113 protein-coding genes (2 of these 113 cut by a window edge) are annotated in these 112,162 nt (G+C 67.7%); 62 read left to right on the top strand and 51 right to left on the bottom strand.

Annotated features, from left to right (window positions below; genetic code table 11):
- The 3 genes from AC4EEV_RS07535 to AC4EEV_RS07525 all read left to right on the top strand — a co-directional run.
- Positions 1–501: the 3' portion of a rhamnogalacturonan acetylesterase gene (locus AC4EEV_RS07535; protein WP_018761790.1), read on the top strand. The gene continues 210 nt to the left of window position 1, outside the view; the window shows 501 of its 711 coding nt (coding positions 211–711); the start codon falls outside the window, past its left edge; its stop codon occupies positions 499–501.
- A gap of 15 nt (positions 502–516) precedes the next feature.
- Positions 517–1,173: a DUF1961 family protein gene (locus AC4EEV_RS07530; protein WP_243835309.1), complete on the top strand. Its 657-nt coding sequence runs from the start codon at positions 517–519 to the stop codon at positions 1,171–1,173.
- Between the two features lie 61 nt (positions 1,174–1,234).
- Positions 1,235–1,612 (top strand): DUF7793 family protein, encoded by a 378-nt coding sequence (locus AC4EEV_RS07525; RefSeq protein WP_109045191.1) that lies wholly within the window; start codon positions 1,235–1,237, stop codon positions 1,610–1,612.
- 12 nt (positions 1,613–1,624) lie between these two features.
- Here the strand turns inward: AC4EEV_RS07525 and AC4EEV_RS07520 are convergent, their stop codons facing one another.
- On the bottom strand, positions 1,625–2,647 hold the full coding sequence (locus AC4EEV_RS07520; protein WP_285319537.1) for a LacI family DNA-binding transcriptional regulator: 1,023 nt from the start codon (positions 2,645–2,647) through the stop codon (positions 1,625–1,627).
- A gap of 152 nt (positions 2,648–2,799) precedes the next feature.
- Here AC4EEV_RS07520 and AC4EEV_RS07515 point away from each other — a divergent pair, with 152 nt between their 5' ends.
- From AC4EEV_RS07515 to AC4EEV_RS07465, 11 genes are all read left to right on the top strand, one after another.
- Positions 2,800–3,144, top strand: coding sequence for an L-rhamnose mutarotase (locus AC4EEV_RS07515; RefSeq protein WP_109045192.1), 345 nt, complete (start codon positions 2,800–2,802; stop codon positions 3,142–3,144).
- A gap of 91 nt (positions 3,145–3,235) precedes the next feature.
- Positions 3,236–4,402 (top strand): L-rhamnose isomerase, encoded by a 1,167-nt coding sequence (gene rhaI / locus AC4EEV_RS07510; RefSeq protein ID WP_109045193.1) that lies wholly within the window; start codon positions 3,236–3,238, stop codon positions 4,400–4,402.
- A gap of 11 nt (positions 4,403–4,413) precedes the next feature.
- On the top strand, positions 4,414–6,456 hold the full coding sequence (locus AC4EEV_RS07505; RefSeq protein WP_165838006.1) for a bifunctional aldolase/short-chain dehydrogenase: 2,043 nt from the start codon (positions 4,414–4,416) through the stop codon (positions 6,454–6,456).
- Complete coding sequence (locus AC4EEV_RS07500; RefSeq protein WP_491330562.1) at positions 6,453–7,940, top strand: rhamnulokinase; 1,488 nt, start codon at positions 6,453–6,455, stop codon at positions 7,938–7,940. The genes AC4EEV_RS07505 and AC4EEV_RS07500 overlap by 4 nt, the downstream gene beginning before the upstream one ends.
- A gap of 4 nt (positions 7,941–7,944) precedes the next feature.
- Complete coding sequence (locus AC4EEV_RS07495) at positions 7,945–8,748, top strand: (Fe-S)-binding protein (RefSeq protein WP_109045196.1); 804 nt, start codon at positions 7,945–7,947, stop codon at positions 8,746–8,748.
- A complete protein-coding gene (locus AC4EEV_RS07490; protein ID WP_491330561.1) occupies positions 8,748–10,220 on the top strand; it encodes a LutB/LldF family L-lactate oxidation iron-sulfur protein in 1,473 nt (490 codons plus the stop codon). Before AC4EEV_RS07495 ends, AC4EEV_RS07490 begins: the two co-directional genes overlap by 1 nt.
- Positions 10,217–10,846, top strand: coding sequence for a LutC/YkgG family protein (locus AC4EEV_RS07485; protein WP_491330560.1), 630 nt, complete (start codon positions 10,217–10,219; stop codon positions 10,844–10,846). Before AC4EEV_RS07490 ends, AC4EEV_RS07485 begins: the two co-directional genes overlap by 4 nt.
- A 54-nt stretch (positions 10,847–10,900) precedes the next feature.
- Positions 10,901–11,920: an acetylxylan esterase gene (locus AC4EEV_RS07480; RefSeq protein WP_018761779.1), complete on the top strand. Its 1,020-nt coding sequence runs from the start codon at positions 10,901–10,903 to the stop codon at positions 11,918–11,920.
- A gap of 242 nt (positions 11,921–12,162) precedes the next feature.
- A complete protein-coding gene (locus AC4EEV_RS07475) occupies positions 12,163–13,284 on the top strand; it encodes a 3-deoxy-7-phosphoheptulonate synthase (protein WP_491330559.1) in 1,122 nt (373 codons plus the stop codon).
- Between the two features lie 143 nt (positions 13,285–13,427).
- On the top strand, positions 13,428–13,640 hold the full coding sequence (locus AC4EEV_RS07470; protein ID WP_018761777.1) for a helix-turn-helix domain-containing protein: 213 nt from the start codon (positions 13,428–13,430) through the stop codon (positions 13,638–13,640).
- A 151-nt stretch (positions 13,641–13,791) separates the two neighbouring features.
- A complete protein-coding gene (locus AC4EEV_RS07465; RefSeq protein ID WP_003792170.1) occupies positions 13,792–13,890 on the top strand; it encodes a 30S ribosomal protein bS22 in 99 nt (32 codons plus the stop codon).
- Positions 13,891–14,030: 140 nt separating this feature from the next.
- Here the strand turns inward: AC4EEV_RS07465 and AC4EEV_RS07460 are convergent, their stop codons facing one another.
- On the bottom strand, positions 14,031–14,849 hold the full coding sequence (locus AC4EEV_RS07460) for an HAD family hydrolase (protein ID WP_018761776.1): 819 nt from the start codon (positions 14,847–14,849) through the stop codon (positions 14,031–14,033).
- Between the two features lie 78 nt (positions 14,850–14,927).
- Here AC4EEV_RS07460 and AC4EEV_RS07455 point away from each other — a divergent pair, with 78 nt between their 5' ends.
- Both AC4EEV_RS07455 and AC4EEV_RS07450 read left to right on the top strand, forming a co-directional pair.
- Positions 14,928–15,182, top strand: coding sequence for a glutaredoxin family protein (locus AC4EEV_RS07455; RefSeq protein WP_109045200.1), 255 nt, complete (start codon positions 14,928–14,930; stop codon positions 15,180–15,182).
- A gap of 10 nt (positions 15,183–15,192) precedes the next feature.
- Entirely contained in the window at positions 15,193–15,897 is a 705-nt protein-coding gene (locus AC4EEV_RS07450) for a redox-sensing transcriptional repressor Rex (RefSeq protein ID WP_133830583.1), read from the top strand.
- Between the two features lie 75 nt (positions 15,898–15,972).
- Here AC4EEV_RS07450 and AC4EEV_RS07445 read toward each other — a convergent pair whose 3' ends face one another.
- Positions 15,973–16,794: a hypothetical protein gene (locus tag AC4EEV_RS07445; protein WP_491330558.1), complete on the bottom strand. Its 822-nt coding sequence runs from the start codon at positions 16,792–16,794 to the stop codon at positions 15,973–15,975.
- Positions 16,795–16,996: 202 nt separating this feature from the next.
- The gene (locus AC4EEV_RS07440; protein ID WP_109045203.1) at positions 16,997–17,545 is read right to left on the bottom strand and encodes a YceI family protein; all 549 of its coding nucleotides are present in this window, start codon (positions 17,543–17,545) and stop codon (positions 16,997–16,999) included.
- Between the two features lie 202 nt (positions 17,546–17,747).
- Between AC4EEV_RS07440 and AC4EEV_RS07435 the strand changes: the two genes are divergently transcribed.
- The 10 genes from AC4EEV_RS07435 (at position 17,748) to AC4EEV_RS07390 (ending at position 31,557) form a co-directional block, all read left to right on the top strand.
- Positions 17,748–18,428 carry a histidine phosphatase family protein gene (locus AC4EEV_RS07435; protein ID WP_491330557.1) on the top strand — a complete coding sequence of 227 codons (681 nt, stop codon included), beginning with the start codon at positions 17,748–17,750 and terminating at the stop codon, positions 18,426–18,428.
- 35 nt (positions 18,429–18,463) lie between these two features.
- Positions 18,464–19,042 (top strand): TlpA family protein disulfide reductase, encoded by a 579-nt coding sequence (locus AC4EEV_RS07430; protein WP_109045380.1) that lies wholly within the window; start codon positions 18,464–18,466, stop codon positions 19,040–19,042.
- A 15-nt stretch (positions 19,043–19,057) separates the two neighbouring features.
- Positions 19,058–19,813: a cytochrome c biogenesis CcdA family protein gene (locus AC4EEV_RS07425; RefSeq protein ID WP_109045204.1), complete on the top strand. Its 756-nt coding sequence runs from the start codon at positions 19,058–19,060 to the stop codon at positions 19,811–19,813.
- Complete coding sequence (gene resB, locus AC4EEV_RS07420; protein WP_491330556.1) at positions 19,813–21,585, top strand: cytochrome c biogenesis protein ResB; 1,773 nt, start codon at positions 19,813–19,815, stop codon at positions 21,583–21,585. Before AC4EEV_RS07425 ends, resB begins: the two co-directional genes overlap by 1 nt.
- Positions 21,585–22,673 (top strand): c-type cytochrome biogenesis protein CcsB, encoded by a 1,089-nt coding sequence (ccsB, locus tag AC4EEV_RS07415; RefSeq protein WP_133830580.1) that lies wholly within the window; start codon positions 21,585–21,587, stop codon positions 22,671–22,673. Before resB ends, ccsB begins: the two co-directional genes overlap by 1 nt.
- A 126-nt stretch (positions 22,674–22,799) precedes the next feature.
- Positions 22,800–24,905: an Hsp70 family protein gene (locus AC4EEV_RS07410; protein WP_491330555.1), complete on the top strand. Its 2,106-nt coding sequence runs from the start codon at positions 22,800–22,802 to the stop codon at positions 24,903–24,905.
- Between the two features lies 1 nt (position 24,906).
- The gene (locus tag AC4EEV_RS07405) at positions 24,907–26,994 is read left to right on the top strand and encodes a LuxR C-terminal-related transcriptional regulator (RefSeq protein WP_491330554.1); all 2,088 of its coding nucleotides are present in this window, start codon (positions 24,907–24,909) and stop codon (positions 26,992–26,994) included.
- Between the two features lie 167 nt (positions 26,995–27,161).
- On the top strand, positions 27,162–28,094 hold the full coding sequence (locus AC4EEV_RS07400) for an IniB N-terminal domain-containing protein (RefSeq protein ID WP_491330553.1): 933 nt from the start codon (positions 27,162–27,164) through the stop codon (positions 28,092–28,094).
- 122 nt (positions 28,095–28,216) lie between these two features.
- Positions 28,217–30,067 (top strand): dynamin family protein, encoded by a 1,851-nt coding sequence (locus AC4EEV_RS07395; RefSeq protein ID WP_018761762.1) that lies wholly within the window; start codon positions 28,217–28,219, stop codon positions 30,065–30,067.
- Entirely contained in the window at positions 30,064–31,557 is a 1,494-nt protein-coding gene (locus AC4EEV_RS07390; protein ID WP_491330552.1) for a dynamin family protein, read from the top strand. The genes AC4EEV_RS07395 and AC4EEV_RS07390 overlap by 4 nt, the downstream gene beginning before the upstream one ends.
- Here AC4EEV_RS07390 and AC4EEV_RS07385 read toward each other — a convergent pair.
- On the bottom strand, positions 31,549–32,058 hold the full coding sequence (locus AC4EEV_RS07385; protein WP_491330551.1) for a hypothetical protein: 510 nt from the start codon (positions 32,056–32,058) through the stop codon (positions 31,549–31,551). The genes AC4EEV_RS07390 and AC4EEV_RS07385 overlap by 9 nt on opposite strands.
- A gap of 65 nt (positions 32,059–32,123) precedes the next feature.
- The gene (locus AC4EEV_RS07380; RefSeq protein ID WP_018761759.1) at positions 32,124–32,513 is read right to left on the bottom strand and encodes a PLD nuclease N-terminal domain-containing protein; all 390 of its coding nucleotides are present in this window, start codon (positions 32,511–32,513) and stop codon (positions 32,124–32,126) included.
- Positions 32,514–32,574: 61 nt separating this feature from the next.
- On the opposite strand from AC4EEV_RS07380, the gene AC4EEV_RS07375 reads away from it, so the two are divergent.
- Positions 32,575–32,883: a DUF4229 domain-containing protein gene (locus AC4EEV_RS07375; RefSeq protein ID WP_018761758.1), complete on the top strand. Its 309-nt coding sequence runs from the start codon at positions 32,575–32,577 to the stop codon at positions 32,881–32,883.
- Here AC4EEV_RS07375 and AC4EEV_RS07370 read toward each other — a convergent pair.
- From AC4EEV_RS07370 to AC4EEV_RS07355, 4 genes are all read right to left on the bottom strand, one after another.
- Complete coding sequence (locus AC4EEV_RS07370; protein ID WP_018761757.1) at positions 32,880–33,761, bottom strand: 1,4-dihydroxy-2-naphthoate polyprenyltransferase; 882 nt, start codon at positions 33,759–33,761, stop codon at positions 32,880–32,882. The two genes, AC4EEV_RS07375 and AC4EEV_RS07370, sit on opposite strands and share 4 nt — an antisense overlap.
- A gap of 75 nt (positions 33,762–33,836) precedes the next feature.
- Complete coding sequence (locus tag AC4EEV_RS07365; protein ID WP_491330550.1) at positions 33,837–35,030, bottom strand: AMP-binding protein; 1,194 nt, start codon at positions 35,028–35,030, stop codon at positions 33,837–33,839.
- Positions 35,031–35,042: 12 nt separating this feature from the next.
- Positions 35,043–36,011 carry a 1,4-dihydroxy-2-naphthoyl-CoA synthase gene (locus AC4EEV_RS07360; RefSeq protein WP_491330549.1) on the bottom strand — a complete coding sequence of 323 codons (969 nt, stop codon included), beginning with the start codon at positions 36,009–36,011 and terminating at the stop codon, positions 35,043–35,045.
- 22 nt (positions 36,012–36,033) lie between these two features.
- Positions 36,034–36,474 (bottom strand): VOC family protein, encoded by a 441-nt coding sequence (locus AC4EEV_RS07355; RefSeq protein ID WP_018761754.1) that lies wholly within the window; start codon positions 36,472–36,474, stop codon positions 36,034–36,036.
- Positions 36,475–36,636: 162 nt separating this feature from the next.
- Here AC4EEV_RS07355 and AC4EEV_RS07350 point away from each other — a divergent pair, with 162 nt between their 5' ends.
- From AC4EEV_RS07350 to AC4EEV_RS07335, 4 genes are read left to right on the top strand one after another with little or no spacing between them, the layout of a single operon-like run.
- Positions 36,637–37,914, top strand: coding sequence for an ABC transporter substrate-binding protein (locus AC4EEV_RS07350; RefSeq protein WP_109045215.1), 1,278 nt, complete (start codon positions 36,637–36,639; stop codon positions 37,912–37,914).
- 4 nt (positions 37,915–37,918) lie between these two features.
- A complete protein-coding gene (locus tag AC4EEV_RS07345; protein WP_018761752.1) occupies positions 37,919–38,860 on the top strand; it encodes a carbohydrate ABC transporter permease in 942 nt (313 codons plus the stop codon).
- A 3-nt stretch (positions 38,861–38,863) separates the two neighbouring features.
- Positions 38,864–39,796: a carbohydrate ABC transporter permease gene (locus AC4EEV_RS07340; protein WP_018761751.1), complete on the top strand. Its 933-nt coding sequence runs from the start codon at positions 38,864–38,866 to the stop codon at positions 39,794–39,796.
- A 39-nt stretch (positions 39,797–39,835) separates the two neighbouring features.
- Positions 39,836–41,560: a hypothetical protein gene (locus AC4EEV_RS07335; RefSeq protein WP_491330548.1), complete on the top strand. Its 1,725-nt coding sequence runs from the start codon at positions 39,836–39,838 to the stop codon at positions 41,558–41,560.
- Positions 41,561–41,581: 21 nt separating this feature from the next.
- Here AC4EEV_RS07335 and AC4EEV_RS07330 read toward each other — a convergent pair whose 3' ends face one another.
- Positions 41,582–42,343, bottom strand: a complete 762-nt coding sequence (locus tag AC4EEV_RS07330; protein WP_491330547.1) for a CPBP family intramembrane glutamic endopeptidase — start codon at positions 42,341–42,343, stop codon at positions 41,582–41,584.
- A gap of 204 nt (positions 42,344–42,547) precedes the next feature.
- Here AC4EEV_RS07330 and AC4EEV_RS07325 point away from each other — a divergent pair, with 204 nt between their 5' ends.
- A complete protein-coding gene (locus tag AC4EEV_RS07325; protein ID WP_018761748.1) occupies positions 42,548–44,008 on the top strand; it encodes an amino acid permease in 1,461 nt (486 codons plus the stop codon).
- A gap of 100 nt (positions 44,009–44,108) precedes the next feature.
- Here the strand turns inward: AC4EEV_RS07325 and AC4EEV_RS07320 are convergent, their stop codons facing one another.
- A complete protein-coding gene (locus tag AC4EEV_RS07320; RefSeq protein ID WP_491330546.1) occupies positions 44,109–44,843 on the bottom strand; it encodes a dienelactone hydrolase family protein in 735 nt (244 codons plus the stop codon).
- Between the two features lie 97 nt (positions 44,844–44,940).
- Here AC4EEV_RS07320 and AC4EEV_RS07315 point away from each other — a divergent pair, with 97 nt between their 5' ends.
- Entirely contained in the window at positions 44,941–46,011 is a 1,071-nt protein-coding gene (locus tag AC4EEV_RS07315) for a DNA polymerase IV (RefSeq protein ID WP_491330545.1), read from the top strand.
- A gap of 105 nt (positions 46,012–46,116) precedes the next feature.
- Here the strand turns inward: AC4EEV_RS07315 and AC4EEV_RS07310 are convergent, their stop codons facing one another.
- The gene (locus AC4EEV_RS07310) at positions 46,117–46,293 is read right to left on the bottom strand and encodes a CsbD family protein (RefSeq protein WP_491330544.1); all 177 of its coding nucleotides are present in this window, start codon (positions 46,291–46,293) and stop codon (positions 46,117–46,119) included.
- 102 nt (positions 46,294–46,395) lie between these two features.
- Between AC4EEV_RS07310 and AC4EEV_RS07305 the strand changes: the two genes are divergently transcribed.
- The 4 genes from AC4EEV_RS07305 to AC4EEV_RS07290 all read left to right on the top strand — a co-directional run bounded on the left by AC4EEV_RS07305 (position 46,396) and on the right by AC4EEV_RS07290 (position 50,093).
- Complete coding sequence (locus AC4EEV_RS07305) at positions 46,396–47,070, top strand: pentapeptide repeat-containing protein (protein WP_026264582.1); 675 nt, start codon at positions 46,396–46,398, stop codon at positions 47,068–47,070.
- 117 nt (positions 47,071–47,187) lie between these two features.
- A complete protein-coding gene (locus AC4EEV_RS07300; RefSeq protein WP_018761743.1) occupies positions 47,188–48,414 on the top strand; it encodes a thiolase family protein in 1,227 nt (408 codons plus the stop codon).
- Positions 48,414–49,217 (top strand): enoyl-CoA hydratase/isomerase family protein, encoded by an 804-nt coding sequence (locus AC4EEV_RS07295; protein ID WP_491330543.1) that lies wholly within the window; start codon positions 48,414–48,416, stop codon positions 49,215–49,217. Before AC4EEV_RS07300 ends, AC4EEV_RS07295 begins: the two co-directional genes overlap by 1 nt.
- A gap of 3 nt (positions 49,218–49,220) precedes the next feature.
- Complete coding sequence (locus AC4EEV_RS07290) at positions 49,221–50,093, top strand: 3-hydroxyacyl-CoA dehydrogenase family protein (RefSeq protein WP_133830568.1); 873 nt, start codon at positions 49,221–49,223, stop codon at positions 50,091–50,093.
- Between the two features lie 12 nt (positions 50,094–50,105).
- Here the strand turns inward: AC4EEV_RS07290 and AC4EEV_RS07285 are convergent, their stop codons facing one another.
- Positions 50,106–50,339 (bottom strand): DUF6480 family protein, encoded by a 234-nt coding sequence (locus AC4EEV_RS07285; protein ID WP_018761740.1) that lies wholly within the window; start codon positions 50,337–50,339, stop codon positions 50,106–50,108.
- A 76-nt stretch (positions 50,340–50,415) separates the two neighbouring features.
- Between AC4EEV_RS07285 and AC4EEV_RS07280 the strand changes: the two genes are divergently transcribed.
- The 3 genes from AC4EEV_RS07280 (at position 50,416) to AC4EEV_RS07270 (ending at position 54,081) form a co-directional block, all read left to right on the top strand.
- Complete coding sequence (locus AC4EEV_RS07280) at positions 50,416–51,036, top strand: GNAT family N-acetyltransferase (RefSeq protein WP_491330542.1); 621 nt, start codon at positions 50,416–50,418, stop codon at positions 51,034–51,036.
- A gap of 82 nt (positions 51,037–51,118) precedes the next feature.
- Positions 51,119–51,829, top strand: a complete 711-nt coding sequence (locus tag AC4EEV_RS07275; protein ID WP_491330541.1) for a tyrosine-protein phosphatase — start codon at positions 51,119–51,121, stop codon at positions 51,827–51,829.
- 95 nt (positions 51,830–51,924) lie between these two features.
- On the top strand, positions 51,925–54,081 hold the full coding sequence (locus AC4EEV_RS07270) for a S1 family peptidase (protein ID WP_491330540.1): 2,157 nt from the start codon (positions 51,925–51,927) through the stop codon (positions 54,079–54,081).
- A gap of 41 nt (positions 54,082–54,122) precedes the next feature.
- Here the strand turns inward: AC4EEV_RS07270 and AC4EEV_RS07265 are convergent, their stop codons facing one another.
- Positions 54,123–54,563, bottom strand: a complete 441-nt coding sequence (locus AC4EEV_RS07265) for a PaaI family thioesterase (protein ID WP_133830564.1) — start codon at positions 54,561–54,563, stop codon at positions 54,123–54,125.
- A gap of 140 nt (positions 54,564–54,703) precedes the next feature.
- Between AC4EEV_RS07265 and paaZ the strand changes: the two genes are divergently transcribed.
- Together paaZ and AC4EEV_RS07255 are read left to right on the top strand one after the other, a co-directional pair.
- The gene (paaZ, locus tag AC4EEV_RS07260; RefSeq protein ID WP_491330539.1) at positions 54,704–56,815 is read left to right on the top strand and encodes a phenylacetic acid degradation bifunctional protein PaaZ; all 2,112 of its coding nucleotides are present in this window, start codon (positions 54,704–54,706) and stop codon (positions 56,813–56,815) included.
- Positions 56,816–57,123: 308 nt separating this feature from the next.
- A complete protein-coding gene (locus AC4EEV_RS07255) occupies positions 57,124–57,519 on the top strand; it encodes a VOC family protein (protein WP_491330538.1) in 396 nt (131 codons plus the stop codon).
- 86 nt (positions 57,520–57,605) lie between these two features.
- Here AC4EEV_RS07255 and AC4EEV_RS07250 read toward each other — a convergent pair whose 3' ends face one another.
- The 5 genes from AC4EEV_RS07250 to AC4EEV_RS07230 all read right to left on the bottom strand — a co-directional run bounded on the left by AC4EEV_RS07250 (position 57,606) and on the right by AC4EEV_RS07230 (position 61,696).
- The gene (locus AC4EEV_RS07250; RefSeq protein ID WP_018761733.1) at positions 57,606–57,911 is read right to left on the bottom strand and encodes a hypothetical protein; all 306 of its coding nucleotides are present in this window, start codon (positions 57,909–57,911) and stop codon (positions 57,606–57,608) included.
- A gap of 14 nt (positions 57,912–57,925) precedes the next feature.
- Positions 57,926–59,050, bottom strand: a complete 1,125-nt coding sequence (locus AC4EEV_RS07245; RefSeq protein WP_018761732.1) for a S1C family serine protease — start codon at positions 59,048–59,050, stop codon at positions 57,926–57,928.
- 103 nt (positions 59,051–59,153) lie between these two features.
- Entirely contained in the window at positions 59,154–59,807 is a 654-nt protein-coding gene (locus tag AC4EEV_RS07240) for a TetR/AcrR family transcriptional regulator (RefSeq protein ID WP_018761731.1), read from the bottom strand.
- Positions 59,808–59,868: 61 nt separating this feature from the next.
- Entirely contained in the window at positions 59,869–61,221 is a 1,353-nt protein-coding gene (gene paaK / locus AC4EEV_RS07235; RefSeq protein WP_018761730.1) for a phenylacetate--CoA ligase PaaK, read from the bottom strand.
- A gap of 7 nt (positions 61,222–61,228) precedes the next feature.
- Positions 61,229–61,696 carry a hotdog fold thioesterase gene (locus AC4EEV_RS07230; protein WP_018761729.1) on the bottom strand — a complete coding sequence of 156 codons (468 nt, stop codon included), beginning with the start codon at positions 61,694–61,696 and terminating at the stop codon, positions 61,229–61,231.
- 156 nt (positions 61,697–61,852) lie between these two features.
- Between AC4EEV_RS07230 and pta the strand changes: the two genes are divergently transcribed.
- Entirely contained in the window at positions 61,853–63,973 is a 2,121-nt protein-coding gene (gene pta, locus AC4EEV_RS07225; RefSeq protein ID WP_491330537.1) for a phosphate acetyltransferase, read from the top strand.
- A 69-nt stretch (positions 63,974–64,042) separates the two neighbouring features.
- On the opposite strand, the gene AC4EEV_RS07220 is transcribed toward pta, so the two are convergent.
- Positions 64,043–64,330 (bottom strand): hypothetical protein, encoded by a 288-nt coding sequence (locus AC4EEV_RS07220; protein ID WP_018761722.1) that lies wholly within the window; start codon positions 64,328–64,330, stop codon positions 64,043–64,045.
- A 102-nt stretch (positions 64,331–64,432) separates the two neighbouring features.
- Between AC4EEV_RS07220 and AC4EEV_RS07215 the strand changes: the two genes are divergently transcribed.
- The 3 genes from AC4EEV_RS07215 to AC4EEV_RS07205 are packed head-to-tail and all read left to right on the top strand — an operon-like array spanning position 64,433 to position 66,583.
- Complete coding sequence (locus AC4EEV_RS07215) at positions 64,433–64,789, top strand: VOC family protein (protein ID WP_491330536.1); 357 nt, start codon at positions 64,433–64,435, stop codon at positions 64,787–64,789.
- Positions 64,790–64,844: 55 nt separating this feature from the next.
- Positions 64,845–66,005: an acetate kinase gene (locus AC4EEV_RS07210; RefSeq protein WP_018761720.1), complete on the top strand. Its 1,161-nt coding sequence runs from the start codon at positions 64,845–64,847 to the stop codon at positions 66,003–66,005.
- A 5-nt stretch (positions 66,006–66,010) separates the two neighbouring features.
- Positions 66,011–66,583, top strand: a complete 573-nt coding sequence (locus tag AC4EEV_RS07205) for a GNAT family N-acetyltransferase (protein WP_491330535.1) — start codon at positions 66,011–66,013, stop codon at positions 66,581–66,583.
- Here AC4EEV_RS07205 and AC4EEV_RS07200 read toward each other — a convergent pair.
- From AC4EEV_RS07200 to AC4EEV_RS07190, 3 genes are all read right to left on the bottom strand, one after another.
- Positions 66,567–67,763 (bottom strand): NAD(P)/FAD-dependent oxidoreductase, encoded by a 1,197-nt coding sequence (locus AC4EEV_RS07200; RefSeq protein WP_018761718.1) that lies wholly within the window; start codon positions 67,761–67,763, stop codon positions 66,567–66,569. The two genes, AC4EEV_RS07205 and AC4EEV_RS07200, sit on opposite strands and share 17 nt — an antisense overlap.
- Positions 67,764–67,767: 4 nt before the next feature.
- A complete protein-coding gene (locus tag AC4EEV_RS07195; RefSeq protein ID WP_026264575.1) occupies positions 67,768–67,974 on the bottom strand; it encodes a hypervirulence associated TUDOR domain-containing protein in 207 nt (68 codons plus the stop codon).
- Between the two features lie 107 nt (positions 67,975–68,081).
- Positions 68,082–70,301 (bottom strand): S9 family peptidase, encoded by a 2,220-nt coding sequence (locus tag AC4EEV_RS07190; protein WP_491330534.1) that lies wholly within the window; start codon positions 70,299–70,301, stop codon positions 68,082–68,084.
- 149 nt (positions 70,302–70,450) lie between these two features.
- On the opposite strand from AC4EEV_RS07190, the gene AC4EEV_RS07185 reads away from it, so the two are divergent.
- Together AC4EEV_RS07185 and AC4EEV_RS07180 are read left to right on the top strand one after the other, a co-directional pair.
- Positions 70,451–71,017: a hypothetical protein gene (locus AC4EEV_RS07185; protein ID WP_491330533.1), complete on the top strand. Its 567-nt coding sequence runs from the start codon at positions 70,451–70,453 to the stop codon at positions 71,015–71,017.
- Between the two features lie 13 nt (positions 71,018–71,030).
- Positions 71,031–72,638, top strand: a complete 1,608-nt coding sequence (locus tag AC4EEV_RS07180) for an FAD-dependent monooxygenase (RefSeq protein ID WP_491330532.1) — start codon at positions 71,031–71,033, stop codon at positions 72,636–72,638.
- A 536-nt stretch (positions 72,639–73,174) separates the two neighbouring features.
- On the opposite strand, the gene AC4EEV_RS07175 is transcribed toward AC4EEV_RS07180, so the two are convergent.
- From AC4EEV_RS07175 to AC4EEV_RS07140, 8 genes are all read right to left on the bottom strand, one after another.
- Positions 73,175–74,089: an NAD(P)H-hydrate dehydratase gene (locus tag AC4EEV_RS07175; RefSeq protein WP_491330531.1), complete on the bottom strand. Its 915-nt coding sequence runs from the start codon at positions 74,087–74,089 to the stop codon at positions 73,175–73,177.
- Positions 74,058–74,879, bottom strand: a complete 822-nt coding sequence (locus AC4EEV_RS07170) for a histidine phosphatase family protein (protein WP_491330530.1) — start codon at positions 74,877–74,879, stop codon at positions 74,058–74,060. The genes AC4EEV_RS07175 and AC4EEV_RS07170 overlap by 32 nt, the downstream gene beginning before the upstream one ends.
- Before the next feature lie 149 nt (positions 74,880–75,028).
- Entirely contained in the window at positions 75,029–76,723 is a 1,695-nt protein-coding gene (locus tag AC4EEV_RS07165; RefSeq protein WP_491330529.1) for an alkaline phosphatase D family protein, read from the bottom strand.
- Positions 76,724–76,835: 112 nt separating this feature from the next.
- Positions 76,836–77,954, bottom strand: coding sequence for an LCP family protein (locus AC4EEV_RS07160; protein ID WP_491330528.1), 1,119 nt, complete (start codon positions 77,952–77,954; stop codon positions 76,836–76,838).
- Positions 77,955–78,080: 126 nt separating this feature from the next.
- Complete coding sequence (locus AC4EEV_RS07155; protein WP_018761709.1) at positions 78,081–78,731, bottom strand: arsenate reductase/protein-tyrosine-phosphatase family protein; 651 nt, start codon at positions 78,729–78,731, stop codon at positions 78,081–78,083.
- Between the two features lie 144 nt (positions 78,732–78,875).
- Positions 78,876–79,499 (bottom strand): DUF305 domain-containing protein, encoded by a 624-nt coding sequence (locus AC4EEV_RS07150; protein WP_491330527.1) that lies wholly within the window; start codon positions 79,497–79,499, stop codon positions 78,876–78,878.
- 54 nt (positions 79,500–79,553) lie between these two features.
- Positions 79,554–80,012, bottom strand: coding sequence for a hypothetical protein (locus AC4EEV_RS07145; RefSeq protein WP_491330526.1), 459 nt, complete (start codon positions 80,010–80,012; stop codon positions 79,554–79,556).
- Entirely contained in the window at positions 80,009–82,126 is a 2,118-nt protein-coding gene (locus AC4EEV_RS07140; protein ID WP_285319480.1) for a copper-translocating P-type ATPase, read from the bottom strand. Before AC4EEV_RS07140 ends, AC4EEV_RS07145 begins: the two co-directional genes overlap by 4 nt.
- 222 nt (positions 82,127–82,348) lie before the next feature.
- Here AC4EEV_RS07140 and AC4EEV_RS07135 point away from each other — a divergent pair, with 222 nt between their 5' ends.
- Both AC4EEV_RS07135 and nhaA read left to right on the top strand, forming a co-directional pair.
- Positions 82,349–83,068: a PAS and ANTAR domain-containing protein gene (locus AC4EEV_RS07135; protein ID WP_018761705.1), complete on the top strand. Its 720-nt coding sequence runs from the start codon at positions 82,349–82,351 to the stop codon at positions 83,066–83,068.
- 85 nt (positions 83,069–83,153) lie between these two features.
- Complete coding sequence (gene nhaA, locus AC4EEV_RS07130; RefSeq protein WP_491330525.1) at positions 83,154–84,521, top strand: Na+/H+ antiporter NhaA; 1,368 nt, start codon at positions 83,154–83,156, stop codon at positions 84,519–84,521.
- Positions 84,522–84,558: 37 nt separating this feature from the next.
- Here nhaA and AC4EEV_RS07125 read toward each other — a convergent pair whose 3' ends face one another.
- From AC4EEV_RS07125 to AC4EEV_RS07075, 11 genes are all read right to left on the bottom strand, one after another.
- Entirely contained in the window at positions 84,559–84,804 is a 246-nt protein-coding gene (locus AC4EEV_RS07125) for a hypothetical protein (RefSeq protein WP_018761703.1), read from the bottom strand.
- A 199-nt stretch (positions 84,805–85,003) separates the two neighbouring features.
- Complete coding sequence (locus AC4EEV_RS07120; RefSeq protein WP_285319477.1) at positions 85,004–86,161, bottom strand: ABC transporter ATP-binding protein; 1,158 nt, start codon at positions 86,159–86,161, stop codon at positions 85,004–85,006.
- Complete coding sequence (locus tag AC4EEV_RS07115) at positions 86,158–87,747, bottom strand: ABC transporter permease (protein WP_491330524.1); 1,590 nt, start codon at positions 87,745–87,747, stop codon at positions 86,158–86,160. The genes AC4EEV_RS07120 and AC4EEV_RS07115 overlap by 4 nt, the downstream gene beginning before the upstream one ends.
- Before the next feature lie 4 nt (positions 87,748–87,751).
- Positions 87,752–88,801: an iron ABC transporter substrate-binding protein gene (locus AC4EEV_RS07110; RefSeq protein ID WP_018761700.1), complete on the bottom strand. Its 1,050-nt coding sequence runs from the start codon at positions 88,799–88,801 to the stop codon at positions 87,752–87,754.
- A 204-nt stretch (positions 88,802–89,005) separates the two neighbouring features.
- Entirely contained in the window at positions 89,006–89,728 is a 723-nt protein-coding gene (locus AC4EEV_RS07105) for a VIT1/CCC1 transporter family protein (RefSeq protein WP_018761699.1), read from the bottom strand.
- A 76-nt stretch (positions 89,729–89,804) separates the two neighbouring features.
- Complete coding sequence (locus tag AC4EEV_RS07100; RefSeq protein WP_491330523.1) at positions 89,805–91,508, bottom strand: alkaline phosphatase family protein; 1,704 nt, start codon at positions 91,506–91,508, stop codon at positions 89,805–89,807.
- Complete coding sequence (locus tag AC4EEV_RS07095; protein WP_491330522.1) at positions 91,509–92,687, bottom strand: alkaline phosphatase family protein; 1,179 nt, start codon at positions 92,685–92,687, stop codon at positions 91,509–91,511.
- Between the two features lie 165 nt (positions 92,688–92,852).
- Positions 92,853–93,617 (bottom strand): ABC transporter permease, encoded by a 765-nt coding sequence (locus AC4EEV_RS07090; protein ID WP_109045248.1) that lies wholly within the window; start codon positions 93,615–93,617, stop codon positions 92,853–92,855.
- Positions 93,614–94,429 (bottom strand): ABC transporter ATP-binding protein, encoded by an 816-nt coding sequence (locus tag AC4EEV_RS07085; RefSeq protein ID WP_491330521.1) that lies wholly within the window; start codon positions 94,427–94,429, stop codon positions 93,614–93,616. Before AC4EEV_RS07085 ends, AC4EEV_RS07090 begins: the two co-directional genes overlap by 4 nt.
- A 26-nt stretch (positions 94,430–94,455) precedes the next feature.
- A complete protein-coding gene (locus AC4EEV_RS07080; RefSeq protein ID WP_165838007.1) occupies positions 94,456–94,821 on the bottom strand; it encodes a DUF1048 domain-containing protein in 366 nt (121 codons plus the stop codon).
- Positions 94,822–94,823: 2 nt separating this feature from the next.
- Positions 94,824–95,171: a PadR family transcriptional regulator gene (locus tag AC4EEV_RS07075; protein WP_133830539.1), complete on the bottom strand. Its 348-nt coding sequence runs from the start codon at positions 95,169–95,171 to the stop codon at positions 94,824–94,826.
- 193 nt (positions 95,172–95,364) lie between these two features.
- Between AC4EEV_RS07075 and AC4EEV_RS07070 the strand changes: the two genes are divergently transcribed.
- From AC4EEV_RS07070 to AC4EEV_RS07030, 9 genes are read left to right on the top strand one after another with little or no spacing between them, the layout of a single operon-like run.
- Complete coding sequence (locus AC4EEV_RS07070; RefSeq protein ID WP_109045252.1) at positions 95,365–95,721, top strand: SPW repeat domain-containing protein; 357 nt, start codon at positions 95,365–95,367, stop codon at positions 95,719–95,721.
- 17 nt (positions 95,722–95,738) lie between these two features.
- Positions 95,739–96,089, top strand: coding sequence for a CU044_2847 family protein (locus AC4EEV_RS07065; protein ID WP_133830538.1), 351 nt, complete (start codon positions 95,739–95,741; stop codon positions 96,087–96,089).
- Positions 96,090–96,094: 5 nt separating this feature from the next.
- Complete coding sequence (locus AC4EEV_RS07060) at positions 96,095–97,435, top strand: phosphoribosyltransferase family protein (protein ID WP_491330858.1); 1,341 nt, start codon at positions 96,095–96,097, stop codon at positions 97,433–97,435.
- Entirely contained in the window at positions 97,432–98,766 is a 1,335-nt protein-coding gene (locus AC4EEV_RS07055; protein WP_491330520.1) for an erythromycin esterase family protein, read from the top strand. Before AC4EEV_RS07060 ends, AC4EEV_RS07055 begins: the two co-directional genes overlap by 4 nt.
- A gap of 19 nt (positions 98,767–98,785) precedes the next feature.
- Positions 98,786–100,642, top strand: a complete 1,857-nt coding sequence (gene acsA, locus AC4EEV_RS07050) for an acetate--CoA ligase (protein WP_491330519.1) — start codon at positions 98,786–98,788, stop codon at positions 100,640–100,642.
- Positions 100,639–101,688 (top strand): pyruvate dehydrogenase (acetyl-transferring) E1 component subunit alpha, encoded by a 1,050-nt coding sequence (gene pdhA, locus AC4EEV_RS07045; protein WP_491330518.1) that lies wholly within the window; start codon positions 100,639–100,641, stop codon positions 101,686–101,688. Before acsA ends, pdhA begins: the two co-directional genes overlap by 4 nt.
- The gene (locus AC4EEV_RS07040) at positions 101,685–102,665 is read left to right on the top strand and encodes an alpha-ketoacid dehydrogenase subunit beta (RefSeq protein WP_491330517.1); all 981 of its coding nucleotides are present in this window, start codon (positions 101,685–101,687) and stop codon (positions 102,663–102,665) included. Before pdhA ends, AC4EEV_RS07040 begins: the two co-directional genes overlap by 4 nt.
- Positions 102,658–104,148, top strand: a complete 1,491-nt coding sequence (locus AC4EEV_RS07035) for a dihydrolipoamide acetyltransferase family protein (RefSeq protein ID WP_491330516.1) — start codon at positions 102,658–102,660, stop codon at positions 104,146–104,148. The genes AC4EEV_RS07040 and AC4EEV_RS07035 overlap by 8 nt, the downstream gene beginning before the upstream one ends.
- Before the next feature lie 28 nt (positions 104,149–104,176).
- Positions 104,177–104,419 carry an acyl carrier protein gene (locus tag AC4EEV_RS07030; protein WP_491330515.1) on the top strand — a complete coding sequence of 81 codons (243 nt, stop codon included), beginning with the start codon at positions 104,177–104,179 and terminating at the stop codon, positions 104,417–104,419.
- A gap of 5 nt (positions 104,420–104,424) precedes the next feature.
- On the opposite strand, the gene AC4EEV_RS07025 is transcribed toward AC4EEV_RS07030, so the two are convergent.
- From AC4EEV_RS07025 to AC4EEV_RS07005, 5 genes are all read right to left on the bottom strand, one after another.
- On the bottom strand, positions 104,425–105,699 hold the full coding sequence (locus AC4EEV_RS07025; RefSeq protein WP_491330514.1) for an MFS transporter: 1,275 nt from the start codon (positions 105,697–105,699) through the stop codon (positions 104,425–104,427).
- 126 nt (positions 105,700–105,825) lie between these two features.
- Complete coding sequence (locus tag AC4EEV_RS07020; RefSeq protein WP_491330513.1) at positions 105,826–107,226, bottom strand: MBL fold metallo-hydrolase; 1,401 nt, start codon at positions 107,224–107,226, stop codon at positions 105,826–105,828.
- A 94-nt stretch (positions 107,227–107,320) separates the two neighbouring features.
- Positions 107,321–107,617, bottom strand: coding sequence for a rhodanese-like domain-containing protein (locus AC4EEV_RS07015; protein ID WP_491330512.1), 297 nt, complete (start codon positions 107,615–107,617; stop codon positions 107,321–107,323).
- A gap of 35 nt (positions 107,618–107,652) precedes the next feature.
- Entirely contained in the window at positions 107,653–108,411 is a 759-nt protein-coding gene (locus tag AC4EEV_RS07010) for a sulfite exporter TauE/SafE family protein (protein ID WP_491330511.1), read from the bottom strand.
- Positions 108,408–109,025 carry a rhodanese-like domain-containing protein gene (locus tag AC4EEV_RS07005; RefSeq protein WP_491330510.1) on the bottom strand — a complete coding sequence of 206 codons (618 nt, stop codon included), beginning with the start codon at positions 109,023–109,025 and terminating at the stop codon, positions 108,408–108,410. Before AC4EEV_RS07005 ends, AC4EEV_RS07010 begins: the two co-directional genes overlap by 4 nt.
- A 123-nt stretch (positions 109,026–109,148) precedes the next feature.
- Here AC4EEV_RS07005 and AC4EEV_RS07000 point away from each other — a divergent pair, with 123 nt between their 5' ends.
- Both AC4EEV_RS07000 and AC4EEV_RS06995 read left to right on the top strand, forming a co-directional pair.
- On the top strand, positions 109,149–109,406 hold the full coding sequence (locus AC4EEV_RS07000; protein WP_109045264.1) for a metal-sensitive transcriptional regulator: 258 nt from the start codon (positions 109,149–109,151) through the stop codon (positions 109,404–109,406).
- Positions 109,407–109,446: 40 nt separating this feature from the next.
- A complete protein-coding gene (locus AC4EEV_RS06995) occupies positions 109,447–109,863 on the top strand; it encodes a DUF302 domain-containing protein (protein ID WP_133830525.1) in 417 nt (138 codons plus the stop codon).
- 9 nt (positions 109,864–109,872) lie between these two features.
- On the opposite strand, the gene AC4EEV_RS06990 is transcribed toward AC4EEV_RS06995, so the two are convergent.
- Together AC4EEV_RS06990 and AC4EEV_RS06985 are read right to left on the bottom strand one after the other, a co-directional pair.
- A complete protein-coding gene (locus AC4EEV_RS06990; RefSeq protein WP_491330509.1) occupies positions 109,873–110,712 on the bottom strand; it encodes a CDP-alcohol phosphatidyltransferase family protein in 840 nt (279 codons plus the stop codon).
- Positions 110,709–111,134 carry a hypothetical protein gene (locus tag AC4EEV_RS06985; protein ID WP_491330508.1) on the bottom strand — a complete coding sequence of 142 codons (426 nt, stop codon included), beginning with the start codon at positions 111,132–111,134 and terminating at the stop codon, positions 110,709–110,711. Before AC4EEV_RS06985 ends, AC4EEV_RS06990 begins: the two co-directional genes overlap by 4 nt.
- A 145-nt stretch (positions 111,135–111,279) precedes the next feature.
- Here AC4EEV_RS06985 and AC4EEV_RS06980 point away from each other — a divergent pair, with 145 nt between their 5' ends.
- Positions 111,280–111,825 (top strand): YceI family protein, encoded by a 546-nt coding sequence (locus AC4EEV_RS06980; RefSeq protein ID WP_109045268.1) that lies wholly within the window; start codon positions 111,280–111,282, stop codon positions 111,823–111,825.
- A gap of 94 nt (positions 111,826–111,919) precedes the next feature.
- Here the strand turns inward: AC4EEV_RS06980 and AC4EEV_RS06975 are convergent, their stop codons facing one another.
- Positions 111,920–112,162, bottom strand: partial view of a copper resistance CopC family protein gene (locus AC4EEV_RS06975; RefSeq protein ID WP_109045269.1) — the 3' end only. It continues 303 nt past the right edge of the window; the window shows 243 of its 546 coding nt (coding positions 304–546); the start codon falls outside the window, past its right edge — the gene reads right to left on this strand; the stop codon is at positions 111,920–111,922.

Below are 112,162 nucleotides of genomic sequence, written 5' to 3'. Positions count from 1 at the left end.
CTCATCCAGTTCGGCCACAACGACCAGAAGAAGCAGCACCTCGCCGCGCGAACCGGATACGCGGCCAACCTGCGCACCATGGTGGACGAGGTGCACGGGGCCGGCGCCGCGCCGCTCCTGTGCACCTCGGTGGAGCGGCGGCACTTCCTCGACGCCAGGCACCAGGGCGACGGCCCGGCGTCGGGCGCTGTCCTGGAGGCAAGCCTGGAGGACTACCCCGAGGTGGTCCGCGAACTCGGCCTGGAACTGGGCGTGCCGGTGGTGGACCTGAACGCCTGGACCCGGGACCTGTACCTGCGGCTGGGGCGCGACAGATCGCGGAACCTCTTCTGCCACTTCGCGCCCGGTGAGCACGCCCGCTGGCCCGGTGGCCTGGCGGACAACACCCACTTCTCGCAGCAGGGTGCCATGCTGGTGGCCGGGGAGGTGGCCCGGCAGCTTGGCCGGCTGGGATACGGAGTCCTTGAGCCGGCATTGGGTACGACGTCGGGACAGGGCTAGGTGGACGCCGCGGGCTTGGCAACGGGCGTCCTCTACAGCAACCCGCTGGCAGGCCCGGACGATGTCGCCGGCTGGGTGGCGGAAGGGCCCTTGGGCCTCGGCAGCCATAACGGCGCCCTGGAGCTGTCCGGCACCCTGGATGACGGCGAGTTCGGCGACCATGCGCACTGGACCTTTTGGTGCCCCGAGGAGTTTCCGGACGGCATCCGCATCAGCTGGGACTTCCTGCCGCTCGCCGAACCGGGCCTGGCCATGCTGTTCTTCGCGGCCGCCGGACAGGGCGGGCTGGACCTTTTCAGCCCTTCGCTCGCGCCCCGGACCGGGTACTACCCGCAGTACCACTCGGGGGACATCGATGTACTGCACGTTTCCTACTTCCGGCACAAACACCAGTCCGAGCGCGCCTTCCGCACGTGCAACCTCCGAAAGAGTGCCGGCTTCGAACTGGTGGCCCAAGGCGCGGATCCGCTGCCGCCCACGGAAGACGCCGCCGGCTTCTACCGCCTCAACGTCGTGAAAGAAGGGCCACGGGTGGAGTTCGCCATCAACGGGTTGAGGCTCTTTCAGTGGCACGATCCGTCGGACAAAGTGTTGGGCGGCGGCCGGATCGGATTCCGCCAGATGGCACCGCTGCGCGCCGCCTACCGCAACCTGCTGGTGGAGAAGGTTTAGGTCGCTTCCGCACTGAGGCAAGATAGGAGGCGTACATCTGCCCACTGGAGGGAGGCGGGACATGGAACCCGTATTGGTCGACGGCGGCAAGGGGACGGTGGAGCTGGGCCCGGACGGCATTCTCCATCTCATCTGGGAGCCCAAGGTACGGATCGAAGTCCACGATGCGCAGGCAGCAATGGCCACGGTCAACGACATCGCCGGCGACGGCAGCTACCCCATGCTGGTGGACATGGCCACCACGGAGTCTGTCAGCCGGGAAGCCCGCGGGGTCTTCTCCATCCCGTGCGCGGCCAACCGCATCGCCCTGCTCGGGGCAAGCCCGGTGGACCGGATCATCGCCAACTTTTTCCTGGGCGTCCACATTCCGCCGTGCCCCACGCGCTTCTTCACGTCCCGGTCCGAGTCCATGAAATGGCTGCTGCAGCAGGACAAGTAGCGGACCCGCAGATCAGCCGGCTGCCGGCGCGGCCGTGCTCTGCCGTATCACCAGCTCGGGCGTGAACACAACCGCCCGGTGGACAGGGTTTTGGGATTCCACTTCTTCGGACAACAGCTCGATCGCCGTCCGCCCCAGCAACTCGGTGGGCTGGCGGATGGAGGACAGGGGGACCACGGCGGAAATCGCAAAATCGATGTCGTCATAACCAATCAATGCCACATCCTCCGGGATGCGGAAGGTGTGCGTCATGGTGAGGGACTGCATGACGCCCAGGGCCAGGAGGTCGTTGGCGCAGAAAATTCCGTCCGGCAGCTCCGCGCGGCCCCGCTGCACCAGCATGTCGCCCACGCTTCGGCCGGCAAGGACCGTCTGGCCCTCCGAGTCCAGCACCTCCAAGGTGGCGTCCGGTTCCTCCTTGACGGCTCGGCGGGCGCCTTCGAGGCGGTCCGCCACCTGGCGGATGGAGGTGGGGCCACCCACGAAGGCGAGCCGGCGGCGGCCGGTGTCCAGCAGGTGCCGGGCTGCGAGGTAACCGCCTGCGTCGTCATCCACTGCCACGGAGCTGAACTTGGATTCGTCAGCCAGCCGGTCCACCAGGACGGTGGGGACGCCGCGCTCGCGGAGGAGGTCCAACCGGTCCGTGACATCGCCTACCGGGGAAATCAGCAGGCCCTGAACGCGCTGCTCCTGGAAGAGGTCGATGTAATTCGCTTCGCGGCCGGCGTCGTGTCCGCTGTCCCCGAGCAGCACGGCGCTGCCCTGGAGGGCGGCGGCGTCCTCGGCCGAGCGGACCACGGAGGTGAAGAAGGGGTTGCCCACGTCCAGGACAATGAGGCCGATGGTGCGGCTGTGGCCAACCCGGAGCTGGCGGGCGGCATCATTGCGGACGAAGCCCAGCTCGTCGATGGCCCGCAGGACCCGTTCCCTGGTCCGCTCCGATACCCGGTCCGGGTAGTTCAGGACGTTCGAGACCGTTCCCACGGCCACGCTTGCGTGGGTGGCGACGTCCTTGATACTTGCTGTCCGGTTCATCGAATCTCCGTGCTGGTCTGTCCGCGGCCGGGTGTCCCGCGCGGACGATCAAAAGTTCTCTGCCATTGCTTGACACCTGCTCAGGTTCAACTGTACTTTGAATCGTAACAATGAAACGATTCAAAAAAACGCGGGTTTGAACAGGAGAACCAATGAGGGTCTGTTTCCGTTCCTCGGTCCAGCCGGCGCTCATCGACGAGTACCGCCGCCGGCACGCAGCGGTATGGCCGGAGATGCTGATCGCCCTCAAAGAAGCCGGCTGGCACAACTATTCGCTGTTCCTGGGAGACGACGGGCTCCTGGTGGGGTACGTGGAATGTGACGACTTCGACGCCGTCCGCGCCCGGATGGCCCTGACGGAGGTCAACGCCAGGTGGCAGGCGGAAATGGCAACACTCTTTGAAGACTCCGGCCAGTCGCCCGATGAGGGGTTCCGCGTGCTGGAGGAAGTCTTCAACCTTGACAGCCAGTTGGCGGCCAGCGCATCCGCAGGCTGACCGCCTGCGCGCACAACTTTCGCACCAACAGCAACAGGGCTCCAGCAGCGGGGCACCACAACCACACGAACCACACACCGGAAAGAACATCATGAACGACGTAGCAACGGCGCTGGGCAGGCTCGAGGAGCTTGCCATCGAGGTCCCCTCGTGGGCCTATGGAAATTCAGGCACGCGGTTCAAGGTGTTCGGTACGCCCGGCACGCCGCGCACGGTCCAGGAAAAGCTGGCCGATGCCGCCAAAGTCCACGAACTGACCGGGCTGGCCCCCACCGTGGCCCTGCACATCCCGTGGGACAAGGTGGACGATTACGCAGCTCTGAAGGATTACGCCGCCGGCCTGGGGGTGGGGCTGGGCACCATCAACTCCAATACCTTCCAGGATGACGAGTACAAGTTCGGTTCCCTGACCTCCTCCAACGAGTCGGTGCGCCGCCGCGCCATCGAGCATCACCTGGACTGCATCCAGATCATGCACGCTACGGGCTCACGCGACCTGAAGATCTGGTTGGCGGACGGCACCAACTACCCGGGCCAGGACGATATCCGCGGCCGGCAGGACCGGCTGGCCGAATCCCTGCAGGAAATCTACGCGGCCCTGGGGGATGAACAGCGGCTGGTGCTGGAGTACAAGTTCTTCGAACCGGCTTTCTACCACACCGATGTCCCGGACTGGGGCACGTCCTACGCGCAGACCCTGGCACTTGGGGAGAAGGCGTTCGTCTGCCTGGACACCGGCCACCATGCCCCCGGCACCAACATCGAGTTCATCGTGATGCAGCTGCTTCGCCTGGGCAAGCTGGGGTCCTTCGACTTCAACTCGCGCTTCTACGCCGACGACGACCTGATCGTGGGCGCCGCCGATCCGTTCCAGCTCTTCCGCATCATGCACGAGGTGATCCGTGGCGGCGGTTTCGGGAAAGAGGCCGGCGTCGCCCTCATGCTGGACCAGTGCCACAACCTGGAGGAGAAGATCCCGGGACAGATCCGCTCGGTCCTCAACGTCCAGGAGATGACGGCCCGCGCCCTGCTGGTGGACACCACCGCCCTGGGCGAGGCACAGCGCACCGGCGACGTGCTGGCCGCGAACGGCATCTTCAACGATGCGTTCTACACCGACGTCCGGCCCATCCTGGCTGAATGGCGTGAATCCCGCGGCCTGCCCGCGGACCCGATCGCTGCCTACAAGGCCAGCGGCTACCAGAAACAGATCAACGAGGACCGCGCAGGCGGCCAGCAAGCCGGATGGGGCGCATAAAGGGCATGAACATGCAGAACGCAGCCAAGACTGTTGAAGACCTGATTTCCCGTTCCAACCGCCTCGGCGCGGACAAGCGGAACACCAACTTTGCCGGCGGCAACACCTCCGCCAAAGGCATCGAGAAGGACCCGGTCACGGGCGAGGACGTCCAGCTGTTGTGGGTGAAGGGGTCCGGTGGGGACCTGGGCACGCTGAAGCCACAGAACCTGGCCGTGCTCCGGCTGGACCGGTTGACCGCCCTGAAGAACGTGTACCCGGGCGTTGAGCGTGAAGACGAGATGGTGGCGGCTTTCGATTATTGCCTGCACGGCAAGGGCGGGGCCGCACCGTCGATCGACACGGCGATGCATGGTTTGGTGGACGCCGCCCATGTGGACCACCTGCACCCGGACTCCGGCATCGCCATTGCCACCGCCGTTGACGGGGAAGCACTGACCACCAAGATCTTCGGCAACAAAGTGGTCTGGGTTCCCTGGCGCCGCCCCGGTTTCCAGCTGGGCCTGGACATCGCAGCGATCAAGGACGCCAACCCGCAGGCCATCGGCACCATCCTGGGCGGCCACGGCATCACCGCCTGGGGCGCCACCAGCGAAGAAGCGGAAGCCAATTCCCTGTGGATCATCGACCAGGCCGAAAAGTACATCGCAGAGAACGGCACGGCCGAGCCCTTCGGCGCCAAGCTCCCGGGTTACGGCGCTCTGCCGGAAACCGAACGCCGTGCCAAAGCCGCAGCGTTGGCACCGGTGATCCGCGGCCTGGCCTCCACGGACAAGCCGCAGCTGGGGCACTTCAGCGACGACGCCGTCGTCCTGGACTTCCTCGAAGCCGCCGAGCACCCGCGCCTGGGCGCCCTGGGTACCTCCTGCCCGGACCACTTCCTCCGCACCAAGGTCAAGCCGCTGATCCTGGATCTTCCGGCCGACGCCTCCATCGAGGATTCGATTGCCCGGCTGCAGGAGCTCCACGCCGACTACCGCGAGGACTACCAGGCGTACTACGACCGCCACGCCGATGCCGATTCGCCGGCGCTGCGCGGCGCCGACCCGGCCATCGTGCTGGTGCCCGGCGTGGGGATGTTCTCCTTCGGCGCCAACAAGCAGACCGCCCGGGTTGCCGGCGAGTTCTACATCAATGCCATCAACGTCATGCGCGGCGCCGAGGCCATCTCCACCTACGCACCCATCGAGGAATCCGAGAAATTCCGGATCGAATACTGGGCGCTGGAGGAAGCCAAGCTGGCCCGGATGCCAAAGCCCAAGTCGCACGCCACCCGCATTGCGCTGGTGACCGGCGCGGCATCCGGGATCGGCAAGGCCATCGCCACCCGCCTCGCCGCGGAAGGCGCGTGCGTGGTCATCGCCGACCTGAACCTCGAGAATGCGCAGAATGTGGCCGAAGAACTCGGCGGCCCGGACGTTGCCATCGGCGTCCAGGCGGACGTCACGGATGAGGCCCAGGTCGCCGCGGCGATCGACGCCGCCGTCCTGGCCTTCGGCGGCGTGGACCTGGTGGTCAACAACGCCGGACTGTCCATCTCCAAGCCGCTGCTGGAAACCACCGAAAAGGACTGGGACCTGCAGCACAACGTCATGGCCAAGGGCTCCTTCCTGGTGGCCAAGGCCGCCGCGAAGGTCATGATCGCGCAGGGCTTGGGCGGGGACATCATCTACATCTCCTCCAAGAACTCCGTGTTCGCCGGCCCCAACAACATCGCCTACTCCGCCACCAAGGCAGACCAGGCCCACCAGGTCCGGCTCCTCGCGGCCGAACTGGGTGAGCACGGCATCCGCGTCAACGGCATCAACCCCGACGGCGTGGTCCGCGGCTCCGGCATCTTCGCCGGCGGCTGGGGCGCAAAACGCGCGGCGGTCTACGGCGTCGACGAGGAGAAGCTGGGCGAATACTACGCCCAGCGCACACTGCTCAAGCGCGAAGTCCTGCCCGAGCACGTAGCCAACGCGGCCGCCGTCCTCACCAGCAACGAACTGTCCCACACCACCGGCCTGCACATCCCCGTGGACGCCGGAGTGGCCGCAGCCTTCCTGCGATGAGCACGCACGTTCCAGGCGTTGACGGTGCTGGTTCCGGCGCCGGCGTCTTCGCCGCCGTGGACATCGGTGCCTCGTCCGGCCGGGTCATGCTGGGCCGCGTGACTCCCGGCGCCGGGGTGTCGCTGGAGACCGTCCACCGCTTCCCCAACGGAGTGGTGGAGATCGATGGCGGCCTCCGCTGGGACTTCGACGCGTTGTTCGCCGAAGTCCTTGCCGGCCTTTTGGCTGCGGCCACCGTGGCCTCGGCACAGGGGGAAACCATTGCCAGCATCGGTATTGACACCTGGGCCGTGGACTACGGCCTGGTGACCAAGGCCGGCCGGCTGGTGGCGCAGCCATTCAGTTACCGCGACGACCGCAGCCGGGCCGCAGTGGCGCCGGTCCACGCCAAGCTGGACCCCGCGCGCCTCTATGCCACCACGGGGTTGCAGTTCCTGCAGTTCAACACCATCTACCAGTTGGCCGCGGAACAGGACCTCGACGGGCTGCAAGCCCTGCTGATCCCGGACCTGATCGCCTTCCTGCTCACGGGCATCCGCCGGACGGAAGCCACGAATGCCTCCACCACCGGGCTGTTCGACGCCGTGGCAGGGGAGTGGGCTACCGAGTTCTTCGCTCCACTGGGCTTACGGAAGGACCTGTTTCCGCCGCTGATCCAGCCCGGTGAAACTGTCGGCACGCTGCTGCCGGAGATTGCCGCCGCGGTGGGGCTTACCCAGGACACGAAGGTGGTGGCCGTCGGCTCGCATGACACCGCATCCGCCGTCGCCGCGGTCCCTGCGGAGAAGGATGCCTTCGCCTACATTTCCTCCGGCACGTGGTCGCTGGTGGGACTGGAACTGAAGCATCCGGTCCTGACCGAGGCCGGCCGGGAAGCCAACTTCACCAATGAACGCGGGGTGGACGGCACCATCAGGTACCTGCGCAACATGGGCGGGCTCTGGCTGCTCAGCGAATGCCAGCGGACCTGGGCCTTGGAGGGCTTCCGGCCGGAACTGACCGCCCTGCTCACGGCGGCCGCGGCCCTTCCTGCCGGTGGTCCGGAAGTGAACGCCGATGATCCCTACTTCATCGCTCCCGACAACATGCCCGAGCGCATCCGGGCGGCGGTCCGGCGCACCGGTGAGGTCCTGCCCGACGATCCTGCGGCGATCACCCGCTGCATCATGGACAGCCTCGCCAGTGGTTACGCCCGGACCATCACCGCTGCCGAACGCCTTGCCGGCCGTGCCGTGGAAGTGGTCCATGTGGTGGGCGGCGGTTCGCAGAACACCCTGCTCTGCCAGCTCACCGCCAACGCCACCGGACGTCCCGTCATCGCCGGACCCGTGGAAGCCACTGCCCTGGGCAACGTGCTCGTACAGGCCCGCGCGGCCGGGGCAGCCGCGGGCGGGCTGCCGCAGCTGCGCGAAATCATCGCGACGGGAACGAGCCTTCGCCGCTACGAACCCGCGCCCCTGCCCGTGAACGCCGCCAGGAATTGAACCCATGAAGATCGCACTTTTCGCCACCTGCATCGTGGACGCCATGTATCCACGCGCCGCCCAAGCAACGGTGGCGGTCCTTGAACGCCTGGGCCACGAAGTGGTCTTTCCCTCGGGGCAGGCCTGCTGCGGGCAGATGCACGTCAACAGCGGCTACCTCAAGGAAGCCCTTCCCGTGGTGGCCAACCACGTGCGGGCCTTCGAATCCGAAGATTACGACGTCGCCGTGGCGCCGTCCGGTTCCTGCGTCGCCTCGGTGAAGCACCAGCACCCCATGGTGGCCCGGCACGCGGGGGACGCCGCCCTGGAAGAGCGGGCTGACGCCGTCGGAAAGAAGACCTACGAACTCTCGGAACTCCTGGTGGACGTCCTGGGCGTCACCAACCCGGCGGCGCAGCTGGGCTCTTACTTTCCGCACACCGTGACGTACCACCCGTCCTGCCACGGCATGCGGCTGCTCACGCTGGGTGGCCGGCAGGCCGGGCTGCTGCGGGGTGTCAAGGGCCTGGAACTGGTGGACCTGCCGGAAGCGGACCAGTGCTGCGGCTTCGGCGGCACGTTCTCCGTGAAGAATGCCGACGTCTCATCCGCGATGCTGGCGGACAAAACAGCGAACATCCGCAGCACCGGTGCGTCCGTGTGCGCCGGCGGCGACTACTCGTGCCTGATGCACATCGGCGGTGGCCTGTCGCGGCAGGCAGACACCATAGGTACCCTCCACCTGGCGGAAATCCTTGCCAGCACCGAAACGGAACCGGTCGCGGTCCCCGGGCCCGCCGGGCGAACCGTCAAGGTGGTGGCCAAATAATGTCCCGCACCCCGATCGGGATGCCCGGCCTGCGCCCCGGCATCGGCAACCTGTTCGCCGAAGAGAAGTTTCCGTCCGCTGCCCGCCGCGAGCTCGGCAACAGCCAGCTGCGGAAGAACCTGAAGCACGCCACGTCCACCATCCGCGCCAAGCGCCTGGCCGTGACCGGTGAGCTGCCGGACTGGGAGGAACTGCGGGAGGCGGGCAGTGCCTTGAAGACCTCCGTCATGGCCCGGCTGCCGGAACTCCTGGAGGCTTTCGAAGCCAACGTCACCGCCCGCGGCGGAACAGTCCACTGGGCCCGCGACGCCGACGAGGCCAACGCGATCATCCACGGGCTGGTCACCGCCCAAGGCGTGGATGAGGTGGTCAAGGTCAAGTCCATGGCCACCCAGGAAATCGGCATGAACGAGTACCTGGAAGAGCGCGGCATCTCGGCGTTCGAGACCGACCTTGCCGAGCTCATCGTCCAGCTGGGCCACGACAAGCCCAGCCACATCCTGGTCCCGGCGATCCACAAGAACCGCACTGAGGTCCGCGACATCTTCCTCCAGGAAATGCCCGGCGTCGATCCCGGCCTCACGGACGAACCCCGCCGGCTGGCCATGGCCGCCCGCGCCCACCTGCGGGCCAAGTTCCTCACCGCGAAGGTGGCAGTCTCCGGCGCCAACTTCGGCATCGCCGACTCCGGCACGCTGGGTGTGGTGGAGTCCGAGGGCAACGGCCGGATGTGCCTGACCCTCCCTGAAACCCTGATCACGGTCATGGGCATCGAGAAGCTGCTTCCCACGTTCTCCGACCTTGAAGTCTTCCTCCAGCTGCTGCCGCGCTCCTCCACCGGCGAGCGGATGAACCCGTACACCTCACTGTGGACCGGCGTGACCGAGGGCGATGGTCCGTCGAATTTCCACGTGATCCTGCTGGACAACGGCCGCACCAATGCCCTGGCCGACGAGATGGGACGCTCAGCGCTCCACTGCATCCGCTGCAGCGCCTGCATCAACGTCTGCCCGGTCTACGAGCGGGCAGGCGGCCACGCCTACGGCTCCACGTACCCTGGCCCCATCGGCGCCATCCTGTCGCCGCTGATGACCGGCATCGAGGCGGAAGAGAACGGCTCGTTGCCGTATGCGTCCTCGCTGTGCGGCGCCTGCTACGACGCCTGTCCGGTGAAGATCAACATCCCGGACATCCTGGTCCACCTGCGCGGCAAGGACGTGGACGCCCACCGCGGCGGCCTGCCGTCCCAGATGGACGTGGGACTCAAGGCCGCCTCTTGGGCGCTCTCCGGCGGACGCCGCCTGGCCGCCGTCGAAAAGCTCCTGCCCCTGGGCCGGGCCGCCGCCGGACGGGACAAGAAGATCAAGAAACTGCCCGGCCTCGCCGCCGGCTGGACCCAAAGCCGGGACATCCCGGCGCCCCCGGCGCAGTCCTTCCGTGACTGGTGGGCCAAGGAGCACAAGAGACCATGAGCACCCGGGAACAGATCCTTGCGGCCGTCCGCACCGCACTCAAGGACGCCCCCGCCGTCCCGGACATCCCCCGGAAGTACCGGCTGGACGGGGAGGCCGACGCGCAGCAGCGCATCGACGTCCTGGTGGACCGGTTGGAGGACTACAAGGCCGGAGTCACCGTGGTGGACGAAGACGCAGTCCCCGCCACCATCCGGGACCTCCTCGCCGGGGCCGGCTCCTACGTGGTTCCCGCCGGCCTGGACCCGGCCTGGCTGGCCTGGGAGACAGACACCACCAGGATCAGGTACGACGGCGGCGGCCACGGAGCGAGGTCCGTCACCGAGCTCGACGCAACAGACGCCGTGGTGACTGCCAGTGCGGTGACCGTGGCGGAATCCGGGACCATCATCCTGGACGGCAGCCCGGACCAGGGCCGCCGCGCCATCTCGCTCATCCCGGACCACCACGTCTGCGTGGTGCGCAGCCGGGACGTCACCGCGATCCTGCCCGAAGCGCTCCGCCGCCTGGACGGAACGAAGCCCCTCACCATGATCAGCGGACCGAGCGCAACCTCGGACATCGAGCTTGAACGCGTCGAAGGTGTCCACGGGCCCCGGCGGCTGGATGTCGTCATCATCCGGTGAAGCTGAAGTAGGCTGCAACCAGGCCGCCAACCACCCCTGACAGAACGGACAACGATGCCCCTCTTCGACCTGCCCCTGGCCCAGCTGCGCAGCTACACTTCCGACGTCACGCCGCCGGAGGACCTGGGCGCGTTTTGGGACGCCACCCTCGAAGAAGCCAGGGCCTTCCCCTTGAACGCCGCGTTCGAACCGGTGGAGAACCACCTGACGGTCATCGATACCTTCGACGTCACCTTTTCCGGCTACGGCGGGGCGCCGGTCAAGGGCTGGCTGCACCTGCCCGCCGCCCGGGAAGACGGCACCAGGCTGCCCGTGGTGGTGCACTACGTGGGCTATTCGGGCGGCCGGGGCCTGGTCAACCAGGACACCCGCTGGGCCCAGGCCGGCTACGCGCATTTCATCATGGACACCCGCGGCCAGGGGTACGGCGGCACCCTGGGGGACACTCCGGACCCGCACCCCTCCGCCGGGGACGTAGCGCACGCGGGCCTGATGACCCGGGGCCTGGCGAAGCGCGAGGACTACTACTACCGGCGCGTCTACGTGGACGCCTTCCGCGCCGTGGAGGCAGCCCAGGCCCACCCCGCCGTCGATCCAGCCAAAGTGGTCCTCGCCGGAGTCAGCCAGGGCGGCGGCATCGTGGTGGCCACGGCGGGCCTCACTGCGGGACGGCTCGACGGCGTCATCGCCGCCCTTCCCGACGTCCCCTTCCTGCAGGACTTCCCCCGCGCCATCGACATCACCCCGCGCGGGCCCTACCCGGAGATCGCCCAGTTCCTGGCGCGCCACCGCGACCGGTACCAGCACGCACTCGAGGTCCTGAACTACTTCGACGGCGTCAACCTGGCCCGGTACGCCACGGCACCGGCGCTGTACTCGGTGGCCCAGATGGACGACATCTGCCCGCCGTCCACGGTCTTCGCCAGCTTCAACGCCTACGGCTCCGGGACGTCCGGGGCATCCTCCACCGGGGCGGCCAAGGAGATCGAGGTGTACCGGTTCAACAACCATGAAGGCGGCCAGGAACACCACTGGATCCGGCAGCTGCAGTACCTGCGCAAGCTCCTGGGGTAGGCCGGCGCGGGAATGTGACGGCCGCTGATTTTGCGGCGGCGGACGGCCGGGCTTATGGTCTTTTCCATGACTAACCGTTGGTATGCGTATTTTTCGTTGGCTCTGGAGGGGCCCGCGTCTAACTGACACGCATCCAGCATTCCTTCAGAGCCAACAGGGCAGAGATCATTCTCTGCCCTTCGCCGTTTCTCCGGCGGGTTCTGAAATCCGGGCCCGCTTCCCATCTGGAACAGGACCCGAACATGAGCACCGCAACAGCAGCAGCCGCCAACGCCGGCACCACATCCACCTCGAACCTCCGCGTCAGCGAATTCACCGCGCTGCCCACCCCTTCCGGGCTCGTCGCCGAACTGCCCCTTGACGCCCGGGCGGCTGACGTCGTCGAACGCGGACGCGACCAGGTCCGGGCCATCATGGACGGCGTGGACGACCGCCTGCTGGTCATCGTAGGCCCATGCTCCATCCACGACCCCAAAGCCGGCCTGGAATACGCCCGCCGGCTGGTCAGCCAAGCTGAAAAGCACAAGGAAAACCTGCTGGTGGTCATGCGGACCTACTTCGAAAAGCCCCGCACCACCGTCGGCTGGAAGGGCCTGATCAACGACCCCCGGCTGGACGGCAGCCACGACATGGTCACCGGCCTGCGCACCGCCAGGCAGTTCCTGCAGCAGGTGACCGCGCTGGGACTGCCCACCGCCACCGAATTCCTGGAGCCGATCAGCCCGCAATACATGGCGGACCTGATTTCCTGGGGTGCCATCGGTGCCCGCACCACCGAGAGCCAGATCCACCGGCAGCTGGCCTCCGGCCTTTCCATGCCCATCGGCTTCAAGAACGGGACCGACGGCGGCCTGCAGGTGGCGATCGACGCGTGCGGCGCCGCGGCGGCGGCCCAGGCGTTCCTGGGGATCGACGGCGACGGCCGGGCGGCACTGGTGGCCACAGCCGGGAACCCGGATACCCACGTCATCCTCCGCGGCGGACGCAAGGGCCCCAACTACTCAGCCGCCGACGTCGAACGGGCGTCCGGGGAGCTGGCCGGAAAGGGCCTGAACCCGCGCCTGGTGGTTGACGCCAGCCACGCCAACAGCGGCAAGAGCCATCACCGCCAGGCCGAGGTGGCGCTGGAGATCGGTGCCCAGCTTGAAGACGGGGGCGCCGCGGCGCAGGCGATCGCCGGGGTGATGCTGGAAAGCTTCCTGGTGGGCGGCGCCCAGAACCTGGACGTTGCCGAGCATGCGGCCGGCCGCTCCGAACTCGTGTACGGCCAGAGCGTCACCGATGCCTGCATGGACTGGGACGTTTCCGCCTCCGTGCTGGAGCAGTTGGCTGCCTCGGCGCGGAAGCGCCGGCAGGCGAAATAGTGGCTTTACCTACTTTCACATCTGCCACATGAACATCTAGAGTATCTATTTAGGTGATTGGTGGATGGCTCAGCATCGGAACACCGCATTGGCACGTACCTGGGGTCACTGTTGTCCATCCGTCAGCAAAGGAAAATAGGGAAATGTCGGCAGAACAGAACTTCTCCAACGCGAAGTTCCTGACCGTGGCTGAAGTGGCCGAGGTCATGCGCGTCTCTAAAATGACTGTTTACCGGCTGGTCCACTCCGGCGAAATGCCGGCAGTGCGGTTCGGCCGCTCCTACCGGGTACCTGAGAATGCCGTGGAGCAGTACCTCAAGGGTGCCGTGGTGGACGGTCACTCCGAGACAGCCTAAGGCAGCTTGTCCCAAGCCGCCTCCGATAGGCGGTACCCTGTTAAGGAACGTTTTACGTCATTGTAAGAATCTGTCAGTTGTCCAGTTCGTAGCTCTGTCCACGAACCATTTCCATCAGACAGGTACTGCATCTAGTTTGTAAGGAACTTTCGTGGGTTCAGTTATTAAGAAGCGTCGCAAGCGTATGGCCAAGAAGAAGCACCGCAAGCTGCTTCGCAAGACTCGTCACCAGCGCCGCAACAAGAAGTAGCAATACTTCGAACAGCGTGGAGAACGCCCGTCGCCTGCAAAGGCGGCGGGCGTTTTTTCGTGCGCTGGAGGGTACGGTGCGGGAACCTGCAGGCGGGGGAAGGCAGACTCGCGGGATATCCAGACGCGCGTGAAAGCTAGCTACAGGCGCGGGCCGCGCATCCGGGCGAAACCCTTCCACAGCCCGTAGATGGCGCCGCCAAAGGTTGCCACCTTAAGCCCGAAGGTGGCGGCGCGGCGGCCGGCACGGAAATCGTAGACCGGCCAGTTACGGTCGCGGGCGTGCCGGCGGAGCTTGGCATCGGGGTTGATGGCCACGGGGTGGCCTACCAGGGAAAGCAGCGGGACGTCGTTATAGGAGTCGCTGTACGCCCAGCAGCGCTTCAGGTCCAGGTCCTCCTCGTCGGCGATGGCCTGGACAGCCACGGCCTTGGCCGAGCCATGCAGGATATCGCCCACCAAACGGCCGGTGTACATTCCGTCGGAGACTTCCCCGACCGTGCCGAGGGCGCCGGTCAGGCCCAGGCGGGTGGAAATGACCGTGGCAACTTCGATGGGCGTGGCCGTGACCAGCCACACCCGGCGGCCCACGCGCAGGTGCTGCTCGGCCAGGGCCTTGGCACCCGGCCAGATCCGGGAGGCGATCATTTCGTCATAGACCTCTTCGCCCAACGCCCGGATATCGTCAACGCTGATGCCCACAGCCAGGGTCAGGGCCGAGTCCCGGACGGCGTGGACATCATCCATGTTTTCACCGCGGGCCACAAACTTGAACTGTTTCCAGGCCATACCAGCCGCCTGCCTCAGGGTGAACGCCCCGCGCTGGTGCATTTTCCGGGCCACATGGAAGAGGCTGGCGCCGCGCATCAAGGTGTTGTCCACGTCGAAAAACGCCGCTTCACCGGGCTGCGGCGCAGTGACGGGCCGCGTGACTACGGCGACGTATTTCTCCTCGGGCATGGACTCGAGTCTAGTCAATAGGCCGGCCCGCCGCCGTCGGCGTCGCCCGCATGCCGCGAACGGCGATACCGTTAAGCCATGGCTACCCCCCGCGTCGTCCTGGTCACCAAAGCTGACTGCCACCTTTGCGAAGAGGCGCGCGACGCCGTCGGCCGGGTTACCGCCTCGTTGGGACTGACCTGGGCCGAAGAGTCGGTGGACCACCAGCCCGAGCTGCGCGAACGCTATGCCGAGGAAATCCCGGTGGTCCTGGTGGACGGGGTCCAGCGCGACTTTTGGAAAATTGACGAAGCCCGCCTGGAACGCGTGCTGCAGCGCGCCATGGCCCGGTAGGGGGAGGCCAATGACGTCCTTGGAACCAACGTCCCAGCCCGTCCCGGACCTTCCGGGCGCCACCGGTACGCCGGCCAAGCAGATCCCGCCCGCGGCGGTGGCCCGGCTGACCCTGTACCTCCGCGCCTTGAACACCTTGCTGGCAGAGGGCGTCGAGCGGGTCTCGTCCGAGTCATTGGCGGAGGCCTCCGGCGTCAGTTCCTCGACGCTGCGCAAGGACCTGTCCCATGTGGGGTCCTACGGCACCAGGGGAGTGGGCTATGAGGTGCAGTACCTCAGCCGCCATATCGCAGCGGCCCTTGGCCTCACGCACGACTGGAAAGTCGCGATCGTCGGCGCCGGAAACCTGGGCAAGGCCCTGGCCCGGTACGGCGGCTTCGAATCCCGTGGGTTCGACGTCGTGGCGATCTTCGACGCCGACCAGATGGTGGTGGGCAACGAGGTGGGCTGGCTGCGGGTCAGCGACGTGGCAGACCTTGAAACCGTCCTGCACCGCACCGGAGCCAACATGGTGGTGCTGGCGCTGCCGGCGGCGGTGGCCCAAGGCATCTGCGACCGCGTGGTGGCCGCAGGCGTGCACAGCGTCCTGAGCTTCGCGCCTGTGATGCTCCAGGTCCCCGAAGGCGTGAACCTCCGCAAGGTGGACATGGCCACCGAGCTGCAGATCCTGGCCTACCACGCCCAGCGGGCACAAGCGCCGGGCCAGACCGCGTAAGGACCACCGGATAAAAGAAAACGGCCCGGGACGCTGCGAGGCGTCCCGGGCCGTTTTCGGTGGTGTGGCAGGCTGCTACCGGCCGTAGGGGTTTCCGAAGCCGCCGGCATACGGGTTGCCGAACTGCTGCTTCCGGAAGTACGGGGCGGCCGCGGGAAGGTAGAGCAGCACAATGGCCGCGATGCCCAGGACCGTGCCGACGGTGGCGAACGACGGAACCCCGAAGAGGCCCAGCACCGACAGGGCCGCCAGCACCGTCCCCAGGATGCGTGCCCAGTTCTTGCCCTTGCGGACGAAGAATGCCACCAGCAGGTACAGTCCGGCCCCGATGATGGCGAAGACCACCAGGGTTCCGGCGATGACGCCCTTGATGTCGTCGTACGTGATGCCCGCGTCGCTGGCCTTGACCTGCTGGTCAAAGGCCTGCCGGAATGCCGGATCATCAAGCTGGGTCAACCCGGTGAGCAGGGAGATGACGAAGATCACGGCGGCTGCGATCAGCATCCAAAAGGAAATGTTGACCAGTTGGGGGATGCCGGTGCTTGCCGCCGGCTGCGGCTGCTCCGACGGGTACTGGCCGTAGGGGGACTGGCCGTACGGCTGCTGTCCATAGGGCTGCTGCTGTCCGTAGCCGGGGGCCTGCGGGGCGTTCTGCCCGTACTGGGGCGGGTTCTGGCCGTATTGCGGGGCGTTCTGCCCGTACTGCGGGGCTGCCGGCGGCTGCGTACCGGGTGCGTTCTGTCCGTATTGCGGGGCGTTCTGCCCGTACTGCGGGGCGTTTTGTCCGTAGCGGGGCTGCTGGGCGCCGGGCTGCTCGGCCGGCTGGCCGTTGCCTGGCTGGTCGTTTCCGGATGGCGGATCGTGCGGCACGGGAGGCGGGACGGGAGGAGTACTCATGGGCGTTCCTTCTGCAGGTCGGGATCCGGGCGGGCTGCCGGGAATCGGTCCTGTGCCGCCCCCAGCATGGCTTAGGTCCACCGTACCCCCGGCAGCCCTGGTTGTGCGTGATTCCGCAGGGCTGTTCACGGTGCGACGGGCCTTAAACGCGGCACCCCGGCACCAGGCGAAATGCCTGCTGCCGGGGTGGGCCGGAGCGGAATCAGGCTGCGGGAGCGATGAAGGCGAGCTCCAGGTTGATGGCAACCTTGTCGCTGACCAGCACGCCGCCGGTCTCCAGGACGGCGTTCCAGGTCAGGCCGAAATCCTTGCGGCTGATGGTCGTCTCCGCGGAGACGCCTGCGCGGGTGTTGCCGAACGGGTCAACGGCCACGCCGTTGAACTCGGTCTCCAGGGTTACCGGGCGGGTGACGCCCTTGATGGTGAGGTCACCGCTGAGCTCGTAGCTGTTGCCCTTTGCCACCAGGCCGTTGGAGACGAAGGAGATCTCCGGGAACTTCTCCACGTCGAAGAAGTCCTCGCCCTTGACGTGGCCGTCGCGGTTGGCGTCGCCGGAGTCGAAGCTGGCGGTCTTGATGGTGGCGTTGATCTTTGAGTCGGCCACATCCTCGACGAGGTCAAGCGTCGCGGCGGCTTCGGTGAACTGGCCGCGGACCTTGCTGATGCCGGCGTGACGGACGGTGAAGCCGATCTCGCTGTGGGAGTTGTCCAGGGTCCAGGTACCGGTGGTGACGTCTGCGGGAAGTGCCATGATGATGCTCCTTGTTCTTGATGCCTGTTGTGGTCATGCGGTTGAACCTTCATCGGTTGAAGCCTCAACTAACTTGCTGCATCCAGTATAAACATGCATTTGCATCTTTTGTTCCCATGTTTGGAACATTTCTTCAGAAACTTAAGTTCTACTGTTTGTAGAAAATTTCGGATCGCACGCCATCTTTGAGAAACTGGTAAACATGCCCCAAGCCACTGTCCATCTGCTCCGCCACGGCGAGGTCCATAATCCCGAAGGCGTTCTGTACGGACGGCTCCCCGAATTCCACCTCTCCGAACTGGGGCAGGAGATGGCCAGGACCCTCGCCGAGCACTTCCGGCAGCGTGCCGAGCAGGGCGCACGGATCACCTACCTGGCCGCGTCGCCGCTGGACCGTGCGCAGGAAACGGCACGGCCGACGTCGGAAGCCCTGCACCTGGAAATCCACACGGAGCCGCGGATTATCGAGGCGGAAAACTACTTCGAGGGCATGAAGGTCACCAAGGCAGAACTCCGCCGGCCGAAGCACTGGCCCCGGCTGGTCAATCCGCTGCGCCCGTCCTGGGGCGAGCCCTACACGCAGCAGGCGGCCCGCGTCGCCGCCGCAGCGCAGGACGCCCGGCTCCGGGCAATTGAACTGGCCGCCGGCGATTTCGGTGCGGCAGGACCCGAGGCCATCCTCGTCAGCCACCAACTGCCCATCTGGGCCGCACGGCTCAGCGCCGAAGGCCGGCCCCTGTGGCACGATCCCCGCAAGCGCGAGTGCACGCTGACCTCCGTCACGTCCCTGGTGTTCGATGACGCCGGCTCCCTGGTGCGGGTCGACTACAGCGAACCCGCCGCGTCCCTTCTTCCCGGTGCCGCCAGCACCCCTGGAGCCTAGCTGTGACCAATGATTTCCTCCCTACGCGCCGGAGCATGCTCGCCGCGGGCGGCCTGGCCCTCGGCGCACTGACCCTGGGCTTGTCCGGCTGCGCCCAGGAAGACGCCCTGGCCAAGCAGGCAAAGGCCGGGGACAACAAGAACTACGTGGCAGGCGACGGTTCCGTCACCGAATTCGCCGCCGGCGACCGCAAGGAAGCCGTCCAGATCCAAGGGGCACTCTTCAGTGGCGCCAAGGTCACCCCTGCCGACTTCCAGGGCAAGGTCAGCATCCTGAACTTCTGGTTCGCCGCCTGCGCCCCGTGCCGGGTGGAGGCGCCCATCCTCGAAGAACTCCATCAGGAGTTCAAGGACCAGGGCGTGCAGTTCTTCGGCGTCAACCTCCGGGATGAGAAGCCCACGGCGGAGGCGTTCGAGAAGACCTTCAACCTGACCTACCCGAGCTTCGATGACAAGGACGGCGGCGTCCTGCTGTCCGTGTCCGGCCTGGTTCCGCCCGGGGCAGTTCCCACCACCCTGGTCCTGGACAAGCAGGGGCGCGTGGCGTCCCGGGTCCTCGGCGAGATCGAAAAGGGCACCTTGAAGGCCCTCATCACCGCCGCCGTGGCGGAGTAGGGCGGCCCGGGAACCGTGAACAGTCCCTTCGCCGAAGCCATCCTCAGCGGCTCGCTCCTCCTGGCCATCCCGGTGGCGCTGCTTGCCGGGCTGGTGTCCTTCCTTTCGCCCTGCGTGTTGCCCCTCGTTCCGGGCTACCTCGGCTACGTCACGGGATTGAGCGGCGTTGACCTGCAGAAGCAAAAGCGCGGCAGGATGCTGGCCGGCATCGGCTTGTTCGTCCTGGGCTTTTCGGTGATCTTTGTTCTGCTGGGCGGCGCCTTCGGGCAGCTGGGCACCCTGATCAGCGGCAGCCGCAATGCCTGGATCACCCAGCTCCTGGGGATCCTGGTGATCGTCATGGGCATCGTGTTCATGGGCGGCTTCAGCTGGCTCCAGCGGGACGCGAAAATCCACGCCAAACCCCCTGCCGGGCTCTGGGGAGCACCGTTGCTGGGCCTGACCTTCGGGTTGGGCTGGGCGCCGTGCATCGGGCCTACCTACTCCGCCGTGCAGCTGCTGAGCCTCTCCGGAGGATCGTCCGCAGCCAAGGGCGCATTCCTGGCGTTCGTCTACAGCCTGGGACTGGGCATCCCGTTCCTGCTGATCGCGCTGGCGGTGCGCCGCGGGATGGGCGTCATGGCGTTCTTCCGCAAACACCGCCTTGCCATCCAGCGGACCGGCGGCGGCATCCTGGTGGTGCTGGGCCTGCTGATGGCCACCGGCGTCTGGGGGGCCTGGGTGACCGGGCTGCAGTACTGGTTCCAAACCGACGTGAAGTTGCCGATCTGATGAGCGAGCGTGTGAACGTAAAGAAGAAGCAAGCCACCCCTGTCGCGGAGGCCAAGGCAGAAGCCACCCTCCCGGTGCTGGGCCCGGTTGGCATGCTGCGGTGGGCCTGGACCCAGCTGACCAGCATGCGGACAGCACTGTTCCTGCTGCTGCTCCTCGCCGTCGCGGCCGTCCCCGGCTCCCTGTTCCCGCAGCGGCCTGCCAACCCCTCCGTGGTGACCCAGTACATCAAGGACCACCCGGACTACGGCAAGCTGCTGGATTCCCTGCAGCTCTACGACGTCTACTCCTCGGCCTGGTTCTCCGCGATCTACCTGCTGCTCTTCATCTCGCTGATCGGTTGCGTGGTGCCGCGAGCCATTGCCCACTACAAGGCCATGCGTTCCCAGCCGCCGCGTACCCCGCAGCGTTTGTCCCGGCTCCCCGAATACGGCACCCTGGTGGTTCCCGCCGACGCCGGGATCCCGGCGTCGGACGCCATCCACAGCGCCGCCGGGCTGCTCCGCAAGCGCGGCTACCGCGTGGAGGTCAGGGATGCAGACGGCGCCCTGCCGTCCCTGGGTGCCGAGCGTGGCTTCCTGAAGGAAGTGGGCAACCTGGTCTTCCACACCTCGCTGATCGGCGTGCTGGTGTCCGTCGCCGCCGGCGGCCTGTTCGGGTACAGCGGCCAGCGCATCCTGGTGGAAGGCGACACGTTCGTGAACACCCTGGTGGGCTACGACCAGTTCAACCCGGGCACCAACTTCCAGTCCAGCCAGCTCCAGCCCTACTCGCTGCAGCTGGACAAGTTCAACATCACCTTTGACCGGGAATCGAAGGGCAAGTTCGGCCAGCCCATCGACTTCTCGGCCGCCGTCACCACCAAGGAAACCCCGGACGCCCCCGCCAAACAGGAAATCCTGAAGGTCAACGATCCCGTGAGCCTGGGCGGCACCAGCATCTACCTCACCGGCAACGGCTACGCACCCGTGGTCACGGTCCGCGACGGAGCCGGGAACATCGCCATGCAGGGCCCGGTGGTGGCCAAGCTGCAGGGGGACAACTACTACTCCTCCGTGGTGATTAAGGTCCCCGATGCGAAGCCGGACCAGCTGGGCTTCGTGGGCTTCTTCCTCCCCACCGCGTTCGTCACGGACAAGAACGTTTCGTTCAGCGCCGACCCCGAGCTGTTCAACCCGCAGCTGACCCTGAACTCCTACTACGGCGACCTGGGCCTGAACAGCGGTGCGCCGCAGAACGTCTTCGAACTCGACGTCAGGAACCTGACGCCGCTCAACGCGCGGAACCTGGCCGCAGGCGGCATCACCCTGGCTCCGGGCTCCACCTACACCCTGCCGGATGGCAAGGGCACCATCAGTTTTGACGGGGTGAAGCGCTACATCGGTGTGGACATCCACCACAACCCGGGCCAGGTCTACGCCCTGGTCTTCGCGCTCCTCGCGGTGGCGGGCCTGATCGTCTCGCTCTACGTCAACCGCCGGCGCGTCTGGGTGCGCACCGGCACCGCGGCGGACGGCCGGACCATGGTGGAGTACGGGCTCCTGGCCCGCGGTGAGGACCACCGCCTCGCCGGCGAGGCGGCCGCCCTCCGGAAACTCTTCGCCACGGAATGGCAACTGCCCGAGGACAACGCCGCCGACGAAACGGCATCCGACCACGCTGATGCCGAAGGCACCGCCGGGTCCCAGCAAACTCCCAGCCGGGCAGGCGATAATGTCGCAGGCTCCGTCAGCACCCCAGCAGGCCCCACCGGGCCCGAAAAGGACCAGTAATGCCATTTGGAATCAACGAAACCATGGGCCAGTACAGCGAACTCTTCATGCTGCTGGCGGCGGGTACCTACACGGTGGCTTTCATCGCCTTCGCATGGGACCTGGCCAAAAGCAGCAAGGCGCTGCGCGCAGTGGACCTCAAGGCGGCCCAGGCGGGTGCCCCGGCCAAGGTTCCCGTAGCAGCCGGCGTTGGCGCCGGCTCCGCCGAGGCCCGCCTGGACGGGCCCGCCGGCCGGGCCGAGCGGCCGTCGTCGTCAACTGCCAAGGCCAACGGGGCAGGTTCCGGCGGCGTCGCCACGGCCGACGGCGACATGAAGTACGCCGCGGAGCGCCGGGTCCCGGCGCGGGTCGCCGTGGCCCTGACCACCCTCGCCGTCCTCATCCACGGCGCCGGCGTGGTGACCAGGGCCCTTGGTGCCGGCCGGGTGCCGTGGGGCAACATGTACGAATTCCTGACCACCGGCGCGTTCCTGGTGGCGGCTGTGTTCCTCCTCTCCCTGATCCGCCGCGACCTCCGCTTCCTGGGCACCTTCATAGTGGGCCTGGTCATCATCATGATGGTTGCTGCATCCGTGGCCTTCTGGACCCCCGTCGGCCACCTCGTGCCCGCGCTGCAGAGCTACTGGCTGGTCATCCACGTTTCCATTGCGGTGCTGTCGTCCGCCTTGTTCACACTGACGTTCGCCATGTCCGCCCTGCAGCTGGTCCAGTCCCACCGGCAGAAGGCCGTTGCCGCAGGCGGCGCCGACAAGCTCGGCTTCATGCGCCTGGTGCCCTCGGCGCTCAGCCTCGAAAACCTGTCCTACCGCATCAACGCCATTGCCTTCATCGGCTGGACCTTCACGCTCATGTTCGGTGCGATTTGGGCAGAGAAGGCCTGGGGACGGTTCTGGGGCTGGGACACCAAAGAGGTATGGACGTTCGTGATCTGGGTTGTCTACGCCGGCTACCTGCACGCCCGGGCCACCCGCGGCTGGACCGGAACCCGCGCCGCCTGGCTGTCGATCGTGGGCTACTGCTGCGTGATCTTCAACTTCACCATCGTGAACACGTTGTTCAACGGGCTCCATTCCTACTCCGGGCTCTGAGCCGCAGGCATCGAATAACCATTCGATGTAGCAACAGGGCTGTTCCCGGGTCCTTCGGAAATGCTACTTTGGTCAGGTTCCCTGTGATGAAGTTTGCAGGCGGATCACCAGTTTTCCGAGGTACCCATGGGCTATGCTCTCGCCGTCGACGTCGGAACCAGTTACACAGCGGCCGCCGTTGTCCGTTTCGACGAAGGTGCTTCGCCCCTTCCGGAGTGCCTGCCGTTAGGCCTCCGGGGAACGTCCGTGCCCTCCGTTGTGTACTACCCGGAGGAGGGCCCGGTCCTGGTGGGGGAAGCCGCGGAGCGTCGCGGCCTTGACTCACCCGGCCGCGTCATCCGCGAGTTCAAGCGGCGCGTCGGTGACGACGTCCCGTTCGCCCTGGGCACCCTGGCGGTACGGCCTGAAGATGTGTTCGCCACCGTGGCCCGGTGGGTGGCCAGCCGTGCGGCCGAACGCGAAGGCGCGCTCCCGGCGGCCATCTTCCTGACCCACCCGGCAGCCTGGGGAATCCACCGGCTGTCCGCCATCCGCGACGCGCTGGCCGCCCACGGCCTGGACAACGTCACGCTCCTTCCCGAACCCGAGGCTGCGGCCCTGCACTACGCCTCCCAAGTGCGGGTGGAGGACGGAAGCACCATCGCGGTGTACGACCTCGGCGGCGGGACCTTCGACACCGCCGTGCTGAGGAAGTCCGGCGGCGGCCGCTTTGAGCTCTTGGGCCGCCCCGATGGCATCGAGGACCTGGGCGGGGCGGACTTTGACGCCGCCGTGTTCCGCTACGTCGCGCAGCATACCGGCACTGTCCTGGCGGACCTCGACCCCGCCGATCCCGCCGTGATGGGCGCCCTGAGCCGGCTCCGGCGTGAATGCGTCGAGGCCAAAGAGGCCCTCTCTGCGGACAGCGAAGCCACCATTCCGGTGCTGCTCCCCGGCGTCCAGCAACAGGTGCGGCTGGTGCGGGCCGAGTTCGAGGCGCTGATCGAGGACCCCGTGCGGGACACGGTGGACGCGCTGGAACAATCACTGGCCAGGCTCCACCTTGAAGCCGCGGACCTGTCCGCGGTCCTCCTGATTGGTGGCTCGTCACGGATTCCCCTGGTGGCGCAGCTGGTGTCCGAACAACTGGGACGGCCCATTGCGGTTGACGCCGATCCGAAATCTTCCATCTGCCTCGGGGCCGCCGTGGCGGCCGTCCTGGCACACGCAGCGGCCGCCCCGGCCCTGGCCGCCGCGTCCGGGCCTGTTGCCGCGGCAGCCGGGGGCCCGGCCGCCGTCGTCCCTGTTCCCGCAGCACCAAGCGTGTCCGGTGCCCCAGTCAGGCCCAGCTGGTCACGCCAGCACGCGACGACGGCGGGGGCCTTGGTGGGGACGGGCCGGCTTCCCGGAGTGCGGGGCGGCCGAAGGGGTGCGCACGCCCCGAAACCGACGGTCCGCGTCACGGCGGTCGCCGCCGCGGCCGCCATCCTGACGGTCCTCACGGCCACGACCGCCCAAAGCCCGGCCGGGTTGGGAAACCTGACTGCGATGTTCGTCCCGCAGGCAGGGGCCGACACCGGAGCTTCCGGTCCGGGAACGGCCACCGGTCCGGCAGGGACGGAAGCCCCGGGCGCCGGGGGAGCCGCTGTCGCGGTGAACCCGCAGCCGCTGGCCGGGATCGAGGCCGTTGCGAAAAAGCCGCTCGCGCCGCAGGCGGGCCTGGACGTTTCCGCCTCTCCCACCAGCAAACAGCAGGAGCTGGGCGGTGCGGCGACTACGGGCGCCGGCGCCGCCGATGGTGCCACGGCCGGGGGTGCCCCGGCAGGGACGGGGACCGCCGGCACAGGAGTGGTGCCTGAATCCGTGACCGTGGCTCCCGCGCCGCCACCGGATACCGCCCCGCCCGGCAGCACGGGCCCCGGGACGGGAACTGCCTCTCCGTCGGACACCGCGACACCGACGGAGACCGCGCCGCCGAGTACCACCACCGAACCCACGCCTGTTTCCGGTTCCACGAGCCCCACCGACCCGGCCACCTCGGCAGCACCCACGCCCACACCGCTCTCGACGGCGGTGCCCACCACGACCGGGGCTTCTGACCCGGCCACGGATCCCATCGTGTCCCCGACATCGGTAGACCTGACGCCCGTGCCGGCCACCGCCCCATCCCCGACGCCCGAGGAAACAAACCCTACGCCCACGCCCACTGATGCGGCCGTGGCGACGGCCCCGACGACGTCCCCGGCGGCCTGATATGGACGGGAACCTGCAGCGTGTGGAACGGCCCGGATCCCTGCACGCTGCGCTGCAGCAGCACCCGGGGCACCCGCCCCATGCCGCGGAATTAGTGGCCACCCAGTTGAGGGGGGCCAACGGTGCAGTACGCGAACTGCTGCTGGCGCTTTCCGTGGGTTTCGCATTGCCCGGTCCGCTGCCGGCAGAGCTTCAGCACAAAGTTGGCAGGGGAGCGGACAACCTTGACGCCCTGGTGGACCGCGCCGAGTCAGCGGGGCTGCTGATGCCGGACGGCTCGGTGGTGGGCCCGGCCCGGCACGCCCTGTTGGCCGTTACCCCGACCGCCAAGATCCATGCCCTCCAGCGGGAACTCGTAACCGTCTTCGCGTCCGCAGGGCAACCGCTCGGAACCATTGCCCGGGAACTGGCACGGGGAGGCCTCGCAGATCCGCGCGTAGCCATGGAACTGGAGCAGGCCGCAGACGCCGCGCTGCAGCATGACCCCAGGCTCGCCTCGCAGATCTACGAGGAGGCCCTCCTGGCCGGAGCCGATCCCCTGGCAACTGCAGCCCGGCGCGCACAGGCCGCAGCCGGTGACGGGGAACTCGACGCCGCGGCGCGGATCATCGACACCCTCCTGGTCAGCCCAGACCCCCCGGACGTCCGCCGCGGCGTCGATGTGGCCGCCTCCGTGTGGGCCCAGCGGGGAATGCTGGCCCGCGCCGGCGACGCCTACAACTGGCTGGGCCCCGAGCGCGTGGGGGCATCGGCGCCCCTGGCCGCCGTCGCCATCCTGGGGACCGGAGACCTCAAGGGCGCGGAAGCCTTCTTCCCGCCGGGAGCCCCGCAGGCCTCCCCGACACTCCTCGCGTCCGCACTGCTCCAGACCGGCGAGGGAATCCTCGCCTCCCTGGGGGAGAAACCGCAACAGGGAATCGCCGTACTGATCCATGCCTCGGACCTGCTGAACTCGGCCGGCACGGCGCTTCCGTTGCCGGAAACACCCGGTGCACTGGCCGCACTGCTGTCCCTGCACAGCGGGGAGCCGCACCTGGCCGAGACAGTATGCCGGGCAGCCGTGGCGGCGGGCCAAGGAGGAAGCGCCGCCCAGCCAAGGCTCCTACTCATCCAGGCCTGGGCGGCCATGATGCAGGACAAACCCGACGAGGCGCGGCTGGCAGCCACGGAGGCCGCCAAGATCAACCACTGGCCGCTGGTCCCGCGTGACGAATTCCTCAGTGCGGCGCTCGACGTGGGGCTGGCCCGCAGGAATGGCGAGGTTCCGGAGCTCCTCCGGGCCTGGGAACGCGCCCGCGAGGCCATGCTGCATACATCCGTGGACCTCTACAGCCTGCTGCCCTGGGGCGAACTCCTCATTGCCGCGTCCCGGCTGCGGGAGACGCGCCGCGTGGCGCATTACGTGGACGAGGCGTGGAAGCTGCTCGGCCGCCTGGGGGAACCTCCCTTGTGGACCGTTCCGCTGCATTGGGCCGCGGTACAGGCTGCGCTGCTGAACGAGAGCCCCGCCGACCTCGCCCCACACGCGACGGCGCTGGCCAGGGCCTCGACCCACAGCCACCTCGCCGCGATCCTGGCCGCCGCGGGCAAAGCCTGGGTTTCGGTGCTGGCCGGGAGGTTCCGGCCCGCCGAAGTGGAGGGTGCGGCCAGGCTGCTGGGCGGGGTGGGGATGCCATGGGAGGGGGCACGCCTCGCCGGGCACGCTGCCGCGCGGGCTGAGGACCGCAGGGACATGATGCGCCTGCTTGCCTGCGCCCGGGACCTCCACCCGCAGGGCGGCCCGGCCGGGACGCCGGAGGTATCGGCAGGAACCAACGCCGAGACCGGCGGAAAGGGCCAGCCTGACGCCTCGGGACTGAGCGAGCGGGAGAAGGAAGTGGCCAGGCTGGTGCTGGAAGGCAAAACGTACCGGGAGATCGGGGAGTCCATCTACATTTCGCCCCGGACGGCGGAGCACCACATCGCCCGCATCAGGCGCCGGCTTGGGGCCGAGAACCGCTCCGACCTGCTGGCCCGCCTGCGCCTTGCCCTCGGCACCGACAATTCCGCGCCGGCCAAACCCCAGCACCTGCATCCGCGGCAGGAATGAAACCCCTAATGCCCCTAGCGGCGGGGGTGCCCGAACCCCGCATCCAGGCCCGCCGTTAGGGGGAATGAGCCCGATGCCCCGTGCACGGCTGCGAACCTAGGTTTGAACCAGGCCGGGTCCTGCACCCGTCGATTCCGAAACTCGAAGAAGATGTGAGGAGCAGGCAGATGCCAACACTCGCGAACGACCTCGTGCAGTTCCTCATGAAACTCTTCGGCGACCGGGAAGCAGTCCAGGCGTTCCTGGACAACCCGGAACGGGCGTTGGCGGACCACGGATTGGGCAACGTATGTTCGGCCGATGTCGACGCCGCCATGCCTGTTGTCCTCGACTACGCCCCCATCACGGTCAACGCTTCCTCGTTCGAGCGGAGCTACAGCAGCGGCGGTAACGGCCCGTGGACCGGTCCCGCGGGCCCGGCGGCAGGGCCCGGCGGCCATGGCGCGGGCTACGGCGGTACTGCCCACGACCCTGACGACCACGCCTACGCAGTCCAGCAGCTCCACCACGTGGTGGACCATTTCTCCCACACCGCCGGCGCCACCATCGTCGATGAGCGGGCCACCATCGCAGGCCAATCCGCGCCACAGAACGTCTGGGCCCACGGGGACGCGGAACAGTGGTTCGACAACGAGCTTGCGGTGGCACCGGGTGACCACGCGGCCGCGGCCTCAGCCCATGCCCCAGCCGTGTTCGGCGACGCCGCCATTGGGTCTCCAGGTATTGGGGACGCAGGTCCCGGGGACGCCGATGCGGCGAACGGCCCCTGGGACGATCACGGCGGGCTGTCCGGCTCCCTGGCCGCCGGTCCCGGCCTCGACCCGGATGATTCATCCGCCGAGGAACCCGGGCATTCCGGCCACGCCCTGGAGGCCGGCCTGTTCTCCCCTGCCGGCGGTCCGTACAGCGATCCCGCCGGACATGGGGCCATGGCGCTGAATGCACACCCGGACGACCCCTTCCAGGACAACGCGGCCACCAGCCTGGTCGGGGACAGCCAGCTCGATTTCGCCGAGGATAACCCGGCCCACCCTGATGCGGACCTGGAGGCCCACCACATCATCGACGTTCCGGTGGTTGACGACTCAGCCGGGCTGTAACACGCTGGTGCCGGAAAGGTAAACCGGCGGGCAGGAGGCGTCCACCTCCCGCCCGGGACATTGGGTACTGGAACGAAGGACGCGCCGTGGCAGAAGCAGGACCCGCAAGGCCCGTTGACCCCATGACGGCGGGCCAGCTGATGAAGCTGGTTGAGCAGGGCTTGCAGCTGGTGGGGAGCGGGGACCGCCCGGACCTGCGGAAGAGGCTGGAGCAGGCTGTGGGCCGGTTGCAGGATCCAAGCATCAGGGTGATTGTGGTGGGGGAGTTCAAACAGGGCAAGAGCAAGCTCATCAATGCCCTGGTGAACGCCCCCGTGTGTCCGGTGGACGATGACATTGCCACGTCTGTTCCCACAGCTGTCCGGTACGGGGATCCGGCGTCTGCCGCCATCCTGGTTCCCGCGGCCGGCACTCCCGACGGCGGGGAAGAAGGCCTCGAACGCCGTCCAGTGGACCTGGCGGAGCTGCCTGCGCTCGTCTCCGAGCAAGGCAACCCGGGCAACAGCAGGAAGCTGACCGCCGCAGAGGTTTACCTGCCCAGGCGGGTCCTGACCGGCGGCCTCACCATCATCGACTCCCCGGGTGTGGGCGGCATGGGGTCGACCCACACGCTGACGACGCTTACCGCACTGCCTACGGCCGACGCCGTGCTGCTGGTCTCGGATGCGTCCCAGGAATACACCGAACCCGAACTCCGCTTCCTGCGAAAGGCCATGCGGATCACTCCCAGCGTGGCAGCGGTGCTCTCCAAGACAGACCTCTACCCGGACTGGCGGCGCGTGGAGGCGTTGGACAGGGCCCACCTTGACCACGTGGCACCGGACATTCCGCTGTTCCCCGTGTCCGCAGACCTACGGCTGGAGGCCTCGCGGCTCCAGGACAATGAGCTCAACGCCGAATCCGGCTATCCCGGCCTGGTAGCGCACCTGCGCAATGAGGTCGTTGCGAAGGCCCAGCGCCTCCAGCGGCGCTCCGTCAGCCAGGACCTGCTCTCGGTCACGGCGAACCTCCGGTTGTCCCTCCAATCCGAGCTGGAGGCCCTGGAGAATCCGGACGGGACCCCGCACATGCTCGAGGCGCTGGAACAGGCCAAAGCCGAAGCCGACGAACTGCGGAAACGCTCCGCGCGCTGGCAGCTGACCCTCAGTGACGGCATCAACGACCTCATTGCCGACATGGAGTACGACCTTAGGGACCGCCTGCGCCGGATCCAACGCGAAGCCGAGGCCGCGATCGACCAAGGCGATCCCGGGCCGGTCTGGACCGAGTTCTCCCAGTGGCTCGAAGAATGCGTTGCCGCAGCAGTTTCCGACACGTTCGTCTGGACCAGCGAACGGTCCCAATGGCTCGCGGCCCAGGTGGCAGAGCACTTTGCCGCGGACGAGGTGTCCTTGCCCGTCCTGCACGTCTCCGACGCGGGGGACGCCCTCGACCCGGTGGACCAGATGCCCGGGTTGGATCCCGGCCGGGTGAACCCGGTCCAGAAGGTCCTGATCGGCATGCGCGGGTCCTACGGTGGCGTGCTGATGTTCGGCCTCCTCACCGGGATATTCGGGATGGCCCTGATCAATCCGCTCTCCGTAGGAGCCGGCCTGCTGCTGGGACGCAAGGCCTACCGGGAAGACAAGGAAGCGCGGCTGAAACGCCGCCAGGGCGAAGCCAAAACCCTGGTCAGGCGCCAACTCGACGACGTGACGTTCCAGGTGGGAAAGCAACTCAAGGACAGGCTTCGCCTGGTCCAGCGGACCACGCGGGACCACTTCACTGAAATCGCCGACGAATACCACCGCTCCCTGTCTGACTCCGTGGCGGCAGCCCAAAAGGCCGCCAACTCCTATGCCCAGGAGAAGGAAGGCCGCATCCGGGACATCAGGACCGAGCTCAAGAAGGTGGAGGCATTGCATCGGGCCGCCGAAGCCATAGCCGCCGAGGTAAGCGCCTCCGGCGTCCGCACCGCCGCGGGGGTGGGATGACAGCGGCCACCATGGCCGGGGCGGCGAAGCTCATCCGGGACACCCTGGAGGCCTACCGCGACGACCGGGAAGCCGCCGGGATGCTGCAGGGCTATGCCCGGCGGCTCGCCGAGCCGCTCAGGATCGCCGTGGCGGGCATGGTCAAGGCAGGGAAGTCCACCCTCCTGAACGCCATCATCGGTGAAGAAATCGCTCCCACGGACACCGGCGAATGCACCAAAATCGTCACGTGGTACCGGCACGGACCCACGCCGCGCATTACGCTGCACCCCGTCAATGGGGAGCGGCGGAACCTGCCGCTGAAACGCGTGGACGGTCGCCTGGTCTTCGTCCTGGACGGGATGCAAGCGGAGGAAGTGGAAAGGCTCGAGGTCGAATGGCCGGCACCGGCACTGCAGGGCATGACCCTGATCGACACCCCGGGGATCGCATCCCTGTCCCGGGACGTGTCGGCACGGAGCCTGGCGTTCCTCACCCCGGAGGATTCGGCGTCGGAAGCTGACGCCGTCATCTACCTGATGCGCCACCTGCACGCGTCAGACCTCCGGTTCCTCGAATCCTTCCATGACACCCGGGCCGGGCGCTCCGGCACGGTCAATGCCATTGCGGTGCTGTCCCGTGCAGATGAAGTCGGGGCCGGCCGGATTGACTCCCTGATTTCCGCCGGCAGCATCGCGGAGAGGTACAGCCAAGACCCCAACCTGCGGAAACTGGCGCTGGCGGTGGTCCCCGTGGCCGGACTCCTGGCCCAAAGTGCCCGCACCCTCCGCCAGGCGGACTTCGAGGCCCTGCGCATGCTGGCAGGCCTTGACCGGACCGTCCGTGAAAGGATGCTGCTTTCCGCCGACAGGTTCCGCCGGTCCACCGAGCCCGCGGGACTGACGGAGGAGGCACGGACGGGCCTCCTGGAGCGTTACGGGCTCTTTGGCATCCGGCTGGCTTCGGTCCTTATCCGGAACGGGTTTACCGAAGCCACACCCCTCGCCTACGAGCTTGCCCGGCGCAGCGGACTGGATCCGCTGCTGGATGTGCTGGACCGCCAGTTCCAGGCGCGGTCCGAGGCGCTGAAGGCCAGGACCGCGCTGGCGGCAGTGGAGAACCTCCTGGCCAGCCGCCCCCGCGAGGGGACGGAGCGCCTGGCGGCCGCCCTGGAACGGCTCCAGGCAAACGCCCACGAGTTCCGGGAGCTCCAGTTGCTCGCGGTGTTGCGGACCACGGGCGTGGACCTGCCTTCGGAACTGAGTGCGGAAGCTGAACGGCTGGTCGGCGGCAACGGCGCGGCCTCCTGGGTGCGGCTGGGCCTGGACGCCGGGTCCAGCCCCGAGGTGCTGGCGGCCGAGGCCCGTCGGTACCTGGCACGCTGGCGCGGGGTGGCCGAGAGCCCCCTGACCGGAAGGCCGGCCGCGGAGGCATGCCGGGTGGTGATCCGCAGCTGCGAGGGCGTGGTGGCCGGGAGCTCCGGCCGGCAACGCCAGCCGCGGTCAGCCTAGGGAGCGTCCTCGCCGCAGCCAGGCGCCGGCCGGCGGCAGGAACAGCAGCACCAGTCCGCCGAACGCCAGGGCCATTCCGGCCACCCACAGCATCACCACATAGCTGCCGGCCGCGCCGGTGGGGACCAGGAAAACGGACGCCAGCAGCAGCACGGGCAAGTGGCTGGCCAGCAGCGTAAGAAGGACCCAACGTGCCCAGGCCCTGCGGGCCAGCACAGCAGCCAAGGCCACCGCCTCCAGGAGCGTGGCCAGCAGCAGGGCGCCCATGCTTCCCCAAAAGACGATCTCCGCCGCGGTACCTGCGGGCGCCATGCCGTTGCGGGCCGCTGTGTCCGCCACCACGGCGCGGAGGCGGTGCAGGTTCGAATCGCGGGCCACGAACGAGCCGGCCAGCACGGTAAGCCCGGCGAGGAAGCTGAGGACCCAGAGGGTGCGTGCAGTCCTGACCGTGCCGGGCAGGGAAGGGGTGGCCGGGATGGGCGGCGGTGCGGACCAGGACATCCCCGGCCGAGGTGGAGGATGGGACAGACGCTGCTCGTCTCCTCCGGGCGGGGACGTCATGGCCCCTATTTCAGTCCGTCGGTATCGTGTTCGTCGGTGTCGTGCCTGGGTTTCCGGTCGTCGTCCTTGGCCTTGGCATCCAGTTCATCCTTGAGCTTCTTGAGCCGCTCAGCCTCGGCCTGGTTACGGCGCCGGGCCTCCAGGTTGCGGAGGAAGTCGGGATCGTCGTCAGGAGCGGTGGGGTGGGGGTAGCTCGGCCGGGGCTGCGCTGTGCCGCGCGGCCTGCCGATCAGCAACCACAGGATGGCGCCCAGGACGGGCAGGATGATCTGGACGATAATCCACGCCGGTTTGGAAATGCCCCGGGTCAGGCGGCCCTCGGTACGGATCACGTCCACCAGGCCATACACAAAGATGACGAGGACTGCGACGGCCAAAGCCACACGGAAGAGCATGCCATCAAGTCTATCGTCAGGACGCGCAGGGGCCGCGGGCGGAGGCGGCTAAACTTGAATAGTGGCCTTTTTGAAATATTCCCTGATCCGGCTCGCGATCTTCGTGCCCCTTTTCGTCCTGTTCGCGTTCCTGCAGGTCGGGGTGTTGATGTCCGTGGTCTGCGCCGCGGTCATTGCCTTCGCCATCAGCTACCTGTTCTTCCAGAAGCAGCGGGACGCTGCCACCGCAGCCCTGCAGCACCGCTTTTCCGGAAAGGCCAAGCCGCTTCGCTCGGCCGGGGAAATCCAGGACGCGAACGCCGAGGACGCCCTCCTCGATGCCAACCCCGACATCACCATCAACAATGCCAAGGGCAAAAAGAACGCCTAGAACCCGTGGCTGAGGATCAGCCCCAGTGAGAACAAAATGCTGTAGCCGAGGTTGATCAGCCCGGTCTGCTTAAGGACCGGGATCAGGCTCTTGCGCTTGCGCCCGTTGATCATCAGCCAGGCCGGCATCAGGCAGGCCGGGATGAGCAGCAGCACAATCAGGATCCATGGCCGGCCAGGGGCCAGGATCACCACCAGCAGGATGGCGACGGCCAGCATCAGGACGTAGCTTTCGCGCGCATGCTTGTCTCCGAGCCGCACGGCGAGGGTCTTCTTGCCGGCCTGCATGTCCGTGGGGATGTCCCTGACGTTGTTGGCCATCAGGAGTGCGGTGGCGATCAGCCCGGTGCCGATCGCGCCGATGACTGCCGGCAGGCTGATGTGCCCGGCCTGGGTGTAGGTGGTACCCAAAGTGGCCACCAGGCCAAAGAACACGAAGACGAACAGGTCACCGAGGCCCATGTAGCCGTAGGGGTTCTTGCCGCCCGTGTAGCCCCAGGCGGCCATGACGCAGCCCAGCCCCACCAGGATCAGCCACCACGCCTGGGTCAGGACCACCAGGGCCAGGCCGAACACCATGGCCAGGGCAAACGTGCCGAACGCGGCCCACTTCACATGCTCAGGCTTGGCGGCGCCCGAGCCCACCAGCCGCAACGGCCCGACGCGGTCGTCGTCGGTACCGCGGATGCCGTCCGAGTAGTCGTTGGCGAAGTTCACGCCAACTTGCAGCAGGAGTGCCACCAGGGCCGCGAGGATGGCGTTGGGCAGCAGGAACGAGTCCATTTCGTAGGCGGCGGCGGTGCCGATCAGCACCGGCGCGATCGCTGCCGGAAGTGTCCGGAGTCGGGCGCCTTGGATCCATTGGGCGGCTGTGGCCACGGTTAGTACCTCGTGTTGTTTCGATATGACGGCAGGATGGAGCGGGCGCACCCGCCGCGGTGGTGCAGGTCCACTCTACTTTCCCTCGTGCAGGGCACTGAGTTCCGCGGTCATGGCGAGCCGGTCGGGTTTGCCGTTTGGCAGCATCCGCAGCTCCGGTGCGGTGAGGACGGTCTTGGGTGCCAGGACCCCCAGTTGCTGTTGCCACTGTTGTTGGAGCACGACGGCGGAGTCCGCGGCTTCGTGCCCGGAAGCGCCGTCCCCGGCAAGGGCCACGTAGGCGGCCACGGCCTGGCCCCATTCCGCGGAGGGAACGCCGGCAACGAACGCCGAGGAGACGGCGTCGGACTGTTCCAACTGCTCCTGCACGTGCGCGGCGGAAACCTTGATGCCGCCGGTGATGATGACGTCGTCGGCCCGGCCCAGCACAGTGAGGCGGCCGTCGTCGTTGATGGAGCCGAGGTCGCTGGTGCGGTACCAGCGCACGCCGTCCTCCTCGAAGAACGTCCCGGTTTCTTCATCCGGTGCCTCGATGTAGCCGGCCGCCACCGTGTCCCCGCCCAGGAGGATCCGGCCGTCCGCGGCCACCCGGACAGAGACGCCTTCCAAGGGGTAGCCGTCGTAGATGCAGCCGCCGGAGGTTTCGGCGGAACCGTAGGTGGTGATCACCCGCACGCCGGCGTCCCGGGCAGCTGCCAGCAGGGACTGCGGCGCCGGGGCCCCGCCCAGCAGGATGGCGTTGAACCGGCGGAGCACCGCGAGGGTTTCCGGCGACGGGTCATCCAGGAGCCGCTGGAGCTGGGTGGGAACCAGGGAGGTGAAGCGGATTTTGTCTGTCAGTTCCAGCGCTGCGGCGGTGAAGGCCTCCGGCGTGAAGCCGCCGGACATGTCCATGACCCAGGGGCGGGTCCCGGCGAACAGGGACCGCACCAGCACCTGGATTCCGGCAACGAACTGCACGGGGAGGGCCAGCAACCACTGCCCCTCTCCCTTGAGCCGCAGCGCCGTGGCCATGGACGAGGCCGCCAGGGACTCCACCGTCAGCAGCGTCGCCTTGGGGGTACCGGTGGATCCGGACGTGCGGACCACGGCCACGGCGTCGTCGCAGCCGGGGGTTTCCACGTGCCCCACCACCAGTGCCCCGTCTGCCCCGACGGAGAGTTCGACGGCGGGGCCCTCGCCGTGGAGGGCGGCCGCGAGGGCTTTCAGGGCCGGTTCGATGTTGAGGGGGCCGCCGGTGCCGGCGGCCGGTGATTCGTCGCTGTTCATTGCCGTCCCTTCTTAGAAATAGTGCGGGAAGCGTGACCAGTCGGGGTCGCGTTTTTGCAGGAAGGCTTCCTTTCCTTCCACGGCCTCGTCGGTCATGTAGGCCAGCCGGGTCGCCTCGCCGGCAAACACCTGCTGGCCCGCCAGGCCGTCGTCGGCCAGGTTGAAGGCAAACTTCAGCATGCGGATGGCCTGGGGCGACTGCCGGGCGATGTCCGCCGCGTATTCCAGCGCCACTTCCTCCAGCCGCGCGTGGTCTACAGCCTCGTTTACGGCGCCCATCCGAACCATGTCCTCAGCGGAATATTCGCGGGCGAGGAAGAAGATTTCGCGGGCGGCCTTTTGGCCCACCTGCCGCGCCAGCAGAGCCGAACCGTAGCCGGCGTCGAAACTGCCTACCGTGGCGTCGGTCTGTTTGAACTTGCCGTGCTGCCGGGACGCGATGGTGAGGTCTGAGACGACGTGCAGCGAGTGCCCGCCGCCGGCCGCCCAGCCGTTGACGACGGCGATGACCACCTTGGGCATGGTCCGCATGAGTCGCTGGACTTCGAGGATGTGGAGCCGTCCGGCACGGGCGGGGTCGATGGTCTCCTTGGTCTCGCCGTCGGCTGTGTTTTGTACTACGTACCGATAGCCGTCCCGGCCCCGGATCCGCTGGTCGCCGCCCGAGCAGAAGGAGTGGCCGCCGTCTTTGGGGGAGGGGCCGTTGCCGGTGAGCAGCACGGTGGCAACGTCCGGGGTCATGCGGGCGTGGTCCATGGCGCGGTACAGCTCATCCACGGTGCCTGGGCGGAACGCGTTGCGGACCTCCGGCCGGTTGAATGCGATGCGGACCGTGGGCAGGTCACGCACCCAGCTGCCGTCGGAATCCCGCTCCACCTGCCGGTGGTAGGTCATGTCCTGGAAGTCCTCGAAGCCGGAAACCACCCGCCAGCGCGTGGGATCGAAGATGTCGGACACCGGGGCGGGGATCTGGTTGCTCACCGTCCAAGTCTAGTAATCGGCGTCAGCTGATGCAGAACTCGTTGCCCTCGGGGTCCGCCATGGTGTGCCAGGAATGCGGCCCTTGCCCGGCCGTCCACAGGAAAGTGGCGCCTCGCGCCTCGAGTTCGCCCCGCACCTCGTCCTTGTCCCGGCCGTCCAGCCGCACGTCCCAGTGGACGCGGTTTTTCACGGTTTTCTGCTCGGGGGCGGTCTGGAAGAGCATGCGACGCGCGGGGGCTTTGGCTTCTATTTCCTCGGGGGGCCGGATGGCGGCGCCGTCCTTCCACACGAGGTTTCCGCGGTGCGTTATGGTCTGGTCCCCGGTGGCGTAGCCCTGCTCGATCATGGAACGGATGAAGCCGGCATCCTGTGGTTCCACCGCCCACTGCAAGGTTTCGGCCCACCAGTCGGCGAGCTCATGCGGGTTTGACGAGTCGATCACGATTTGGATATTCAGTCCCATCCGTCCACGGTAAGGGCGGCGGCGGAGTTGGGGAAGGGGCTGACGCGGGTGGGCGGCCTATCCTGACGCCGTCAAAAGTATTCTTGACAATATGTCATGACATAGGTCACAGTTTCTAGCGGAAAGGGTTTTCCCCGCTATCGCGAGAGACAGGACAGAGCATTGTCAGAGACGACAAGAATCTCCAGCATTACCCGCCGCCAGTTTGGGCTGACGGCCTTCGGACTGTCGGCCCTGGCTGCCGGCCTCACCGCCTGCAGTGGAGGAGGGGGAGGGAGCTCCTCGGATGGCGGCGCCAAGACGCTGCAGCTTATCCTGTCCGGCGACACCAACCAGGGCGGTGCGTTCGCCGCCGCCGCCAAGAAGTACAAGGAAGCCACCGGGATCACCATCGAGGTTGTCGACGTCCCCACCGCGGACATCACCACCAAGCTGAAGAACGCGGCCACTGCGAACGACCTTCCGGCGCTGGCCCGCGTCACCGGCCTCGACCCGCTGTGGGCCAACCAGCTCCAGGACCTCACGGACATCGCCAAATCCCACAACATCGATCCCAACTTCCTGCAGCAATCGCCGGACGGCATTATCCCCGCCATCCCCTCCGACCTCACCGCCGTGGGGCTCTTCATCAACAAGAGCTTGTTCACCAAGGCGGGCGTCGCCTTCCCGACGTCGATCGACACCACCTGGACCTGGGATGAGTTCATCGCAGCCGTGAACCAGGTCCGCGAGAAGGCAGGCGCCAAGTACGGCGTGGTGATGGACCGCTCCGGCCACCGGCTGCGCGCCATGATGTACGAATTCGGCAGCACCGCCTTCGCCAAGGAAAACGGCAAGTACACCGGCGACAGCAAAGCCGTGGAGACCCTGGAGTACTTCAAGAAGATCAACGACGACCAGACCATGCCCAAGTCCGTCTGGCTCAGCGGCGAGGACGGCAACGCCATGTTCAAGAGCGGCCAGGTGGCCGCCTACTACTCCGGCAGCTGGCAGGTGGCGGATTTCAACAAGAACATCAAGGACTTCGAATGGCTGTCCGTTCCGCTGCCCAAGAAGGACGTCAACGCCACCAACCTCGGCGGCGGATTCATGGTCGCCTTCAAAGACACCGGCGCAGATGAGGAAGCCAGGAAGTTCATTGACTGGTTCTACAACGACGCCAACTACACCGAGTTCGCCAAGACCGGCGGCTACCTGCCGGTCAAGGACCTGAAGGTGGACTACCCGTTCCAGCAGGCATCGTTCGAGCTTTACCAAAAGCAAATCGCCGGCAACCAGGCGAAGGGGGACAACGCCATCAAGCGCGTGGTCATCGAGGCTTACGCCGAGACCCCGTTCTCCGGCGATCCGCTCCGGGAGGAGACCGTCAAGATGCTCTCCGGCGGCCAGGACGCCAAGACCACGGTGGACAACATCGTGAAGCTCTACAACGGGGCCTGATCCCGTGGCACAACCAACCATCACTCCGACGGCGGCCCCAGCCCCGCAGCCGGGGCCGGTCCGCAGCAAGTCGGCGCTGAAGCGCCGCAACCGCTACGTCATCGCGCCGCTGGTCCTCATCGGCGTCAACGTGGTGCTCTTCCTGGTGTTCTTTGTTTGGCCGGGAGCGCTGGGCATGCTGTACTCCTTCACGGACTACCGCGGAATCGGCAAGCTGCACTTCATCGGCCTGGCCAACTTCCAGAAGCTCTTCGCTGACGGCTCGTTCTACGCCGCCCTGGGCCGGACCTTCGTGTACACGGTCCTGTCGGTCCCGCTGGTCTACGTCTGCTCCCTGGGCGTGGCCGCGTTGCTCGTCAGCAAAGCCGTCCGCGGACGCACAGCGGCAAAGACCGTGATCTTCCTGCCCTGGCTCATTTCGCCCATCGTGGTGGGCGTCATCTGGAAGTGGCTGTTCGGCCAGGACTTCGGCTTCATCAACTTCCTGATTTCCGGCTTGGGCGGGAATCCGCTGCCATGGTCCAGCGACGGCAATCTGGCCCTCGCCGTGGTGATCTTCGCCTCGGCGTGGGGCGGCACCGCCTTCAACATGCTGCTGTTCATCGCCGCGCTGAAGAACATTCCGGAATCCCTGTTGGAGGCCGCAGAACTCGATGGGGCCAACGCCTGGCAACGTTTCCGGCACGTCACCCTGCCGGGCATCGCGCCGACGTCGTTCATGGTGATCCTGCTCTCCACCATCCATGCCATGAAGGAATTCGCCATGATCCAGGCGCTGACCGGCGGCGGCCCCGGAACGCAGAACACCCTGATCGTGCAGTACATCTACAAAACCGGTTTCGAGCAGTCAAAGGTGGGCTACGCCAGCGCCGCCTCCATGGTGCTGATGGTGGTCCTGCTGGCCATCGCCCTCATCCAGCTCCGGTTCAACAGGAAGAAGGGCTGACCCGTGGCAACAGCTGCCAACCTGCCTCCCGCGGTGGCGGAGGAACACGCCCAACCAACCCGGAACGACCCAGCACCACGCCGCAGGGACGGCCGCACCCAGCCGGGCAACCGGGAGATCCGGGCCAAGGCCTCCATCCCGCTGACCCTGCTGATGTGGGTGATCGCCGCCATCTACGCGCTACCCCTGCTCTGGTTCCTGCTCAGCTCGTTCAAGCCCGGCAGCGAACTCTTCAGCTACCCGCTGTCCATGATTCCCCGGGAATGGACCTTCCAAGGCTTCGTGGACGCATGGGAACGGGTGGACTTTGCGCAGTATTTCCTGAACACCGCCACGGTCTCCATCACCACCACGGTTCTGACGGTCTTCTTCAGCGCCTGCACCGGATATGCGCTGGCCAAGTACAACAACAAGGGCACCCGGCTGTTCTTCGTATGCATCCTGGCCACCACCATGCTGCCCACCGAGGTAATCCTGAACCCCACATTCTCGGTCATCCGGGACCTGGGCCTCTACAACTCACTGGCCGGCATCATCGTCCCGTCGGTACTCACGGCCACCGGAGTGTTCATGTTCCGGCAGTTCTTCCTCACGGTTCCGGATGACCTGCTGCACTCCGCCAGGATCGACGGCGCGGGCGAGCTGGCCATCTTCTTCCGGATCATGCTCCCGTTGTCCAAGCCCATCCTGTTCACGCTGGCCATCTTTTCGTTCCAGTGGCGGTGGAACGACTACATCTGGCCCCTGATCGTGCTCAACGACCCCAAGTGGTACACCCTGCAGGTGGCGCTGCGGAGCATCGTTGGGGCGGAAAACATCGACTGGCCGGTGCTCCTGGGGGCCTCGGTGATCTCGCTCCTGCCGCTGGTCCTGGTGTTCTTCGTTTTCCAGAAATACGTGCTCAACGCGGACGTCAGCGCCGGGCTGAAGGATTAGGACGGTCCCGCCACGGCGGGCCGGTGAAAGGCAGCAACAGTGCAGACAGCAACAACGGACACAGCCTTCCAGGCGCGGGTGGCGGCAGAAGCGGACCGGGAGGTCGCGGCGTTCCTGGCAACCCACGACGACGACGTGCGGGCCTTGGCGCACCGGCCGGCCATGGCAAGGCTGCTGGCCCTGGCCGCCGTCTTCACCGAGCCCGGCTCCGGCTACTTCCTGCAGGAAACCCTTGCCACGGCGATGCGGCGGTGCCTGGACCGGTTGGAGGCCCTCCAAGGGCCCACCGGCCTGTTCGACGGCACCAACCTGTCCTCGCCGCCGGACTCCGCGTTCACCCTGAACGACGTCTGCCTGGCGGTCCGGCTGGTTCGTGGGACGGAAACCCCGGACGCCCTCCTGGCGGAGGTGGACGAGCGGCTCGAGGCCATCATCGCCAAGAGCGTTGACGCCATGGTGGCCGGCGGCGTCCACACCCCAAACCACCGCTGGGAGCTCTCCGCCGCGCTGGCGCAGATCAACACACTGCACCCGCGGCAGGATATCGGTGCCCGGATCGAACAATGGCTGGCCGAGGGTATCGACCAGCTCCCGGACGGCATGTACTCCGAGCGCAGCCCCCTGTACGCCACTGCCGTGACCAATCCCTCGCTGCTGACCATTGCGGACGCGACGGGCCGAGCGGACCTCTTGGACCACGTCCGGCGGAACCTCGCCGCCTTCCTGCCCTGGTTCAACGCCGACGGCACCGTGGAATCCGTCTTCTCCCGCCGGCAGGACCAGTGGATGCAATTCGGCGCCGCCCCGTTCCTTCACCTGTACCGCCGGCTGGCGGCCCAGGACGGCCGGCCCGATTTCGCCGCGGCAGCCACCTGGCTGGCCCGGCTGCCCCTGCACGAGCCCGCGAAGCTGCTTGCCCTCACTCGGCTGGACCCCTGGCTGTCAGCGGCCCTGCCTGCCGATCCGCCGTCGCACGCCGCCGCGCTGCCGGCACCCCTCGCTCCGGCCGCGGTGGCGCTCGAGAGTTGCGGCGCCTACCGGTTCCGCGGAGCAGGGTCCGTGGCCACCGTGTTCGGCGGCTGCGACCCCCTGGTTCCGGGCGTAGGCTCCGGGCTTGCCACCAACCCCACCTTCCTCCGCTTCGGGCACGGCGCGGCCGTGCTGTCCGATCTGCGGCTGTCCAGGAGCTTCTTCGACCTGGGCCCTTTCCGCAGCCAGGACACGGTGCGGCAGGGCGGCGTGCTGGTGCTCGCCGAGCAGCTGGAAGCCAACTTCTACCAGCCCCTGCCGCCGGCCAGGCAGCGCCCGGATGGCATATACGCCCTGGAGCATGAAGGCCGTTTCAGCGCCGGCATGGAGTTCAGTTCGCGCGCCGCCGACGTCCACCGGCTTGCCACGGAGATCAGGATCAAGGCAGCAGGCGGGGAGGTAGGCCTGGACATTGGGTTCGAAGGAACGCACACGGCTTTCGCGCTCGAGCTGACCTTCCAGCCCGGCGGGGTGCTCGACGGCGTGGAGCCGGCAGGTGCGCACGGAACCTTCCAGCTGGTGGGCGGTACCGGCACGTACCGGGTGGGCGCGGACGTGATTGAGTTTGGACCCGGGCTGCCCGCAGATCCGGATACTCCTGCCACCTACAACCCGGGTGAAAGCTACCGCTACCTGGGCGGCACGAACGCGGCCGGCGGCACCAAGGTCTACATCACGGGGCGGACCAGCGGCACGCACCGCTTCACGGTGCGCGGGTACACTCTGGCGGACTGAGCGCCGGGACCGAGCGCCGGCTTACGCCTGGACGTGCTGCATCTGCTCGAACAGTTCCGGCGGGATGGAGTAGACCAGGACCACGGCCAGCAGGTTCTTGGCGGCGTGGACGAAATAGGAAAACATGACGTTCTTCCCGGTCCATACGTAGACGAACACCAGCGTGGCCCCCATGGCCAGGTAGGGAAGCAGTGCCGTGAGGGTGATGGCCTCCTGCCCCACGATGTGCATCGCCGCGAACAGCACTGCCGAGAGGACGCAGCAGATCCAGATGTTCACCCGCCTGCCCAGCTTGCCGATCAGCAGGTGGCGGAAGATGTATTCCTCCACGAATGGTCCCACCACCACCAACAGCGGCACCATGAGCCAGGGCGGCACCTGCTGTATCAGGGCCTGCAGGCCTGCCTGGTTGGCGGACGTTTCCACCTGCCCGTTCAGCGCCACCAGGACCGCGGTCAGGACCAGCATCGCGATGACCGCGGACGGAACCATTAGCACGGTGAACCACGGCCGGGTCGCCAGGACTTTGAGGTCGCGCGCCACTACTTTCCGGGCGGCCAACAGCGCCACGATTCCCACCGAGGAATAGAACAGCAGGTTCACCGCATACGAGGCGGCGGCCGGGGACGGCGCAATCTGCCGCAGGAAAGGGGCCACCAGGTCGCCGGCCGCAGCGAAGAATCCCGCGATGGCCACGTAGAGGCAGAGCGCCGCCAGGTCCAGTCGGGAAAAACGGTACAGCTGTGGCTGTGGAGCGGGTGGTATGCGATGGGCTGTGGCCATGCTTCAGCCTATCGCCGGGGGTGCCGTGTAGCGCGCGTCACGTACCCGGCGCCCGGTCTTGTAGGATGGACAGGCCGCGTGAAGCTTCGGCTACTCGATGATTTACGCTCACAATCGCTGGTTTCTTGGCATTAAAGCCGAATTTTGTGAGCCGTATCATACGGATTCCGGATGCGGCCAACCCCCAACCCACAAGGAACAGTTGTGCCTCAAAGTACCCCCACAGACCTCAAGAACACCGCCGCGGCAACCGCCGCCGTCGACTCCTCCCTCAGCGCCGAGGGCTACAGCAAGACCCTGGGCCGACGCCACGTCACCATGATCGCCATGGGCGGCGCCATCGGCGTGGGCCTCTTCATGGGAGCCGGCGGCCGGCTCGCCTCCACCGGCCCGGCCCTGATCTTCTCCTACGCCATCGCCGGCGTCATCGCCTACCTGCTCATGCGGGCCCTGGGCGAACTCATCATGTACCGGCAGACCTCAGGCTCCCTGGTGAGCTACGCCGGCGAGATGTTCGGCAAAAAGGGCGCGTACATGTCCGGCTGGATGTACTTCATCAACTGGGGCATGACCGGCATCGCCGAGCTCATCGCGATCGGCCTGTACTTCCAGTTCTTCTTCCCCAATGTCCCCGTGGAAGCCTCGGCCATCGCCGCGCTGGCGCTCCTCGTGGCCGTGAACCTCCTGAGCGTCAAGGCGTTCGGCGAGTTCGAATTCTGGGCATCCTGCCTCAAGGTGGGCGCCATCCTGACCTTCCTGGTGGTGGGCACGTTCATGGTGGTCACCAACGCCCAAGTGGGTGACGGGCACGCCTCCGTCAACAACCTCTTCGCGGCCGAGGGCGGCATGTTCCCCAAGGGCGCGCTGGTGATGGTCCTGGTCCTGAATGCCGTCATCTTTGCCTACAACGGCATCGAGCTGGTCGGCGTCACTGCCGGCGAGATGCAAAAGCCGGAACGCGAGGTGCCCAAAGCGATCCGCGCCGTCGTACTGCGCATCGTGGTGTTCTACGTGGGCTCCGTCCTGCTGCTGGCGATGCTGCTGCCCTCGGACCAGTACAAGGCCGGGACCTCCCCGTTCGTTACCGTCTTCGGCCAGATGGGCCTGGGCTGGGTGGGTGACGTGATGAACATGATCGTGATCACCGCCGCCCTCTCCTCCTGCAACTCCGGCCTCTACTCGATCGGCCGCGTCTTCCGCACCATGGCCAACAACGGCCACGCCCCGCAGTGGCTCACCCGCATGTCCAAGCGGCACGTCCCGTATGCCGCCATCCTTGCGATCGCCGCGTTCTACCTGGTGGGCATCCTGCTGAACATCTGGCTGGGCGGCTCGCACGCGTTCGACCTCGCCTTGAACACCGCCTCGATCGGCGTGATCTTCTGCTGGGGCTCCATCTTCGCGAGCCAAATCGTGTTGCGCCGCCGCAAGGGCATCACGTCCACCCTGCCGATGCCGGGTTCGCCGTGGACCAGTTGGGCCGGCCTGCTGGGCCTGCTGGCCATCACCGTGCTCATTGGCTTCGACACCATGACCAGCAAGGACGGCGAGGTGTTCTACCTGGGCCTCTGGACGCTGGCCACCATCCCGTTCTTCGCGGTGGTCCTGTGGCTTGGCTGGCAGAAGGTCAAGGGCAACCAGCCCAAGAGCGAGCTCTACAGCTGACGCCGGATCTTCCTGAGCAACGTTCGACGGCGGGCCGTCCCTTGGGTGGGGCGGTCCGCCGTCGGCGTTTCCTCCTTGATGTCCGGGCGGGCCCGGTGCGTCAGGCAGCGGAGTCCTTCAGGTGGCGGGCAAAGTAGTCCTCGATCCGCTGCCAGGCCTCCGGGGCGGAGTCCGGGTCCGGCCCGATGCCCATCACGCGTATGAGCGGACGAAGGACCACGGGTCCTTCGTCGGTGTCGTTCAGGAAGGCGTGGCCGGCGCCGGGGAACTCCTTGACGCTGTGTTCGATTCCCATCCTGTCCAGGGCTGATTCGAGCCGGGCAGCGGCCCCCTTCAGGGGCCTGTCCGCGCCGCCGTAGTTGGCCACGATGGGGCAGGCGCCGCGGAGGGCGTCGTCCAGGTTGCCGGGCAGGCGACCGTAATTGACCGCGGCTGCGTCGAAACCGTCCTTGGCCACCAGCAGCGCGAAGCCGCCGCCCATGCAAAAACCGATCACGCCGGTTTTTCCGGTTGATTGCGGGGAGGCGGCAAGCCACTTCCGCGCCGTGGCGATGTCCGTGAATGCCCTGCCCGTACCGGCAGTCATGCTGCGCATGGTGCTGACCAGGCAGCGGCGCGCCCCGCCCTCGCTGAACAGATCCACTGCCAAGGTCAGGTAGCCGGCCCGGGCCATCCTGTCGGCGTGCCTGCGGGTCTGGTCGGTCAGGCCAAAGGCCTCGTGGATCATTACGACGCCGGGGAAAGGGCCTTGGCCCTCCGGCGTGGCAAGATAGCCGCCCAAGGAAGGCGAGCCGCCGGCGGTGGCGCTTTCGGCGCTGAGGTCAACGTAGGTCATGGCTAAGGCTAACCGGGCAGTATGCATTTACTGTGCGGATCCAACCGCGGGCCCCGGGACGCTGGTGCGCGGCGCCTGGCCCGGGCAGACTGGGGCTGTGAACGAACCATGGGTGCTGCACGTGGACCTGGACCAGTTCATCGCTGCCGTCGAAGTGCTCCGCAGGCCGGAGCTCGCGGGCAAGCCCGTGATCGTGGGTGGCCGCGGCGACCCCACCGAACGTGCCGTGGTGTCCACGGCGTCCTACGAAGCCAGGGCCTACGGCGTGGGCTCCGGCATGCCGCTGCGCATCGCCGCGCGGAAGGTGCCGGACGCGGTCATCCTGCCCGTGGATCATGAGGCATACCTTGACGCGTCCGAGAAAGTGATGGCGGTCCTGCGCTCGCAGCCCGGCGCCACGGTCCAGGTGCTGGGATGGGACGAAGCCTTCGTGGGGATCGAGGGCGGCGTCCCCGAAGATATCGCCAGGCAGCTGCAGCTCGCCGTCCTGGCGGAAACCAGGCTGCACTGCAGCATCGGCATCGGGGACACCCTGGTCCGGGCCAAGGTGGCCACGGGGTTCGGCAAGCCCGCAGGCATCTTCCGGCTGACGGAAGGGAACTGGCTCCACGTGATGGGGGACAGGCCCACAATCGATCTGTGGGGCGTGGGAAAAGCGGTGTCGCGGCGGCTTGCCACCCTTGGCATCAAGACTGTTGCCGAGCTCGCGGCGGCCAACCCTGCGGACCTGGTGCCCGAGTTCGGTCCCAAGATGGGCCCGTGGTACGCCCAGCTGGGACGGGGCGAAGGGTCGCGGGTGGTTGATGACACACCGTGGGTGGCCCGGGGACACAGCCGGGAAACCACATTCCAGCGCGACCTGACGGAGGCAGCGGACATTGACGGCGCCCTCAGGGAATTGGCAGCGCACGTCATGGACGATGTCGCCGCGGAAGAGCGGCCGGTGGTCGGCCTCACCCTGAAGGTGCGCTACGCGCCGTTCACCACCACAACGTACGGCCGGAAGATCCCCGCAACGTCCGTCCCTGCGGAAGTGCTCGCACACGCCCTGGAGCTTGCCGCGAAGATCGAGCCCGGCCGCCCCGTCAGGTTGCTCGGCCTGCGGGCGGAAATGACCATGCCGGAAGACTCCCGCCAGGGCCGCACTCCCACCCGCAGCGGCTGGTGATTTTGCCCGATGCGTGTGGACAGCGGAACGGCGGCGGATCTGTCCGATCCGCCGCCGTCGGGCTGATGCAGCACGCCGTTCGCTGCGGCTGCAGCAGAGTGGCTGTCAGTCGCGCCTGAACTCGTCCTTGACGCTTTCGCCCACCTTCTTGGCATCCGCCTTGACCTGGTCCGCCTGGCCTTCAGCCTTGAGGCGGTCATTGTGGGTGACGTTGCCGGCAGCTTCCTTTGCTTTGCCGCCAAGTTCTTCGGCTTCGTTGCTGATCTTGTCTCCGAGGCCCATGGTGCCGGCCTCCTTCCGTTTCCGTCGATCGTTTACATTTTCACCATAAACGAAGCTTGCTTACTAATTCAAGGGATGGGGCGGGCGGGCTAGGCTCGGGGGATGGAGAAAAAGCGCGGACGTGGGCCGGCCGGGGTGCAGGCACCCCGGGTTTCACCGGTGGAGCTCACTGACCTCGAAGACCAGGCGGACGCCGCCTTCCGGCGCGGCGAGCGGCACGAAGGGGTCCGGTTTAGCCGCGCGGACGCAGAGGGATTCGACCTGGGCGGGTCTGTCTTTTCCGAGTGCCGGTTCGATGCCGTGTCCTTCAACGACGCGCAGCTCCGGGGAGCATCCTTCCGTGACTGCATCCTGGCCGAGCTGTACGCCCCCGTTTTCCGCGGTGCCCGCAGCACCTGGCAGGACGTGGAGCTCCGCAACCCCCGGCTGGGTTCAGCGGAACTGTACGAAACCGGCTGGCAGTCCGTACGGATCGACGGCGGCAAGGTGGACTTCCTGAACCTGCGTGGTGCCAAGCTCACGGATGTGCTGATCAGCGGGTGCATCATCAATGAACTGGACCTTGGCGCCGCCGGGGCCGTCCGGGTAAGGCTCGAGGACTGCACCATTGGATCCCTGGACCTGGCCGGCGCCAAGCTGAAGGATTTCGACATCCGCGGGACCGGATTCCGCAAGATCAGCGGGCTGGGCAGCCTCTCCGGCCTGGTTGTTGACGAGTACCAGCTGGGCCTCCTGGCGCCGCTGATCGCCGCGCACCTGGGCGTCACAGTCCTTTAGCCGGGTGCGGAGCGGAACCTTGCCGTGTACCATTTACAGAACGAACGGTCGGTAAGTGGTGCATCCGCTGTGCCGGCCGCCGATGACAGTGCTGTTTATCGCGTGAAGGGTGTATCCATGGCTGCAACCGCAGGTCCGCAGGCTTTCCTTGTTGGCGGGGTCCGAACGCCGGTGGGCCGGTACGGGGGTGCCTTGTCCGCCGTGCGGCCGGACGACCTCGCCGCCCTGGTGGTCCGCGAAGCCGTGGAACGCGCCGGCCTGGACCCGGAAAGCATCGACGAGGTGATCCTGGGCAACGCCAACGGCGCAGGGGAGGAGAACCGGAACGTTGCCCGCATGGCCACCCTGCTGGCAGGCCTTCCGCTCCACATCCCGGGCATTACGGTCAACCGGCTGTGCGCCTCCGGACTGAGCGCCATCATCCAGGCGAGCCACATGATCAAGGCCGGAGCCGCGGACATCGTCATCGCCGGCGGCGTGGAATCCATGAGCCGGGCACCCTGGGTGCAGGAAAAGCCCACCGCCGCCTTTGCCAAGCCAGGCCAGATCTTCGACACCTCCATCGGCTGGCGCTTTACCAACCCGCAGTTCCAGCAGGGCGGCCTCTCCCGCGACGGGAAGATGACCTACTCGATGCCGGAAACGGCGGAAGAAGTGGCCCGAGCGGATGGCATCTCCCGCGAGGATGCGGACGCATTTGCCGTCCGCTCGCACCAGCGTGCCCTCGAGGCCATCGCCGCCGGGCGCTTCAAGGACGAGATCGTCCCCGTCACGGTGAAGACGCGCAAGTCCGAAACGGTGGTGGACACGGACGAAGGGCCCCGCCCCGGCACGAGCCTCGACGTTCTCGCTGCCCTCCGGCCGGTAGCACCGGGCGGCTCCGTGGTCACCGCCGGAAACTCGTCCTCGCTCAACGACGGCGCCTCGGCCATCATTGTGGCCTCGGAGGCAGCCATCGAACGGCTGGGCCTGACCCCGCGGGCACGCATCATCGACGGCGCTTCCGCCGGCTGCGAACCCGAGATCATGGGCATCGGTCCTGTCCCCGCCACGCAGAAAGTGCTCAAGCGCAGCGGCCTAAGCGTTGGTGACCTGTCCGCCGTCGAACTCAATGAAGCTTTTGCCACCCAGTCACTGGCCTCCATCCGGCGCCTGGGCCTGGATCCGGACATCGTGAACCGCGACGGCGGCGCCATCGCGCTGGGTCACCCGCTCGGCTCGAGCGGGTCCCGGATCGCCATCACCCTGCTGGGGCGGATGGAACGCGAGGACGCCAAAATCGGCCTCGCCACCATGTGCGTCGGCGTCGGCCAAGGCACCGCCATGCTGCTGGAGAAAATCTGATGGCCGCCGCAGTGGACCTTGCCGCCGAAGTGTTCTCCGCCCTCAAAGTGGAGGAACGGGACGACCGTGTGGTGGTGCTGCTCAACCGGCCCGAGGTAAAGAACGCCATCGACCAGCAGATGGTGGACGAACTCCACACCGTGTGCGCAGCGCTGGAACAGAATCCCAGGATCCTGATCATTGCAGGGGTGGACGGGGTGTTCGCCTCCGGGGCAGACATCGCCCAGCTGCGCGAACGGCGGCGGGATGACGCCCTGCAGGGGATCAACTCCACCATCTTCGTCCGGATTGCGAAGCTGCCCATGCCGGTCATCGCCGCGCTGGACGGCTACTGCCTGGGTGGCGGCGCGGAACTGGCCTACGCGGCGGACTTCCGGATCGGCACCCCCACCGTGCGCATCGGCAATCCCGAAACGGGCCTGGGCATCCTGGCCGCGGCAGGTGCCAGCTGGCGGCTCAGGGAACTCGTGGGTGAACCGCTGGCAAAGCAGATCCTCCTGGCCGGCCTGGTCCTCGGCGCCGACGAGGCACGGGCGGCCAACCTCATCACCGAGATCCACGACCCCGCGGACCTGCTGGCCGCGGCCCACAGCCTTGCCGACAGGATCGGGCGCCAGGACCCCCTGGCCGTCCGCATCACCAAATCCGTGTTCCACGCCCCCTCGGAAGCCCACCCGCTGATCGACCAGCTGGCCCAGGGCATCCTCTTCGAATCCCAGGCCAAGTTCGACCGCATGCAGGCGTTCCTCGACCGCAGCGCCCGGAAGAAGGCCAACCCCGCCAACCCCGCAGACGGAAAGTAGACCATGAGCGAATCGCAACTGACTCCAGCCCTCCCGGCCCGGGTGGGTGTCCTGGGCGGTGGCCGGATGGGCGCCGGGATCGCCCATGCATTCCTGGTCAAGGGCGCCGACGTGCTGGTGGTGGAACGCGACGAGCAGGCTGCGGAGGCGGCACGGGAACGGGTGGAATCCGCGGCGGCAAAGAGCATCGAGCGCGGGGCAACGGACGCAAACCTGGACGAAATGGTCTCCCGCCTGGCCGTCGGCGTGGACTATGACGCCTTTAAGGACCGCCAACTGGTGGTGGAAGCCGTCCCGGAAGACTGGGACCTGAAAGTTACGGCGTTGCGGGGCATCGAGGAGCGGCTGGCGGAAGACGCCTGCCTGGCATCCAATACGTCCTCGCTGTCCGTGAACGGGCTCGCGAAGGAGCTGAGGCGGCCGGGCAATTTCCTGGGGCTGCATTTCTTCAACCCGGTGCCCGCTTCCACGCTCATCGAGGTGGTGCTGGGCGAGCACACCTCGCCCGGACTCGCTGTGGAGGCGAAGAGGTGGGTGGAGGCACTCGGCAAGACCGCCGTCGTCGTCAATGACGCGCCGGGGTTCGCGTCCTCCCGGCTGGGCGTTGCCATCGCGTTGGAGGCCATGCGCATGGTCGAGGAAGGCGTAGCCTCGGCCGAGGACATCGACAACGCCATGGTGCTGGGCTACAAACACCCCACCGGGCCGCTCCGGACCACGGACATCGTGGGCCTGGACGTCCGCCTGGGTATCGCCGAATACCTGCAGTCCACCCTGGGTGACCGGTTCGCACCCCCGCAGATCCTGCGCGACAAGGTGGCCCGCGGGGAACTGGGCCGCAAGACCGGCAAAGGCTTCTTCGACTGGCCCAGCTAGCGGCCGCCCGCGTTAGTCGAAGAAGCCCACGATGTAGCCGATGAAATACAGCAGGCAGAGCAGGACGACCACCCCGATGACGGCAATCCAGAGGAACTGCGTGCCCTTGCCCGGCCCGCGCTCCTCCGTGCCATGGGGCCCGACCGTGGATGCTTCGCCCGGCGGGGTTTCGCCGGGCGGAACGCCGCCGCCGGGCTCCAGACCGGTGATCTTGTCGTCTTCCGGATCCGGATTGGTACCTGACACAATGACTCCCTCGCTCGCCGTCCACGTGCTTGCCCAAGCGTAACCGGCACCGAACCGGTGGGCCTAGGCTGGTGCAGTGACTTTCCTTGAACCCCTTACCCTGACCGGCCGGCACGTAATCCTGGAGCCGCTCGCGGAGGAGCATCACGACGGCCTGGTGGAGGCCGCCAGGGATGGTGAGCTCTGGAAGCTCTGGTACACCTCGGTGCCGGCCCCTGATGGGATGGCCGCCGAAATCAGGCGGCGGCTGGCACTGCGGGACCAAGGGTCAATGCTGCCGTTCACCACCCGCCTGATCGATGCGGAAACCGGCGGCCCGGGCCGCATCATCGGCATGACCACCTACATGAACATCGACGCCGCCACGCCCCGCGTGGAGATCGGCTCCACGTGGAACGCGGCCTCCGTGCAGGGGACCGGAACGAACCCGGACTCCAAGCTCCTGCTGCTCGGGCACGCCTTCGAGGCCGTGGGCTGCCCGGCGGTGGAGTTCCGCACCCACTGGCTGAACCACCAGTCGCGGGAGGCCATCGCCCGGCTCGGTGCCAAGCAGGACGGCGTACTGCGCAGCCACTCCCGGACCAGCGACGGGAACCTGCGCGACACCGTGGTGTTCTCCATCCTGGACCACGAATGGCCCGCCGTCCGCGCCGGGCTCGAGTACCGGCTGGACCGCCGCGGCCCGGCTGCCCGCTGATGACGCCAGAAGTCTTCCCGTGCGGCATGCGGCTCCCAGCACCGTGTGATTAGCTGGGCGGATGAGCAAACGGGGCAGGCCCATGAACTGGGATGGAGCTGTCAACGCCTGGCACATTTCGGGCGGCATCTACCGCATGGGGCGGCGTGAGTGGCTGACGGCGTCCGGGTGGCGGCAGGTGTTCGACGACGGCGTCCGCACCGTCGTCGATCTCCGCAACGCAGCGGAAGGCCGGCGCCGGGACACCGACCCGGTGGTCCCGGACACGTCCATGCCGGACATCGACGTGGTCCAGGCGCCCACGGAAGAGCCCGGTGATCCGCGCTTCACCGCCATCACCGGGCCGTATTTGAACGACCCCGGGCATTACGCCGTGAACGCCCGCCTCTTCCCGGAAAAGCTGGTGGGCGTCTTCCGGGCCATCGCCCACGCCGCACCCAAGGGGGATGTCCTGTTGCACTGCGCCGCCGGCCGGGACCGCAGTGGAATGGTGGCCGCCATGGTCCAGGACCTCGCAGGCGATTCCGACGAAGCGATCGCAGAGGGCTACCGGCGGGCGGCACGCGGCATCAACGAGAGGTACCGCACGCACGGGCCGCCGCACAGCCGCGAACGCTACCTGGCCGTCGGTGAACTTGAGCCCTTGCTGGAACAACGGGGGCTCACCGTGGCCAGGTTTGTCCGGGACCTGGATACCCGCCACTACCTTCTGGCCAACGGCCTCACCGCAGTAGAACTCGAGGCTGTCCTGGCCTGTTGCCAGGACAGCGTAGATACAATGGGACCAGTGTGACGCATGTGACCTGAGATACTGTTGTTTCCTCGGTCACGTTGACCGGCAGAGAGACGGACATGAGCTCAACAGCAGCACCGGTGAAAAAAGCTTCAATGGCGCATGACCTGCGGTTTAGTGCTGTCAGGCTGCGGCGGGTGCTCGCCTTGGGCGCCGCTGCCGGCGTGCTGGCATCCTCCGGGTACGCAGCCGTTCCCGCTTTTGCCGCCGGTGAATCGTCCCCCACTCCGGCCTCGCCGAGTCAGGGTACAGCGTCCCCCAGCCCGGCTTCGGGAACGACAGCCCCGGCGTCCGCGGCGCCGGCACCAACCGCACTTTCGCAGGCCGCCCTCGACGACGCCGTGCAGCGGGACCTCAAGCTCACCCCCCAACAGTTCGAGGCTGCCGGAGAACTCGGTGCCCAGGCAGCGCAGGCGGCCGTCCAGCTGCGCCAGGTCCCGGGCTACGTGGGAATCCGGATCGAGCATGGATCAATTACGGTCAGCGGTTCAGGACGTGAGCTTAAGACCGCCGTTGCCGCCCTCGCGGGCACTATTTCCGGTTTGTCCCTCGAGGCGCCCGCGGTTGGCGCCAGGTCCGAATTGGCGGTCAGCACGGAGCAGCTCTTCCAGGCCTATCTCCGCGACGTTGGGCCGCAGGACCTGCAGGCGGTGATGTACGCAGGCGGAAAGTTCGTGATCAGGACGGGCGGGATCAACGCGCCGGAGGCGTTGTCGCCAGAACCAGCGACGTCGTCCTCGCCGTCGGCGGCGCCGTCGCCCTCGCCGTCGGAGTCGGCCTTGCCGGGGGCCGGAAAGGTCACTCCGGCCCAGTTCGTGTCCCGCTATGCCAACGTCGAGCTCGACGGCGGTACGCCGCTCAAATCCGAGGCGGACGTCGCAGGCGGCATCGGGTACCAGAGCGATATCGGCTTTGTGTGTTCCACCGGTTTCTCCGCCTTCGACCCCACAGGCCTGCCCGCTGTCCTGACCGCGGGGCACTGCGCTTCGGATGGTGCCGCCAAGACAGCCACCCTGGAGTTCCAAGGCGTGCCGGCGGGCCTGCTGGGGAAGTTCGGCTTCAGCCAGTTCGGCGGCCCGGGGAACACCCGCGTGCTCGACCCCACCACTCCCATCGCTCCGGACCAGACGGCGGTAACCAACCCTGGCAATGTGGGGACGGACATCTCGGTGATCCAGTCGCTGCGGCAGGACATCGATCCCCTTCCCGCGGCCAGCACGTGGGGGAGCCCCTCACAGCCCGGGCCCGACGTCAAGATCATCGGATCCGAAGACCCTGTTGTGGGAATGCCCATTTGCCGCTCGGGACGGACCTCCGCCTGGTCCTGCGGAACGGTTGACGCCGTCGGCATCTTCATCGTGCCGGGCCCGGGCTACGCCTCGGACAAGAAAGACATCCGCGCGTTCAACGGGTTCCTTTCCTACGGGGTGCAGTCCAGCGGGGGAGACTCCGGGGGCCCCTACGTCAGCGGCAACTACGCCGTGGGCACCCACTCGGCAGGGGACACCCCGGACCAAAACGGCAACGTGATCCAAAACTTCGCCGTCGGCGCCACCTTGCGGAACAGCTTGGCCGTACTTCCCGGCTACCAGCTGGAACTGTTCCTCAACAAGCCTTCCGTTACCGCGCCGGCGGTCGGCGGCACCTATGATTCCGGCCAAACCATCGCTGGCACCGTTGCCGCGGCCCCGGCGTCAGCCATCGCCGCCGGGTCCAAGGTCCGGATCACCCTCCAGGGCCAAGGCCCGTTCGAGGTCCCCGTGGACGCCGCCGGCAACTGGAGCTTCACCGCACCGCAAGGCAAGGATCCGCTCCACTTCACGGCCGAGACCGTCAACGGGTACAGCCGGTCGGGCACCACCACCTTTGAGTTCGCGGCCACCCCGCCGGCTCCCACCAGCCCTGCCCCGCCGTCGAGCCCTGCCCCGCCGGCTCCCACGAGTCCTCCCGCCAGCATCGCTACCGCATCCCCGTCACCCACCCAGGCCACCGCGGCCCCGTCACCGGCCCAGACCAGCCCGGCCGCCGTCGTCACGCCCCCGGCCAGTACCCCGGCACCCAGTACCCCGGCACCAAGTACTCCGCCTGCCGGCCTGGCGATCACAGGCGGCAACGGTTCTGCGGATGCGGGCGGCCTGGCCTACACCGGCGCGACGGCGTTGGTGCCCGCAGCCGTCGCTGCCGCTGCCGCGGTCGCCGTCGGGATCGTGCTTATGGTGCTGGTCAGGCGCCGGAAGCGGGGATCGGACTAGGTTCCGACAGGCTCAACCACCGGGGACGGGCTCAACCACCGTTACTTGTGGCGCCGCATCAGCAGGTTTGTAATGCGCAGGGTGCAGAGCCGCTGGCCCGCCTCGTTGGTGATCAGCACCTCGTGCGTGGTCAGTGTGCCGCCCAGGTGGATAGGCGTGGCCGTGATGGTGACCTGGCCCTCCCGTGCGGACCGGTGGTGGGTGGCGGACACGTCCACCCCCACAGCGGTCTTGCCCATGGTGCTCGCGTGGATCACGGCGGCCCAGGAGCCCACGGCCTCGCCGACGGCCAGCGAAGCGCCGCCGTGCAGCAGGCCGAAGGACTGCCGGTTTCCCTCCACCGGCATGGTGGCCACCACCCGCTCCACGGACTCCTCCAGGATCTTCACGCCCATCTTTTCGTCCAGCTCGCCCAGCGTGATTTTCCAGAGTTCATGCTGCGACGGCTGGTTGTCGCCGGAATCCTCGTGTGGGGCGCTCATTCGTTCTCCTTCGGTATCCATTTCAGTCCCGGCCTTCTAGTGTGCGGCACGGCACTTCATGTATGGTGAATATATTACCGAACGGACGGTCAGTAATGACTGTTGTTTGCCTGCCCCAGCGTTGGAAGGACCCGTCAACGATGACCACCACAGCCACAGCTCCCCAGGCCACGGTCGACACCGTGGAGACAGTGCCCAGCTTCGTCAAGGATGCCTGGTGGACGCCCGACGCCGGCTCGTCGGCTTCCGCGGTGCCCGTCCGGGATGCGAGCACAGGGGAAATCCTGGCCAAGGTCAGCACGGAGGGCCTGGACCTGGCCGCCGTCGTCGAATACGGCCGCACCACTGGCCAGGCGGAACTGGGCAAGCTGACCTTCCACCAGCGCGCCCTCAAGCTCAAGGAACTGGCGCAGTACCTGAACGCCCGCCGCGAGCACTTCTACAACTTCTCGTTCCAGACCGGTGCCACCAAGATCGACTCCATGGTGGACATCGACGGCGGCATCGGCGTGCTGTTCACCTTCGGTTCCAAAGGCCGGCGCGAACTGCCCAACTCCCAGGTAGTGGTGGACGGGCCCATGGAGGTGCTGTCCAAGGACGGCTCCTTCGCCGGCGAGCACATCTACACCCGCATTCCCGGTGTTGCCGTCCAGATCAACGCCTTCAACTTCCCGGTCTGGGGGATGCTGGAGAAGTTCGCCCCTGCCTTCCTGGCCGGCGTCCCCACCATCGTCAAACCGGCCACCCCCACCGGTTACGTTGCTGCGGCCGTGGTCAAGGCCATCGTTGAATCCAACATCCTGCCGGCAGGGTCGCTGCAGCTTATTTCAGGTTCCGTCCGCGGGCTGCTGGACGTCCTGGACTACCGCGACCTCGTCGCCTTCACCGGCTCGGCGTCCACCGCAAAGTCGCTCAAGGCGCACCCGAACGTGGTGGAGGGCGGAGTGCGGTTCACGTCCGAGACGGACTCCCTGAACGCTGCCATCCTTGGCCCTGACGCGGTGGAGGGCACACCGGAATTCGATGCGTTCGTCAAGTCCGTAGTCACCGAAATGACCGTCAAGGCCGGGCAGAAGTGCACCGCCGTCCGCCGCGCCATCGTGCCGCAGGAACTGGTTTCCGCCGTCACCGCCGCGATCGGCAAGCGCATCTCGGAACGCATCGTCCTGGGCGACCCCCGCGGCGCGGGCGTCACCATGGGCGCACTGGCGTCCGTGGAACAGTTAAGGGACGTCCGGGCGGCCGTCCAGTCCATGCTCGACGCCGGCGGTGAGCTTGCGTACGGAACCCTCGATTCGCCGTCGGTCACCTCGGCCGACGGAACCACCGGCGTGGTGGACGGCGGGGCGTTCATGGCCCCGGTCCTCCTGAACTGGGGCAACCCCGAAGCGGACGCAATCCACTCGCTCGAAGCATTCGGACCGGTATCGTCCGTGATCGGCTACCGCGACCTGGCCGACGCCGTCCGCCTCGCCGCCCGCGGCGGCGGCTCCCTGGTGGCCTCGGTCTGCACCAACGACCCCGAGGTGGCCCGGGAACTGGTCACCGGAATCGCTGCGCACCACGGCCGCGTCCTGATGCTGAACCGGGAGGACGCCCGCTCGTCCACCGGCCACGGATCACCGGTGCCGCACCTCGTCCACGGTGGCCCGGGGCGCGCCGGCGGCGGCGAGGAACTCGGTGGCATCCGGTCCGTGCTGCACCACATGCAGCGCACCGCCATCCAGGGCTCACCCAACATGCTCACCGCCGTCACCGGCGTCTGGCATACCGGTGCGGACCGCAACTTCACCGTGGAAACCGAAGGCGCGCACCCGTTCCGGAAATCCCTCGCCACGCTACGGATCGGCGATGCCGTCCGCTCTGACCTGCGGCAGGTCACGCTGGCGGACATTACCGCTTTTGCGGAGTCCACGGGCGACACGTTCTACGCGCACACCAACCAGCAAGCGGCGGAAGCCAACCCGTTCTTCCCGGGCATCGTGGCACACGGCTACCTGCTGCTGAGCTGGGCCGCAGGACTGTTCGTGGAACCCGCCCCGGGCCCCGTGCTGGCCAACTACGGCCTGGAGAACCTGCGCTTCATCACCCCCGTTGCCGCCGGCGATTCAATCCGGGTCACCCTCACGGCCAAGAAGATCACCCCGCGCGAAACGGACGAATATGGCGAGGTGGCCTGGGACGCCGTCCTGACCAACCAGAATGACGACATCGTGGCCACCTACGACGTCCTCACCCTCGTCGAAAAGTAGCCCGGAACGCCCGCTCACTTCTGGCGGCTTCCACCGGGACGCCCGCTCACTTCTGGCAGCTTCCACCGGGACGCCCGCTCACTTCTGGCGGCTTCCACCGGAACGCCCGCTCACTTCTGGCGGCTTCAACCGGGACGCCCGCTCACTTCTGGCGGCTTCAACCGGGACGCCCGCTCACTTCTTTCGGGAAAGTGAGCGGGCGTTTGGGTTTTGGGGGTCGAAAGGTGAGCGGGCGTATTGGGGAGGGGCTTTTCCGGCAGCCCGGGCGTAAGATTCTGCCCGTAGGAGGTGGCCACATGAACCTTAGAATGAGCACAGCCACAACCATCCTGCCAGTCGACGACGCAGCCCGCGCCCGCAGCTTCTACACCGAAAAGCTCGGACTCCCGCACCGCGGAATGACAGACGATGGAAGCGAATTACTCGGCACCGACGGCGGCCCCTTGCTGCAGCTGATGCCCGTCTCCGATGGCAAGCACTCCGAGCACACAGCGCTGAGCTTCGAGGTAGCCGACATTGAGGGGACCGTCCGTGACATGGAGGCCAGGGGCGTGATGTTCCAGGACTATGACCTTCCCACCCTGAGGACGGAAAACCACATCTGCACCACGGAATCCGAAAAATGCGCGTGGTTCATGGACACTGAGCACAACATCCTCTGCGTCCACCAGAACCTCGTGGCGAATCCGGAATACCAGGTCTAGGCACCAAGGGACAAAACTGCAGCAAGGGTGCCCCGGTCTCATCGGGGCGCCCCTGCTGCGGTTTTATGGAACGTTTGACCTTGGTGTCAGCTTTCGGCGCCGCCGTGCAGGCCGTCGTCGCTGCTGTCATCCTCGCGCCCGGTACCGTGGCCTTCTTCGCTGCGGTCCGAGAGGTCCATGTTGCCCCTGGCCTCGTCCATGGTGGGGCCTCCCGGCGGGACGCTGTAGGTGTCCGGACGGATGCCGTGGGACTGTTCCTCGATCAGGGCCTGTTCCTCACTGAAGCGGATTGCGTTGGCCTCGTCACCTGAATCACCGGCGATGTCTTCGCGGAGCTTCGAGGGATCCGGAACGATGTACCCTGCCTCGGGTTCTTCCTTTGGGTGGCTCATCTGCTTTTCCTTTCCTATCGGGTGGTATTGGTGGCGGGCCTGTCGGTGAGGTCCACCTTGATGTCCAGGCTTTGGTCGCCGCGCTTGACCTTGAAGCCTACGGTGTCGCCGGGGTTGCGCTTGCGCAGTTCCGCCAGGAGCTTCTCAGGCGTGGTGAGTTCCACGCCCTCCATGGACTGCAGGACGTCGCCGGGCCGGATTCCTGCCCGTCCCGCGGGTCCGTCCGTGTCGGCTGCGAGCACCACCACCCCGGATCCGCCCTGGATGCCCAGCTGGTCCGCAATTTGTGCCGTAAGCTCGCCCGGAGTCAGGCCGAGGTAGGCATGCTTCGCAGTGCCGCTGGCCAGTAGTTCCTCCGCCACGTCCACGGCGGTAGCGGCGGGAATGGCAAAGCCCAGCGAAACGGCGCCCGCGGACGGCGGAATGTAGGCCTCACTGATGCCGATCACCTCGCCGCGCATATTGATCACGGCGCCGCCGGAGTTGCCCGGACTGATCGGTGCGTCCGTCTGGATCAGGTCCACCAGGGAGAGGCTGTTGGAGGCGGAGCCTGGGATGGAGCGGTGAAGCCCGGAAATGATGCCGGCGGTGGCCGTGTTCTCAAACCCGAGGGGTGAGCCAAGGACCAGGGCGCCCTCGCCCACTTTGGGCAGGTTGGTCTGGTAGGTCGGTTTCGGCAGGCCGGTGCGTTTGGCCTGCACCAGTGCCAGGTCGGTGACGGCGTCGCTTGCCTTTACGGTCCCTTCGACGCGTTGCCCGTCGGCGAAGCCCACTTCCACTGTGGTGGCACCACGGATGACGTGCTCGTTGGTGAGGATCAGCCCGTCCGCTGAGTACACCACGCCGCTGCCAAGACCGCTCTGCGTGAAAATGGTGACGACGGACGGTGACAGGTTCTCGACGAGTTGGGGCAGGTTGCCCGCCGCGGTGCCGGCGTCGCCGCCCGGTGCCTGCGTCCCGGAAGCCGGGGCGGAACTGCCCGCGGACGACGACGGTGCCGGGCTTGGGGAGGAACTGCTGGGGACCGGAGGACTTGGCGTTCCGGTGCAGCCGCCCAATGCAAGGCCGGCCGTGAGCACTCCGGCGGCAGCTGCTGCCTGGAGGCGGCGGGAACGCTGCCGATCACTGGCCTGGCTCATCAGGACCTCCCTGCGGGTGGTGGCTTCCTACCACCGTAGCGGGGGAGCCGGGAAAATACCAAGCACGCTTATTATCAGCGGTGATGCGTGCTGGACCAGGCTCCTATCCTTTGCTGTGCAGGCCGTCGAACGCAACGGTGATGACGTCGTCGGCGAGCTTCTCCGGCGACAGCGAACCGCCCGGCTTGTACCACTCCACGATGGAGTTGATCATGCCGAACAGCAGGCGCGAGACGGTCCGGGGATCAATGTCTGCGCGCAGCGATCCTTCGTCGCGGGCAGCCGAAATCAGGCCGGCCACCTTGTGGTCGAAGGTCCGGCGCCGTTCCAGGGCGTCCCGTTCGATCTCGGTGTTTCCGCGCAGGCGCAGCAGCAGGGTGACGAACGGCAGGCGCTCCACGAGCACGGCCACCGTTTGCCGCAGCACGAACTCGAGCCGGGCATCGGCCGCCCCGGAAGTGGCCTCCGGCTGCTCCAGGATGGCTTCAAGCCCGCCCAGGGCGTGGTCCAGCGCGAGCTTGAGCAGGTCGCCCTTGGACGGCACGTGGTGGTAGATGGCGGACTTGGAAATGCCCAGGTTCTCGGCCAGGATGCCCATCGAGGTTGCGTCATAGCCGTGCCGGTTGAAGACGTCGACGGCGATGCGCAGCACAGACTGCTGGTCATAGCCGGGGCGGCCCCGCTTGGTGCCGTTGGCGGCTGTTCCGTGGGCGGCTGGGGTATCGGCGGTGCTGGCAGTTCTGCTGGCGCTGGGCATAGTGGCTAGTTTCTCACGAACGGTCGGTAGGTCCGGGGACGGCGCAGCGCCACCGGAACCATTAAGCCTTCGGGCGGAGGTCGTAGATGCGGCGCAGCTTTCCGTTGGACCGCTCCAGCGAGCCCGGTTCCACTACGTCCACGGTGCACGAGGACCCCACGTGGATTTTGATCTGCTCCTTCAAGGTGCGGGCCGCCGTCGTGCTCTGTTCAACGGTGACGGTGTCCCGGCGTTCGATCCGGACGGTCAGCTGGTCCATCCGCTGGCCCTCGGGCCGGGTGAGCTCGAGCTGGAAGTGCGGGCTGAGTTCGGGGATGCGGAGGGCGATTTCCTCGATTTGGGAGGGGAAGAGGTTCACGCCGCGCAGGATGATCATGTCGTCGCTTCGACCGGTGATGCGGCCCATCCGGCGGTGTGCGGGGCGGGCAGTTCCCGGGAGCAGGCGGGTGAGGTCCTTGGTGCGGTACCGGATGATCGGCAGCGCTTCCTTGGTGAGCGAGGTGAAGACCAGCTCGCCGTGTTCGCCGTCGCGCAGGACGTTCTCCTTGCCGGCCACCGGGTTGAAGGCATCGATGATCTCGGGACGGAAGTGGTCCTCCCAGATGTGGCTGCCGTCCTGGGTTTCCACCGCTTCGCCGGCGACGCCCGGACCCATGACCTCGGACAGGCCGTAGATGTCGCAGGCCTTGATGTCCATCATCACTTCGAGCTCGTGCCGCATCTCCTGTGTCCACGGCTCGGCGCCCAGGACTGCAAACTTCAGCGAGGTGGAGGCGGGGTCGATGCCCATGTGCGCCATCGCGTCGGCGATGGTCAGCAGGTAGGTGGGGGTGGCCAGGATGGCGTCCGGCTTGAAGTCCTGGATCAGCTGGATCTGGCGTTCGGTCTGGCCGCCGGACATGGGGATGACGGTGCAGCCCAGGGCTTCGGCGCCCGCGTGGGCGCCCAGGCCGCCGGTGAACAGGCCGTAGCCGTAGGCGTTGTGGACTTTCATGCCGGGGCGGATGCCGGAGGCACGGAAGCTGCGGGCCACCAGCTTGGCCCAATCAGCCAGGTCCTGCTTGGTGTAGCCGACGACGGTGGGCCGGCCGGTGGTGCCCGAGCTGGCGTGAATCCGGGCTACTTCGCTTTGCGGCACGGCGAACATACCGAAGGGGTACTCGGCGCGGAGGTCGTCCTTGGTGGTGAAGGGAAAGTTGCCCAGGTCCTCAAGTTCGCGCAGGTCGCTGGGGTGGATGCCGGCGTCGTCGAACTTGCGCTTGTACAGCGGGACCCGGTCGTAGGCGTAGGCCACCGTGTGCTGCAGGCGGCTGAGCTGGAGGGCTTCGAGTTCGTCGCGGGAGATGGTCTCTTCGCGGTCCAGGCCTGGGTCGATGCCGGCAGCGGCGGGGGTTTCGGGGGCATGCAGGGTCATGGTTTTCCTACTTCTTGGGGATGGTGCGGCTGCGTCCACGGAACTCGGCGATGAGCTCGCCCGGGGAGCTGGGGTGGGTTTCGGAGGCCGCGGCGGCGTCGGCGGCGAAGATCTGGATGTCGTACAGGCCGCTGCGCCCCGCGCTGGAGCGGCGGTCCGCGACGGCGGTGAGCACCTGGCCGCGGAATGCCGGCTTGAGGAAATTGATGTCGACGCCGGACGCGACCGTGATGGTGTTTTCCTCGCCCGGTGCAGGCTGGATGGGGTTGCACGCGAGGGCGAAGGCGGTGTCGCCGAAGGCGAAGATCATTCCGCCGTGGGCCATGCCGAAGCCGTTGAGCATTTCCTGCCGGAGGGTCATCCGGATGGTGGCGTGGCCGTCGCTGAGGGCGAGGACCTCGATGCCCATCCATTCGGAGGCGTAGTCGTTTTCCAGGATGGGGTGGGTGGCCCCGGAAAGTGTTGCTTCAGCCATGCGTCATTGCCTCCAGCTTTATTTACCGAATGTTCATTAGGTAATCCCATGAGGGGGGCCGGTGTCAAGGGTGGGCCGCGCGCACGTGTGCCCCCGGGGCGCGTGTAGTGCAAGGATGGGAGGACCGGCACGAGCAAGCACAGCAAAGGGCGGACCATGGCCAAAGGCATCTACGTCAGCGCAACCACCCCAGGGTCGGGCAAGTCCCTGGTGGCCTTGGGCCTGGCGGACACCCTGCACCGGCACGCGGACAGGATCGGCTTCTTCAAGCCCGTGGTCCACGGCCCCTCCGCCGCGGACGACCCCATGGTGGCGTTGATGAAGGCCCGGTTTGCCCTGGACGATGACCTGTGCCGCGGCGGCCTGACCTATGCGGAGGTCCGCGAACTCCTCGCGGCAGGCAACCGCGCGGAGATCGACGCCCTGTGCGTGGAGATCTACGCCGACATTGCCCGGCACTGCGATGTGGTGATCGTGGAGGGGACGGACCTGGTGGGCCAGGACTCCGCCGTCGAATTCGACCTGAATGCCCGGCTGGCCAACAACCTCGCCACGCCCGTGGTGGCCGTGGTGGGCGCGAAGGGGCGGACGGTTGCCGAAACTGCCGCCGCCGTGGAAGTTGCCCGCAAGGAACTTGCCGCCGAACGCTGCTCGCTGCTGGCCATCATGGTCAACAGGGCGGACGCCGCTGACCTGGATGCCATTGCCGCGGCCTTGAAGCCGGGCGCGTCCGGCCGGCCCGTGTATATCCTGCCCGAACTCGAAGAGATCGCACGGCCCACAACGGGCGAGGTGGCGACGGCCCTGCGTGTCCGGCAGATCGCGGGAACGCCGGATATGGAACGCGACGTCAAGGACATCAAGGTTGCCGCCATGAACGTGGGCAACTTCCTGAACGTCCTGGACGAGGGGGCCCTGGTCATCGTGCCTGGTGACCGGGCGGACGTAATGGTGGCCTGCCTGGCATCCTCCTTCTCGCCGGAGTTCCCCGTGGCGTCCGCGCTGATCCTCACCGGCGGCCTGGCGCCGGATGCCAACATCTATCCGCTCCTGGCGCAAGCGCCGTTTCCAGTGTTCGCGGCGGACGAGGACACCTACCAGACGGCGCGCCGGGTCTCCGAGGTCCGCAGCGAGATCTGGTCCGGGCACCGCCGCAAGGTAGCGTCGGCGCTTGGCCTCTGGTCCCGCCGGGTGGACGAAGCCGAACTGGTGGAGCGGCTGCACCTTCCGCGGGCCGAACGCATGACCCCGTTGCGGTTCCTGCACGACCTGATCGAACGCGCCCGGGCCCAGCGCCGCCATGTGGTCCTGCCCGAGGGCACCGATGTCCGGATCCTCCGCGCAGCCGAGATCCTGCACCGGCGGGACGTCTGCGACCTCACCCTCCTGGGGCCCGAATCGGACGTCCGCGAGCTGGCCGCAGCCAACGGCATCGACCTGTCAGGAATCACCGTCATCGATCCCGCCACCTCGGAGCTGCGGCAGAAGTTCGCGGAGAAGTATGCCGAGCTGAGGGCCCACAAGGGCGTGGACCTGGCCAAGGCCCTGGAGATCATGCAGGACGTCAGCTACTTCGGCACCATGATGGTCCAGCTGGGAGTGGTGGACGGCATGGTGTCCGGCGCCGCGCACACCACCGCGCACACCATCCGGCCCGCGCTGGAGTTCGTGAAGACCCGCGAGGGCGTGAAGATCGTGTCCTCGGTGTTCCTGATGCTGATGCCGGACCGGGTGCTGGTGTACGGGGACTGCGCCGTGAACCCGGATCCGAACGTCGAACAGCTTGCGGACATTGCCCTGGCCTCGGCCGAGACCGCCGCCCAGTTCGGGGTGGAGCCGCGGGTGGCCATGCTCTCGTACTCGACCGGCGGCTCGGGATCCGGTGAAGCGGTGGACGAGGTGCGGCAGGCCACCGAACTGGTGCGTGCCCGCCGGCCCGACCTCGCCGTGGAGGGGCCCATCCAGTACGACGCCGCCGTCGACGCCTCCATTGCCGCGTCCAAGATGCCCGGTTCCTCCGTGGCCGGCCAGGCGACGGTGTTCATCTTCCCGGACCTGAACACCGGCAACAACACGTACAAGGCGGTGCAGCAAAGCTCCGGCGCCGTCGCCGTGGGGCCGGTCCTGCAGGGGCTGCGGAAACCGGTCAACGACCTCTCCCGCGGCTGCACGGTGGAGGACATCGTGAACACGGTGGCCATTACTGCCATCCAGGCGCAGGCCCGCGATGCCGGGCCGGAACGGGCGCAGGTCCCTGCAGAGGCACCGGCGTCCTAGGGCGCCATGCACAAAGGACGACGACGGCACTTGCGCAAGTGCCGTCGTCGTCCTTTGGAATGGGGGAGCCTAGCTGTTGTCCGGCTTGGCTATGCTCTCCGGATCTTCCTCCTTGGCAGGCTCGTCGGAGAGGCCCTGCGGGGTCAGGTCAAGGTCCTCCGGGTGCTCCGGTGCCTGCGGGGCCTCGCCGGTTTCGGCGGCCTTGAGGTTGCCCGTATCGTCCAGGGCGGGGTTGGCCCCCTCCACCACGGTGGGGTCTTTCTTCCCGGAGCCGGAGCCCGCATTGAGCGGGGCGGTGCTGCTGGATCCCGTGTTGGTGGGGTCGTTTTCGTCGATCGAAGTGGGCTCGCTCGTCATGGAAATGTCCTCTCGCCGTGGTCCAGCCTTGTCCGCCGACCATAGGCACACCCGGGGTGCATGCGCAAGGAAAGAGTGCACTCATCGGTTACCATCACTGGCATGCCCGGTACAGCCATCACCACCGCCTTCATCCCCGTCCGCGACCCTCAGGTGGCGGCCCACTGGTACAGCCGCATGCTGGGACTCACCGTCGCGGACGCGAACCGATTCTCGGCGCTCCTTGCCGGCAGCGGAACCGCATCCGTAACGCTGATGGGCCCGGACAGCGGCATCCAGGTTTCTCCGGGGCTGTCGTGGGCGACGTGCAACTTCACAGTCGATGAGCTGGACGCCAAGCGCGCGGAGCTGGCGGAGCAGGGCGTCCCGGTGGGGTCCATTACGGGCTCGCCGGATGTCTGCCTCTTCTTCACGGCCCAGGACCCGGACGGGAACACGCTGCTGCTGACTGACCGTTAGCGGCGCCACCTATAGTGGGGTTTGAACTGCTGACGCCAGGCTGAGGAGGCCCCGCATGCTCGTGCTCGTCATCAACTCCGGCTCGTCGTCGCTGAAGTACCAGGTCCGCGACGTCGCCGCCGGGACTGTCCTCACCGAGGGGCTGATCGAGAAGATCGGGATGGGCAACGGCGGCGGAGGCGACGGCGAGATCGAGGGCCCGCGGGACCACGCGGAGGCCCTGGAGCTGGTGGATGCCGCCATCCACCAGGAACTGGGTGGCCTGGAACTGGGCGCGGTGGGCCACCGGGTGGTGCACGGCGGCGAGCGGTTCGCCGAACCCGTGCTGATCGATAACGAGATCACCCGTGCCATCGAACGCCTCAACCCGCTGGCGCCGCTGCACAACCCCGCCAACGTCCTGGGCATCCGTGCCATCACCAGGAAATGGCCGGACATGCCGCAGGTGGCCGTGTTCGACACCGCCTTCCACCGGACCCTGCCCGAACACGCCTGGCGCTACGCCGTCCCCGACGAGCTCTACACCAACCACGGGATCCGCAGGTACGGCTTCCACGGCACCTCGCACGAGTACGTTGCCCGCCGGTCGGCCGCGCTGCTGGACCTTCCCCCGGAGGAGTTCGACGGCGTCATCGCCCACCTGGGCAACGGCGCGTCGGTCACCGCCATCCGGGGTGGACAGTCCGTGGATACCTCCATGGGCTTCACCCCGCTCGAAGGCCTGGTGATGGGCACCCGCTCGGGCGACCTTGACCCCTCCATCCTGGTGTTCCTGGGCCGCGCCGGGTGGACGCCGGAGGACATCGACTCCATGCTGAACCGGGAATCGGGGCTGAAGGGCCTGGCCGGGAACAATGACATGCGCACCGTGGTGGAGGCCGCCGAATCCGGGGACGCCAAAGCCGCCATGGCGCTGGCGGTGGCATCCTACCGGCTGGCCAAGTACATCGGTGGGTACCACGTGGCCGTCGGCGGTGCCAAGGCGCTGGTATTCACCGCCGGGATTGGCGAGAACTCCTCCCAGTTCCGGGCGCTCGTTGCGGACCGGCTGGGCGCCCTGGGCATCGAGCTCGACGCCGGCCTGAACGCCAAACGGTCAAGGGAGCCGCGCGTGATATCCGCACCGTCCTCCGCGATCCCCGTCCTGGTGGTTCCCACGGATGAGGAACGCGCGATCGCCGAGGCGACGGCCGCCGTCGTCGGTTCAAACAGGTAGCCGGCATGCCGGAGATCCTGCTGCCCATCCGCACCGACCGGCTGGTCCTGCGCCGCTTCGAAGGCCGCGACCTGGACGCCTTCCACGCCTACCATTCACTCGCCGAGACTGCCCGTTTCCTGCCGGGACCGGCCAAAAGCTACACCAAATCCATGGAGTACGTGGGCAAGTACGCCAACTTCGTGTACGAGAAGGAGGGCGACTGGCTGTCGCTGGCCATCGAGGCCAAAGATGAGCCGGGCCTCCTGGGCGAAGTGGTACTGAAGTGGCTCCCGGGCCGCGGGCAGGCGGAAATCGGCTGGTCCACGGCACCGCAGGCGCGCGGCAAGGGATACGCCACCGAGGCCGCAGCAGCGGTCCTGGACCTCGGCTTCGGGGACCTCGGCCTGCGCCGGATCGAGGCCCGGCTCGATGAGCTCAACACCGCCTCCGCGGCGCTCTGCCAGCGGCTGGGGATGCGGCTGGAGGCGCGGCATGTGGACAAGTGGTTCTACAAAGGCCAGTGGGCCACCGAACTGGTCTACGCCGTCCTGGCCGCCGAATGGAGCCGGGAAAGGGAACCTACGCCCGGCCCTTGAGGATCAGGTTCCAGTAGATCTTCGGGAAGAGGTCCCGGTCCACCACCCAGGACAGCCTGCTCTCATTCCAGGTGGGAACGTGCGGGATGCTGGGCTTGACCCGGTACTGGTCGTCGAATTCGGCGAACACCACGGTGTCCCGCGATACCGTGAACGGGCACACCGAGTACCCGTCATACTTTGCGCGCAGCGGCTTTCCCTTGCGGGCGGCCACCAGGTTCTTCGCCAGGACCGTGGCCTGCTTTCGCAATGCGCCGCCGGACTTTGAGTTGGTGGTCCCCGCAGCGTCGCCCAAAGACCACACATTGTCATGCCGCAGGTGCCGCAGCGTCTGGCGGTCCACTTCCACAAAGCCGCCGGAGCCACCGGAGGCCGGCAGGTCCGTGGCCTTGAGCCAGTCCGGGGCGGACTGCGGCGGGACGGCATTGAGGACGTCGTACGTAAGCTCCTCGGTGATGTTTGCGGCGTGGTTGCGGATGGTTGCCCTGCGCTCGCCGGGGTTGACCGCAACCAGTTCGCTGTTGGTCCGCAGCTCGATCCCGTACTCGGCGATCTTTCGGTCCAACTCCCGGTCCACCTCCGGTACCCCGAAGACGGTGGGGTACGGCTGGACCATCACCACCCGGATCTTGTCCAGGACGCCTTGCTCCCGCCAGTAGTCGCAGGCAAGGTACATGGGCTTCTGGCTGGCTCCGGCGCACTTGACGGGCCCGGCGGGCATGGTGAACACGGCGGTGCCGGAGGCCAGGCCGCTGAGCAGGGTCCAGGCCTTGGGGGCAAGGTCGAACTCGTAATGGGAGGCGCCGTGTGGCGAGTGCACGGCGTCGGCAAGGCCTGGAACGGCGTCCCAGTCATACTGCAGCCCCGGGCACACCACCAGTTGCCCGTAGCCAACGGAGGCTCCGGACGCCAGGGTGACCGTGTTCGCGTTGGCGTCCACGTCCACCGCCGCATCCCGGATCCAAGTGACGCCCGCCGGTGTCACCGACTCCTGGGTCCGGACGGCTTCCCGGGCCTGCGCCCGGCCGCCTGCGATGTGCGAGAACAGCGGCTGGTAGAGGTGGTGGTCCTTGGGTTCGACCACCACCACATCCTGGACGCCGTAGCGCTGCAACCTGGCCGCCAGCGAGATGCCGGCGTTGCCGCCACCGATAATGACAACCTCGTGGCGGGCAGCCACGGGCCTACTTCTTTTCGGTCAGGGCGGATGCCTTGTGCGCCGCGCGGGCGCCGGTCTTGGCCGATTCCACCACATACTGCGGCTCATCCTCGCTGGCGCGGTGCGTGTTGCCGTCGAGTTCGAAATCGCTGGTTTTCTTTTCCACGATCTTGCCGTGGGTCTTGCCCTGTGAAGTGTTCCACTCCACGTGCGTTCCCTTGCTTAATGACATGCCTGCCCCTTTTGGTAGCCCGGACATTAGCCCGGATCGGAAAACAAGTGCCCCACAATGGTAAGCATGATGAGCATTTCCGGGAACAGGGCGGTGGCTGGCAGGCGCTACTGCTTCAGCCCGGCGCCTGGAAGCAGCCCGGTGGCGCCCAGGGCGTCGGCGATGAAGGCGTAGTCCCACGCACGCTCACGCCACTGCACATAGCGTCCGGAGGCCCCGCCGTGGCCGCCGTCCATCTCGATCTTCATGACGATGGGCTCGGACCCGGTGGTCTTGTTCCGCAGCTCCTGCACCCATTTGGCGGGCTCGACATACAGGACCCTGGTGTCGTTGAAGGACGTCACGGCCGCGATCTTGGGATAAGCCACCGCCCGCACATTCTCGTACGGCGAATAGGACTTCATGTACGCGTAGGCCTCGGGGTCCGTGATGGGGTTGCCCCATTCCTCCCACTCCAGGGCGGACAACGGCAGGTCCGGGTCCAGGATGCTGGTGAGCGGATCCACGAACGGCACCTGCGCCACGATCGCCGCGTACTTCTCCGGCGCCATGTTGGCCACGGCGCCCATCAGCAGGCCGCCCGCGGAACCGCCCAGGGCCGCGATCCGCGCCGGGTCCACCCAGCCGGAGTTCGCCAGCCAGTCCGTGGCGTCGATGAAATCGGTGAAGGTGTTCTTCTTGGTGAGCTTCTTGCCGTCCTCATACCAGTGCCGGCCCAATTCGCCGCCGCCACGGATGTGGGCGATCACGAATACCACGCCACGGTCCAGCAGGGACAGCCGGGCGATGCCGAATCCGGGGTCCATGCTCATCTCGTAGGAGCCGTACCCGTAGACCAGGCCCGCTGCCGTCGCATCCTGCTTGACGCCCTTGTGCCGCAGGACGGAGAGCGGGATGCGCGTGCCGTCGCCGGCGGTGGCCCATTCGCGGGTGGCGATGTAGTCGCTTGCGTCGTAGCCGCCCAGTACCGGGCTTTCCTTGCGCAGCAGCAGGTCGCCGGCGGGCAGTTCGGGGGTGGGGAGGACGAAGTCGTAGATCCGCGACGGCGTGAAGTAGGACGTGTAGCCGAGCCGGATCACCGGGGCGTCGTAGTCCGAGCCGCCCACCCCGGCGGTGTACAGCTCCTCATCGAAGGCAGGCTCCACCGGGGCCTGCTGCGCGGGCGTGCCCAGCCCGGCCAGCCCCATCACCTGGACCCGCTCGATGGTGTCCTTGCGGACGGAGACGATCAGGTGGGTGGAGGTGACGCCTGCGCCGTTGACGCGGACGTCGTCGGAATGCTCGACGACGGTCTGCCAGGTCTGTTCGGCCAGCGGCTTGTGCAGCTCAGCCGGGTCCGTCAGGGAGACCATCGAGTTGATGGCGCCGCGGTTGTGGGTGAGCAGGATCTTTTCTTCGCCGTCCAGCAGGAAGGGTTCTGCCTCGTAAAGGATGCGTTCGTCCCGCGAAATGACGGTGCTGACCGTTGCGGCGGGGTCGTCGAAACGGAGCAGCCGGGTCTCGCTGTACTCCGAGCAGCCAATGCCGAGCACCAGGTAGCGCCGGTCCGCCGAGAGCTCGAAGCCCAGCCACATGGCGGGGTCGTCCTCCTGGTACACCACGGTGTCATCGGCCACGGGCGTGCCCAGGACATGGGACTTGACCTGGTAGGGGCGCCAGGACTCGTCCACCACGGTGTAGAAGAGGCGGGTGCCGTCCGGGGAGAAGGAGACGCCGTAGAAGATGTTCTCGATGACATCCGGCAGCAGCGTGCCGGTGCGAAGGTCCTTGATCCGGAGCGTGAAGCGCTCATCGCCGGAGTTGTCCACCGCGTAGGCGTAAAGGTGGCCATCGATGGTCACGGCGGTGCCGCCCACCGAGAAGAACGGCTTGCCCGCAGCTTCGACGTTGCCGTCCAGCAGGACTTCTTCGCCCGGGATACCCATGCCGGCCTCGACGGCCGGCGGAGTCCAGTCGGCCACCTTGTCCCCGGTGTCCTGCGCCTTCACCCGGCAGTGGATGCCGTATTCCTTGCCCTCTGCCGAGCGGCTGAAATACCACCAGCCGTCCTTCCGGTGCGGGACGGAAAGGTCGGTTTCCTGGGTGCGGCCCTTGATCTCCTGGAATATGGCTTCGCGGAGCGGCTCCTGGCCGGCGGTGACCGCTTCCTGGTACTCGTTTTCGGCCCGCAGGTGCGCCACCACCTCCGGGGATTCCTTGTCCCGGAGCCACTCGTAGTTGTCCACGAAGGTCTCCCCGTGGTGGGTGCGTTCGGTGGGAATCTTCTTGGCAACCGGGGGTGCCGGGACGGAGGTGCCGGTGGAATCCTGCAGCGGGGTGGAGGTCATGGATTCAATATATAGACCCGTCCCTGCAAGTCCGCAGGCCGTTCGCTGACGGGGGAGCGGCGGACCGGACCGCACGGGACGAAAGACTCTGGGACGCCTGCGGCGGTCCCGGTCAGGCTGGGGTGTACACCGAAAGGAAAGGGGGCGCCATGTCCTTTGAATCCGGCCCGGCTCCCCGGGCCAAAGCCTGGTTGGCCGTGGCTAAATGCGTGGGGACGTCCGCCCTGATGCTTGCCCGCAGGCAAGTGCACCTGCCTGCGGGGAACGTGGGCCGGATGCTGCGGTTCGCGGACGGGAGCGCCGCGCGGGTCTACCGGGAGACCGCCGTCGGCCGCCCTCCCGCCGCGGAGCCCTGCGTACTCGTAGTCACCTTCACCCTGCGCCTGGTGCGCGGCCGGGCGCACAGGTTGTTCGAGGCCGAAAGCCTCCTGAACACCCCGCTGTTCGTGGGGTTCCCGGGGTTCGTGTCCAAGCTGTGGTGCGCCCACGATACCTTCGGCGCCTACCGCGGGTTGTACGAGTGGGACGGTGCCGAGCAGGCGCGCCGTTACGCCGCCGCCCTCTGGCGGGTCCTTGAACTGGTCAGCGTCCCAGGATCCATCAGCTTCAAAATCCTCCCTGGCCTGCACCGGGACGAGGCCCTGGCCGACCCCGCCCGGATGCGCCTTGCCGCCCACCCCGAACATGCTTGGTGGCGGCTCCTCCCCGCAGTGTGAGGGCCCGGCAGCCATGGGACGCGGGCAAGGACCGACGCCGGACACCGACGTCTTCGTTGTCGGCGCTGGTCCCGCCGGGCTCACCACCGCGCTCCAGGCACAGGCGCATGGCGCCTCCGTCAGGGTGGTGGACCGCCGCCCGCACCTGACACGCCCGTCCCGGGCCTTGATGCTCCATGCCCGCGCCCTGGAAGGGCTGCGGCCGCTGGCAGTCACCGGAGAACTGCTCCGCCGCGCCGATACCACCCCGGAAGCGCGGCTCCACCTGGGCCGGCGTATCGTCGAAGCCCGGCTGGGCCACGCGGACCTCCCGGACACGGCCTTCCCGCACCTGACCCTGGTCCGGCAGGCCGACGTCGAGGCCGTGCTGTGGCAGGCACTCCAGGAGCGGGGCGTTCACGTGGACTGGGGCGTGGAGTTCCGCGGGCTCGGCCGCGGCGGCGTACAACCAGAAGGAGGCATGGTCCGGGCGCAGCTTTACCGCGACGGGGGCGGCCGGGAAGAGCATGATTCCCGGTTCCTGGCCGGTTGCGACGGGCAGGCCGGCACCGTCCGCAGCATCACGGACGCCCGCTGGGAGGGCGGTCCCTACCGGGTGGAGGCTGTCCTGGCCGACCTGGAACTTGACGGGCCCCTGGACCCGGGGGTCCTGCACGTCGCCGTCGGCAGCGCCGGGCTGACCTTCCTTTTCGCCCTTGGGGAAGGAGCCACCTGGCGCATGCTGGCAACCCGGCCCGCGGACCCGCAACCCGCCGCATTGTTCGGCCAGTTGGGCCCGGCCGTCCCGCCAGGGGAAGTGGAACGCCTCGTCAGGGTCTCGGGGCTGGGCGCCGCGGTCCGGGACGTACGGTGGTCGGCGCAGGTCGCGCTTCAACACCGTCTTGCCAGTTCGTTCGGCGTCGATCCCGTCTTCCTGGCAGGGGACGCCGCGCACGCACATTCTCCGGCCGGCGGTCAAGGCATGAACAACGGCATCCTCGACGCCCTCAATCTTGGCTGGAAGCTCGGCTTCGCCTCGACGGCCGGCGGGCCCCTCCCTGAGTTGCTCAGCTCCTACCACCAGGAGCGCCGGCTTGCTGCCCGGCAGGTCCTTGCCCTGACCCACGTCATCTTTTTTGGTGAGGCCTCGCCGCACCCTGCCGCCCGGCTGGCCCGGAGCATTCTTCCTGCGTTGGCGCCGGTCCTGCCGTTCCTGCTGCGCCGGCAGTGGCTCACGTCCAAGGGCATCAGGCTCCTGGCCCAGCCTTTCGTGCGGTACCGGAGCAGCGCTGTCTCCATTGACGGGACACCCCGGTCGGTCCGGTGGCCACGGCCCGGCGACCGGCTGCCGGACGCGCCGGCCTCGGTGGCGGGACGGGAAGTGCGCCTGCATGACCTGACGGCCCTCCCGGGGGTCCATCTCTTGCTGGAGCGTGATGCCGGCCCGGACGCCTTGGATGCCCTGGCGTTGCCGGCGCGTGCGGGACACAGCCCCATGGTCCATGTCCACCGGCTCAGCAGCCATCCGGGCCGGGGCATGGTGGCCGTGCGCCCGGACGGATATGTCGGCTTCAGCTGCGGCGAGGCGGACCCGGCGCAAGTGGGGGACTGGCTGCGGCTGGTGGGTGCCTTGCCGTCCTGACGGGTGGTTGCCGGGGCATGTCCGGCGTATCCTGATCAGTCCAAGGCACATCTGCCCAGCCTGAGAGGGGAAGTTCCATGACCATCCCGCCAGTGCACGAACCTGAGCCGTTTCCGCCCGAACCCGGACCGGAGCCGAGCTCCCCGGATCCCACCCAGCCCCGCCCGCCCGGGCCGCCGTCGCCACATCCGTTCCCCGCACCGCCGTCGCCGGGACCGTTGCCCGTTCCCGATCCCGGGCCGGCGCCGCTCCGGCCGGACCCCACCAGGGATTGACCGCACGGGCACTTGAAGGCCCGCGCTCCGAGTGCTAGAAAATCAGTATTAGACAACAAAGGCTCGGGAGGCGGGCAAACCTGTTGACTGCCTTATGGGGCGGATCGCCACACTGTGCACGCCACAGCGCCAGACAGCGCATCGGCAGCTGAGGCCTGTACTTCCCGACACGGTGGCCCCCGGCTTCGGCCGGGGGCCATCCGCGCGTCCGGCCTCCCTGTGTTCCGGTCACGTACCGGCCGGGTGCCCCGGCATCAGGAATCAGGTGCTGAGTTCCAGCATCAACGCAGGCATTTCCCCGGCTAGTTCGCGGGCCAGGAACCCCATGGGGCCCCGCCTGCTGGCCAGCCGGTCCGCGGCGGCCGCATGCAGGTGCGTCCCCCAGCATGCCGCCTGGGCGCCGGTGGTTCCCCTCGCCCGGAGGCCGGCGATGGTCCCCGCCAACACATCCCCGCTGCCGGAGGTGCCAAGGCCGCCGTATCCCGTGGTGATCTTCCAGGGGCCCGGGCCGTCGTCGAAGCCTGGAGGCTGCGTGATCAGGCCCTGGCAACTGACAACGGCGCCGAACCGGGCGGAGACCTCGGCCAGGTCTTTTTCAAGGTCCGCCACCTCGCGCCCCAGCAGGATTCCCGCTTCGGTGGGGTTCGGGGTCAGGACCAGCCGGCCGCGCCAGGGGTCCAGCCGGTCTTCCAGCGGCACCAGGGCGCCGAGGGCGTAGGCATCGAGGACGACGGCGGGCCGTTCCGTACCGGGCGACTCGCGGTCAAGCATCGCCACCAGCAGTTCCGCCGCAAGGTCCGGGTCATCCAAGCCCGGTCCGACCAAGACCGCGTCCGCGCCGTCCAAATACGCGGCAACAGGGTCCAGTTCCGCCTTGAGGGAACCTTCCGCAGTTTCGGGCAGCCCGATGCAACCACACTCAGGCAACGCGACCCCCAGCTGCACGGCAACGGACCCGGCCACTGCCAGCGTGAGTTTACCGGCCCCGGCCCGCAGCGCGGCGGTGCCGGCCAGCAGCGCCGCGCCAGGGGTGGTCCGGGCCCCGCCGATCACCAGCACCGACCCACGGGAGTACTTGTCTGCGCCGGGTGCCGGCAGGGGCCACTCGCGCAGGAGCGAGGGGGTGACCAGGGTGGTGCCGGAGTCAGCGGGGCCGGACACTGGTGTCTCCCGCATGCTCGGTGACAGCGACGCCCTGCTCGGCCAGGTGGCTGGCCACGTTGAAGCTTTCCAGGGTCCACGGTCCCTCACCGGAGGGGCGCACAAACCTGGTTACCGAGGCATTGAGGATGGCTTCGGTGGCCGCGAGGTCCAGCAACTCCCTCTCCGTGAGTCCTTCCAGCACGTACCGGAACAGCATGATCACGGCGTCATGGCACACCAGCATGACCCGGTGGCCGGCACCCAGGCCATTCAGCTCTGCCAGGAAGGACCGCAGCCGGAGCGCCACGTCCGCCCAGGATTCCCCGCCCGGCGGCCGGTAGTACAGTTTGCCCAGCCAGTCCCGCCGTTCGGCTTCCACCGGGTAGCGGTTCTCCACGCCCAGCCGGGTGAGCCGGTCCAGGATGCCCAGTTCGCGGTCCCGCAGCCGTTCATCAATCCGAACCTGCAGCGGCCAGCCTGCCGTTTCCACGGCGATCCGGGCTGTCTGACGAGCGCGCGCATAGGGGGAGGAGACCACGGCGTCGGGACGGAACCCTTCCGCGATCCGGGACAGGGCAACACCCAACGCCTTTGCCTGGTCCTTCCCGGTGCCGGAAAGGTCCACATCGGCATCGCGGGCCGGCACGTCGATGACCTCAGCTCCCGCGTCCCGGGCCTCCGTGGCGGCCACGTTGCCTTCGCTTTCGCCGTGCCGGACCAGGAGCAGCTCCACCGCTCCGGCTGCCCTGACCGCTGCTGTCAAGCCGTCGTCGCCGGACGGGCCGCCGCCCGAAATGTCTTTCTTCGAAGAATCGCCGTTCAAGGAACCACCCCGTCCGTTTGCCGTGCCGAAGCCCCACTATGTGCGGCGTACCCAGGGAACGGCGGAAAATAACGGCCGACGGCGGTCCCGGCGCCAGGGGCGCGCGCACCCGCCGTCGGCCCGGCACCAGGGTGATGGGGCCGGAACACCTACCTTTGGGGCGTGAGGGTCTTGGAGAACACGGTGGCGCCGTTGGCGTTCCGGAGGCTCACGGTGAAGCTGTTGTCCTCCCCGAGCTGCACGTGCCCGAAGAACTGGTTTTCGCCGTCCCGCGGGGACTCCCCGGCGAAGCGGCCGGACTTGGAAAACACCACCTCCGGCCCGAACGTGCCGTCCATGGCGTTGGGACCGAACGAGCCCGCCGCGATGGGCCCGGCCACGAACTCCCAGAAGGGGTCGAAGTCGGTGAAGGCCGCCCGCTCGGGGGAGTAGTGGTGGGCGGCGCAGTAGTGCACGTCGGCGGTCAGCCACACAGTGTTCTTCACACCGTTGCGCTTGAAGGCGCTGAGCACCCCGGCCAGTTCAAGCTCGCGGCCCAAGGGTGCGCCGGGGTCGCGGTTGGAGACGCTTTCCTCATTCACGGGTCCGTCCGGGACCACGACGCCCAGGGGCAGGTCGTTGGCGATCACCTTCCACGTTGCCTTGGATTTGGACACCTCGCTGATGAGCCAGTCCACCTGCTCCCGGCCCAGGATGGAGGTGGCATAGGGCTCCTTGCCATCCGTGTTGGGGGACTTGTAGGTGCGCATGTCCAGGCAGAAGATGTCCAGCTGCGGCCCGCGGGAGATCTTCCGGTAGATGCGGGCCGGCTGGTACGTGCCGGCGTCGTCGAACGTGCCGGGCCGCCACAGGGCGGAGCTGTCCGCGATGGGCATGTTTTCCTGCCAGGCCTGGCGGCCGCGCGCGGCGAGGGTGTTGACGTCCCGCACCGTGTAGCGGGAGTCATCCAGGACCTGGCCGGGGTACCAATTGTTGTGGGTCTCGTGGTCGTCCCACTGGGCGATGACCGGGACGTCGGCGAACAACGCGCGCATATTGGCGTCCATGGAGTTGTAGCGGTGCCTGCCGCGGAACTCGGTCAGCGTCTCGGCCACCTTGGAGACCTCCTCGGTCACCAGGTTCTTCCAGACCTGGCCGTCCTTTTCGGTGACGGTCTCCGCAATGGGACCGTCGGCATAGATGGTGTCGCCGGAGTGGATGAAGAAGTCCGGCCGGGTCTGGTGCATGGCCCGGTAGCCGCGCATGCCGCCGACCTCCTCGTTGATGCCCCACCCCTGGCCGGCTGTGTCGCCGGTCCACACGAAGCTCTGCGCAAACGACGCCGGGACGTCGCCGCTGTTGCCCACCCCACCGGTGCGGCCCTTGCCGTTGACCGTCCCGGTGTCGGGGGCCGTGCGGAAACTGCCGAGGACCGTCTCGCTGGCCGCGCCGCCGTCGTCCTCGAAGCTGATTTCCAAGGCGAACCGGGTGTTGGACGGCAGGTTGCCGGCATGGACCTTGGCCGTGAAGTCTGAGGCCTGGGTGGCGCGGGGGCCACGGAGGACCCGCTCAAAGGCACCGCGTCCGCGAAGGACCTGGCCGCCGTCGTCCACCGCCCGCAGGACCGCAGTCATCCGGCCGGCACCCGAGGCGCGGGACCACAGGACGGCAGAATCGGAGGTGACGTCCCCGGTGGCGATGCCGCTGGGGAGGGTGAGGCGGTTGCGGACCAACGCGACGCCGGCGGGAGACTGGCCGGTTTCGGCTGCCTGGGCGGCGGCGGGGACGGAGGCGAGTGCGGCAGCCAGGACCGAGCCTTTGACGACGGTGCGGCGGGAAACGGTGGTGCGGGAGTTCTCAGTCATACCCTGAGGTTCCCGCGGGCGGACGCACGGACATGGTCCTGCGGGTAAACCCGGGGTGAGGCGGTCCTGAACAGGCGGTGGCCAGGTTGGGGGGCCGCCTTGGGGCGGAGGGCTACGGGACCGCGAAGTCGGCGATCCTGCCCTCCCGCAGTGCGGCACCGACGGCGGCGATGCCGCCATAATCGGGGAATACCACCGACTGCCCGGCAGCCATGCCGGTCCCGGCCGTGGGCAGGGTCATGGTGCCGATGGCGTTCACGTCCAGGTTCCGCAGGCTGTAGGCGAGGATGGCGGCCTGGACGGGGTCGAAGCCCTTGTCCACCGTGAGGCAGCAGCCCGCGAAGTCCACCAGCGACCGGACCGCGTTCACGTCGTTCAGGGCGCCGCCGCCGGTAAGCCGGGCCAGGATGGCGCGCAGCATGGTCCGCTGGTTCTGTACCCGTTGGAAGTCTCCGTCGGTGAAGGCGTAGCGTTCGCGGCTGAACTCCAGGGCAGCCTGCCCGTCAAGATGGTTGATGCCCTGGCTGAACACATGCTGGGTTTCGATAGTGGACTGGAAGGCAAAAGGGACGTTGACGTCGATGCCGCCCAGCCCGTCCGTAAGTGCCCGGAAGCCGTTGAAATCGAGCATCAGGGTGTGGTCGATGGTGACGCCCAGCAACTGCTGCACGGTCTGCGTGGTCAGGTCGATGCCGCCGTACTCCAAGGCCGCATTGATCTTGGAGCCGCCCACGCCCGGGACGTCCACCCACAGATCCCGCATGATCGAAATGACATAGAGCGTGTGGCGGTCCGCGGGCACATGGACCAGCATCAACGAATCCGAGCGCTGGTCCGAGGGCTCGCCGGTCTCCGCGGTGTGGTTTGCCTCGTTCCGGGCGATCCCCCGGCTGTCGCTGCCGATGACCAGCACATTCATCTCGGCCGCCGGGAGGTCCGGAATCGGCTGCGGCGGAGGAGGCGGAGCGGGCGCCGGTGGGGGTGTTTCGGACGGCGTGGGTGTGGGCGTGGGCGTTTCGCTCGGTGACTGGGTTTGCGTGGCCGCGGGGGCGGCGTCCCTGCCCGTGCGGTTGAGGCTGAACACCGCGATCCCCGCGGCCGCCACCAGCACCAGTGCCAGCAGGGCGGCGATCCAGCGGCGGCGGCCCAGGGCCGCAAGCCAGGCGGGCCGGTGGGGCACGGACGGGCGGGTGGGGGGACCGGCGGGTCCGGTTGGATCAGGCGTGCTCATGCGGTGCCTCCACCTCATCGTGTTGCGGGTGGGATCAGTGTCCGCCAGTGATACCCCTGTTGGCTACAGGCTTGTCCAAACTGTCACCTGGGGCGTGTCGCCGGGCCGCCGGGCACCCACGGTTCGTTACGGCGCGCCGGCTGCGTCCCCGCGGACCGGGGAATTGAGGCGGGCGTGGCGCAGGATGGACACGATGGCGGGGGCCAGCTGGTCCTCCATCTGCCGGTACACCTCCGGCGGCCGGCGGTACGGGTCCACGATGTCGTTCTCGGCGGGATCTGCGGGGAGCGAGAGGTGCCGCACCCCGGCGGCACGCGCCGGCAATCCCCGCCAACGGGTTGTGTGGGCAGCCAGCCAGCCGTCGTCGTCGGCCGCGTTGTCCGTGGACGCGGACGTGTCCCTCTGGTCCAGGATGTCGAGCATACGGGCGAACTCGCGGATGGTGAAGGTGCGCTTGAGGAGGGAGGCATCGAGCTGCAGGACCTCGCCGCGGTGTCCGGAGGTCATGGTGAGTACCAGGTCCACGCCGCGCAGGATGGCGGGGGTGAGCTGCCGTGCGGCAAACCCTTCCGGATCCCCGCCGTAGGTCCGCACGATCTCCGCGGAAATGGGCTGCATGGGTTCGCCCACCATGGCCCGGGTGCCGGCGCTCGCCACCTGGAACCCTCCCGGCACGGCTTGGTCCAGCCCCGCCTGCAGCAGCCGTTCGGCCACGGGCGAGCGGCAGATGTTCCCGGTGCAGACGGTCAGGATCTTGACTGGCGCGGAATTGTCCAAGGAGATGTTCTCTTTCCCAGCTGGTGGCAGGACCGGTGGGCCCGTGCCTTTCAACTTAACACGCAACGGCGCGGCGGCGGCCCCGTGGCCGGGTGCCGCTGCCGCGCCGTTGCGTGTTTTGAAGCCGGGCGCCCGCCGGGCAGCTTACAGAACGGTCAGCAGCTGCTTCATTTGTGTGATCTCGGCCTGCTGGGCATCCACGATGTCGTGGCCCAGCTTCACGGCGTCCGGGAATTTGCCGGCGCTGATCTCCTGCCGGGCCATGTCGATGGCGCCCTCATGGTGGCCGATCATCTGTTCCAGGAACAGTTTCGCGGCGTCGGTCCCGGTGGCGGACTCCAGCTTCTCGATGCCGGCATCGTCCACCATGCCGGTCATGCCGTGTCCCGAGTGGTCGCTCATCATGGTGGGCACGTTCCAGGCTTTAAGCCAGCCGGTCATCTGCTCGATCTCCGGTGCCTGGGCGGCCTTGATCTTCGTGGCGAGCGCTGTCACCTCTGCGGGCATCCCGGGCTTCGCCAGGACGATGCCGCTCATCTCCACTGCCTGGGCGTGGTGCGGGATCATCATCTGGGCAAACATGATGTCCGCCTGGTTATGGTCGGCGCTGGCGCCGGGCATGGTGCCGGCGCTTGGCATGGTACTCGACATGGGGTTGGAGCTGCCGTGGTCCATGGGCATGCTGCCGGAGCCTGTGGCGCAGCCGGCGAGGCTGAGGGACGCGGCGAGGGCAACGGTGATGGACAGGGTCTTGAATGTGGTGTTCATGGTGTCTTTCAGGGAGGTAGTGGAACTGGGCCGGGGTGATGGGCACAGTCCGGTTTACGTCCGGCTGATGGACAGGTCGCAGGGTGAGGGGCTGGGCGGCAAGTACCCATAGGAGGAGCTGGGGTCGCCGGCCGGCGGCAGCAACGAGACGACGGCAAAGGTTGCCTGGGGTGGGGCAACGGTGACCGGACTCCCCGGTGCGGTTGGGATGCACGGTGCCCCCGATTCCTGCGCTCCCGGGCAGGAGGTGCCGCACGTGGACGTCGCCAGAGCCGGCGCGTCGAGGGAAGCCGCCGCGTGGCCGGTATGGCCCGGCTGGTCCCCAACCGTGGAATGCACGACGGCGGTGTGCCCGGCGGGCGCCGTATGGGAGGCTGCGCTGTGCGACACGACGCCCTGCGCAACGAGCCCGTGCGAGGCGTGGCCCGCGGTCAGTACGTGCATGCCGAGCAGGCCCGCGATAACGGCCAGGGTGCCGGCCAGCAGCAGGGCCTGGTGCAGTGCCCGGTTCACTGCACCTCCGACGGGTTCAGCTTCAGGCGCCGGAGGAGCTGGGCGTTCAAGGCCACCACAACGGTGGAGGCAGACATCAGCACGGCCCCTGCCGCCGGTGAGAGCACTACGCCGGCAAAGGCCAGGACGCCTGCGGCCAGCGGCACGGACAGGATGTTGTAGCCCGCCGCCCACACCAGGTTCTGCCACATCTTCCGGTAGCTCGCCCGGGAGAGGTCCACCATGGACAGCACCGCACGCGGATCGTTTCCTGCCAGCACCACGCCGGCGGATTCCATGGCCACGTCGGTCCCGGCGCCAATGGCGATGCCCACCTCGGCGCGGGCAAGGGCCGGGGAGTCGTTGACGCCGTCGCCCACCATGGCCACCTTCAAGCCACGGGCCTGCAGTTCGGCAACTTTCTTGTCCTTGTCCGCGGGAAGGACCTCGGCGAATACCTCGTCAATGCCCAGGTCCGCGGCCACGGCCTGCGCCACCTGGCGCGCGTCCCCGGTGACCATGGCCACCTTGATACCGCGGCGCTGGAGGGCTGACACGGCCTGCCGCGATTCGGCCCGCACGGCGTCTTCCATGCTCACGGCGCCCAGGATGGTGCCGTCGCCGTCCACCACGTGCAGGACTGCGGCGCCGCGTTCCATCCATGCCCGCGTCCGGACGGCCAGGGCCTCGGGCTCGACGACGCCGAGCTCGCGCAGGAGCGCGGGTCCGCCCACGTGCACAGTGCGGCCGTCCACGACGGCCCGGACGCCCCGGCCCGCCAGGGCGGTGAAGCCCGTGGCTGCCGGGAGTGCCAGGTTCCGGGCTCCGGCGGCCCGGACGATGGCACGCGCCACGGGGTGCTCGCTGTCGGATTCAACGGCGGCGGCCAGGGCGAGCACGGCATCGGCCTCGGCACCTTCGGCGGCGGCGATGTCCTTCAGCTCAGGTTCGCCGGTGGTCAGGGTGCCGGTCTTGTCGAACAGGACGACGTCGACGGTGCGCATGCGCTCCAGTGCCATCCGGTTCTTGATGAGCACCCCTGCCCGGGCGGCCTGTTCGGTGGAAATGGCGATGACCAGCGGGATGGCCAGCCCCAACGCGTGCGGGCAGGCGATCACCAGGACAGTGACGGTACGGGTAACGGCGTCGGGGACGCTTCCCAGCAGCGTCCAGCCGATGAAGGTCAGCACGCCGGCTCCGGCGGCGAAGTAGAACAGGAACGCCGCCGCGCGGTCCGCGAGGGCTTGCGCGCGCGAGGATGAGGCCTGGGCCTCTTCCACCAGCCGCTGGATTCCGGCCAGGGCGGTCTGGTCGCCCACTGCCGTGACCCGGACCCGGACGCTGCTGTCCGTTGCCACGGTTCCGGCCACCACCGGATCGCCGGTGCCGCGTGGGACGGTTTTGGATTCGCCGGTGATCATGGACTCGTCGAACTCCGCCTGGCCGTCCAGCACGGTCCCGTCCGCCGGCATGCGGGCGCCGGGGCGGACCAGGACGAGATCGCCGGGGGCCAGATCGGCAACGGGGACAATTTCCGTGCCGCCCTCCGTGATGCGCTCGGCCTCGTCCGGGAGCAGCGCCGCGAGGGCGTCAAGGGCGCCCTGGGCGGATCCGAGGGCGCGCATTTCGATCCAGTGGCCCAGCAGCATGATGGCCACCAGGAGCGCCAGCTCCCACCAGAAATCCAGGTCGAAGCCGCCGATCCCCAGGCTGGTGACCCAGGAGGCCGCAAAAGCCACGGTGATGGCCATGGCGATCAGCAGCATCATCCCGGGCGTGCGGTCCTTGAGTTCCTGGAGGCCGCCCTTGAGGAACGGCTGGCCGCCATACAGGAAGATCACGGTGCCCAGGACCGGCGGAATCCAGGCGGCGCCGGGAAACTCGGGCGGCATGTAGCCCAGCAGGTGACCCATCATGGGGCTGAAGTAGACCACCGGCACGGACAGGGCGAGCGTCAGCCAGAACCGGTTCTTGAACATGGCGGTGCTGTGGCCGGCGTGCTGCCCGTGGGTGTGCACGGCGTGGTCATCGTCATGCTCGTGGCCGCCGTGGTGAGGGTGCCCGGTGGGGGCCGCCGGAGCGTGCGTGAGGGGGCCGGCCGCCGCCGGGTGGTGGGAGTGGTTCCCGTGGCTCATGTCAGTTCCATTCCATAGACGATCATGGGGCGCTGGGGTTGACCGGCTGTAAGGCCGGTGCAGGCACCGGCCGGGACAAACCACGTCACTGACAACAGCTTGAATATACCCCCTAGGGGTATGTGCGTTCAAGTCCTTAGCCCATTTCCTGCGGGAGTTCCATAGGACCTCCCGCACTACTTTCCGCTGCTCCATTCGCCCATACTGGGAGGAGCGAGTACGGTGCCGGCCCGCTGGGGGCTGGCCAATACCTGGGAAGTGGGCCTCGTGACCGAGCTGAGCGACTTGTACACCTACTCCAGCGCCCTCGGAGACGACCAGTGCGACGCCGGGGTGTTCCGCGTGGACCTGGCCGGGCCGGCGTTCCATTGGTCCAATGGCATGTACCAGCTGCACGGCTACCAGCGCGGGGAGGTGGTGCCCACCCTCGAACTCGTCTTTGCGCACAAGCATCCCGATGACCGCGGACAATGCGAGGAAATCACCGCCAGGGTGGCGGAGACCGGCGGCTTCTTCTGCATGTACCACCGCATTATTGACGCCAAAGGCCACACGCGCCGGGTCATGACCTCCGGTGAGGCGATCCTCGGCGACGACGGATCAGTGGTGGCGCTCGAAGGCGTGATGGTGGACCTCACCCGGACCCTGCAGCGCGAGACCGAACAGACTGCGCGGGATGCCGTTGCCGGCGCCACCTCCACCCGCACGGTGATCGACCAGGCTCGCGGCATCCTCATGGGCCTGCTGAAGCTCGGCTCGGACGAGGCCTTCCAGTTGCTCGTGGCCACCAGCAGCCACCGGAACGTCAAGCTCGTGGTGGTGGCCGCCGAACTGGTGCAGCTGGCCAATTCCGTTGACGGGCGGACCTACCTGGACCGCGCCGTTCGGGCCATCCAACTGCATGGGCGGAGCCGGGACACCGGGGGACGCCGCGCAGGCTGACCCTCCCGCCCGGTAGAATGGACCCAGGTGCGCCGGGAAGTCTGGTCGGCATGGCTTTGTCGAACCCGGAAATAAGGATGCCTCCATGACCTCCGCCCCGCCTGCACCAACACCGCCCCCGCCCAGCCGGAACACGTTTTTCGGCTCCACCGTCTTCTCCCGCGGCAGCTACGCCGAGGCCCTCCGGATCGGTGAAATCCTCCGCAAGGAAACGGTCGGCGGAGCCCTCCTCGTCATCGCGGCGGTCATCGCCCTCGTCTGGGCCAATTCCCCGGCATCGGAGAGCTACTTTGCCCTCCGCGACTTCACGGTGGGCTACGCGCCGTGGCACCTGGAGCTGAGCCTGGGTGCCTGGGCGGCTGACGGCCTGTTGGCCATTTTCTTCTTCCTGGTGGGCCTGGAACTCAAACGGGAATTCGTGGCCGGCGACCTGCGGCAGATCAGCAAATCGATCGTCCCCGTGGCCGCCGCCGTGGGCGGTGTGGCCGTCCCGGCGGTGATTTACGCCGTCGTCAACCTCGCCAGCCCGGAAACCCTGCGCGGCTGGGCCATCCCCACGGCAACCGACATCGCCTTTGCGGTGGCCGTCCTGGCCATCATCGGCTCCCACCTGCCCAGCGCGCTGCGGATCTTCCTGCTGACGCTGGCCGTGGTGGATGACCTGATTGCCATCACCATCATTGCGTTCTTCTACTCCAGCGACATCCAGCCCACCCCGCTGCTCCTGGCGCTCGTTCCGCTGGCGGCCTATGCGTTCCTCGCGCAAAAGTACCGCCGGTTCTTCGGCCGCCATGCCGCCGCGGCCTGGTTGATCCTGCTGCCGCTGGGGGTAATGACGTGGGCGCTGGTGCATGCTTCGGGTATCCATGCCACTGTGGCCGGTGTGCTGTTGGGCTTCGCGGTGCCGGTGATTAGGTCACAGGCCTCCGGCGGTCCGGAAGCGGGTCCGGGGCTCGCCGAGATCTTCGAACACCGGTTCCGGCCCATTTCCGCGGGCGTCGCGGTCCCGATCTTTGCGTTCTTCTCCGCAGGCGTGCTGGTCGGCGGATGGGAAGGCCTGGCTTCGGCGTTGTCGGACCCGGTGGCGCTGGGCATCATCCTGGGCCTGGTCCTGGGCAAGCCGGTGGGAATCCTTGCCACCACCTGGGTGCTGACCAAAGCCACCAGGGCCAGCCTGGACAACTCATTCACGTGGATCGACGTGTTCGGCGTGGCGCTGCTGGCGGGCATCGGTTTCACCGTGTCCCTGCTCGTGGCGGAGCTCAGCTTCGGCAACGGCAGCCTGCATGATGACCATGCCAAGGTGGGCATCCTGGCCGCATCATTGATCGCCGCGCTGCTGGCGACGGTGGTGCTGCGAACCCGGAACCGCCAGTACCGGCTCGCCGAAGAACTCGAGAAAGTGGATTCGGACCACGACGGCATCCCGGACGTCTACCAGGAACGGACCTAAGCCGCTGGTCCTGCCGGCTGCCCGGCCGGAACCCCGCTCACGCCGTCGCGAGCGGCTTCGCCTGGGCGGCCGGTGGAACGGCCGTGACCTCCACGTGCCGGATCTCCAGGGCCTCCGGGTCCAGCAGCTTCCGCGCACCGGTCCTGGAATCCAGGATCCAGAAGAGTTCAAGGGCCGGGACGACGTCGGTCACCCGGCCGCTGTGGAAAAGCTTGCCTCGGTGCCAGGCTTCGATCTGGTCCCCGATGCGGAGCTGGGCGGTACGTATTCCTTGTGCCTCCATGAGGGCTGCCTCCTGCTGTTGTATCCCCGTACGCACAGCTTGCCGTGAAGAGGTTGCCGGAGTGTTTCGGCCCGGTGTTTTTTCTGTGTCAGCAGTGGCGGGCGCACCGGTCAGAAGCTTGTTCGTCCATCTGTGCCCCCTAGCTTCAGATGCGCGGACAAGCTTCGGATACGCCGCCGAGCGCGGCCGGGGCCGGAGCTCAGTCCTCCATCGGGAACGCGACTGCTTCGCCGACCACCCGGAGGCACAGTTCCATCCCGGGCCGGGCAATTGAGGCGTTCCAATGCCGGATGGTGATCACTTCGCCGCCGCCGGGGTACCGGTGGTCCGCGTGCTCCGCCACCTCTTGCGGCACGTTGAGCTTGAGCCGCACCGTGGTTTCGGGGCCGAAGTAGTCAGTGTCCACCACCACGCCGCGGATGGGGCCGTCCTCGGCGATGCGGATCTGCTCGGGCCGCAGCATCAACTGGACCTTGCCCTGCGCCGGCGGCCGGCGCACCGGAATGCCGCCCAGCGAGCAGGTGGCCAGCGACCCTTCGAGCCAGGCATCCAGGATGACGGCATCGCCCAGGAACTCGGCGGTGGCCCGGTCCGCGGGACGGGTGTAGACGACGAAGGGGTTGCCGATCTGGGCCAGCTTGCCGCCGCGCATGACCGCCACCTGGTCGGCGAAGGACAACGCTTCGGCCTGGTCGTGGGTGACCAGGATGGTGGTAACCCCGGCCTCTGCCAGGACCTTGGCCACGGCGCGGCGGGTGGCCACGCGGAGGCCGGCGTCGAGGGCTGAGAAGGGTTCGTCCAGGAGCATCAGTTCCGGTTCCCGGGCCAGGGCACGGGCCAGGGCCACGCGCTGCTGCTGGCCGCCGGAGAGCTGGTGCGGGCGGCGCTTGGCCATGGCCGGATCCAGGGACACCATGTCCAGGAGTTCCGCCACCCGTGCCGCGACGGCCCGCCGGCCGCCCTCCAGCTTGGACGGATCCAGGCCAAAGGCAACGTTCTGGCCCACCGTCAGGTGCGGGAAGAGCGCGCCGTCCTGGGCCACGTAGCCGATCTGGCGTTTGTGCGCCGGGAGCCACGCGCCGTCGCCTGCCACGGTGGTGCCGTTGAGCGAGATGGTGCCGGTGTCCGGGTGTTCAAAACCGGCGATGAGGCGCAGCAGCGTGGTCTTGCCGGAGCCGGACGGACCCACGATGGCGGTGGTCCCGCCCTTGGCCACGGACAGGTTGACGCCCCTCAGGACCGCCTGGGATCCGAAGTTCTTGGTGACGTCCGTGATCTGGAGGTGGCTGTTGGTGGTTGCCGCCACGGAGGGGGAGACCCGTGGTTCGGGCAGCCGACGGGTGGATGGTGCTGTCACTGTCCGGCTACTTTCTTGGACTGTTGGAAGAGGAGGTAGGTCATCGGGGCGGAAAGCAGGATCATCAACAGGGCATAGGGAGCCGCACCGGCGTAGTCGATTTCGCTGCTCTTGCTCCAGAACTCGGTGGCCAGGGTCTTGGTGCCGTTGGGGGACAGCAGCAACGTGGCGGTGAGCTCGTTGGCGATGGCCAGGAAAACCAGGGCCGCACCGCCGGCAGCGGCCGGGGCGGTCAGCCGCAGTGTGACGCGGATGAAGGCCAGCAGCGGCGGCTTGCCCAGCGCCTGCGCGGCCTCGTCAAGCTCCTTGGGAGCCTGCGCCAGCCCGGCCCGGAGGTTCACCAGGGCCCGGGGCAGGAACAGCAGGACGTACGCTGCCACCAGCACGCCGGCTGTTTGGTAGATGCCCGGCATCACGCGGATGCTGACGGTGACGAACGCCAGGGCCACCACGATGCCGGGCATCGAGCTGGTGACGTAGTTGGACAGTTCCAAGGACTTGCTGAACCAGCCGGGCCTGCGGACCGCGAGGTACGCCATGGGGAACGCGACCACGATGGTGGCGGCAGCGCCGGCCAGGCCGTATCCGAACGTGGCCAGCAGGGCCGGGAGGAATTCAGCGGCGGTCCAGACATCCGCGCCGCCGGCCACGATCCATTTCAGCACGTAGTACAGCGGGAGGCCGAACGCCAGTGCCGTCAGCGCCAGCAGGAAGGCCTGGCCCGGGATCTGGTAGGCATGCAGCGGGAGGCGGAGTGCCCGTGCCTGCGCCCCCGAGCCGATCCTCGCGTACCGGGCGGTGCCGCGGCTGCGGACCTCGGCCATCAGAAGCAGCAGGCAGAAGAACACCAGCACGCTGGCCAGCATGTTGCCCGCGGCCCCGTTGAAGGTGGAACGGTATTGGGTCATGATCGCGGTGGTAAAGGTATCGAACCGGATCATGGCGAAGGCGCCGTATTCGGCGAGCAGGTGCAGCCCCACCAGGAGGCCGCCTCCCGTCAGGGCGATCCGCAGCTGGGGAAGCACCACCCGGAAGAATGCCCGCCAGGCGCCCAGTCCCAGAGCGGCGGCGGACTGCTCAATGGCAGGGTCCAGCCGGCTCAGCGTGGCGGCCGCCGGAATGTACACCAGCGGGAAGTAGGACAGGCTGGAGATCAGGATTCCTGAGCCCAGGCCGCCGAGCGAGGGGATGGCCGACACCCAGGCGTAGCTGTTCACGAATGCCGGGATGGCCAGGGGAGCGGCCAGCAGGACAGCCCAGATCCGCCGGCCGCGGAGGTTGGTCCGTTCCACCAGCCAAGCCCCCGCCACGCCAAGCAGCAGGCACAGCGGGACGGTGGCGGCCATCAGGAGCAAGGTGTTGACCAGCAGTTCGCCCACCCGGGGGCGCAGGATGAGGGCGACGGCGGTGTCCCACCCGGTTGCCACCGTCATGTAGACCACGTACCCCAGCGGGACGAGGGAGAAGAGGGCGATCAGCACCGCCAGGACGGACACCGCGGAAACGCCGAAAGGCGGGCGGGGGCTGTTGCCCCGGCCCGCCGTCGTCGTGCCCCGCCTGGCGGGAGCCGATAGATCGGTGGTCACGGAATTAGAGGAGTCCGGCCTGGGTCATCAGATCGCTGACCTTCTGGGAGTTGAGCTTTGCGGCGTCAACCTTGGGCGCCTGCAGGTCCTTGATGGGCACCAGTTTGTCGTTGGCGGGCACATCGGAGCCAATGGCGTATTCGAAGGACGTTCCGTTCTTCAGGACTTCCTGTCCCTTCTTGCCGGTGATGAACTTCAGGAACGCCTGCGCAGCTGCGGCATTCTTGGAGGACTTGAGCACGCCGCCGCCGGAGACGGAAAGGAACGCGCCAGGGTCCTCGTTCTTGAAGTAGTACGGCGTGACGTTGCTGGAGTTCTCGCCGGTCTTGGCCTGGTCGCCATAGTAGTAGTAGTGGTAGATCAGCGCGGCGTCCACTTCGCCGGCGTTGACCGCCTTCATGGCCGTGCTGTTCCCCTTGTAGGCCTTGGAGTTGTCCTTCATGGCCTTGAGCCAGTCTTCGGTGGCGCCTTCACCCTTGAGTTCCAGCAGCGCGGAGACGATGGCCTGGAAGTCGGCGCCGGTGGGCGAAGCGGCCCAGCGGCCCTTCCACTCCGGCTTGGCCAGGTCCAGCATGGACTTGGGCAGCTGGTCCTCGGTGAGCTTGGTCTTGTTGTACACCAGGACGGTGGAGCGGGCGGCGATGCCCGTCCACTTGCCGGTGGACGGCGCGAACTCGGCGGGAACCTGGGCCAGGGTGTCCTTGTTGACGTCGGCGAACAGGCCGGCGTTCTCCACCTGCGTCATGGCGGGGGAGTTTTCGGTGAGGAACACGTCCGCGGGGGACGCCTGGCCTTCCTGGATGATCTGGTTGGACATTTCGGTGTCGTCGCCCTGGCGGAGGGTCACCTTGATGCCGGTTTCCGCCGTGAAGGCGTCCACCCATTCCTTGGTCAGGCTCTCGTGCTGGGCGTTGTAGACAGTGATCTCGCCGGAGGGGGCGCCGTTGGAAGCGGAGCTGTCACCGGCGGGCGTGCCACCGCCGCAGGCGGTCAGGCCGAGAGCTGCGGTGGCGGCGAGTGCGATGCCTGCCAGCGCGCTGTTGCGGATCTTCATTGAGGCTGCTTTCGTGGGGAAAAGTCTGCGTGAACCTAAGTCTTTACGGGCACCGGGAGGCGGTGCCTATGTTCAAAAACTGTAGGGTAGGCAAACCTAAGCTCCAAGCCGGAAAGCGCTTTAAGTGACGAGGTTCACATCAATTACGCAAACATGGCGTGACGTAATTAGCCTCGAAGGTCCCGCCGGTACCCCGGCGGCCCGCTAGGCGATGCCCGTGGTGCCCAGGAGGCTGCCCACCGCAAACGTGAAGGCCATGGCGAGTGCGCCGCCCACCACCAGCCGCAGGGTTGCCTTGCGCTTGGAGCTTCCGCCGATCCTGGCGCTGACGGTGCCGGTCAAGGCGAGCGCCAGGATCACGGCGACGAACGTGACCGGGATGCGCGCCTGCTCCGGCGGGAAAATGATGGCCAGCATCGGCAGTACGGCGCCCACCGTGAAGGCGATCGCGGAGGCGAACGCGGCATGCCAGGGGCTTACCACCTCCTCCTCGTCGATGTTCAGTTCGGCGGACAGGTGCGCCTTCAACGCGTCCTTCGCCGTGAGCTCCTCGGCGACGGTCCGGGCCGTGGCTTCGCTGAGCCCCTTGGCCTGGTAGATCTCCGCGAGCTCGGCCAGCTCGCCGTCGGGATCGTCCCGGAGCTCCTGGCGTTCCTTTTCGATCAATGCCCGCTGGCTGTCGCTCTGGCTGCTGACGGACACGTATTCGCCCAGGGCCATGGACACGGCGCCGCCCACCACGGCGGCCGTTCCCGCCACCAGGATCGGGGCGAGGTCGTTGGTCACGCCCGCGACGCCCACTACGGTTGCCGCGACGGAGACGATGCCGTCGTTGGCGCCCAGGACACCGGCCCGCAGCCAGTTCAGGCGGGCGGCCACGCTGCTGTCGTGGGGTTCGTTGTGGCTGAGCTTCACGGTTTCAGACATGCTGGCAGTTAACCACCGCCCGGTTCCGTTTACCACAAAGGTTTGCATCCCCTAACCGGCCCGGAAACGCCGGGCGTCAGTAGGTGGTGGCATTCGGCAGAATCAGGGGCGGCAGCGGGGCCTGGGTGAAGTCGAAGGACCTGGCGAGGTCGCCCAGCTGCGGGTTGTTTTCACGGACGTCGGGCCGTGCGTCGGGCCGTCCGTCCGTGGCAGGATCGATCCGTTCGCCGCCCAGGAAGTCGTCCTCAATGAATTTGAAGTAGGCGTCGTGGCTCAGCACCTGGTGGTCGATGTAGCCCTTCCGGGCGTACGGGCTGATCACCAGGCCGGGCACGCGCAGGCCGTAGCCGTTGTTGTCCACCACCGGCGGGTTTTCGTGGTCGTAGAACCCGCCCCAGTCGTCCCAGGTGAGGAAAATGGCGGTGCTGTCCCAGTCCGGACCGCTCATCACCGCGTTAATCAGGCCGGCCACGTAGGCCTGCCCGGTGCTGATCTTGGCGGGGGCGTGTTCGCTGACCTTGTCGGTGGGTGCCACCCAGGTGACCGCCGGCAGGGTGCCCTGCCGGGCGGCGTCGTAGAACCCGCCCAGGGGTTTGATGTTGCCTTGCTCGCCGTCTTCCTTGACGGTGTCGAAGTACAGCAGCGGGTTCCACAGGCCGGGGGTCTTGGCGTCCTGCTTGACGGGGTCGCAGGTGGCGGCGTCGTTCCGGCAGTCCGGTTCGGTGCCGTTGAAGACGTAGTAGGCCCAGGACACCTGGTGCTTGTGGAGCAGGAAGGTCAGGTCCGTCCAGGCGTAGTCGGGCAGTTCCAGTTTCTTGGCGGCGTCGGTGAGCTTCTTCTTCAGGTCATCGGACACCGGGGCGGCGTCCACGGCTGCCTGGCAGACGGCGTAGGAATCGGTGGGCTGGCAGCTGGTTCCGATCAGCTGGTCGATCTGGGCAGCGAGGCCCGGATCGATCCCCGCCGCTTCCAGGGCCTCACGGCAGGGGTCCAGGTCCATGCCGGCCTGGCATTTGCCGATCAGGGTGTCCTTGATGATTTGCGGCTCGGGTTCGGGGTCCGGGTCCTGCAGGGCGTTCACGCACGACGACGGGTCCCCGGCTTTGCTGCATTTCGCCGACCATTCCGAGACCAGGTAGAGGTGGGCGGGCAGGCTCCAGGACGCCGCCGAGGCGAACAGGTGGTCCTCGAGGGTGAAATTCTGCGCGTAGGCCCAGTAGTTGGGCAGGTCCCGCCCGTCGTGGTAGCCCATCACGTCGGTGGGCATGGTGGTGCTGTACGTGCACTTGGTGCTGGCGGCGCTGCAGCCGGAGAGCCCCTTCTCCGCCTGGGCTACGAACCCGTCCATGGCGCCGCCGTTGATGTCCCCGGTGGCGTCGGCGTGGCTGTGCGGACCGCCGGCGTTGCTGTCCGCGGAGTTGTAGAAGGGGGCGATGCAGCCGCCATTTGCCGGATCCGGGAGGCACACGGCGGGCTTTCCGTCCTTCATGGGGATGCCGTCTGCGCCGGGGTAGGTCCCGAAGTAGCTGTCGAAGGACCTGTTTTCCTGGGTGATGATCACCACGTGCTTGATCTTGGAGATCCCGGCGTCCGCAGAGGCGCCCTGGCCGGCGGCAGCGCCCGCGCCCGCATCCTGGGCCGGGGCGGAGGAGGGCGTGGTGGGTGCCGGCGGGCCGGCGCGCAACGCGTTGGGAAGGACGACGGCGAGAACCACCAGGACCGCCAGCGCAACGAGGCCTGCCAGGACTGACCGGCGTCGGCCGTTCCATGGAAGCTTCACCTAGGACTCCTTCCGGAATACGTCGTCGCCAAAGGTGGCGACCCCGGGATCGCCGGCCAGCCCCAGCCGGGGGAGGAAGAAGAAGTCCTCGATGCTGGCCAGCAGGCTGTAGTGGTTGTAGGCCCGGTCCGAGGACGTGCCCGCGTTGCTGAACGGCGAGAGCACCAGCGCGCCCACCTTGCCCCCCGCGGCGCCGCCGGCCGGGCTTGCCGTGTCTGATTCAGGCGGACCGGACGAGTCGCCCTCGGCCTCGTCGAAGGTGATCACCAGCATCCCGTCCTGCTTGTAGGCCGGTGAGGACAGGATGGCCGGCACCTGCTCCTTCAACCATCCGTCCACCGCTTCCAGGCCGCCGGTGGTGCCGTCGGCACACGTGGCGTCATGGCCGTCGTGGCACAGGTTGGGTGTGATGTAGGACAGGGTGGGCGTGGTGTCCACGGACTTCAGGTCGCCCGCGAGCGCTGCGAAGTTGACCACGTTCCTGGCACAGTCCGGTGAGGAGGTGATGGAGCGGAAGTACATAAAGGGGTTGTGGTGCGTGGAGTACTGGCTCTCCGGGCTGGCCTTGATGTGGTTGTCAGGCTCGCCCAGCGCCGGGTGTTCGCATGGCTCCTGCATGTCCTCCATGTAGCCCTTCCACGTCTTGCCCTGGGCGGCCAGTTGCCCGGCCAGGGTTTGGGTGTCCTGGGGGTAGACGCAGCCGTCGCCTTGAAGGGTGCCTTCCGAGTCGGTGCCGGTGGCGTTGAACTCGGTGTAGGTGTGGCAGTCGGCCATGGTGCTGTCGTTGGGCCGCTGGCCTGATATCTGGGCCAGGTAGTTGGGCAGTGAATTGTGGGCGATGCCGTAGTAGTTCTTGAGCAGGACGCCCTTCTTGCGGAGCGTTCCGGAGAGGTAGGGCGCGGGGGAATGGTCACCCCATGCGGAGTCGTATCCTTTGTTCTCCAAGGTGATGACGAACACGTGGCCGGGCGTTTGGATGTGGCTTGCAGGGTCCTTGGTGGCGCTGGGCCTGGGTGCCGGGGTGCCTGCCGTGCTGCTGGACACAGACGGGGCAGGCGTGGGCGCGGGGCCATTCGGAGTGCATGCCGCCAAGGTGGGCAGCAGGAGGGCCGGAAGCAGGAGCAGGCCGGGGGCCCGGCGTCGGGCCGCCCCGGTGTGGCGCTCAGTGCTGTTTTTCACGCCCGGCCTCACTTGTTCCTCGCTGCGGGCCTGCCCGCCGGGCTGCGTGGCAGCCCGGCCGGCAGGTATCGGCTCCCCAGCGTTGCGGACACTCTTGCATACCGCGGCCCGGATTTGCACGGGCACTTCCTGTGAGTTCGCAGTGAATCTGTCCGGGTTGCGTCCTCAGCCCACTTTCCGGCGGTAAATGGCTGCAGCGGCCGCGTACGCCACGGCGAGGATCCCGGCCAGCCAGGCAAGCGCCGTCCAGATCCCGGTCCCCACGGGTTCCTGCGCGAGCAGCGCACGGAGGGTGTCCACGATCGGAGTCACCGGCTGGTTCTCGGCAAACCAGGCGACCGGGCCGGGCATGGTGGCCGTGGGAACGAACGCCGAACTGATGAACGGCAGGAAAATCAGCGGGTAACTCATGCCGCTGGCGCCATCCACCGTCTTGGCGGTCAGGCCGGCAACGACCGCCAGCCAGGTCAGGGCCAGGGTGAACAGGACCAGGATTCCGGCGACGGCGAGCCACGCTGCCAAGGATGCGCCGCTGCGGAACCCCATGAGGACCGCAACGCCGATCACGATGGCGATCGCCGCGAGGTTGGCGGCCAGCGACGTGAGGACATGGGCCCACAGGATGCTGGGCCTGGCGATCGGCATGGATCCGAGCCTTTCGACGATCCCGCCCTTGACGTCCAGGAACAGCCGGTAGGCGGTGTAGGCCACGCCCGAGGCGACGGTGATCAGGAGGATGCCGGGCAGGAGGTAGTTCACATAGGAGCCTCCTGAGCCGGTGGTGATGGCGCCGCCGAACACGTAGACGAACAGCAGCATCATGGCCACGGGCGTCACCGCGGTGGTGATGATGGTGTCCGGGCTGCGCAGGATGTGCCGCAGCGAGCGGCCGGTCAGAACGCCGGTATCCCGCAAGGCGTGGGTGCTCATCGGTGGTCCTTTCCTTGCGCCGAGGCGCCGCTGGCACGGCTGTCCGGGGCGGAACCCACCAGGGACAGGAAGACGTCCTCGAGCGAAGGCTGTTTCTCCACGTATTCCACCGTGGCAGCAGGCAGGAGTTGCTTGAGTTCGGCCAGCGTCCCGTTTTGGATGATGATGCCTTGGTGCAGGATGGCGATGCGGTCCGCGAGTTGTTCCGCCTCATCGAGGTACTGGGTGGTGAGCAGCACGGTGGTGCCTTGGCCCGCAAGTTGCCGGATGGTCCGCCATACCTCGTTGCGTGCCTGCGGATCCAGCCCGGTGGTGGGTTCGTCGAGGAAGAGGACACTGGGGTTTCCGATCAGGCTCATGGCGATGTCCAGGCGCCGCCGCATCCCGCCGGAGTAGGTGCCTGCCCTGCGGTGTGCGGCCTCGGCCAGGTCGAACCGGTCCAGCAGGGCGCCGGCAACCGCGTCCGGGCTGGCCAGGTGGCGCAGCCGGGCCACCAGCACCAGGTTTTCCCAGCCCGTGAGGACGTCGTCCACAGCTGTGAACTGGCCCGTGAGGCTGATGGATTCCCGGACGTGCGCGGGTTCCGTGCCGGTGTCGAAACCGTTCACCGTGGCCGTGCCGGCATCCGGCTTCAGCAGGGTGGACAGGATCTTCACCAGCGTGGTTTTTCCGGCGCCGTTGGATCCGAGCAGCGCAAAGATGCTTCCCGGCGTCACGTCAAAGTCGACGCCCCGCAGCACGTGCAGGTCCTTGAACGACTTTTCGATGCCCTGGACCCGGATGGCGGGTTGCAGGGCCTGGTCTGTGGTCACGGCTGGTCCTTCCGGTGTGGGATCTCTCAGGCTTCGCCGGAAGCGGCCTGGTTGATGGTGTCGGTGAGGCGCTTGCGCTCCTTGTTGATCCACTGGCCGTCCGAGTAGTTGCTGATGAAGGTTTCGGCAAACTCCACGGGGTCATCGCCAACGATGTCGCGGATCGGGGTTCCGTCCGCTGCGGCCCCCTCGATGAGGTCGGCCAGGTCCTCGAGCATCTGCATGAGGATGTCGCCTTTGACGATGGCACCCGCATACGTGAAGTAGCGTTCCAGAGCGTCGATGGTGGTCCGGTAGCTGCCGGGCAGCTGTTCTTTGCGGGCCTTGTATTGGCGCCAGCGCTTCTTGTCGTCGAAGGAGCCGGTGACTTTTTCGAGCCATCCCTGCGTCATGGTCATTCTCCTTTTTCCTGCTGGTGGTTGGTGTGGTGGAGCTGCTCGATACGTTCGGCGAGGAAGCTCCAGGAAGTCCAGAACTCGTCCAGGTAACCGCTGCCGGAGGCGTTCAGCGAATAGACCTTCCGGGGAGGTCCTTTTTCCGAGGGGACTTTGGCGACGTCCACCAGGCCGCGCTGTTCGATGCGGACCAGCAGTGCGTAGACCGTGCCCTCGACGATGTCCGAAAAGCCCTGTTCACGCAGCCGGGCGGTGATTTCGTAGCCGTATGCCGGCTGGACGGCCAGGAGCGCCAGGACAATGCCCTCCAGCGTGCCCTTGAGCATTTCGGTCATTTGCTTGCCCATGGAATCCCCTTGGTACCTAGTGTTGCTGACTACTAGTAGATAGTAACACTGAGTAGTCGGCGCGCAACCCCCTGGGCAGGTCTTTCTGCCCTATTGGGTGCATGAGCGCAGGCGTTGACTTGAACCATGGGCAGCAGAGGCCCATAGGGCGGAGACGTACTGGCGTACCGCCCACACCAGAAAGGAAAGATCAGTGAAAAAGTGGTATCGGTGGCAGGACTATGTAGCGGCTGCCGCTGGACTCTTCACCGCCGTGGCGGTCTTGTTTACGCAGCAGCAAAACATGTCCACCACCCTCATGCTCGTCTTCGGCGGGCTCCTGGTGGTCAGCGGCATCATCAACCTGGCCATGCCCGGAACACCGGTCATGGAATACGCCCAGGCTGTCATTGCCGCAGTCTTGATCCTCTCGCCGTGGCTGGGGTCCTACACGGGCGCGACGGGCGCAGCGTGGACGTCGTGGATTGCGGGGGCAGTGGCGCTGGTGGTCACCGCGGTGGCCATCAAGCCGAGCACGGATGCCCAGCACAACCTGCGCATCTCGCACTAGACAGGGGAGCATCCGCCATGACTGAAGTGATGCGGTATGAGGTGGGATCCGGGACCGTGCTCGTTGAGGCTGCCGACAACAGCTATGGGGTGGACCACCCCGCGCGCAACGAGCAGGGGATCCTGGACACCGGCAGGAGGCTGGAAGATGCACTCGCCAGCGTCCGACCGGCGGCCCACGCCGCACTTGAGGCCATGGCGGAGCTGTACCCGGAACAGATCGAAATCGAATTTGGCGTGAATCTGGCGGGAGACGCGGGGGCGATGATAGCCAGGAGCAGTTCCGAGGCCCATTTCGTCCTCCGGATGTCCTGGACCCCCGCGGCCGGGGCGATCCTCCCCGCGGAAGAACTCCCACATGGCGGGTGAGCGTGATGGTTGCATTCCTGAACAGGGCCGACGCCGGGCGGCGGCTGGGCAAGCGGCTCACCGGACTCCGGGGACAAAACGTGGTGGTGCTGGGCCTGCCCCGAGGCGGCGTGCCCGTGGCGTTCGAGGTCGCCAAGGCCCTCGAGGCGCCACTGGACGTGATCGTGGTCCGGAAACTGGGCGTCCCGTTCCAGCCTGAGGTGGCCATGGGAGCCATCGGGGAGGGCAACGTCCGGGTCTTGGATCCACGCACCATCTCCATGGCCCGCGTCTCCCAGGAGGACCTGCAGCAGGTGGAACGGCGGGAGCGCACCCTGCTGGAGAGCAGGGTGGCACGGTTCCGGCAGGGGCGCCCCAGGCTCGACCTCACCGGCCGCACCGCGGTGATCGTGGACGACGGCATCGCCACCGGCTCCACTGCCAAGGCCGCCTGCCAGGTGGCGCGGCACCTGGGAGCCGCGAAAGTCATCCTTGCCGTGCCCGTGGCCCCTGCCCGGGCCATCGTGGAGCTCAAGGAACCGGACGATGTCGTCTGCCTGCTCTCGCCCCAGGACTTCCAGGCCGTGGGCTACTACTACCACGACTTTTCCCCCACCGAGGATGGCGAGGTGGTGCAGTTGCTGGATGCAGCCGCATCCCCGCCCTCCCATGGCGGCGTCGAAGGGAGCGACGGAAGCCTGGTGGACGAGGTCGAGATCCCGGACGGGATGGCCGTGCTGCGGGGCAGCCTATACCTGCCGGCCGTGTGCGACGGCACGGTGATCTTCGCCCACGGCAGCGGCAGCAGCCGGCACAGCCCGCGCAACCGTTTCGTGGCCTCCGTCCTGCACGGGGCGGGCCTGGGCACCTTGCTCCTGGACCTGCTGACCCCCGAGGAGGAAGTCAACCGTGCCAATGTCTTCAATATCGCGCTCCTGGCCCGGCGCCTCTCAGCCGCCACCCACTGGCTGGAGGTCCGGCATGACGGCTCGGCCGGACGGATCGGCTACTTCGGCGCGAGCACGGGTGCCGGAGCAGCGCTGTGGGCCGCTGCCGAGCCCGGCGCCGAAGTTGCCGCCGTCGTGTCCCGGGGCGGACGGCCTGACCTTGCCGGTCCGCGGCTCGACGCCGTCAGGGCCCCCACCCTCCTGATCGTTGGAAGTGCCGACACCCAGGTCCTCGCACTCAACCGCCAGGCAATGGCACGCATGCAGGCGCCCACCCGGCTCGAGATCGTCCCGGGGGCCACCCACCTGTTCGAGGAGCCCGGAACCCTGGCATTGGCCGCGAACCTGGCTGCCGACTGGTTCCACCACTACCTGCTGCCGTCACCGGTGGGCCGTACCGTACCGGAGGCCAGGGAATGACCGCCGACGCAGGCCGGCCGCTGGAACGCGAGCCGGAACATGCGGCGGAGGCCGCAGAAATCCGCCGGCTCGCGCACCCCCTGGCCACCGCCGACGGGCTTGAACCGTTGGTCCGCCTCGCAGCTCCCGCCCGATTCGTGTGCCTGGGCGAGGCGTCCCACGGCACCCAGGAGTACTACCACTGGCGGGCGCTTCTCAGCCGCCGGCTGATCGAAGAATACGGCTTCACCTGGGTTGGCGTGGAAGGCGACTGGCCCGACTGCTGGCGCATCAACCGTTGGGTCAGGGGAGAATCCGGGCAGGACCTCGATGCGCGGCGGTTGCTGGCCGGTTTTGAACGCTGGCCCACCTGGATGTGGGCCAACCATGAGGTTGCCGACTTCCTGACGTGGCTGCGTGAGTGGAACCTCCGGCTCCCCGCAGACCAGCGGACGGGCTTCTACGGCCTGGATGTCTACTCCCTGTGGGACTCCCTGCGGGAGATCTTCGCATGGCTGGACAACAACGCCCCGGATGCCCTGCCGGCTGCCTTGCGGGCCTGGCATTGCTTCATTCCCTTCCGGGAGGATCCCCAGCGCTACGCCGTGGGGAACCGCCTGGTTCCGCAGTCCTGCGAAGCGGACGTGGTGGCATTGCTGGCTGAAGTCCGGCGGCGCGCACTTGGCCGGATGCAGGACGATCCCGCCGCTTTTGACGCATTCCAGAACGCCGTCGTCGCGGCCAACGCCGAGCATTACTACCGGACCATGGTGCGCGGCGACCAGCAGTCCTGGAATATCCGCGACCTTCACATGAGCGACACCGCCGACCGCATCGCACGCCACCACGGGCCCGCATCCAAGGGGCTGGTGTGGGCGCACAACACGCATGTGGGCGACGCCCGGGCTACGGATATGGCGCATGGCGGGATGGTCAACGTCGGACAGCTGCTCCGCCAACGCCACGCGGGACAGGTGGTGCTGGCGGGGTTTGCGTCCTACTCAGGGTCCGTCACGGCGGCCGAGTCGTGGGGCTCTCCGGAGCGGGTGATGGACGTTCCGGCCGCTGTGCCGGGCAGTCACGAGGACCTGCTGAACGAGGTGCTGGGGGAACGGTCCCTGCTGGTGTTCGGGGCAGACCGGACCGGCCCCTGGCTGCCGGCCTGGCGCGGGCACCGGGCCATAGGTGTTGTTTACAACCCGCGGCGGGAATGGGGCAACTACGTGCCCACCCGGATGGGGGACCGTTACGACGCGTTGTTCTGGCATCCACGGACTGAAGCGCTGCGCCCGCTGCACCATGAGGACCAGCCCGGCGAACCTGAGCTCGAGACCGAACCCAGCGGGTTCTAGGCCAAACCAAAGGAGCATGATGGACCAGCCGAGCACCGCGGCCTCCGACGTCCAGGGTTCCACGCGCTGGCCCGCCATCATCAAGGACGTGGCTGCCTTCCCGGTGCCGCCCAACATGCCGGACTACGACGCAGCCCGGCGCGACTTCAGCTGGGACCAAGCCCGGCAGGCACTGGCCGGGCTGCCCGGGGGCCGGGGGCTGAACATCGCCTACGAGGCCGTTGACCGCCACGTGGCCGAAGGCCGCGGCGGCAAGGAAGCCCTGCGCTTCATCAGGGCCGACGGCGGCACCCGGTCCCTTGGCTACGGTGACCTTGCGGAGCAGTCCGGCAGGTTCGCGGCAGTGCTCCGGACCCTGGGGGTGGGGCGCGGTGAGCGGGTCTTCTCCCTCCTGGGCCGCAGCCCGGAGCTGTATGCCGCGGTGCTGGGAACCTTCAAGAACGGCAGCGTCTTCTGCCCGCTCTTCTCCGCCTTCGGCCCCGAACCGGTCAGGCAGCGGCTGCACCTCGGTGCCGGACGGGCACTGGTCACCACCAGGGCTTTGTACCGCAAGAAGGTGGCACCGGTGCGGGACAGCCTTCCCGAACTCCGCCACATCCTGCTGGCGGACGCGGACGGCACCCCCGAACCCGGGACCCTTGACCTGGCCGAACTCCTGTCCCGGGCGGACCCGATCGGGGAGGTCGCAGGCACCCAGCCGGAGGACATGGCCCTGCTGCACTTCACCAGCGGCACCACCGGCACGCCCAAGGGCGCCATCCACGTCCATGGCGCCGTGGCCGCCCATTACGCCACCGGCCGCTTCGCCCTGGACCTGCACCCGCAGGACGTCTACTGGTGCACCGCCGATCCCGGCTGGGTGACCGGCATGTCCTACGGCATCATCGCGCCGCTGGTGCACGGCGTCACCGCCATCGTGGACGAGGAGGAGTTGGACGCCGACCGCTGGTACCGGATCCTTGCGGACCAGCACGTCAGCGTCTGGTACACCGCCCCCACGGCACTGCGCATGCTCATGAAGGCCGGGGCCGAACGGGCAGCCGGGCATGACCTTTCGGCGCTGCGCTTCGTCGCCAGCGTGGGGGAGCCGCTGAACCCCGAGGCGGTGGTGTGGGGCCAGGAGGTCCTGGGCCTGCCGGTGCACGACAACTGGTGGCAGACCGAGACCGGCGGGATCATGATCGCCAACTATCCCGCCATGGACGTCCGCCCCGGGTCCATGGGCCGTCCGCTCCCCGGCATCGAGGCTGCGCTCGTGGCACGGGACGCCAACGGTAAAGCGGTCATTACGGACGGCCAGGCGGTCCTGGTCACGGAACCGGACACCATGGGTGAGCTGGCGCTGCGCCCCGGGTGGCCATCCATGTTCCGTGGCTACCTCAACGAGGAGGAGCGGTACCGGCGGTGCTTCGCCGGCGGCTGGTACCTCACCGGCGACCTGGCGAAACGGGACGCCGACGGCTACTTCTGGTTCGTCGGCCGTGGCGACGACGTCATCAAGTCCTCAGGCCACCTGATCGGCCCGTTCGAGGTGGAAAGCTGCCTGATGGAGCACCCTGCGGTGGCCGAAGCCGGGGTGATCGGAGTACCCGACCCCGTGGCCGGCGAGGTGGTCAAGGCCTTCGTGGAACTCAAGCCGGGCAACCAGCCCAGCCAGGACCTGCAACTGGAGATCATCGGCTTCGCCCGGAAACGGCTGGGCGCCGCCGTCGCACCCCGGCTGCTCGACTTCACCAGCACGCTGCCCAAGACCCGGAGCGGAAAGATCCTGCGCCGGCTTTTGAAAGCCCGCGAGCTGGGACTGCCCGAAGGCGACACGTCAACCCTGGAGGCGGCGGACGGACCTGCGCCGGGCCTCGGCAAGGAGCAGCCATGAGCACCCTGCGGAACCAGGCCATCCGCGACCAGGAACACGCCCTGCACCTGTTGCGGCAGATGCTGCGGGTCCGCCGGCTCGAAGAAAAATGCATTGAGCTGTACAGCGCGGCCAAGATCCGCGGTTTCCTGCACGTGTACATCGGCGAGGAAGCCGTGGCCGCCGGGGTGATGGAAACCCTGGCGCCCGACGACGCGGTGGTGGCCACCTACCGGGAGCACGGCCACGCCCTGCTCCGCGGCGTTTCCGCCGGTGCCATCCTCGCCGAAATGTACGGCCACGCCGAGGGCTGCTGCCGCGGCCGCGGCGGTTCCATGCACCTCTTCGACGCGGACGCGCGCTTCTACGGCGGAAACGCGATCGTGGCCGGTGGCCTGCCGCTTGCCGTCGGCCTGGCGCTCGCGGACCGGATGGCCGGGCGCCAGCGCGTGACCGCCTGTTTCTTCGGCGAAGGCGCCGTGGCCGAAGGCGAGTTCCACGAAAGCATGAACCTGGCCGCACTGTGGCAGCTCCCGGTGCTGTTCTGCTGCGAGAACAACCTCTACGCCATGGGAACCGCGCTGGGCCGTTCCGAATCCCAGACGGACATCGCGCTCAAGGCCGCCGGGTACGAAATCTCCGCGTGGGCCGTGGACGGGATGGACGTGCTCGCCGTCGAGGAAGCTGCCCGGCGGGCGGTGGATGCCGTCCGGTCCGGCGGCGGACCGCACTTCCTGGAACTGCGCACCTACCGCTTCCGCGCCCACTCCATGTTCGATCCGGAGCTGTACCGGGAGAAAACGGAGGTGTCCCGCTGGATGGAACGGGACCCGATCAGCCTGTTGCAGGGAACCATGCAGGCCGCGGACCAGCTGCCGGAGGAGACCTGGGCGGCGCTGGCGGCGGACGTGGACGCCGAGATCAGCACCGCGGTCGGGTTCGCCGAGAACGGCACGCCGGAACCGGTGTCCGAACTCATGCGGTTTGTGTACAGCGACCCGCCGGAGGCCGGCAGCGGCGTTGCCACCGCCGGCGGCGGCGCCGGGAAAGAAGGGGCGGCAGGATGAAAACCACGTACCGGGAAGCGATGCGGGCGGCCCTCCGTGACGCGATGCAACGCGACGAGCGGGTGTTCCTCATGGGCGAGGACGTGGGCAGGTACGGCGGCAGCTTCGCCGTGAGCCTGGGGCTGCTGGAGGAGTTCGGGCCCGAACGGATCCGTGACACGCCGCTGTCCGAGTCCGGGTTCGTCGGGGCGGGGATCGGTGCGGCGCTGGGCGGGATGCGGCCCGTCGTCGAAATCATGACAGTGAACTTCAGCCTGCTGGCGCTGGACCAGATCATCAACAACGCCGCCACGTTGCTGCACATGTCCGGCGGCCAGTTCAACGTGCCCATCGTCATCCGGATGACCACCGGCGCCGGGCGGCAGCTCGGTGCCCAGCACTCGCACAGCCTGGAAGGCTGGTACGCGCACATTCCCGGGCTGCGCATCCTGGCCCCCGCCACTTTGGCCGACGCCCGGGGCATGCTCTGGACCGCGCTGCAGGACCCGGACCCGGTGCTGGTCTTCGAGCACGGCTCGCTGTACAACATGGCCGGCGAGCTCGACGACGACGCCGGCGCCGTGGACATCGACAAGGCGGCGGTGGTGCGCCACGGGAACGGACTGACGCTTATCACCTACGGCGGCACGCTGCCCATGGTGCTGGAGGCCGCGGACCTGCTGGCCGCCGAAGGCATCGAGGCCGACGTGATCGACCTCCGGACCCTCCGGCCGCTGGATGCGCCCACCATCATGGACAGCGTGGCCCGGACCCACCGGGCCGTGGTGGTGGACGAGGGCTGGCGCAGCGGCAGCCTCTCGGCGGAGATTGCCGCCAGGATCTGCGAGCAGGCCTTCTTCGACCTGGACGCCCCGGTGGAACGGGTGTGCAGCCTGGAGGTGCCCGTCCCGTACGCCAAGCACCTGGAACAGGCAGCCCTGCCGTCGGTGGAGCGGGTCATGGCGGCCGCCCGGAGGGCCGTGGGGACCCATGGCTGAATTCCGGATGCCGTCCCTGGGCGCAGACATGGAGCACGGCAAGGTGGTGGAGTGGCTGGTCAAGCCGGGTGACTACGTCCACAAGGGGGACCTCGTGGCGGCCGTGGACACGGACAAGACCGTGATGGACATCGAGTCTTTCGAGGACGGCGTCGTCGCCGAGTTCCTGGTGGACATCGGCGACACCGTGCAGGTGGGGACCCCCATCGCCCGGATCACGGCCACCCCCGCCGAACTCCCGCCGCCACCCGCGCCCCAACCCCCGCGCACTTCCGGCAGCATTCCCCCCGACGCCCGCTCACCTTTGACAGCAAAAGAGGCAACGCCCGCTCACCCGGGTGCCACGGGCGGCCACCCGGAACCCGGCGCCAAGGTTCCGCCGCCGGTCCGGCACCTGGCGCACACGCTGGGGGTCGACGTCGGACGCCTCAGCGGGAGCGGAGCCGGCGGAGAGGTGACCCGGGCCGACGTCGAACGCGCCGCTGCGGCGTCCGGCACCCGGGCGCCGGAGCCGGCAACAGCACCCGAAGCGCACCGCGTGCGGTCCTCGCCGCTGGCCCGGCGGCTGGCGGCGGAACTAGGGGTGGACCTGCCGGTCGTAACGGGCACGGGCCCGGGCGGTGCCGTCACTGAGGAGGACGTGCTCGCCGCCGTCCCGCCGCGGGGGCGTTCGGGGGAACCCGGCGCGGACAAGCCGGCGGAAGCGCCGCCGTCGGAAGCCCGCCCGCCGGCGCCCGCGCAGCCAACGGCGCCAGGGAACGCACCGGAAAAGGCGCTGCCCGCAGCACCCCGGCAGGAGCGGGCTGCAGCCGGCAGCAAGGCGGAGAGCCTGCGGCAGGCAATCGGCGCGCTGATGTCCCGGTCCAAGAAGGAAATCCCGCACTACTACCTCGCCACCACCCTGGATCTTGCGGCGGCCATGGCGTGGATGCAGGCGGCCAACCAGCAGCGGCCCGTCACCGCCCGCCTGGTGCCCTCCGCCCTGCTGCTCAAGGCCACCGCCCTCGCGGCGAAAGAGGTGCCGGACATGAACGGCTTCTTCACCAGGGGCGCGTTCCAGCCCAGCAGCGCGGTGCACCTGGGCGTCGCGGTGGCCCTGCGGCACGGCGGGATCGTGGCCCCGGCCGTGCACGACGCAGACACCCTGACGCTGGACGACCTCATGGAGCAGCTGCGCGGCCTGGTCAGCCGGGCCAGGGCCGGCCGGCTGCAGCGCGCGGAGATGGCAGACCCCACCATCACCGTCACCAACCTTGGCGACCTCGGCGTCGAAAGCGTCTACGGCGTGATCTATCCGCCGCAGGTGGCCATGGTGGGTTTCGGCAAGATCCTCGAACAGCCGTGGGCGCACAACGGGATGCTCGGCATCCGGCACGCCGCCACCGCCACCCTGTCCGCGGACCACCGGGTCAGCGACGGGCTGCGCGGCGGCCGCTTCCTAACCAGGATCGACGAACTGCTGCAAACGCCGGAGGACCTGTGATCCGGACCCGTGTGACCGAGGAGGAACCGTGAACCAAGAGGACGCGCGCCTGGCCGTGGAGGCGGCGATCGGCAAAGTAGCGCCCGACGTCGAACCCGCGGACCTGGACGGCACCGCCAGGCTGCGCCAGGACCTGGAACTGGACTCGCTGGATTTCCTTCGCCTGGTGGAGGTCATCGCCGAGTCCACGGGCGTGGATATCCCGGAGGCCGACTACCCTGCGGTGGCTACGGTGGGCGGGCTGGTGGAGTACCTGGCCGGGCACGGATAAAGGGGCTATCCCGCCGCGTGGTCGTTCCCGCGCATCCGCGCCGCAACCACCAGGCCCGAGAGTGCGGTGAGCACCGCGACGGCGGCGATGGCCGCGGGGATGCCGTAGAGGTCCGCGAGCACTCCGGAGAGCAGGGCACCCACGGCGAATCCGGCGTCGCGCCACAGCCGGTACACGCCCACTGAACGGGCGCGCCACCCCGGGTGGGCGACGTCGCCGATGGCTGCCAGCAGTGTTGGGTAGACCATGGCGGTACCGAGGCCCAGCACGACGGCGGCGGCGAGCCATGGTGCGAAGGCGTGCGCGGAGGCAATGACCGCCAGGGCGCCGGCTTGGACCAGCATGCCCGCGGCGATGAACCACTTGCGTCCCCAGCGGTCCGAGGCGGCGCCGGTCACCAGTTGGGCGGCGCCCCAGGCCGCCGGGTAGGCGGCGGCCAGGATGCCGATCTGGCCCAGGCCAAGCCCGGCGCCGGCGAACAGGACAGGGAAGAGGCCCCACGCCAGGCCGTCGTTGAGGTTGTTCACCAGCCCGGCCTGGCTGGCCGCGGAGAGTGAGCGGTCCGTGAAGCTGGTGAGGGTGAATACCTGGCCGGTGGTGAGGCCGGCATGGGCGGTATTCCGTCCTGTGGCATGCTGCGCGGCCTCGGTCCGGGCATGGTGGTGGGTTTCGCGGACGGCCAGGACCGTGAGGCCCAGACCCAGGGCGATGTACGCCGCTCCCAGCAGGAATGGGGCCGGGCGCAGGCCGTAGGCGGTGGCGAGGTAGCCAGTGGCCAGGGCCGTCACGGCTACCCCGAGATAGCCCGCGGCCTCGTTGAAGCCCATGGCCAGGCCGCGCTGCTTAGGACCCACGAGGTCCATTTTCATGATCACGGCGGTGGACCAGGTGAGGCCCTGGCTGACGCCGAGCAGCACGTTGGCCGCCACGATCCAGCCCCAGGACGGAGCGAGCATGAGCATCAGCGGGACGGGGACCGCGGCCAGCCAGCCGGCGATGAGGACCGGTTTCCGGCCGTACCGGTCCGAGAGGGTTCCGGCGAAATAGTTCATGGCGGCCTTGGACAGGCCGAAGGCGAGGATGTAGGTCAGTGCGCCCGTGTACAGGTCGAGGTGGAATTCCCGGGCGGCAAGCAGGGGAAGGACGGTGCGCTCCTGGCCCAAGGTGCCGCCCACCAGTGCGTTCACGGCCACCAGCAGCATGAACTGGGCCAGGTTCTGCCGCAGGCCCGGCACCGCCGGGGTGGATCCGCTGGTGCTGCGGAAGGTGGTGCCCTGCATGGTGGCTCCGTTCTGGTGGCTCCGTTCTGGGGAGGCGGAAGGTGGCCCGGACGCGCGGGGGACGCGTCCGGGCCGGGCCCGGGCAGGAGGGGGGTCCTGCCCGGGCGGTCTGGGGGAATTGCCTGCTCAGGCTGCGGGGACGCTGTTCCGCCAGGCGTTCCAGGCGGCGTAGCTGCCGTCGAGTTCGACGACGTCGTACCCGGCACGGCGCAGGGCGCTGGCGGCCACGGAGTTGCGCACGCCGGACTGGCAGTAGGACACGATGGTGCCGCCGGCGGGCAGCTCATCCAGGTGCCACATCACGCGGCCGCCGCTGAGCTGGTGGGAGCCGGGGATGTGTCCTGCCTTGTGCTCGGTCTTGTTGCGGACGTCCAGGACCATGGCCGCTTCGAAACCCTCGAGTTCCTCAGGCTGGATCAGGCTCGGCGTGAAGGTGGGCAACCCCTTGATGTCGGTGAGGTAGCCGGCCACGTTGTCGATGCCCACGCGGACCAGATGGTCCCACAGGTCCTGGGCCTGTTCCTGGTCTTTGGCCAGGAGCACCAGCGGGTTCGTGTCCGTTTCCGGGTTGACCACCCAGGCGCCGTAGCTGGCAACGGACTTGCCGGCCGGTACGTTCAGGGACCGGACCACCGTGCCCTGGTGGACTTCGCTGCTGGAGCGGGTGTCGATGAAGGTCAGGGTATCCCCGGCCAGGCCCTTGGCGACGGTGTCCGTGTCCAGTTCCTGCAGCGGGGCGCGTTCGCCCATGACGGCGGGGCCTTCCCGGTTTTCGCGCTTCATGCGGGCGAAGTAGGCGTGGGCGTCGGGCTGGCCGTCGAGCAGTTCGTTGATGAAGCCCTGTTCGTCGTTGGTGGCCAGGTAGGGGCCCCACCAGGCGTAGAGGCGTTCGTAGCCCACGGTGGAGGAAGGGATGGCGCCCAGGGCCTTGCCGCAGGCGCTGCCGGCGCCGTGGCCCGGGTGGACCTGGACGTAGTCCGGCAGGGCAAGGAATTTGTCGCGGAGGCTGGCGAACAGCTGCTTGGCGCCCTCGAAGCGGGTGTCGATGCCGCCGGCGGCCTCGTCCAGCAGGTCCGGCCGGCCCAAATCGCCGGAGAACACGAAGTCTCCGGAGAGCAGGTAGCCGGGCTCGTCGCTGAACGCACGGTCGGTGACCAGGAAGGACAGGTGCTCCGGGGTGTGGCCGGGGGTGTGGACTGCCCTGATGGTGATGTTGCCCAGGGTGATGGTGTCGCCGTCGTGCAGCCGCTCGCCGTCGAACCCGTACTGCCAGTCGGGTCCGCCCTCGCCGGACACGTAGATCTTCGCGCCGGTGGCGGCGGCCAGTTCGCGCGTGCCGGAGAGGTAGTCGGCGTGGACGTGGGTCTCGGTGACGGCCACGATCTGCATGCCGTTCTTGGCGGCAAGGTCCCTGTAGACGGCGATGTCCCGGCGGCCGTCCACCACGATTGCCTCGCCCTTGGCTTGGCAGCCGATCAGGTAGCTGGCCTGGGCCAGGTCTTCGTCGTATATGCGTTCAAGCAGCATCTGGTGCTCCTTCGAAGGGAAAAGATATGAAATCCTGGGACCAATTTTAGATACCAGGGGGGGTATACAACAACTAGAGATATCCCCCGGAATGTCAGGTGGTGGGAAGTCCGGCGCGGGTCCAGGCGGTCATGCCGCCGGCCATGGTGTCCGCTGCGTAGCCGGCGCCGTTGAGGGCGTCGGCGACCGCGGCGCTGCGGTTGCCGCTGCGGCAGACCGCGATGACCGGGACGGCCGGGTCGAGCTCGCCCAGGCGCGCCTGCAATTGGCCCATGGGGATGTGCAGGGCCCCGGGGATCATGCCTTCGGCGACTTCGAAGTCCTCGCGGACATCGAGGATTCGGGCGGCGTGGCGGCGCTGGTCGGCTTCGGTGATGGTGATTTCAGCCATGGTGGTTCTCCTTCGGGCTAACGGTGTTGGGGGTGTCAGGCGGTGACGGTACCGGCGGTGACCCACGCCGCGACGGCGAAGATCAGCACCGCGAATGAGATGCGGATGTGCTGGTCCTTCACGTGGCGCGCGAACCGCGCGGCAACCAGTGATCCCAGGATGGCCGGGGCGGCGAAGGCCAGGGTGGTGGCCCAGTCGATCGTGTAACCGGCGGCGTGGGCGCTGAATCCGGCTGCGGAGTTGACCACGATGATCGCCAGCGAGGTTCCCACCGCCTGTTTCATCCGCAGGCCCAGGAGGATGGTCAGTGCGGGAGTGATGAGGAACCCGCCGCCCACGCCAAGCAGTCCGGTGAGGAACCCGACGAGCAAGCCAACACCCACGGCCTTGGGTGCGCAGGACCGGAAGGCCCGGTTGGGCCCCGTGCTGCAGGTTCCCTCGCTTTCACGGGGTTTGCTCAGCATCCGGATGCCCGCGGCCACCATGATTCCGGCAAACGCCAGCATCAGGATGGCCGGATCCAGGACTTTGCCGACCGCGGCGCCGGCCCAGGCGGCCGGAATGCCGGCGGCCCCGACCAGTGCGATGACGGGCCAGTTCAGGCCCTCCCGGACGCGGGGGAGCAGGGCTGCCAGTGACGATATGCCCACCACCAGCAGCGACGTGGGGATGGCCTGGGCGGGGCTCAAACCCACCCCGTACACCAGTGCGGGAACGGCGATGATGGAGCCGCCGCCGCCCACCACGCCCAGGACGATTCCGACGACGAGCCCCAGACCCAGGGCAGGGATCATGCCGCGGCGTCCTCTTTAGTGCCATGGACGGGAAGCTGCAGGATGGCGCTTTCGCGGGTGGGCTCCGCGGCGGCCTTGTTCCAGGGCATCGCCGAGAGGGCCTTGCCCATGGCGCAGGTGTTGGTGGCGGCGGAGAAGGTCAGGCCAGTGCCGATGGCTCCGGCCAGCATCCGTACTTTGGGGGATACAAACTTGCCGCCGGCCAGTCCCAGCATCACCAGGGATCCGGCGGCCAGGCGGACCTGGCGCTCCATGTCCCAGCGGTCCTTGCCCTTGACCACGTCGCCGCCGGCGGCCGCGAATCCGGGCACCCCGCCGGTGAGGACATAGGCGGAATCGAGGCCAGCCGCCGCCATCCGCTGGCGGGCCTGCTCGGCCCGGACGCCGGACTGGCAGACCAGGACCACGCGTGAGCCCAGCCGGGCGGCGAGTTCTCCGGTGTGCTCGGAGAGGAGGGGCAGCGGCACGTTGTAAGAACCGCGGATGTGCATGGACTCGAATTCAGCAGCGGAACGCACGTCGATCACCATCAGGTCCTGGTGCGTGTTGAACCACGTCCCGAGGGTCTCGGGGGCGAGTGCGGTAACAGCGGTTGCTGTGGAAAGGGATGTCATGGGGGCCTCTCAAAAGGGGGCTGGTGGATACCCCACCGAGTATCACAGATACCCCCGGGGGTAGTCAAAACACCCGTGGGGGTATACCCTTGGAGGGAGCACCCCACCGATGGAGAACCCCTTATGGAACTGAACCCAACCGAACTCACGCCCGTGATCAACCGCCTCAAGCGCGCCCAGGGCCAGCTCGCCGCCGTCACCCGGATGCTCGAGGAAGGCCGGGACTGCAAGGACGTCGTCACCCAGTTGGCGGCCGTCTCCAAAGCCCTTGACCGCGCCGGCTTCGCCATCATCGCCACCGGCCTGGAGCAGTGCATCACCCAAAAAGACGAAACCATGGACCGGAAAGAGCTGGAGAAGCTCTTCCTCTCCCTCGCCTGACCCGTCCGCAGGACACTTTCCGGCAACTTCGAGGAGCATCATGACCTACACGCTGGCCACCACCGTCGCCCTTCCCTGGGCCGAAGCGCTGGAACGCACCCGCGCGGCCCTTGCGGCGCAGGGCTTCGGGATCCTGACGGAAATCAACATCCGCTCCACCTTCGAAGCCAAGCTCGGCACCGACGCCGCAGACGCCGTCGGGGACTATGTCATCCTTGGCGCCTGCAACCCATCCCTTGCCAGCCGCGCCCTCGCCGCCGAACCGCAAATGGGCGCCCTGCTGCCGTGCAACGTGGTGGTGCGGCGGAAGGCAGATGCCCAGGAAACCACCGTTGAGGCGATCGACCCGCAGGCCATGGTCCAGCTCAGCGACGCGCCTGCGGTCAAGGACGTGGCGGACGACGCCGGGACGCGGCTCCGGAAGGCCCTCGCCAGCTTGGACGGGGCAGCAGGATAGCCGCTCAGCTCAGGGCGTGATTGGTCCGGAGCCTGCCTTGGCGGCGCCGGATTCCAGGAGAACTGCACGGTGGCGGCGCTCCAGCTGGACCACGTCCCGCCCGAAGGAAAACGCCAGCAGCGCGAGGGCCGCGACCGGAATGGACACCGCGGCGGCCGCGGGGATGCCGGGAATCAGCGGCAGGAGCAGCGCGAACGGCTGAAACGCCCCGATTGCCTTCCGTGACGGGCTAGTTGGTAACGGCGCGCGGAGGTGCGGCCGGAATCGTCCCGCGGCCACGAAAACGTAATACATCCCCCCAATCGCCAGCACCCACGGCCCCACCCGGGCAGCGACCGCAACGGACAACGCCAGGACCAGCCCGGCGTCGGTGGCCGCATCAAACCGCGCCCCCGCCGTGGAGGACAGCCCGGTCCGCCGGGCCACCGCCCCGTCCACCCCGTCCAGCGCAAAGGCCAGCCCGCCCAGGACCGGAATCAGCAGGTCCGCCCGCGGCCCCGTAAACAGCTGGGGGACCGCCAATGCGGCGCAGAGGGCGGCGAGGACGGCGCGCAGCAGCGTCACGCGGTCGGCCGGGGTGGAGAACCTGGGGGCCCGCCGCAGCACGGAAGCAGCCGCCGCGCCCGTGACCATCGCGCCCGCACCCAGGCCTGCCAGCTGCAGGGGAATTCCGGGGGCTGACAAGGACGACAGCCACAGCGCCAACAAACCGTAGGCGGCCAGGGCGGCCAAGGCGTCGGGGACGGCACGTCCGGCCGCGCCGCGAGGCCCTGCCGCCTCCGCCCGCACGCTGACGACGGCGGCTGACCCGGGCCACCGGCGTGCCGCGGAATCCGGACGGGGAATCACGTGCCGGGACGCGTCGCGCGGCGCTTCACGACGGCGGAGCGCCGCTTCCCGGACACCCGCGCCAGTCCCACGGCGGCCAGGAGGGCGCCCGCTCCCTCGGCGACGGCGCTGAGGGTCTTCGAGAAGAACCAGACGGGATCGTACATGGCGGGGATCGGTCCGATAGCCGGGATATCAACGTACCTGTACAGCATCACGGCCGCGAAGGCGCTCAGTGCCACCAGCAGGGCCACGGCATAGGCCGCCCGGCTGCCGCGGAGCAGGACAAAGATTCCGGCCACGAGCGCCGCCGCGGCCTCCAAGAGGAACAGGGTGCCCTGGCTGACGGTGCCCGGCTGGGCGTTCTGGTAGCCCGGGGCCAGGAACAGGTGTACGCCGGCGTCAATGAACAACGCAAGGGCGGTCAATAGTCTTAGTGCCACGCTTATGTATACGCCCGAAGTTCCCTTCCGGTTCACCCGGCCCCCTTATAAATGCGGGTCCGATGCGGAATATTTAGGACCATCCGCAACCTTGCGCCCATAGCGGGCAGCAAAGCCTGCGGCCCTACGAGCAAGGAGAATGACCATGACCCTTCCCCAGCAACTCACCCCTGGAACCTGGACCCTGGACATGTCGCACAGCGAGATCGGCTTCAGCGTCCGGCATGCCGGGATCAGCAAGGTCAGGGGCCGCTTCACCGATGCCCAGGCCGAAGCCCGGGTGGGGGAGTCCCTGGCCGAATCCACCGTGCATGCCACCGTGGCCACGGCAAGCTTCGACTCCGGGGATGCCAACCGTGACGCGCACGTCCGGGGTGAGGACTTTTTCGACGTCGAGAAGTTTCCCGAGATGACATTCCGCGGCACCGCCATTGAGGGTGACGGCGAGGAATACACCCTGACGGGCGACCTGACCATCAAGGGTGTCACCAAACCGGTCGAGCTCGAGGTGGAGTTCACCGGTGTTGCCGTGGATCCTTTCGGCGCCACGAGGGCAGGCTTCTCCGCCGAAGCCGAGATCAGCCGCAAGGACTTTGGCCTGACGTGGAACGCCGCCTTGGAAGCCGGCGGCCTGCTGGTCAGCGACAAGGTGAAGATCAACCTTGAAGCCGCGCTCGTGAAGCAGGGCTGATACAGGGATCTACCCGACGACCCGGGGGCGGGCTCTGCGCATGTGGCGCAGAGCCCGCCCCGGCCGTTTGTGGCGTCGTCAGGCGCTGGCTATGTCAGGCGTCGGACTCCGCGCTCCGGAGCCGCCGCCGCACCAGCACCGCCCCGCCGGCCAAGCCGATGACCAGGACGGCGGCAGCCCCGCCGGCAATCAGCACTCCTGCCTGGGGCCCGCCGGAACCGGCAGCAGCAGCTGGGGCCGGCGCCGCACTGGAGTTTCCGGCGCCGGCCGTGAACGTGAAGGTTCCTTCGATGGGGTGCCCATCGGAGGAAGCCACCCGCCAGATCACCGTGTATTT

It is taken from the genome of Pseudarthrobacter sp. MOO14 (genome assembly GCF_058267675.1).
Note: the sequence above shows the minus strand (reverse complement) of the source record. Positions and strands in the feature narration are given on the sequence as shown.

Bases quoted from the DNA above. Each gene is read 5' to 3' on its own strand.
- AC4EEV_RS07525 (WP_109045191.1), top strand. From the start codon at position 1,235: ATGGAACCCGTATTGGTCGACGGCGGCAAGGGGACGGTGGAGCTGGGC.
- AC4EEV_RS07520 (WP_285319537.1), bottom strand. From the start codon at position 2,647: ATGAACCGGACAGCAAGTATCAAGGACGTCGCCACCCACGCAAGCGTG.
- AC4EEV_RS07515 (WP_109045192.1), top strand. From the start codon at position 2,800: ATGAGGGTCTGTTTCCGTTCCTCGGTCCAGCCGGCGCTCATCGACGAG.
- rhaI (WP_109045193.1), top strand. From the start codon at position 3,236: ATGAACGACGTAGCAACGGCGCTGGGCAGGCTCGAGGAGCTTGCCATC.
- AC4EEV_RS07505 (WP_165838006.1), top strand. From the start codon at position 4,414: ATGCAGAACGCAGCCAAGACTGTTGAAGACCTGATTTCCCGTTCCAAC.
- AC4EEV_RS07500 (WP_491330562.1), top strand. From the start codon at position 6,453: ATGAGCACGCACGTTCCAGGCGTTGACGGTGCTGGTTCCGGCGCCGGC.
- AC4EEV_RS07495 (WP_109045196.1), top strand. From the start codon at position 7,945: ATGAAGATCGCACTTTTCGCCACCTGCATCGTGGACGCCATGTATCCA.
- AC4EEV_RS07490 (WP_491330561.1), top strand. From the start codon at position 8,748: ATGTCCCGCACCCCGATCGGGATGCCCGGCCTGCGCCCCGGCATCGGC.
- AC4EEV_RS07485 (WP_491330560.1), top strand. From the start codon at position 10,217: ATGAGCACCCGGGAACAGATCCTTGCGGCCGTCCGCACCGCACTCAAG.
- AC4EEV_RS07480 (WP_018761779.1), top strand. From the start codon at position 10,901: ATGCCCCTCTTCGACCTGCCCCTGGCCCAGCTGCGCAGCTACACTTCC.
- AC4EEV_RS07475 (WP_491330559.1), top strand. From the start codon at position 12,163: ATGAGCACCGCAACAGCAGCAGCCGCCAACGCCGGCACCACATCCACC.
- AC4EEV_RS07470 (WP_018761777.1), top strand. From the start codon at position 13,428: ATGTCGGCAGAACAGAACTTCTCCAACGCGAAGTTCCTGACCGTGGCT.
- AC4EEV_RS07460 (WP_018761776.1), bottom strand. From the start codon at position 14,849: ATGCCCGAGGAGAAATACGTCGCCGTAGTCACGCGGCCCGTCACTGCG.
- AC4EEV_RS07455 (WP_109045200.1), top strand. From the start codon at position 14,928: ATGGCTACCCCCCGCGTCGTCCTGGTCACCAAAGCTGACTGCCACCTT.
- AC4EEV_RS07450 (WP_133830583.1), top strand. From the start codon at position 15,193: ATGACGTCCTTGGAACCAACGTCCCAGCCCGTCCCGGACCTTCCGGGC.
- AC4EEV_RS07445 (WP_491330558.1), bottom strand. From the start codon at position 16,794: ATGAGTACTCCTCCCGTCCCGCCTCCCGTGCCGCACGATCCGCCATCC.
- AC4EEV_RS07440 (WP_109045203.1), bottom strand. From the start codon at position 17,545: ATGGCACTTCCCGCAGACGTCACCACCGGTACCTGGACCCTGGACAAC.
- AC4EEV_RS07435 (WP_491330557.1), top strand. From the start codon at position 17,748: ATGCCCCAAGCCACTGTCCATCTGCTCCGCCACGGCGAGGTCCATAAT.
- AC4EEV_RS07430 (WP_109045380.1), top strand. From the start codon at position 18,464: ATGCTCGCCGCGGGCGGCCTGGCCCTCGGCGCACTGACCCTGGGCTTG.
- resB (WP_491330556.1), top strand. From the start codon at position 19,813: ATGAGCGAGCGTGTGAACGTAAAGAAGAAGCAAGCCACCCCTGTCGCG.
- ccsB (WP_133830580.1), top strand. From the start codon at position 21,585: ATGCCATTTGGAATCAACGAAACCATGGGCCAGTACAGCGAACTCTTC.
- AC4EEV_RS07410 (WP_491330555.1), top strand. From the start codon at position 22,800: ATGGGCTATGCTCTCGCCGTCGACGTCGGAACCAGTTACACAGCGGCC.
- AC4EEV_RS07405 (WP_491330554.1), top strand. From the start codon at position 24,907: ATGGACGGGAACCTGCAGCGTGTGGAACGGCCCGGATCCCTGCACGCT.
- AC4EEV_RS07400 (WP_491330553.1), top strand. From the start codon at position 27,162: ATGCCAACACTCGCGAACGACCTCGTGCAGTTCCTCATGAAACTCTTC.
- AC4EEV_RS07395 (WP_018761762.1), top strand. From the start codon at position 28,217: ATGACGGCGGGCCAGCTGATGAAGCTGGTTGAGCAGGGCTTGCAGCTG.
- AC4EEV_RS07390 (WP_491330552.1), top strand. From the start codon at position 30,064: ATGACAGCGGCCACCATGGCCGGGGCGGCGAAGCTCATCCGGGACACC.
- AC4EEV_RS07385 (WP_491330551.1), bottom strand. From the start codon at position 32,058: ATGTCCTGGTCCGCACCGCCGCCCATCCCGGCCACCCCTTCCCTGCCC.
- AC4EEV_RS07380 (WP_018761759.1), bottom strand. From the start codon at position 32,513: ATGCTCTTCCGTGTGGCTTTGGCCGTCGCAGTCCTCGTCATCTTTGTG.
- AC4EEV_RS07365 (WP_491330550.1), bottom strand. From the start codon at position 35,030: ATGAACAGCGACGAATCACCGGCCGCCGGCACCGGCGGCCCCCTCAAC.
- AC4EEV_RS07355 (WP_018761754.1), bottom strand. From the start codon at position 36,474: ATGGGACTGAATATCCAAATCGTGATCGACTCGTCAAACCCGCATGAG.
- AC4EEV_RS07330 (WP_491330547.1), bottom strand. From the start codon at position 42,343: ATGGCCACAGCCCATCGCATACCACCCGCTCCACAGCCACAGCTGTAC.
- AC4EEV_RS07320 (WP_491330546.1), bottom strand. From the start codon at position 44,843: ATGACCTACGTTGACCTCAGCGCCGAAAGCGCCACCGCCGGCGGCTCG.
- AC4EEV_RS07310 (WP_491330544.1), bottom strand. From the start codon at position 46,293: ATGGGCCTCGGAGACAAGATCAGCAACGAAGCCGAAGAACTTGGCGGC.
- AC4EEV_RS07305 (WP_026264582.1), top strand. From the start codon at position 46,396: ATGGAGAAAAAGCGCGGACGTGGGCCGGCCGGGGTGCAGGCACCCCGG.
- AC4EEV_RS07300 (WP_018761743.1), top strand. From the start codon at position 47,188: ATGGCTGCAACCGCAGGTCCGCAGGCTTTCCTTGTTGGCGGGGTCCGA.
- AC4EEV_RS07295 (WP_491330543.1), top strand. From the start codon at position 48,414: ATGGCCGCCGCAGTGGACCTTGCCGCCGAAGTGTTCTCCGCCCTCAAA.
- AC4EEV_RS07290 (WP_133830568.1), top strand. From the start codon at position 49,221: ATGAGCGAATCGCAACTGACTCCAGCCCTCCCGGCCCGGGTGGGTGTC.
- AC4EEV_RS07275 (WP_491330541.1), top strand. From the start codon at position 51,119: ATGAACTGGGATGGAGCTGTCAACGCCTGGCACATTTCGGGCGGCATC.
- AC4EEV_RS07270 (WP_491330540.1), top strand. From the start codon at position 51,925: ATGGCGCATGACCTGCGGTTTAGTGCTGTCAGGCTGCGGCGGGTGCTC.
- AC4EEV_RS07265 (WP_133830564.1), bottom strand. From the start codon at position 54,563: ATGAGCGCCCCACACGAGGATTCCGGCGACAACCAGCCGTCGCAGCAT.
- paaZ (WP_491330539.1), top strand. From the start codon at position 54,704: ATGACCACCACAGCCACAGCTCCCCAGGCCACGGTCGACACCGTGGAG.
- AC4EEV_RS07255 (WP_491330538.1), top strand. From the start codon at position 57,124: ATGAGCACAGCCACAACCATCCTGCCAGTCGACGACGCAGCCCGCGCC.
- AC4EEV_RS07250 (WP_018761733.1), bottom strand. From the start codon at position 57,911: ATGAGCCACCCAAAGGAAGAACCCGAGGCAGGGTACATCGTTCCGGAT.
- AC4EEV_RS07245 (WP_018761732.1), bottom strand. From the start codon at position 59,050: ATGAGCCAGGCCAGTGATCGGCAGCGTTCCCGCCGCCTCCAGGCAGCA.
- AC4EEV_RS07240 (WP_018761731.1), bottom strand. From the start codon at position 59,807: ATGCCCAGCGCCAGCAGAACTGCCAGCACCGCCGATACCCCAGCCGCC.
- paaK (WP_018761730.1), bottom strand. From the start codon at position 61,221: ATGACCCTGCATGCCCCCGAAACCCCCGCCGCTGCCGGCATCGACCCA.
- AC4EEV_RS07230 (WP_018761729.1), bottom strand. From the start codon at position 61,696: ATGGCTGAAGCAACACTTTCCGGGGCCACCCACCCCATCCTGGAAAAC.
- pta (WP_491330537.1), top strand. From the start codon at position 61,853: ATGGCCAAAGGCATCTACGTCAGCGCAACCACCCCAGGGTCGGGCAAG.
- AC4EEV_RS07220 (WP_018761722.1), bottom strand. From the start codon at position 64,330: ATGACGAGCGAGCCCACTTCGATCGACGAAAACGACCCCACCAACACG.
- AC4EEV_RS07215 (WP_491330536.1), top strand. From the start codon at position 64,433: ATGCCCGGTACAGCCATCACCACCGCCTTCATCCCCGTCCGCGACCCT.
- AC4EEV_RS07210 (WP_018761720.1), top strand. From the start codon at position 64,845: ATGCTCGTGCTCGTCATCAACTCCGGCTCGTCGTCGCTGAAGTACCAG.
- AC4EEV_RS07205 (WP_491330535.1), top strand. From the start codon at position 66,011: ATGCCGGAGATCCTGCTGCCCATCCGCACCGACCGGCTGGTCCTGCGC.
- AC4EEV_RS07195 (WP_026264575.1), bottom strand. From the start codon at position 67,974: ATGTCATTAAGCAAGGGAACGCACGTGGAGTGGAACACTTCACAGGGC.
- AC4EEV_RS07190 (WP_491330534.1), bottom strand. From the start codon at position 70,301: ATGACCTCCACCCCGCTGCAGGATTCCACCGGCACCTCCGTCCCGGCA.
- AC4EEV_RS07185 (WP_491330533.1), top strand. From the start codon at position 70,451: ATGTCCTTTGAATCCGGCCCGGCTCCCCGGGCCAAAGCCTGGTTGGCC.
- AC4EEV_RS07180 (WP_491330532.1), top strand. From the start codon at position 71,031: ATGGGACGCGGGCAAGGACCGACGCCGGACACCGACGTCTTCGTTGTC.
- AC4EEV_RS07175 (WP_491330531.1), bottom strand. From the start codon at position 74,089: ATGCGGGAGACACCAGTGTCCGGCCCCGCTGACTCCGGCACCACCCTG.
- AC4EEV_RS07165 (WP_491330529.1), bottom strand. From the start codon at position 76,723: ATGACTGAGAACTCCCGCACCACCGTTTCCCGCCGCACCGTCGTCAAA.
- AC4EEV_RS07160 (WP_491330528.1), bottom strand. From the start codon at position 77,954: ATGAGCACGCCTGATCCAACCGGACCCGCCGGTCCCCCCACCCGCCCG.
- AC4EEV_RS07150 (WP_491330527.1), bottom strand. From the start codon at position 79,499: ATGAACACCACATTCAAGACCCTGTCCATCACCGTTGCCCTCGCCGCG.
- AC4EEV_RS07140 (WP_285319480.1), bottom strand. From the start codon at position 82,126: ATGAGCCACGGGAACCACTCCCACCACCCGGCGGCGGCCGGCCCCCTC.
- nhaA (WP_491330525.1), top strand. From the start codon at position 83,154: ATGACCTCCGCCCCGCCTGCACCAACACCGCCCCCGCCCAGCCGGAAC.
- AC4EEV_RS07125 (WP_018761703.1), bottom strand. From the start codon at position 84,804: ATGGAGGCACAAGGAATACGTACCGCCCAGCTCCGCATCGGGGACCAG.
- AC4EEV_RS07110 (WP_018761700.1), bottom strand. From the start codon at position 88,801: ATGAAGATCCGCAACAGCGCGCTGGCAGGCATCGCACTCGCCGCCACC.
- AC4EEV_RS07105 (WP_018761699.1), bottom strand. From the start codon at position 89,728: ATGTCTGAAACCGTGAAGCTCAGCCACAACGAACCCCACGACAGCAGC.
- AC4EEV_RS07090 (WP_109045248.1), bottom strand. From the start codon at position 93,617: ATGAGCACCCACGCCTTGCGGGATACCGGCGTTCTGACCGGCCGCTCG.
- AC4EEV_RS07080 (WP_165838007.1), bottom strand. From the start codon at position 94,821: ATGACGCAGGGATGGCTCGAAAAAGTCACCGGCTCCTTCGACGACAAG.
- AC4EEV_RS07075 (WP_133830539.1), bottom strand. From the start codon at position 95,171: ATGGGCAAGCAAATGACCGAAATGCTCAAGGGCACGCTGGAGGGCATT.
- AC4EEV_RS07065 (WP_133830538.1), top strand. From the start codon at position 95,739: ATGACTGAAGTGATGCGGTATGAGGTGGGATCCGGGACCGTGCTCGTT.
- AC4EEV_RS07060 (WP_491330858.1), top strand. From the start codon at position 96,095: ATGGTTGCATTCCTGAACAGGGCCGACGCCGGGCGGCGGCTGGGCAAG.
- AC4EEV_RS07055 (WP_491330520.1), top strand. From the start codon at position 97,432: ATGACCGCCGACGCAGGCCGGCCGCTGGAACGCGAGCCGGAACATGCG.
- acsA (WP_491330519.1), top strand. From the start codon at position 98,786: ATGGACCAGCCGAGCACCGCGGCCTCCGACGTCCAGGGTTCCACGCGC.
- pdhA (WP_491330518.1), top strand. From the start codon at position 100,639: ATGAGCACCCTGCGGAACCAGGCCATCCGCGACCAGGAACACGCCCTG.
- AC4EEV_RS07040 (WP_491330517.1), top strand. From the start codon at position 101,685: ATGAAAACCACGTACCGGGAAGCGATGCGGGCGGCCCTCCGTGACGCG.
- AC4EEV_RS07035 (WP_491330516.1), top strand. From the start codon at position 102,658: ATGGCTGAATTCCGGATGCCGTCCCTGGGCGCAGACATGGAGCACGGC.
- AC4EEV_RS07025 (WP_491330514.1), bottom strand. From the start codon at position 105,699: ATGCAGGGCACCACCTTCCGCAGCACCAGCGGATCCACCCCGGCGGTG.
- AC4EEV_RS07020 (WP_491330513.1), bottom strand. From the start codon at position 107,226: ATGCTGCTTGAACGCATATACGACGAAGACCTGGCCCAGGCCAGCTAC.
- AC4EEV_RS07015 (WP_491330512.1), bottom strand. From the start codon at position 107,617: ATGGCTGAAATCACCATCACCGAAGCCGACCAGCGCCGCCACGCCGCC.
- AC4EEV_RS07010 (WP_491330511.1), bottom strand. From the start codon at position 108,411: ATGATCCCTGCCCTGGGTCTGGGGCTCGTCGTCGGAATCGTCCTGGGC.
- AC4EEV_RS07005 (WP_491330510.1), bottom strand. From the start codon at position 109,025: ATGACATCCCTTTCCACAGCAACCGCTGTTACCGCACTCGCCCCCGAG.
- AC4EEV_RS07000 (WP_109045264.1), top strand. From the start codon at position 109,149: ATGGAACTGAACCCAACCGAACTCACGCCCGTGATCAACCGCCTCAAG.
- AC4EEV_RS06995 (WP_133830525.1), top strand. From the start codon at position 109,447: ATGACCTACACGCTGGCCACCACCGTCGCCCTTCCCTGGGCCGAAGCG.
- AC4EEV_RS06980 (WP_109045268.1), top strand. From the start codon at position 111,280: ATGACCCTTCCCCAGCAACTCACCCCTGGAACCTGGACCCTGGACATG.